This is a genomic window from Gimesia alba (assembly GCF_007744675.1).
GTDB lineage: Bacteria > Planctomycetota > Planctomycetia > Planctomycetales > Planctomycetaceae > Gimesia > Gimesia alba.
This window is the reverse complement of the sequence record NZ_CP036269.1, coordinates 4761152-4876494: the sequence shown is the minus strand read 5'-3', so window position 1 is coordinate 4876494 and position 115343 is coordinate 4761152. Positions and strand designations below refer to the sequence as shown.

Annotated in this window: 91 protein-coding genes (2 of these 91 running past the window's edge); 33 read left to right on the top strand and 58 right to left on the bottom strand. The window is 50.6% G+C overall.

What is annotated here, in order from left to right; translation table 11 throughout:
- From Pan241w_RS18175 to Pan241w_RS18155, 5 genes are all read right to left on the bottom strand, one after another.
- Window positions 1–350 carry the beginning of a hypothetical protein gene (locus Pan241w_RS18175; protein WP_145218591.1) on the bottom strand. It extends 670 nt beyond the left edge of the window, so only the first 350 of its 1020 coding nucleotides appear in the window; it begins with the start codon at window positions 348–350; its stop codon lies beyond the left edge, outside the window.
- A 226-nt stretch (window positions 351–576) separates the two neighbouring features.
- Entirely contained in the window at window positions 577–2037 is a 1461-nt protein-coding gene (locus Pan241w_RS18170; RefSeq protein WP_145218589.1) for a thioredoxin family protein, read from the bottom strand.
- A 185-nt stretch (window positions 2038–2222) separates the two neighbouring features.
- A complete protein-coding gene (locus Pan241w_RS18165; protein ID WP_198000004.1) occupies window positions 2223–5504 on the bottom strand; it encodes a DUF6797 domain-containing protein in 3282 nt (1093 codons plus the stop codon).
- A gap of 147 nt (window positions 5505–5651) precedes the next feature.
- Window positions 5652–6083, bottom strand: coding sequence for a hypothetical protein (locus Pan241w_RS18160; RefSeq protein WP_145218587.1), 432 nt, complete (start codon window positions 6081–6083; stop codon window positions 5652–5654).
- Between the two features lie 506 nt (window positions 6084–6589).
- Entirely contained in the window at window positions 6590–7255 is a 666-nt protein-coding gene (locus Pan241w_RS18155) for an EF-hand domain-containing protein (protein ID WP_145218586.1), read from the bottom strand.
- 363 nt (window positions 7256–7618) lie between these two features.
- Here Pan241w_RS18155 and Pan241w_RS18150 point away from each other — a divergent pair, with 363 nt between their 5' ends.
- Window positions 7619–8221: a hypothetical protein gene (locus Pan241w_RS18150; RefSeq protein WP_145218584.1), complete on the top strand. Its 603-nt coding sequence runs from the start codon at window positions 7619–7621 to the stop codon at window positions 8219–8221.
- A gap of 34 nt (window positions 8222–8255) precedes the next feature.
- On the opposite strand, the gene Pan241w_RS18145 is transcribed toward Pan241w_RS18150, so the two are convergent.
- The 4 genes from Pan241w_RS18145 to Pan241w_RS18130 all read right to left on the bottom strand — a co-directional run bounded on the left by Pan241w_RS18145 (window position 8256) and on the right by Pan241w_RS18130 (window position 12965).
- The gene (locus tag Pan241w_RS18145) at window positions 8256–8861 is read right to left on the bottom strand and encodes a hypothetical protein (RefSeq protein ID WP_145218582.1); all 606 of its coding nucleotides are present in this window, start codon (window positions 8859–8861) and stop codon (window positions 8256–8258) included.
- Window positions 8862–8875: 14 nt separating this feature from the next.
- Window positions 8876–10201: an FG-GAP repeat domain-containing protein gene (locus Pan241w_RS18140; protein WP_145218580.1), complete on the bottom strand. Its 1326-nt coding sequence runs from the start codon at window positions 10199–10201 to the stop codon at window positions 8876–8878.
- A 160-nt stretch (window positions 10202–10361) separates the two neighbouring features.
- Window positions 10362–11480 carry a hypothetical protein gene (locus tag Pan241w_RS18135; RefSeq protein ID WP_145218578.1) on the bottom strand — a complete coding sequence of 373 codons (1119 nt, stop codon included), beginning with the start codon at window positions 11478–11480 and terminating at the stop codon, window positions 10362–10364.
- Between the two features lie 366 nt (window positions 11481–11846).
- Window positions 11847–12965, bottom strand: a complete 1119-nt coding sequence (locus Pan241w_RS18130; protein WP_145218576.1) for a hypothetical protein — start codon at window positions 12963–12965, stop codon at window positions 11847–11849.
- A 281-nt stretch (window positions 12966–13246) separates the two neighbouring features.
- Between Pan241w_RS18130 and Pan241w_RS18125 the strand changes: the two genes are divergently transcribed.
- Window positions 13247–14197, top strand: coding sequence for an NHL repeat-containing protein (locus Pan241w_RS18125; RefSeq protein ID WP_145218574.1), 951 nt, complete (start codon window positions 13247–13249; stop codon window positions 14195–14197).
- A gap of 52 nt (window positions 14198–14249) precedes the next feature.
- Here the strand turns inward: Pan241w_RS18125 and Pan241w_RS18120 are convergent, their stop codons facing one another.
- Together Pan241w_RS18120 and Pan241w_RS18115 are read right to left on the bottom strand one after the other, a co-directional pair.
- The gene (locus tag Pan241w_RS18120; protein WP_145218572.1) at window positions 14250–17243 is read right to left on the bottom strand and encodes a M56 family metallopeptidase; all 2994 of its coding nucleotides are present in this window, start codon (window positions 17241–17243) and stop codon (window positions 14250–14252) included.
- A gap of 17 nt (window positions 17244–17260) precedes the next feature.
- Window positions 17261–17653 (bottom strand): BlaI/MecI/CopY family transcriptional regulator, encoded by a 393-nt coding sequence (locus tag Pan241w_RS18115; protein ID WP_145218570.1) that lies wholly within the window; start codon window positions 17651–17653, stop codon window positions 17261–17263.
- Between the two features lie 254 nt (window positions 17654–17907).
- Between Pan241w_RS18115 and Pan241w_RS18110 the strand changes: the two genes are divergently transcribed.
- The 5 genes from Pan241w_RS18110 (at window position 17908) to Pan241w_RS18090 (ending at window position 23857) form a co-directional block, all read left to right on the top strand.
- The gene (locus Pan241w_RS18110; RefSeq protein ID WP_145218568.1) at window positions 17908–18306 is read left to right on the top strand and encodes a BlaI/MecI/CopY family transcriptional regulator; all 399 of its coding nucleotides are present in this window, start codon (window positions 17908–17910) and stop codon (window positions 18304–18306) included.
- Window positions 18307–18317: 11 nt separating this feature from the next.
- Complete coding sequence (locus Pan241w_RS18105) at window positions 18318–19802, top strand: M56 family metallopeptidase (RefSeq protein ID WP_145218566.1); 1485 nt, start codon at window positions 18318–18320, stop codon at window positions 19800–19802.
- Between the two features lie 45 nt (window positions 19803–19847).
- Complete coding sequence (locus Pan241w_RS18100; protein ID WP_145218564.1) at window positions 19848–20342, top strand: hypothetical protein; 495 nt, start codon at window positions 19848–19850, stop codon at window positions 20340–20342.
- A 447-nt stretch (window positions 20343–20789) separates the two neighbouring features.
- A complete protein-coding gene (locus Pan241w_RS18095) occupies window positions 20790–21173 on the top strand; it encodes a BlaI/MecI/CopY family transcriptional regulator (RefSeq protein WP_145218562.1) in 384 nt (127 codons plus the stop codon).
- A 5-nt stretch (window positions 21174–21178) separates the two neighbouring features.
- On the top strand, window positions 21179–23857 hold the full coding sequence (locus tag Pan241w_RS18090; protein ID WP_145218560.1) for a M56 family metallopeptidase: 2679 nt from the start codon (window positions 21179–21181) through the stop codon (window positions 23855–23857).
- A gap of 87 nt (window positions 23858–23944) precedes the next feature.
- Here the strand turns inward: Pan241w_RS18090 and Pan241w_RS18085 are convergent, their stop codons facing one another.
- From Pan241w_RS18085 to Pan241w_RS18065, 5 genes are all read right to left on the bottom strand, one after another.
- Window positions 23945–24763 carry a class II glutamine amidotransferase gene (locus Pan241w_RS18085; protein ID WP_145218558.1) on the bottom strand — a complete coding sequence of 273 codons (819 nt, stop codon included), beginning with the start codon at window positions 24761–24763 and terminating at the stop codon, window positions 23945–23947.
- A 158-nt stretch (window positions 24764–24921) separates the two neighbouring features.
- A complete protein-coding gene (locus tag Pan241w_RS18080; protein ID WP_145218556.1) occupies window positions 24922–26130 on the bottom strand; it encodes a DUF1501 domain-containing protein in 1209 nt (402 codons plus the stop codon).
- Window positions 26131–26141: 11 nt separating this feature from the next.
- Window positions 26142–27542, bottom strand: a complete 1401-nt coding sequence (locus Pan241w_RS18075; RefSeq protein ID WP_145218554.1) for a DUF1800 domain-containing protein — start codon at window positions 27540–27542, stop codon at window positions 26142–26144.
- Entirely contained in the window at window positions 27542–30958 is a 3417-nt protein-coding gene (locus Pan241w_RS18070; RefSeq protein WP_145218553.1) for a M56 family metallopeptidase, read from the bottom strand. Before Pan241w_RS18070 ends, Pan241w_RS18075 begins: the two co-directional genes overlap by 1 nt.
- A 32-nt stretch (window positions 30959–30990) precedes the next feature.
- On the bottom strand, window positions 30991–31359 hold the full coding sequence (locus Pan241w_RS18065) for a BlaI/MecI/CopY family transcriptional regulator (protein WP_145218551.1): 369 nt from the start codon (window positions 31357–31359) through the stop codon (window positions 30991–30993).
- A gap of 308 nt (window positions 31360–31667) precedes the next feature.
- On the opposite strand from Pan241w_RS18065, the gene Pan241w_RS18060 reads away from it, so the two are divergent.
- Window positions 31668–33233, top strand: coding sequence for a sulfatase (locus Pan241w_RS18060; RefSeq protein ID WP_145218549.1), 1566 nt, complete (start codon window positions 31668–31670; stop codon window positions 33231–33233).
- A gap of 51 nt (window positions 33234–33284) precedes the next feature.
- On the top strand, window positions 33285–33557 hold the full coding sequence (locus Pan241w_RS18055) for a hypothetical protein (RefSeq protein ID WP_145218547.1): 273 nt from the start codon (window positions 33285–33287) through the stop codon (window positions 33555–33557).
- A 152-nt stretch (window positions 33558–33709) separates the two neighbouring features.
- Here Pan241w_RS18055 and Pan241w_RS18050 read toward each other — a convergent pair whose 3' ends face one another.
- The 6 genes from Pan241w_RS18050 to Pan241w_RS18025 form a co-directional block, all read right to left on the bottom strand.
- The gene (locus Pan241w_RS18050) at window positions 33710–34519 is read right to left on the bottom strand and encodes a hypothetical protein (protein ID WP_145218545.1); all 810 of its coding nucleotides are present in this window, start codon (window positions 34517–34519) and stop codon (window positions 33710–33712) included.
- A gap of 147 nt (window positions 34520–34666) precedes the next feature.
- Window positions 34667–35071: a YybH family protein gene (locus tag Pan241w_RS18045; protein ID WP_145218543.1), complete on the bottom strand. Its 405-nt coding sequence runs from the start codon at window positions 35069–35071 to the stop codon at window positions 34667–34669.
- Between the two features lie 357 nt (window positions 35072–35428).
- Window positions 35429–40564, bottom strand: coding sequence for an SUMF1/EgtB/PvdO family nonheme iron enzyme (locus Pan241w_RS18040; protein WP_198000003.1), 5136 nt, complete (start codon window positions 40562–40564; stop codon window positions 35429–35431).
- Window positions 40565–40844: 280 nt separating this feature from the next.
- Window positions 40845–41426 (bottom strand): hypothetical protein, encoded by a 582-nt coding sequence (locus Pan241w_RS18035; protein ID WP_145218539.1) that lies wholly within the window; start codon window positions 41424–41426, stop codon window positions 40845–40847.
- A 167-nt stretch (window positions 41427–41593) separates the two neighbouring features.
- Window positions 41594–43594 (bottom strand): hypothetical protein, encoded by a 2001-nt coding sequence (locus Pan241w_RS18030; RefSeq protein WP_145218538.1) that lies wholly within the window; start codon window positions 43592–43594, stop codon window positions 41594–41596.
- A complete protein-coding gene (locus tag Pan241w_RS18025) occupies window positions 43585–44121 on the bottom strand; it encodes an RNA polymerase sigma factor (RefSeq protein ID WP_145218535.1) in 537 nt (178 codons plus the stop codon). The genes Pan241w_RS18030 and Pan241w_RS18025 overlap by 10 nt, the downstream gene beginning before the upstream one ends.
- A 246-nt stretch (window positions 44122–44367) precedes the next feature.
- On the opposite strand from Pan241w_RS18025, the gene Pan241w_RS18020 reads away from it, so the two are divergent.
- Window positions 44368–45429 carry an alpha/beta hydrolase gene (locus Pan241w_RS18020; protein WP_198000002.1) on the top strand — a complete coding sequence of 354 codons (1062 nt, stop codon included), beginning with the start codon at window positions 44368–44370 and terminating at the stop codon, window positions 45427–45429.
- Window positions 45430–45472: 43 nt separating this feature from the next.
- Here Pan241w_RS18020 and Pan241w_RS18015 read toward each other — a convergent pair whose 3' ends face one another.
- From Pan241w_RS18015 to Pan241w_RS18000, 4 genes are all read right to left on the bottom strand, one after another.
- Entirely contained in the window at window positions 45473–45748 is a 276-nt protein-coding gene (locus Pan241w_RS18015; protein WP_145218531.1) for a hypothetical protein, read from the bottom strand.
- A gap of 16 nt (window positions 45749–45764) precedes the next feature.
- A complete protein-coding gene (locus tag Pan241w_RS18010; protein WP_145218529.1) occupies window positions 45765–46310 on the bottom strand; it encodes a hypothetical protein in 546 nt (181 codons plus the stop codon).
- A 48-nt stretch (window positions 46311–46358) separates the two neighbouring features.
- Complete coding sequence (locus Pan241w_RS18005; protein WP_145218527.1) at window positions 46359–46595, bottom strand: hypothetical protein; 237 nt, start codon at window positions 46593–46595, stop codon at window positions 46359–46361.
- Between the two features lie 116 nt (window positions 46596–46711).
- The gene (locus Pan241w_RS18000; RefSeq protein WP_145218525.1) at window positions 46712–48109 is read right to left on the bottom strand and encodes a DUF1501 domain-containing protein; all 1398 of its coding nucleotides are present in this window, start codon (window positions 48107–48109) and stop codon (window positions 46712–46714) included.
- Between the two features lie 306 nt (window positions 48110–48415).
- Here Pan241w_RS18000 and Pan241w_RS17995 point away from each other — a divergent pair, with 306 nt between their 5' ends.
- A complete protein-coding gene (locus tag Pan241w_RS17995; RefSeq protein ID WP_198000001.1) occupies window positions 48416–48820 on the top strand; it encodes a BlaI/MecI/CopY family transcriptional regulator in 405 nt (134 codons plus the stop codon).
- A gap of 30 nt (window positions 48821–48850) precedes the next feature.
- Entirely contained in the window at window positions 48851–53242 is a 4392-nt protein-coding gene (locus tag Pan241w_RS17990; protein WP_145218521.1) for a carboxypeptidase regulatory-like domain-containing protein, read from the top strand.
- Window positions 53243–53261: 19 nt separating this feature from the next.
- On the opposite strand, the gene Pan241w_RS17985 is transcribed toward Pan241w_RS17990, so the two are convergent.
- The 5 genes from Pan241w_RS17985 to Pan241w_RS17965 all read right to left on the bottom strand — a co-directional run bounded on the left by Pan241w_RS17985 (window position 53262) and on the right by Pan241w_RS17965 (window position 58125).
- Window positions 53262–54830, bottom strand: a complete 1569-nt coding sequence (locus Pan241w_RS17985; protein WP_145218519.1) for a sulfatase family protein — start codon at window positions 54828–54830, stop codon at window positions 53262–53264.
- 160 nt (window positions 54831–54990) lie between these two features.
- Window positions 54991–55290: a hypothetical protein gene (locus Pan241w_RS17980; RefSeq protein WP_145218517.1), complete on the bottom strand. Its 300-nt coding sequence runs from the start codon at window positions 55288–55290 to the stop codon at window positions 54991–54993.
- A gap of 366 nt (window positions 55291–55656) precedes the next feature.
- On the bottom strand, window positions 55657–55995 hold the full coding sequence (locus Pan241w_RS17975; protein ID WP_145218515.1) for an EthD family reductase: 339 nt from the start codon (window positions 55993–55995) through the stop codon (window positions 55657–55659).
- Window positions 55996–56041: 46 nt separating this feature from the next.
- Window positions 56042–56878, bottom strand: a complete 837-nt coding sequence (locus tag Pan241w_RS17970; RefSeq protein ID WP_145218513.1) for a phosphoenolpyruvate hydrolase family protein — start codon at window positions 56876–56878, stop codon at window positions 56042–56044.
- 26 nt (window positions 56879–56904) lie between these two features.
- On the bottom strand, window positions 56905–58125 hold the full coding sequence (locus Pan241w_RS17965) for a Tm-1-like ATP-binding domain-containing protein (RefSeq protein ID WP_198000000.1): 1221 nt from the start codon (window positions 58123–58125) through the stop codon (window positions 56905–56907).
- Window positions 58126–58427: 302 nt separating this feature from the next.
- Between Pan241w_RS17965 and Pan241w_RS17960 the strand changes: the two genes are divergently transcribed.
- The 3 genes from Pan241w_RS17960 to Pan241w_RS17945 all read left to right on the top strand — a co-directional run bounded on the left by Pan241w_RS17960 (window position 58428) and on the right by Pan241w_RS17945 (window position 61155).
- Entirely contained in the window at window positions 58428–59279 is an 852-nt protein-coding gene (locus Pan241w_RS17960) for a carbonic anhydrase family protein (protein WP_232107184.1), read from the top strand.
- 191 nt (window positions 59280–59470) lie between these two features.
- Window positions 59471–59989 (top strand): hypothetical protein, encoded by a 519-nt coding sequence (locus Pan241w_RS17950; RefSeq protein ID WP_145218509.1) that lies wholly within the window; start codon window positions 59471–59473, stop codon window positions 59987–59989.
- Between the two features lie 245 nt (window positions 59990–60234).
- Window positions 60235–61155 (top strand): sugar phosphate isomerase/epimerase family protein, encoded by a 921-nt coding sequence (locus Pan241w_RS17945; protein WP_232107183.1) that lies wholly within the window; start codon window positions 60235–60237, stop codon window positions 61153–61155.
- Between the two features lie 118 nt (window positions 61156–61273).
- Here the strand turns inward: Pan241w_RS17945 and Pan241w_RS17940 are convergent, their stop codons facing one another.
- The 6 genes from Pan241w_RS17940 to Pan241w_RS17915 all read right to left on the bottom strand — a co-directional run bounded on the left by Pan241w_RS17940 (window position 61274) and on the right by Pan241w_RS17915 (window position 67250).
- Window positions 61274–61972 (bottom strand): hypothetical protein, encoded by a 699-nt coding sequence (locus Pan241w_RS17940; RefSeq protein ID WP_145218507.1) that lies wholly within the window; start codon window positions 61970–61972, stop codon window positions 61274–61276.
- 42 nt (window positions 61973–62014) lie between these two features.
- Window positions 62015–62632, bottom strand: coding sequence for a prolyl hydroxylase family protein (locus tag Pan241w_RS17935; RefSeq protein WP_145218505.1), 618 nt, complete (start codon window positions 62630–62632; stop codon window positions 62015–62017).
- A gap of 102 nt (window positions 62633–62734) precedes the next feature.
- The gene (locus tag Pan241w_RS17930; protein WP_145218503.1) at window positions 62735–63412 is read right to left on the bottom strand and encodes a hypothetical protein; all 678 of its coding nucleotides are present in this window, start codon (window positions 63410–63412) and stop codon (window positions 62735–62737) included.
- Between the two features lie 268 nt (window positions 63413–63680).
- Window positions 63681–64661 (bottom strand): outer membrane protein assembly factor BamE, encoded by a 981-nt coding sequence (locus tag Pan241w_RS17925; protein WP_145218501.1) that lies wholly within the window; start codon window positions 64659–64661, stop codon window positions 63681–63683.
- Window positions 64662–64987: 326 nt separating this feature from the next.
- The gene (locus Pan241w_RS17920) at window positions 64988–65572 is read right to left on the bottom strand and encodes a hypothetical protein (protein WP_145218500.1); all 585 of its coding nucleotides are present in this window, start codon (window positions 65570–65572) and stop codon (window positions 64988–64990) included.
- Window positions 65573–65822: 250 nt separating this feature from the next.
- Window positions 65823–67250, bottom strand: coding sequence for a hypothetical protein (locus Pan241w_RS17915; protein ID WP_145218497.1), 1428 nt, complete (start codon window positions 67248–67250; stop codon window positions 65823–65825).
- A 313-nt stretch (window positions 67251–67563) separates the two neighbouring features.
- Between Pan241w_RS17915 and Pan241w_RS17910 the strand changes: the two genes are divergently transcribed.
- The 3 genes from Pan241w_RS17910 (at window position 67564) to Pan241w_RS17905 (ending at window position 71321) form a co-directional block, all read left to right on the top strand.
- Window positions 67564–67947 carry a BlaI/MecI/CopY family transcriptional regulator gene (locus Pan241w_RS17910; RefSeq protein WP_145218495.1) on the top strand — a complete coding sequence of 128 codons (384 nt, stop codon included), beginning with the start codon at window positions 67564–67566 and terminating at the stop codon, window positions 67945–67947.
- Window positions 67948–68026: 79 nt separating this feature from the next.
- A complete protein-coding gene (locus Pan241w_RS29450) occupies window positions 68027–68281 on the top strand; it encodes a hypothetical protein (protein ID WP_197999999.1) in 255 nt (84 codons plus the stop codon).
- Window positions 68259–71321 carry a M56 family metallopeptidase gene (locus tag Pan241w_RS17905; RefSeq protein ID WP_197999998.1) on the top strand — a complete coding sequence of 1021 codons (3063 nt, stop codon included), beginning with the start codon at window positions 68259–68261 and terminating at the stop codon, window positions 71319–71321. Before Pan241w_RS29450 ends, Pan241w_RS17905 begins: the two co-directional genes overlap by 23 nt.
- A gap of 151 nt (window positions 71322–71472) precedes the next feature.
- On the opposite strand, the gene Pan241w_RS17900 is transcribed toward Pan241w_RS17905, so the two are convergent.
- The gene (locus Pan241w_RS17900; RefSeq protein WP_145218491.1) at window positions 71473–72447 is read right to left on the bottom strand and encodes a hemolysin family protein; all 975 of its coding nucleotides are present in this window, start codon (window positions 72445–72447) and stop codon (window positions 71473–71475) included.
- A 332-nt stretch (window positions 72448–72779) separates the two neighbouring features.
- Between Pan241w_RS17900 and Pan241w_RS17895 the strand changes: the two genes are divergently transcribed.
- Both Pan241w_RS17895 and Pan241w_RS17890 read left to right on the top strand, forming a co-directional pair.
- A complete protein-coding gene (locus tag Pan241w_RS17895; protein ID WP_145218489.1) occupies window positions 72780–74195 on the top strand; it encodes a dehydroquinate synthase/iron-containing alcohol dehydrogenase family protein in 1416 nt (471 codons plus the stop codon).
- Between the two features lie 37 nt (window positions 74196–74232).
- Window positions 74233–75363, top strand: a complete 1131-nt coding sequence (locus Pan241w_RS17890) for a hypothetical protein (RefSeq protein WP_145218487.1) — start codon at window positions 74233–74235, stop codon at window positions 75361–75363.
- 91 nt (window positions 75364–75454) lie between these two features.
- Here Pan241w_RS17890 and lepA read toward each other — a convergent pair whose 3' ends face one another.
- Together lepA and Pan241w_RS17880 are read right to left on the bottom strand one after the other, a co-directional pair.
- On the bottom strand, window positions 75455–77251 hold the full coding sequence (gene lepA, locus Pan241w_RS17885; protein ID WP_145218485.1) for a translation elongation factor 4: 1797 nt from the start codon (window positions 77249–77251) through the stop codon (window positions 75455–75457).
- Between the two features lie 209 nt (window positions 77252–77460).
- On the bottom strand, window positions 77461–78201 hold the full coding sequence (locus Pan241w_RS17880) for a leucine-rich repeat domain-containing protein (protein WP_145218483.1): 741 nt from the start codon (window positions 78199–78201) through the stop codon (window positions 77461–77463).
- 237 nt (window positions 78202–78438) lie between these two features.
- On the opposite strand from Pan241w_RS17880, the gene Pan241w_RS17875 reads away from it, so the two are divergent.
- The gene (locus Pan241w_RS17875; protein WP_145218481.1) at window positions 78439–79374 is read left to right on the top strand and encodes a type II and III secretion system protein family protein; all 936 of its coding nucleotides are present in this window, start codon (window positions 78439–78441) and stop codon (window positions 79372–79374) included.
- 62 nt (window positions 79375–79436) lie between these two features.
- Here the strand turns inward: Pan241w_RS17875 and Pan241w_RS17870 are convergent, their stop codons facing one another.
- Window positions 79437–81152, bottom strand: coding sequence for a WD40 repeat domain-containing protein (locus Pan241w_RS17870; RefSeq protein ID WP_145218479.1), 1716 nt, complete (start codon window positions 81150–81152; stop codon window positions 79437–79439).
- A gap of 581 nt (window positions 81153–81733) precedes the next feature.
- Here Pan241w_RS17870 and Pan241w_RS17865 point away from each other — a divergent pair.
- Complete coding sequence (locus Pan241w_RS17865) at window positions 81734–82135, top strand: BlaI/MecI/CopY family transcriptional regulator (protein ID WP_145218477.1); 402 nt, start codon at window positions 81734–81736, stop codon at window positions 82133–82135.
- 3 nt (window positions 82136–82138) lie between these two features.
- Complete coding sequence (locus Pan241w_RS17860; protein ID WP_145218475.1) at window positions 82139–83959, top strand: M56 family metallopeptidase; 1821 nt, start codon at window positions 82139–82141, stop codon at window positions 83957–83959.
- 756 nt (window positions 83960–84715) lie between these two features.
- On the opposite strand, the gene Pan241w_RS17855 is transcribed toward Pan241w_RS17860, so the two are convergent.
- The 8 genes from Pan241w_RS17855 to Pan241w_RS17820 form a co-directional block, all read right to left on the bottom strand.
- The gene (locus tag Pan241w_RS17855) at window positions 84716–85333 is read right to left on the bottom strand and encodes a hypothetical protein (RefSeq protein ID WP_145218473.1); all 618 of its coding nucleotides are present in this window, start codon (window positions 85331–85333) and stop codon (window positions 84716–84718) included.
- A 192-nt stretch (window positions 85334–85525) separates the two neighbouring features.
- A complete protein-coding gene (locus tag Pan241w_RS17850) occupies window positions 85526–87097 on the bottom strand; it encodes an ABC transporter permease (RefSeq protein ID WP_145218471.1) in 1572 nt (523 codons plus the stop codon).
- Entirely contained in the window at window positions 87094–87807 is a 714-nt protein-coding gene (locus tag Pan241w_RS17845) for an ABC transporter ATP-binding protein (RefSeq protein ID WP_145218469.1), read from the bottom strand. Before Pan241w_RS17845 ends, Pan241w_RS17850 begins: the two co-directional genes overlap by 4 nt.
- Window positions 87808–88136: 329 nt before the next feature.
- Complete coding sequence (locus Pan241w_RS17840) at window positions 88137–88538, bottom strand: hypothetical protein (protein WP_145218466.1); 402 nt, start codon at window positions 88536–88538, stop codon at window positions 88137–88139.
- Between the two features lie 106 nt (window positions 88539–88644).
- Window positions 88645–89214: a hypothetical protein gene (locus Pan241w_RS17835; protein ID WP_145218464.1), complete on the bottom strand. Its 570-nt coding sequence runs from the start codon at window positions 89212–89214 to the stop codon at window positions 88645–88647.
- Window positions 89215–89444: 230 nt separating this feature from the next.
- Window positions 89445–90668: a leucine-rich repeat domain-containing protein gene (locus tag Pan241w_RS17830; protein ID WP_145218463.1), complete on the bottom strand. Its 1224-nt coding sequence runs from the start codon at window positions 90666–90668 to the stop codon at window positions 89445–89447.
- Between the two features lie 171 nt (window positions 90669–90839).
- A complete protein-coding gene (locus tag Pan241w_RS17825) occupies window positions 90840–91814 on the bottom strand; it encodes a Gfo/Idh/MocA family protein (RefSeq protein WP_145218461.1) in 975 nt (324 codons plus the stop codon).
- A gap of 219 nt (window positions 91815–92033) precedes the next feature.
- Window positions 92034–93179 carry a serine hydrolase domain-containing protein gene (locus Pan241w_RS17820; protein WP_145218459.1) on the bottom strand — a complete coding sequence of 382 codons (1146 nt, stop codon included), beginning with the start codon at window positions 93177–93179 and terminating at the stop codon, window positions 92034–92036.
- A gap of 525 nt (window positions 93180–93704) precedes the next feature.
- Between Pan241w_RS17820 and Pan241w_RS17815 the strand changes: the two genes are divergently transcribed.
- The 3 genes from Pan241w_RS17815 (at window position 93705) to Pan241w_RS17805 (ending at window position 96380) form a co-directional block, all read left to right on the top strand.
- On the top strand, window positions 93705–94412 hold the full coding sequence (locus Pan241w_RS17815; protein WP_197999997.1) for a metallophosphoesterase: 708 nt from the start codon (window positions 93705–93707) through the stop codon (window positions 94410–94412).
- A gap of 176 nt (window positions 94413–94588) precedes the next feature.
- Complete coding sequence (locus Pan241w_RS17810; protein WP_145218455.1) at window positions 94589–95308, top strand: hypothetical protein; 720 nt, start codon at window positions 94589–94591, stop codon at window positions 95306–95308.
- Window positions 95309–95465: 157 nt separating this feature from the next.
- Entirely contained in the window at window positions 95466–96380 is a 915-nt protein-coding gene (locus Pan241w_RS17805; protein ID WP_145218453.1) for a peptidyl-alpha-hydroxyglycine alpha-amidating lyase family protein, read from the top strand.
- 43 nt (window positions 96381–96423) lie between these two features.
- Here the strand turns inward: Pan241w_RS17805 and Pan241w_RS17800 are convergent, their stop codons facing one another.
- From Pan241w_RS17800 to Pan241w_RS17785, 4 genes are all read right to left on the bottom strand, one after another.
- On the bottom strand, window positions 96424–98793 hold the full coding sequence (locus tag Pan241w_RS17800; RefSeq protein WP_145218451.1) for a dienelactone hydrolase family protein: 2370 nt from the start codon (window positions 98791–98793) through the stop codon (window positions 96424–96426).
- 86 nt (window positions 98794–98879) lie between these two features.
- A complete protein-coding gene (locus tag Pan241w_RS17795) occupies window positions 98880–101492 on the bottom strand; it encodes a PVC-type heme-binding CxxCH protein (protein ID WP_145218448.1) in 2613 nt (870 codons plus the stop codon).
- Window positions 101493–101663: 171 nt separating this feature from the next.
- The gene (locus Pan241w_RS17790) at window positions 101664–103118 is read right to left on the bottom strand and encodes a DUF1501 domain-containing protein (protein WP_145218446.1); all 1455 of its coding nucleotides are present in this window, start codon (window positions 103116–103118) and stop codon (window positions 101664–101666) included.
- Window positions 103119–103273: 155 nt separating this feature from the next.
- The gene (locus Pan241w_RS17785; protein WP_145218444.1) at window positions 103274–104137 is read right to left on the bottom strand and encodes an alpha/beta fold hydrolase; all 864 of its coding nucleotides are present in this window, start codon (window positions 104135–104137) and stop codon (window positions 103274–103276) included.
- Window positions 104138–104552: 415 nt separating this feature from the next.
- Here Pan241w_RS17785 and Pan241w_RS17780 point away from each other — a divergent pair, with 415 nt between their 5' ends.
- The 5 genes from Pan241w_RS17780 to Pan241w_RS17760 all read left to right on the top strand — a co-directional run bounded on the left by Pan241w_RS17780 (window position 104553) and on the right by Pan241w_RS17760 (window position 108450).
- On the top strand, window positions 104553–106397 hold the full coding sequence (locus tag Pan241w_RS17780; RefSeq protein ID WP_145218442.1) for a P-loop NTPase fold protein: 1845 nt from the start codon (window positions 104553–104555) through the stop codon (window positions 106395–106397).
- Window positions 106398–106532: 135 nt separating this feature from the next.
- Complete coding sequence (locus Pan241w_RS17775; protein WP_145218440.1) at window positions 106533–107021, top strand: NUDIX hydrolase; 489 nt, start codon at window positions 106533–106535, stop codon at window positions 107019–107021.
- A 92-nt stretch (window positions 107022–107113) separates the two neighbouring features.
- Window positions 107114–107470 carry an ArsR/SmtB family transcription factor gene (locus Pan241w_RS17770; protein ID WP_197999996.1) on the top strand — a complete coding sequence of 119 codons (357 nt, stop codon included), beginning with the start codon at window positions 107114–107116 and terminating at the stop codon, window positions 107468–107470.
- Window positions 107471–107489: 19 nt separating this feature from the next.
- Window positions 107490–108017, top strand: coding sequence for an SRPBCC family protein (locus Pan241w_RS17765; RefSeq protein ID WP_145218436.1), 528 nt, complete (start codon window positions 107490–107492; stop codon window positions 108015–108017).
- 16 nt (window positions 108018–108033) lie between these two features.
- On the top strand, window positions 108034–108450 hold the full coding sequence (locus Pan241w_RS17760; RefSeq protein ID WP_145218434.1) for a hypothetical protein: 417 nt from the start codon (window positions 108034–108036) through the stop codon (window positions 108448–108450).
- Window positions 108451–108830: 380 nt separating this feature from the next.
- Here the strand turns inward: Pan241w_RS17760 and Pan241w_RS17755 are convergent, their stop codons facing one another.
- On the bottom strand, window positions 108831–111197 hold the full coding sequence (locus tag Pan241w_RS17755; protein ID WP_145218432.1) for a M56 family metallopeptidase: 2367 nt from the start codon (window positions 111195–111197) through the stop codon (window positions 108831–108833).
- Window positions 111194–111583, bottom strand: a complete 390-nt coding sequence (locus tag Pan241w_RS17750) for a BlaI/MecI/CopY family transcriptional regulator (RefSeq protein WP_145218430.1) — start codon at window positions 111581–111583, stop codon at window positions 111194–111196. The genes Pan241w_RS17755 and Pan241w_RS17750 overlap by 4 nt, the downstream gene beginning before the upstream one ends.
- Before the next feature lie 477 nt (window positions 111584–112060).
- Here Pan241w_RS17750 and Pan241w_RS17745 point away from each other — a divergent pair, with 477 nt between their 5' ends.
- Together Pan241w_RS17745 and Pan241w_RS17740 are read left to right on the top strand one after the other, a co-directional pair.
- Window positions 112061–112984 (top strand): DUF1559 domain-containing protein, encoded by a 924-nt coding sequence (locus Pan241w_RS17745; RefSeq protein ID WP_145218428.1) that lies wholly within the window; start codon window positions 112061–112063, stop codon window positions 112982–112984.
- Window positions 112985–113065: 81 nt separating this feature from the next.
- Window positions 113066–113569 carry a transthyretin-like family protein gene (locus Pan241w_RS17740; protein WP_145218426.1) on the top strand — a complete coding sequence of 168 codons (504 nt, stop codon included), beginning with the start codon at window positions 113066–113068 and terminating at the stop codon, window positions 113567–113569.
- 141 nt (window positions 113570–113710) lie between these two features.
- Here the strand turns inward: Pan241w_RS17740 and Pan241w_RS17735 are convergent, their stop codons facing one another.
- From Pan241w_RS17735 to Pan241w_RS17725, 3 genes are all read right to left on the bottom strand, one after another.
- Window positions 113711–114049 (bottom strand): HPF/RaiA family ribosome-associated protein, encoded by a 339-nt coding sequence (locus tag Pan241w_RS17735; protein ID WP_145218424.1) that lies wholly within the window; start codon window positions 114047–114049, stop codon window positions 113711–113713.
- 158 nt (window positions 114050–114207) lie between these two features.
- Entirely contained in the window at window positions 114208–114531 is a 324-nt protein-coding gene (locus Pan241w_RS17730) for a hypothetical protein (RefSeq protein WP_145218422.1), read from the bottom strand.
- A gap of 57 nt (window positions 114532–114588) precedes the next feature.
- Window positions 114589–115343: the final stretch of a YbcC family protein gene (locus Pan241w_RS17725; protein WP_145218420.1), read on the bottom strand. The gene runs 1837 nt beyond the window's last position; the window shows 755 of its 2592 coding nt (coding positions 1838–2592); the start codon falls outside the window, past its right edge; the stop codon is at window positions 114589–114591.

The window sequence follows — 115343 nt, the reverse complement described above, 5'->3', positions numbered from 1 at the left end:
TTCCAGCGTACCTGTTTGATACGAGACAGGTCCAGCTCTTTGCTGAACAATACGCCTTGTTGAATGACCGTTTCCTCACGGATGGTGAGAGATTCATATTTGTATGCCAGCAGCATCCAGAGCGAGCCTCCCGCCCAAAAGGACCAGAACAGACCGACAAAAACCATTAAGTACATGCGCCGATCAGGTGGTGTATCAACCCACATTGCATATACCGAAGCGATTCCCACTGTGACAAAAAAAAGCAGGAATCCAATTCCCTGGTTGCGATAGTGTTTCCTCGGACGAAATGTTCGAGACACATCTTCGGTTTGACCTAGTTCTGACGTTTTTCGATTGTTGTCGTTCACCGTCCCTTATTCCCTCTAGCGAGAGCAAATTTAATCCAAACAGAGCAGCGGGCATGAAGCTTGTTCTGCTTTTCTATGATCATCAACGCGAATAATAGAGTATAAGATCAATGAAAGATCAAATATCGCATAAATGATTGCATTCAAACATCAGAGAAAACTAGAAGCTGGTTTTAATGCACAGGCTGTAGATGTTTAGTAGTTGGGGCAAAAAAGAATTTACCTGCTATTGAGGCACGCTGCGATTGGACATGCTGCGCGTCAGCTTGTCAATAGTTTTTGAGAGACGCTGATACTCATCCACTTCCGATTTTCGGGGTGATGTTTTGAGGGGTTGAATCAGGGATCGTGCTTCTTCAAGTACATCAGCTGCTTCCTGATCGCGTTTCAATGCGATCAAACTTTCAGCAGCATCGAGCAATTGATAGGACGTTCTGTCTTCTGCTAAAAATTCCTTGATCACTTTTAACGCTTGAAGATGGCGTTCTGCTCGACGTAATTCCAGTGCGAGGAAATAGGTAGCTTGGAGCCAGTCATCGGTACCGCGTTTTGTCTCGTTGCGATACCTCTGACAGGCTTCGATGGATTTCTCCACCGGGGCGCGGTTGTGCATTAATTGTATTTGCCAGTTGAATAGTTTCAAGCGTTTTGCTTTATCACTGCCTGCATCACGCAGGCGTTGATTAATGTGGGCGATTCCTTCGTCAATTCGGTTGAGGCGAAATAGATTGAACGCTTCCCGGTTCAGAAATGCTTCGCGCGAGTCCTCTGGAATCTCGTCCAGTGCGAGTAGCCGCTGGCAGTTCGCCAACGCCTGTTCAAATTGATCACCCCACTCCAGATACGCTTGGCGTGTCATTTCTAACTGCCAGCGTACCTTTTCATTTTTGATCGTTTTAAGCGATTCGTCAACAAATTTAATGGCACCAGCATAGTCTTTTTGGGAATCAAAATATTTCAGTTTGTCAAACACAGCGTTGTCCGCAATCCATGCGGTACGGCTATTGCGCAGAGAGATGTATTTGTTTGCAATACTGCCTGTATTGTCAGTTAAATCGAGTATTTCCTCTACAGTATCCTTGTAGAAATGCAGCAGCGGTTCGTCACCACGCTCATCGATGTCCCCCAGTTGCGGCCTGATCGAATCCAGCGCATGACTAAGCAGGTTGGCACGTGATGTTCCCGATTCTGCAGCCGCAGCAGTGAACAGTGCATCGCGCTTCGTTTTTGCTTTTTGAGCAGTCGTGACCAGATTCAAGTAGTCCTGCAGGCTTGTTTTATTATCGTAGCCAGTGAGAAATGCATACGGTTTTCCATCACTGTCGGTAAGTACGACAGTCGGCGCGCCTGGTGCCAGGTAGTGGCTTTGCAGTTGTCTGAATCTGGTTTCCCGTTTCTTTTCCTCGGGAGTATTACCGAAATTGAAGTCCAGTTCCACAAACACGTATTGCTTCGACATCGTGTCCACGAATTCCTGCTTTTGAAAGATCGCCTGATCAAGCAACTCGCAGTGGTAGCACCAGCCATGTCCTGTGAAGAGAAGGAACAGGTCTTTTTTCTCGGATTTTGCGATTTGCTTTCCTTTTTCAAAATCTCGAATCCAGTCAGGCCCTGTGGCAGCATTGACTGTAACGGCAACTAGATGGAACAGACAGGCTAGCGTAAGCGGGATCCATTTTGACATCATTTAATCTTTCGAAAGCAGAACGAACGCGGGTCTTACCGCGGTATCAGGTTCTGGTGATAAGCTCCTTAGATCGACAAATTGAGGATGATCAATGGCGTATCTTTTTATCTAACTATATTCTTCTAGAAATAGTATTTTCAGAAAAATAATGTTGGGAGCCTACGTATTCTTTCTAAGAGGCGAAATTACTCACGTTTCGGTACCCCGTTGATGGTCCAGTAGATTTCTTCTTGAAACGGTAGTCCCTGTCGGTCTTTCAGATTCAGTTTCAGGTGTACCTGATTGACTGGTTTGAGGTCAGGTACGCTCAGCTTCACGCTCTTGCCGTCTGCGGAAAGCGTTGCTTGGGTGACGTTCATCTTCTCTTTCCCCGGTTGATCGGTGGTGGGAGAATACATGTCCGAGCCGTAGGCGGGGCGCCAATGGTAGTTCCACTGTTCGGCGAGATACGAATGCAAGTCGACAGCGGCTTTCGGATCGAGGGGAAAATTGAAATCGATGCGTAAACCATCCGGTTCGACCTGACAATCGGTCACCAGTGAAATCGGTTTGCCGGTATAGCGTAGTCGTTGAATACCTTGGTCGACAAGTCCCGGTCGGCCGCCACCATTCCAGCCGTCCAACCCGACCGCATAGACCTGACCATCGGCCGGATTGACCCGCGCGCGGTGAATGCCGGTGCTGAAATCAAAGGGGAGCTTGATAATGGCGGCCTGGCTGACATCATCCCATTCCTGCAGCATCAGATAATACAGCCAGCCTTTACCGAAGCTGGTGTGCAGCAGCCGCCCCGAAAGGGGACCCCAGCGTGGATCATCGATCCACAATTGTCCGCCCGAAGAATTGTCGAAGTCTTGCGGCATCCAGATCAGCGGCTGATCAAACGATTTCGGTGGGACGACTTTGCGAGGATCGATCTGTCCCCCATCGGGGGCCCAGTTGTTTCCGCCAGAATGTGTCTGCACATAACCATAAAATCCGCCCGGCTTCACCAGGCTGATTTTGGAAGCCGGAATCCAGTTGCCCTGATTGTCGCTAACGGTCATCCGGTTGTCGGGCAGCATGCCCATGCCGTTCGGTGTACGGAATCCGGTGCAGTAGACATCGCGTTGTTTTCCATCAGGAGAAACTTTGATCACCGCGCCCGGTAACGCATAGCTCGTATACTGGCCACACTTCGCATAATAAAAATTGCCTTCCGAATCGGTGTGCAGATCAAAGTTAAACGAATGGAAGAAGCGGGAGACATCGGTGTCTGCCGAAAAGCTTTCGTAGAAGTCGGCTTCGCCGTCCTGATTCAGATCATGTAGCCGCGTCAATCGATCTTTGCAGGTGACATAGATTGTGTTGTCCACCACCTTCACCCCAAACGGCTCATACAGGCCGCCGGCGAAGCGTTTCCATTTCAGATTCATTAGATCGTTGTCGATTCCAGAGACAATCCAGATATCGCCGCCATGCGTTGAGACCACCATGCGACCATCGGGAAAGAAATCGAGTGCGGACGTGCGAAACCAGGTATTCCAGGGGGTCGATTCCGGGATGCTGATCGTGTCCAGGACATAGGCGCCCTGTTCCAGGCCCGGATAACCGACGGTTTTTAAAACAGCGGGCCAGTTAGCGGGGCCACCATCAGTCAAGCTATGGGGATCGACGGGTGCTACGGAATGGTCTTCTTTTAACAGCCCTCGCAGAGCTTGCAAATCGCTTGTCCCGCTTCCCGCAAAACAAATAATCTCAACGAGTCGAGGCTTGGCATCTTCTGGGATGCTCAAGACCAGCCGTTGTTGCGAGTCCACGTTCCAACTCATCCCGTTGACATCACCTGTGACAGCGGATGTAGTAAAGGGGCCGAGTTGAGATCCCTGTGATCGTCCGCTGATGGCAATTGCGTTCCTGGCTGCACCATGTTTCTGTTTGGGCTGCGTCTCGTTTCCTGTTAATACGCCGGAGATGTTTGCTCCACTCTTCTCGGGAGTTGCCGTTGCCAGAACCAGTGCGTTTCCGGGGGCGATACGTAGTGTGTGGCGAATGGCCGTTTTTCCCGGTATCGCCTGTGGTAATTCCAGAATGTCTCGACCATCGATCTGATACGAGAGTACCAACTGCTTGCCGTGTAGATAGTGCCCGTGATAATCGAGCCATTTTTTCGGCAGCGGCCCCCGCGGATGCAGGTTTTCTCGCGGATAATCGAGTGTGCCTGCGTGGCCCCACTGCCAGCCCGCCAGATTCTTCAACGGTGTTCCCTGTGGAAGAGGCACTCCTTCACCGCGACCTCGAATATGTTGTGTCTGGCTTAAGTCGAGAAAACCGCCTTGCCAGAGTCCCGCTTGATTCAGAGTATGCAGGTCATAGGAAATTGTGGTGGCATCATCCAGCTTGACTGTCAGGGCACTGGTGGTGATCCGTCCCAGTTGCGACGCCAGTGCCGGGCCAAAGTCGCGTTCGACGTTGAGATCAAATTCGCCAGACTCTGTTCCCTTGGGAAGACTGTTCCGGTATTCCTCGGTCACTGCGGTGTAGGCCGGGTTGGTCGGTTTCATAAAAGCTTCTCGAATGTAATGTACGACCTGGTAGCGTTCTTTCGGGCTCAGGTGCTGCATCGGCCCCATCAAACCGTTGCCTTTGGAAAGCGTCAGAAACATCCGGTACGGATCGGCGCCGAATTTCAAAGGCTGTGAACCGAAGGCCCGAGCCGTGGGCAGCGACGGTTTATTGCCATCCACGCCGTGACAATTCTTGCATAGACCGTGAAAGATCCGTTTGCCTTCCTCGAAATCACGCTGGTTCATTCGCCGCAGGATGCCTGCATGATCCAGGTTTTGTGTGTCGTCTTTAACGAGGAGTTCTTCCTTCGAGGGTTTTAATTCTGCCGCACGCTGTTGACCGCCGCGAGCCACGTTGAAGACATAGCTGACTAAATCATAGAACTCGGCCTGGTTTTTCAGCGTCGTGACCAGACCTGCGGGCATCATGGATTGCTTGCCGATGGTTTTTTCATCGATTTCTGATTTAGGGACGATGATTTCCTGCTCGAGATTCGCTGCATCACGCAACACGAGAGAATCCTTCCGATCTTTTGCGACCAGACCGGAAACGAGTTTTCCATCGCTGTTCAGGATCGTGACGGTTTCAAATCCCTGTTTGATTTTCTTCGATGGAAAGAGAATCGATTCGATCAGATATTCATCCGAGATCGAATTCTGGGTTTTCGTCAGATCGGGACCCAGCGGGGTCGCCTCTTTCCCACTGTCATGACACTTGATACACGCCGCCACCGATTTGTAAAAAATCAGAGCACCTCGTTTTGGATTCCCCCGACGGTGGGCTTCTTTTGCCAATTGTTCCAGCGGGGCCTGTTTGAGTTGTTGTTCCAGGGGACTTGTCGGCGGTTGTGCATTGACGGATGGAACCAGCAAACCAATCAGACAGCAGACCACCAGATACGAGCGCAGCATCAATTTCATGGAAGTGACCTTCATCAGTGATATTTCTCGGGTTCTCAATATTAGAGAACAACTGTAGTATCACTATCTTAGAAGAGATGTGGACAACATTCCAGAATAGATCGTGGATGTGATGCAGAGAAAATCAGGAACCAGAAAACTTGGAAGCTAGGGAGTTATCTTTCGCAGGAACTTCACTCCATACTCCCAAAAATCGACATCAGGAATTTTGCGTTTGCGGACAATTTCTGACTGAAACCAGGTCATTTCATCTTCCAGAACCGACAAGCCGACAATGATCTCTGTTTGAGTCAGGTTTCTCGTGAAGAGAAAGGACGCGCCGGACTGACTGATTGACCAGCATCTTGCAGGCAAAGTCGCTTCTTCGCGAATTTCGCAAACATGGTTTACCGATGATTGTAACGAGAGAATCAACGTACCTCGCACTGTCTGTCGTTCATAGTCGCGCTGTTTCGAAAACTGGATCGAATTACGTTTTTCTGTTTTTTCCAGAAGCGTAAGAATTCGCTCCGCCGCAAGTTCTTCTGATCTTGTCGTCGGTCTTTTCAGTTCATTGATATTTGTAGAGAGCGATTGCATGAAAAGGAACTGCCTGCTGATAGGGATTGCGGGATCGAAGTCGATGTTTTCGCTATCCTAAACTTAATATATGCCTTGGTAGTTCCAACTGACACTCGCGAAGTCAGAGGACAATGAGGGGAATTCCGCATCGCAGATAGATATTGCTGCTATAGTTCTTTTTTCACTGTTGATTGATGCAATCCGTAATCGTTGTAGAACAGAACCATGTCTGGACAAAGTGAGAGGCGACCGTCTTCTGTTATTAATGCACACTAGACATCTGAAACCAATTCTTCCGTTTTATCTGTTCTGGGGACCATCGGATTCCCCTCCTTTTCAAAAACGGAATTGATTATTCAGCAGATGAGAACCGGCACGTAAAAAGTGCCAGGAATCTTTTGTTGACCGGTAAAGCGACTGTATAACACGAACTCGGAACTCGAAACTACAATCGCCCCAAGGAGTACACCACCAAAGTCGTTAATCGATTCCTGGCACCGAAAGCCTCTCAAGCCAGAATATTCTTAAAGCGCGGGTTTCTGAATACGTGGTTTCTCCGGGTTTAATTTGGTTTTGATGCGTTCAAGAATCGCCGCCTGTTCTTCGGCGTCGATTGTGCCATCCGTGTTGGAGTCGAGAGTTCGAAACAGTCGTTGCAGTTGTCTCGGAACTTCGTTTCGGCTGATGGTATTGTCCTGGTTTCGATCCAATCGCTTAAAGATATCTGCATTCAAACCAATCCCGTTTGCTCTGGGATTTCCGGTCAAAATCATAGCACGATCAATCACCACCATCTGCTCCAGGCGATTTAACATGCCGTCACCATTTGCATCGGCTTCGACCATTCGTCTTTGTAATTGTGCAGGCACCTCGTTCTGTGCAATGATACCATCCCGGTTGCGATCCATTTGTGCTAACATCTGGGTGACCATTTCAGTGGCATCTGTGGTTGTGGCCTGGGTTCCCATTCCTCCACGCATTTGATTGCCGCCACCTCCCTGCTGACACTGCCCGCCGCCTTGTCCCATCTGTTGACCGCCACCACCACGTGGGCCTCCTCCCTGTTGACCGCCGCCACCGCCACGTGGTCCTCCGCCACCGCGACCACCGCCTCCACCACGCTGGGCATAGGCATCGCCGGCAAAAATCATCAGTGCAAACAAAGTGAGTAGAAAACCAAATTTTCGCATACGTAGGATCCCCCTATCGGACTACAATTGTGAAATCTCAAAAATCCCGTCGGCCCGATCGGGTAATAGACTGTCTGCGAATCAAATTCACAGTCAGAGACACTTTGTTTCGATGATGATGAAAATAAATGAGATGGGAATCAAAACTGATTCGGGAAAAGTAGTTATCCCCGGCAGAATAAAGGTTTATGAAATACAATGGTGCCGGAACAGTGCTACCTCTATTCTATTAAACGAAACACAATTCACGATTGCTACTACAATTTTTGAGAAAAACTGGGATTGAAAGTTTTTCGTAAGCGCGAGATAACTGAATGAGACAAGAGTTCATAAAAATGGCTGGTCATATAAAGGATCGATAATGTGAAGTTGATCAGCAAAAGAAACTGGCAACGCAATTACCGGCAGACCGTGATCGACCTGATTCACGAATGCTTCCCGCCGAATCAATATCTGGCCGAAATTGACGGACCGCAGTTGGTACGGTCTGAAGGTCCAGTCTTCGACGAAATCCTGTGCGACTTTGCTGGTAAAACCTGGGATCAGCTGGATCACACGTTGATCACACATCATCAGGACGCACCATTGTTCATGTCATATGAGGGGTTCCTGAAATTCCTGCCTGCATTTTTAATCGACTTGTTCCGTGAGGACACACAGGTATTGCATATTGTCTGGAACAGTCTGCTGGAATTTCGGTTCGAAGTACGTCCATCGCATTCGCAGATTGAATTAAACAACGATCAGATTCTGTGCTGTATCCTCTCCTTCGTCCGATCCAGCAATTTTCCGCTGGATACGATGATCCCCCGTCGCACTGCTGAGGAATATTTTCACAACCCCAGCCCGGAAGCGGCTTTTAATATGCTGACACTGGGCCTGTCCCACGAACGCATCGCCACAATCCAGTCCCAGATTGAACAGATTAATGATTGTTTCGTGATCGAACGCTGGGACCAGGGTTAAGTTCGAACTGATCAAATTCAAAAATGCGGTTCCATTATTTGTTTGCTTCTACTACCAGTGAAACCTGTAGCTTGACTGCAGCTGGTTTCAGGCAGCGCTGCTCATCACAGGCCTGATAGCTGACGCTACAGCTAATTCGTTTTTCTCCCGGTTGGGCAGATTGTTCTACTAAAATCTTTTGACGAACTTCAATCTTTCCCATATAAGCGGGGTGCCGGTCGAGTGACATCGATCGCTCTGGCTCGGGAGTTAGCCATTTTCCTGTAGACTGAAGTCCCGCAGGCAGGTCCAGCTCCAACCGAGTTGCCAAGTCGGCAGGTTGCGCATCCATCGTGCGAATTTCCCACAGTGGCGCGATCTCAAACAGGACCGAGAGTTCGATTGTCTCACCTGGTTTAACGTGACTCTTGGGAACGCGGAGCGTCACAGAGACCGGCTTTCCCTCGACGCGATGCGTCAACTCAGTTGGTCTGCGTTCGACTTCAGTGATTTTCGTTTGAGCGAGATCTACGGAAGGACTACTACCCACATCGTGTTGCTGTTCAACGGGCTTTTCACAACCAAGCAGGGAAAGGCCGAGATAGAGGATCAACAGAAGCGACAACGTTGTCCGATGTTTCTTAGAAGTGGAAGCATGCATGTTCAAGACGCAGATTACTTTCTTAGAAACAGCCAGACGTAGCCGTGGGAATGTGCCAGATCATAGCTGTGATTTCCTTTGTGAGCCGTACTGGCAAGCAGGGGCCGCATCTGATTGACATATTCTGCTTCGAATGCTTCCATTTTTTTTGCTTCCGGGCTGTCCTTCAATGCTTTGTAGGCTGTTGACCATTCTTCGTTTGCTTGATCTGTATAGATTCCATCGCCGGGATACCGTTTTCTGATATTATCCTGGAGAGTTTTCAGTTTAAGTCTGTATGGCTCAACAGCTTGTTTCAGTTCTGTCTGCAACGTTTTGACCTGTTGTTTCTCTTTGGCAGTCAGGTCCTTGCGAAAATCAAACGCCGTACAGTAGTCCCCCAGAATCAGATCCAGCTTACCATCTTTGTTATAGTCGACGACTTCAATTTGAGAACGGACTCCCGGAGCAATGTCCTGTTCACTCCAACGTATCAGACCATAACCAAAACCGGCATGCTTGGGGACGAGTATTTGGCCTTCTGCGAACTGGGGGGCAGTTTTTGATCCCACGTTACGAAACCAGACCACGCTGCCATCATCACTGCCTGAGAGAATGTCCCACAGGCCGTCCTGGTTCCAGTCGGCGACGACGGGACAGCAGTGCGCTTCAACTTTGAGTGGCTTATTGCCCGCGTGAACCGTTTGGTTTTCGTCCGCAAAGACGTACTTTTTAGCATTCCCTTCGTTCAGTCGCAGTTTTAGATGTCCGTCAAAACAGCCGATCAACAGGTCTAAATCACCGTCGGCATCCCAGTCGACCGGAGTGTAAAAACTGCCAAATGACTGACTCTTTCTTTTTTGGTCGACTGCAAAACGAACCGGAATTCCAGCTTTGTCAACCAGCTCGATCGGGGCGGCAAATTTGTGATCTGGCAAACCTCGGAAATAGTAACAGTAGCCGGGATCGTAAGAACTGCTGATAAAATCTCTGATACCGTCTCCGTCCAGATCAACAAACCGGGGCTGCCCCCCAACGCAACAATAAATATTGACTTTTGCGTCTTTGCCAGCGGCTTGAATTTTTCCGACGCTGGTATAGATGGGGGCGTCGTTGCGCCCCACGTTTTTATAGAAATGAAATTTCCCACTGAAATCTCCCAGAATGAGATCATCGAGTCGATCCCCGTCCAGATCCTCAATGCAGGGACTGCTGTGCCCTACGGCGGCTCCGGTATCGATGAATTTACCGTCAGCCTGCAAGCGGACCGGTTTTTCAAACACGTCATCTGCATGAACCGGAGCAGACAAATTGAGGAAACAAGCCAACGCAGACAGTATTTTCAGCCAAGGTGAAGTCATGATATTCTCATTTATGGTTTGGAAATGCTCCGGTTATTTTGAAACGATGATTTCCGACAGAGGTTGAGATTCAGTCATCTTTCAGATTTGTCTTTTCATTTCTCCATTAGTTCTGTTTTCCATTAATTCATCTGCAGAGGAAAAGCATGTAATTTTACATCTAAGGTTGTTCCAGTTGATTAACCAGATCAATGGCAACCCAGCCTGTATGTTGCCGGTTCAGCAACCAAAAGCCTGTTGCGCCTGACTTATCCCCATCGATCACGTTGGACGGATGAAACGTTCGCTCATTACCATGATATTCTTTGGCGAAGGCTGAGCTGTTCTGGACTAAATTGATGGTACCATCGAAGACTTCGATCTCTCCCAGTCCGCCTCCTTTCTTGAGATACTTTGTAATATCAACTTTGATCTGGTCAAACCGGACATTGGGAGGTCGGATCACACGATAGGCTGGTGCATCCGGTTTCCAGGGGACTCGTACCACCTGTCGCCAGACTGATTTGCCTTGATATAGAAGTGTCACAATACATTCGTCCGTACCATGATTGGCATACTCTCCGTTATGTTGATTCCAAATCACAATTTTATCAGACGACAGTGGTATCTGCAGTAACTTTTTGTTGCGATCTACACACTCAATCGCGGGTAATCGGGGGCGGGCCAGCAGGTACCAGTAACGGCCGCGCAGTAAGTAGGCTTTGCGAGTAACTCCTTTTTCTTTTTCCGCAACTTTCCACCAGGCATCCGCCAGTTTGGCCTGTTCTTCCGGAGTCACTGGTCGTTTCAGGTCGGCAGCAGCAGTTGCCTGTAAATCAGGCGAATCAGATTTGGTAAGTAATTTCAAGCCCGCCTGCCAGTCTCCCTTGTCCAGGCAATAAAAATTACCAATAGTCCTGCAGGCTTCCGGATCTTTTGACTTCTGCATTAACTCGTAAACGGAACCTAATTTATGGAATTCCCGCTTCAGCCGATTGACTTCTTTGATAGTGGCAATGACTTCTGACTGGAGTTCCCGATTACGTGTCTTGATTGCATCTCTGCGTAAATCTGACGAAAGCTTCAACGCCAGATCATAATCGTTCTGACTGACCGCTTTTACGACCGCAGAAAACTCAGGGCCCGATACCTGATTGAAAGGGTCTGGTTGCGATGATGTCTGAGCGATGCCAACAGAGAGACCAATCGTTGAAAGCAAAAACGAGACTACAATCCGTATCCCAGCACGTTGAAAGATTCCGGGACGAAACAAAACAGGAAGACAGAGAGATAATTTCATCAGTAGTGGTTTCCAGAGATCAGTTGGCAGATCATCGAGTCATCGAGAGAGAATGAGCGCCTCGGCAAATTAGGATTACGAATATCATTGTAAATGATCTACGTACACTGTACGGGGTGGTGTGTACAAAAGTCAAATCGTCAACCTGATCTCGGTGATTCCAGCTGTGTGTGGATCCGAAAAATGGTCCATTTGAATGTTCCAGTGAGCAGAGTAGTGTTTCTAAATTCGAATGCCTCTTTGCAAATGGAAGGAACCGGGGCTAACGCCCTTCGGCTAATAAGTCATTCCGGCTGGGGAATCTCCGCAGGTCATAATCTCCCTTAGCCAGCAAGCGGTTCGGTTTTAAAATACAGCCCGGTTTTTTCATTGCTGCTGCAGGTAATTGATCATGTCGATCAGTACCCAGCCTTGTTGACCATTATTTAACAGCCAGTACCCCGTTGCACCCGATTTGTCTCCATCTGTCACGTGGCGGGGATGGAATTGCCGATTCTCTTCAAAATATTCCTTCGCGACAGCCGAGCAGTTCTGTGAAAGATTGATCGTTCCGTCAAAGACTTCCACTTCTCCCAGACCGCCACCTCTACCTCGAAAATTTGTGACATCAACGCGTACCTGATCGAAGCGGACATGGGGAGGCTTCACTGTCGCGCTTGCGGGGGCATCAAGCAGCCAGGGTAGACGTACTGACTGACGCCAAACGGGCTTACCTTGATACAACAATGTTACCACGCACGCGAGAGTTCCCCGATCACCATTGACTCCATTGTGTTGATTCCAGATCACAATTTTGTCGGCTTCTAATGGAATGAAGGAGAGTTGTTTATCTCGATCCAGGCGATCTACAGCTGATAATCGGGGACGGGCCAGCATATACCAGTAACGTCCTCTTAAGAAATATGCTTTTCGTGATTTTCCTTTTTCTTCTGATGCAACTTTCCACCAGGCATCTGCCAGTTTTGCCTGTTCTTCTGGAGTCACCGGTCGCTTCAGGTCAGCAGCTGCGGTTTTTCTCAGGTCGGCGGAATTGGATCTGGTGAGCAGATGCAATCCTGCTCTCCAGTCTCCTTTTTCAATGCAGTAGAAATTACCAATGATCCGGCAGGCTTCTGGATCATTCGATTTTTTCATGGCTTCATAATCGGATTGAAGTTTATCAAATTCGCGTTTGAGCCGATTCACTTCTTTGATCTTTGCAAAGATCTCTGTCTGGAGTGTCTTGTTTCGTGTCTTCAAGGCATCTTTACGTAAAGCAGAGAGCAGTTTGAGTGCCTGATCATAATTGTTCTGGCTTAATGCCTTCGTCACTTCAGAGAACTCCAGCGGGATTTCCTGGTCAAACGGGTCCGACACAGGCGGTGTTTGAGCGAAAATGTCTGGAAGAGTCGGACCCGAAAGCAGTAAAAGAACGAGTGAGAACATCACAACACGCTGACAGCAGTCGGGGCGATGTAAGGAGGGAAGAGTGGGAGACAATATCATCAGTAGTGAATTCCATGAATTGTAGTTGAATCACAGGAGAGAGCGGAAAAGTATCTGAAACCGCATCTCGAGAAAAAACCTCATATGACTTTCATATGAGGTTATGCTCTCTGAGCACCATAAAATACAGTATGCACAAAAGTCAATATCATGCTTCTCCTTCTGACCGATTATTGTTAGTTTCAGAGTATGTCGTTCACTGTTATGATGGAAGTACACTGATTTGAAGCTGACTTAAACATAAAATGACTCTCCACTTACCTTAAATGGAATCTCGAATTATGAAACGTGTCTCGCAATTTCTGATTGTTCTTATCTGTCTGTTGATCAACGCCTCCGCTTTTGCTGAGCGGCTGGTGCTGGTGGGGGCGTCTTACCAGAAAAATATTCTCGCCATCTGTGATGCGGACGGGAAAGTACTCTGGTCGTATCAGACGGAAGGGCCTGAGAAGGGACACGCCGGCCATCATGATGTGCAACTGCTGCCGAACGGCAATATTCTGTTTCATGACAGCTGGACCGGGCTGAAAGAGATCACGCTGGGTAAAAAAGTGGACTGGACCTACGACTCCGCGACCATGAACGGCAATGCGGGCAAACGGGTCGACGTGCATGCGTTCAAGCGGCTGCCCAACGGCAACACTGTGATCGTCGAAAGTGGCGTCGGGCGGATTATTGAAGTCGACCAGCAGGGCAAGCTCGTGCATCAGTTCCCGCTGAAAAAGGGGGGCACACAATCCACGCGGCTCGTACGGATTACGCCTGCCGGTACATTTCTGGTCTGTTCCGAAAATCCCGGTGTGGTGACCGAATACAATCGGAAGGGCGAAATCATCTGGGATTATTTGACGAATACTCGCGTGTATGGTGCGATTCGCCTCAACAACGGCAACACGCTTATCGCCTCAGGCAGTGGCAACAGTGTGCTCGAAGTCACCCCGGACAAAAAAGTCGTCTGGGAAATCAAAGGCAAAGTTCCTGACACCGACGTCGAACTCAAATGGACCACCTGCCTGCAGCAGTTGGAGAATGGCAATCTGGTGATCGGCAACTGTCACGCGGGGCCGAACAATCCACAGATACTGGAACTGGACGGCGACAGAAACGTCGTCTGGGAATTCGACGAATTCGATCTCGTCGGCAACGGTCTGGCCTGCTGGGAGATTCTGGATGATGAACAATCAAAGTTGGTGCGGAAGTGGCTGAAAGCACTCACGACAAGAAAGCTCTAAGGCGAAACTGCTGCCTTTGCACCCTGCTGGTTTCTGAGTACGGATCGTTACTTTACTTTTCGGGAATCAGGAGAGATGGTTTCTTTCCCTCCAGTGCGTTGTCGATTTGCTCACGCACAATAAACTCAAGAATGCGCATGGATTGGTGCATGGCTTCTTCTTCAGAGAGGTTTTCCTGGAACTCTAAAGGAATCTTCAGTTTTGTGGCGGCGTAATAATAGTAATTCTCAAAGTGATGATCGACTGCAGAATCGGTACTCATGACGATGCGGCCATCACGACCGATCAGGAAGGCATTCATCTCACCAGGATCGGAGTATTTTTTAAGGGTCGTTCCTACTTTGAGATTCGTCCCCGAGTCGATGGCTGCTAATGATTTCGATTGTCGGAAATTCTGATACGCGTTGATTTGATCCGGAGTTGTCCCTACAGGGTGAATGTCGATGAAGACCACACCTTGTGCGGCATATTTCTGCTGGATCTGTTTTAACCAATCCATCATCATACGCAGCTGAGGCCGCATTTCGTCCTGGATATTTGAGAAAGCAGAGATGTCCATAAACAACAGTACGACGACTTTTCCTCGAAAGTCGTCCAGATTTCTAGTTTTGCCATCCAGCCAGCGTGCCACTTCGAGAGTTGGTGCGATTTCACCCACCTGCAATTTCGGCGCGTATTCGGGTGAAGGCGGAATTGGTTGCGGCTCGCCGGCATGATATTTATTGCCATCAATCTCATTCTCGTAAATCGTGCCTTTCGGGAATTCCAGCGTCAGCGTAGCCGGTTCGATGGCTTTACGTGGCGTGAATTCGGTGGCTTCCCAGATTTTCACGTGTCCCGGTACCAGAGGCAGTTCGGGAAGTGGACGATCCTCTAAATTTTCAACGCCGATTTCCTTGATCTGCTTTTCAATCCCAAGGCTGTCAAACGTGTATTCCTGATATTTGATCCGCACTGGATAATATCCGTCAGCCACTTTTTTCACTTCCAGAACTTCAGTTTCATGATGCAAGCCTCTCACGACTTTGTTCACATCATCGACCAGCGCCGATTCCAGGCGTAAAGGAAGATAACCTTGTGCAGGATCGATCCAGGCCCGTATCCGATTACGCAGACCGGTTTCTTTATTCACGGGAGCAAAGAATCCATCTATCAGGATCACCGGCCGGCCTTGGTACTCAACACGACCGATCATCTGATAGTGATCGGTAGATCTCGACATCGCATAGTCCAGACCGCTAAGATAATTTTCGTTCCACTTAAATTCTTTGAGACCCAGGGGCGCGATCGTTTTGAACGAATAAATATCACTGAGCTTGTTTCCGATTTTAGCGCGTGTGAAACGATTGTCAGGACCATTACCATACCAGTGTCGCATCGGTGGTTGATTTTTATTTGACCAGGAGATCATTTTGATCGAATGGTAGTGCGTATTCAAGTTCTCAGCGGGCCAGACGGGGCCTCGATTCAGCTCAGCCTCCGGATTTTTCGCATCAGTAGACCAGCGGTAGTGAAAAGACTTGCCATCCGTCCAAAGATAACGATGCTCAGCCACGCTTTCGCTGAGACGTGTTTTAATCGCTTCCGGCGTCAGATTTTCTTTGAGCCGTCTTGATTTCTCGACGAAGTCTAGTGTGATCATTCGAAAATAATCGTCGTTCTCCAGAATCTGTTCTCTAATCTGTTTGATTGCATTACTTAATTCGACTCGATCCAATTTCAGGATCATTTCGAGGCCCTTTAATTGCCTTCGGTCCTCATTGATACAATTCATATTATCTTGTGTCAGCACGCGGTAGGTCATCTCGACTGGCATCAGCTTTTTGAAATTCGCACGATAACCGGCCAGGATTTCTTCCACTGTCGGCAGCGTCTGCTTGTCTACAACGGTCGGTGTCCGGGGCGCGGATTGACCCAGCATTGGTGCGAACGGTAGCAGAACGATCGCTATGACAACGGTGACGAATTTCATCCAGTGCGAGACGTTTCGATTCAATGAATCACACATGATACGTTTGAGCCGCTGTTCCAACACGTCTTGTGAACCGATGCCGGTCGCTCCCATGACGCGCTGCGGATGTGAGACAAAACCAATTGCTTTGACCAGGACTTCGGCGTAAGACCGCCGCTTCTCAGGCAGTGTTTCCACAACCCAGGCATCACAGCACGCTTCTTCCGCGATTCGAATTTCACGTCGCACCCACCACAGCATCGGGTTCCACCAGTAAACGCCGGTTGTCAGTAATTCAAGCAGCCGCACCAAATGATCTCTGCGGCGGTAATGTGCCAGTTCGTGTAGTAACAGCGTTTCTATCTCCGCATCGTTCAACTGCTCCAGTAATCTGCTCGGTAAAATAATCCGAGCCCGACTGAAACAAGCCCATAGCAGTGGCGAAACGTTTCCCGAAACCATTTCAATTTGCGGCACCGACTTCAAACCGATCCGTTGTGCCAGTGTTTTAGCGGTCTCATTCAGCTCTAATGACGCCGGTAATGCCTGACGCAGATACTTCTGAAAACGGATAATTCGCCAGATCGCCAGCAGAAACCAGGCCGTTGTTCCCGTGAGCCAGATGAGCGTGCATACTCGAGTCGTTAATTCTGCTCCAGTAAGAGGTTCCGCAAAGATTTCGACTTGCCAAGCTGACTTCGAGGCTGTCTCTTCATATGGGGGAATCGAGGAGAGAAATTGAGAAAGTGTTTCCTGAGCAGGAACCTGCTTGCCGGGCAGCCTGTCGTTCATTTTATCTGAAGCCGGAACTGTCTTTGGATGAACCGGTGGGATCGTCTGCTCTGCCTCTGCAGACTCAGTGGCTTCTTCCGGGCGGATCTGTCTTTCAGCAACAGTTGCTTTTTGAAATTCAGATGTAAACAACGTAAATTCCGGCTGCCAGTAGGCGGGAGTAATGAGTTTCACGAGAATTAACAGCAGGCAGAGGTGCAGCATCGCCGGGTTTTTGATCCAACGTCGCAGCAACATCAGTATTGCGAACAAAATTGCTGCGACGAGCGCGTTGCTCAGCATGAGATTCAGCAAGGTATTCATATCCAACTCCGTTTGGTTTAGTGTTTCGCTTGCTTTGCCAGATCTTCAATCAGATCCATTAAGACTTTCTGCTGTTTTTTGCTTAGATCGTGATGCTGTGCCAGTTGTGTCAGGAGCGGTGTCAACGAACCTTCGCAGAGGGTTTCCGCAACGTCCTGCAGACGGCGGCCGACCAGATCGTCGCGTGCGATTGTCGCTTCATAAATGAAAGCAATGCCAGAGGATTCACGCTGTACGAAGCCTTTCGTCTCCAGGCGTTCCAACAGTTTTTTGACGGTCGAGTAATAAGCGTCGACCCACTGCGGCTCCAGAAATTCGGTAATCCCGCGAATTGTGAGCGGCCCTTTACGCCACAACACCTGCAGGACATTCAATTCTGCTTCCGTTACATCACGGGGTTGTTTCACCATTCCAGTCTCTCCTTTGTCTGGGACATAATGTCGCAGGTAGGGTAGGACAATTTGTCCTAGGTGTCAAGAGAGAATCATTCTTTGAGAGGAAAAAGAAAATAACATGATTTATCTCAACTCCAGTTCATGGCTTACGTGACTGAAGATGAATTGAATCAATGATTTATTTGACGTATAGGGTTGACTCTCATGCAAAATGCATTAAGGTCTCATGCAGAATGTATGAGAGTGGTTGGTCAATCAGGAATTGAATCATGGCAAAGAAAGCAAAAGCTCCAGAGGTCAGCGATGTGACAGACGCGGAATTGTCTGTGCTGGAAATCCTGTGGGAGGAACCGGACGGGGTGGCGGTGCGTGAGATTGTGTTGAAGATGTATGGTCGGCACGAACATTCTCTGCACGGCGGTGTAAAAAGTTTCCTGGATCGACTGATGGAGAAAGGGTTGGTCCAGGTCGATAAGACGGGCTTTGCGCATCGTTTTTCGGCGACCATCAGCCGTGAGGCTTTTGTCGGTCGGCAATTAAAAAAGATGGCGGACAGTCATTTTGGCGGTTCACTGGCACCGATGCTGCTTTCATTAGTGAATCAGGTCGAATTCAGTGACAAGAATCGTGCGGCGATTGAGAAAATGATCAAAAATATCAAAGACTAGGAACCTTCCTGATGCAAACCCTGCTTCATTTTCTGATTTGGAACATGCTGCTGGTCATGGTAGCAGCTGCAGTTCTCTGGCTGCTGGGAGCGACGCGAATTTTGCGAGAACGCCCCGCACTCCGGCACTGTCTCTGGTTTATTGTGCTGCTGAAATTCGTGACGCCTCCACTGGTCTCTGTGCCGATTTTACCTGTGTTACAAAACGAGCAGACATCTCATGAGACGTTGCCCGCGATAAGTCAAAACGAAAAACAAATCACTGATATCGAAGAGACATTCAACGCGACCGCTTCTGAAGGTGTCTTCGAACCACTGTCAAACCAGCGTGCAATCGACTGGTCTCGCATTACGTCTTTTGCGTTCATCGCTGCCGTCTGTTTGAGTTTGTTGGGGACACTCGTTATCTGGTTACAGGCGGTACGGCAACTGTTCCGATTACGCAGAATGCTGGTCGATGTCTCGGGGGGCTCAACGGGAACAGCGGAATTGGTGAACGATGTTTGTGCAACGTTCAAAATCAGAAATGTTCCCAGTCTGGTTGTGGTTGATGCCGTCTGTTCGCCGATGCTCTGGGTTTCCATTCGTCGTACCATGCTTATTTTGCCGCGGCGTTTTATTGAGAAATCAAGTGAAGAGCAACTTCGTCAGATTCTTTCGCATGAACTCGCCCATCTGGTTCGCTATGACCATCTTTCCAGCTGGCTTGCCTTTATTGTGACGAGTCTGTTCTGGTGGAACCCCATTGCCTGGTTCGCCCGTCGGGAAATGCTGATGGCGATGGAAGCCTGTTGTGATGCACTGGCGATGGAACGATCGTCGGGTTCACGGCAGTCGTATGCAGAAACCTTACTGGCGGCTGTTGACTATGCTACTCACAGTTCCTCTGTGCCAACCGGGTTGGTAGCACAGTTTGGTGAAACACAGTCCCTTAAAAGGAGAATCGAAATGATTGCCAGTTCCCGTGTCAAATCCAGATTATCCGGTACGAGTCGTCTCGTCGTTTTGAGTTGTGGACTTGTTGTGCTCACGTTGATTCCAGTCCAGGCACAACAAGATACACCCTCACAATTAAAGACCCCGGTAACTATCACGGTCGAGGAGAATGCACAGAATACACCGGTAGCAGAAGAAGGTGAAAAACAGGAGGACGCGTTTCCTAACACCGCTGAAAAAAAACTGCCTACTATTGAGAACGCGAGACTGATCTCCTGGTCGGGCAACGAGTCATCCTGCAGAGCCTATTTCTTTAAGACAGAAAAGGTGGCCGAGTCGTTTGCCAAATTAATCGCTGCGTTCAAGATTGCCACTCGAATTCAGGTTGTGATTTCAGAGGATGAGCCAAGTCTGACCGATTACGGCAAGAAAAGAATGGTAATGCCCCCTAATCATGCGAGGCAGCATGAACTCGATTCGGACAATTATGTGCTGTTGTATGGCACACGAAAAGAGCACGCCCGTATCGAACAATTGATGCGTGCTTTAGGTGCTGAGTAGCGGCACTATGAAGTCAATCTCTGTATTTAGAAGAGGAGAAGAAAAATGGTTGGTCATCCCCGAGTCAAATCCACTGAGTCTGGTTCCCGTTTTACTGTCATACTCTGTTACGGATTGATTGCCCTGATTCTGTTACCTGTTGCGGGGAGCCCGCTTAGCACTCCGGCTGCAGCACAGAAAGAGAAAAAGCGACATCCTCGTGTTAACACACCGGAGGCTAACCTGCCCAAAATCAAGAATGCAAAACTCATTTCCCTTTCGGGAGTCGATTCTTCACTGAGAGCATACTTCTTTAAAAGTAAACAGGCTGCAGAATCGTTTGCACAAGCCATGGAAACGTTCAAGATAGCCACGCGGTTTCAGCTCGTTGTTTCCACAACAGAGGTTTCCGTGCTTGATATGGACCGGAAGAGAACCGTCATGCCCCCCAGTTGGGCCGACCAGTTCGAGATTCAATCCAGTAAAGTCATTTTACTGGAAGGGACTCGCAAGCAACACGCCCATGTTGAAAACGTCATGAAGATTATAGGTGCTGAATGATCAATCTTCAAAACAACCGGCTGGGTTTTATTGATTTGCAAGAATGAATCCAGTCGGTGAAGATTTTGTTGCATGCGACCTGCTTCTTGCTTCCCAGTTCTCTGGTACAATGCCAGTGACACTCGCAGTGCCTTGTTCAATGGTGTGAGCAGGGTCGATTCTTCCTGGACTTCCTGCGAGCTTTCAGTTGAGTTATCCAGCGGTTCAGACACATCTATCGTCGCATTCGCAGGCAGGATCTCATAGATTCCTTTTGACGACTCTCAGGCAAGATGTTGCATTCAAAAGGGGGCAAACTGTCTCAGATGTTAAGAGGGCTGGCGCTCTTAACAGGACATATAAAGAGGGTTTGATAATCGAATTAATTAGATTATGTCTTGACGCGCGGTGTGGGGTCTGATCTAATCGGAGCATAAATCGAAAGAATTCGATTCTAAGGACTTGGAAATGGCAAGACAGACAACCCGGTATCCCACGGAACTGGAACTGGAAATTTTAAAACGACTCTGGCAGCAAGGCCCGCTTTCAGGGCATGCGATAAGGGATGCCCTCAATCCAGAGCGGGACGTGACGTATCAATCCGTGATGACGATTCTGGGAATCATGGAAGAGAAAGGCTATGTGAAACGCCGAAAAGTGGGGGGCAGCTATCTGTATCGTGCCAGCGTGACGGAAAAAGCGACCTCCAAACGCATGATGCACGATTTGGTAACCCGTGTGTTTAACGGGTCGGCTGCAGCGGCCATGCTGAATTTGCTGGAGACATCGGATCTATCTAACGAGGAGATTTCGCAGTTACGAGAGTTTGTCAACCGCCGTAATCAGGAGTGATCGAAATGCTGGACTGGAATCAGGAATTCTGTGTGAAACTCGTGCTCTGTTTCGTTCATTTATTATGGCAAGGACTCATTATTGGAGCCGCATTTGCCATCTTGATGGGAGTCCTTCGAAATCGCTCACCTCAGTCGAGGCATGCCTGCGGGTTGATTTGTCTCCTGATCTTTGCTCTGTGTGTGCCGGTTACTTATCTGACTATCAGCGACACGGTCTTCCCTGCGCCGGAAGTTCTCACGGCATCCGGTCAAACGGTACCCATTGTGCAGCCGCCTGCACAGGAAACGCTGCCGCTGGCTATAGAAACGCGTCCGGTGATCAATACGGGCACGTCGGAAGAACTTGCTCCGTCGGAAAAGCCGGGGCTCACTGTAGCCAAACGTCCCTGGGATTTTCGTCGCGCAGCACCGCTGTTGATTGCGGCGTACTTTGTGGGGGTGTTGTTTTTCGCCTCGCGATTGGCATGCGGTGTTTATCTCAGCCGTGTCTACCGACGGCTTGCGACTCCCGTGACCCAACCGGAACTCATCGCTTCGATTGAAAAGGTTACTCGTCAAATTGGACTCACACTGCAGCCTCCTGTCATGTGGTGTCAGCAGGTCGGCGTTCCGTCGGTGGTTGGTATTATGAGACCGGCGGTTCTGCTGCCTTTAGCCTGCCTGACTCAATTAAAACCGGAACAACTGGAGCAGATTCTGTTTCATGAATTGACCCACATCCGACGTTACGATCATCTGTTTAATCTGGCTCAGAATACATTGGAAGCAGTCCTCTTCTTTCACCCAGTAGTCTGGTTGATTTCCAAACGGGTCCGACTGGAACGCGAGTTTTGCTGCGACGCCGCTGTCGTTGCAGCGGGTAGTCACGCTGATGAGTATGCGAATTTACTGATCGATGTCGCGGAAATTGCGAAAACGGTGCCGACCAGAGTGAATCCAATTGCCGTTTCTGCAACCGGTCGTGAATCCATACTGGGCATTCGGATTGAACGGATAATGGGCTTTAACCGCAGGCCGAAAGACCGCTTGTTTGAAACCGGCAGTCTGATTACGACTGCGATCGTTCTAGGGTTGTTCTGTCTTCTGGCTTTTCAGGTTCCTTCGATCGCGGAACCGGCCGCCGATCGTCCGGCGTCTCAGGAAAAAAATACTGTGGAAAAAATTGCTGTCACCAATGCTCCAAAGACAGAAACTGAAGTCGAACAACCGAAGCCGGCTGCTCCCGATGAAATTGTGGGTATTGTCATCGATGAAGCGGGAAAACCGATAGAAGGCGTGCTGGTTGATGCCTGGACGTGGTGGAAAGGGACGGAAACCAAAACGAACAAGCAGGGCGTGTTCAGGCTGAAACCGAAATCAGATGGCGGTCGCGCGGAAGTCCGCATCAGTAAGCCTGGCTATTCACCACACTATATATTTCAACAGGCCTGTGGAGGGGACATCTTGACCGTTATGTTAAATAATAAAACCTATATCGAAGGTCAATTGTTTGACCCTAGCGGGAAACCGGTGCCTGATGCCACGGTCCAAGGTCTGCAGGGACCTAAACAAGGTAACGGAGTATTGATCAAAGAGGTGAAGACCGCGACAATGACAGATGCAGCTGGCCGTTATCGAATGTACGTTTTTCCTGATACCTATGAGATGCGTGTTTCTGTCCCCGGGGTCGGCGTGGCGCGTGTGCCGAATATCGTTGTCGACAAAAACCAGGCGAAGTCGCTGGATCTTCAACTGAAGCAGGGCGTCCGTTTTGAGGCCCGGGTAATCGACGCTGATACGGGTAAACCTGTGGAGCAGGTCGTGCTCTGGTCCTGGCAGAATCGTTCTGTTTTCGGCAAGTCTGATGCGGACGGTAGAATTGTGATCGAAGGAATGTTGCCTGGTGAATATAGTTTTCAGGTTGGCTATGGAAAGTCTCAAAAAATAAATGGGGTTACTGGTTATTTTCATGGAATTTTAGGTCGCTGGTGGTCTTCCGATGCCGTGAAAGAATGGCAACACAAGACGATTCAACAAAACGGCTGGCAGCGAAACTTTGATGACTTAACCTTTGACCTTTCGATCGGAATGGCCCCCGTTACGATTGTGGTTGAGAAAGGTGTTGAGTTTTCAGGAAAAGTTCTGGACCCCGATGGGAATCCCGTTGCTGGAGCGACGGTCGCTCCGGCCAAAAGTGGCAGTGGGAACTCCTTGACCGGCGATACTCGTTACAGTGTCACAACAAAGGATGATGGCAGTTATCGCGTCGTCATGCCGGCCGGAAACCGTTTCGAATACAATTTGATTGCGCATGATGGCAAGTACCAGCAATGGCGCAACTGGGCCAATGGAGTGAGCCAACCCGTTCATTCCAGTCCGAACGAGAAGTTCGATCACTTCAACCTGACGTTAACCCGCCCCTGTACTGTTAAAGGACGTGTCGTTTCTGCCAGTGGTCGAAGCGTGAAAGGGCTGCGCGTGGGTGCTCAGGCAGCAGACTTACTGGTAAATCGCTATTACGACCCCACAACAAAGACCAATGCGGATGGGATATTTGAATTGAAATTCATTCGGCCCGGAGAGAATTATATCCGAGTGGAACCATTTCATTTTATCGCGACTTCCGGCTTGCCTGGAACATGGGAGAAGGTCAACTTGAAATCAGGCGAAACCTATGAAGACATTGAACTGGTGATCGAATAAAGCAGCTTGTCTCTACTGAAAAAATGCACTTCACGCCAACAGGGGATTTATGTATTAAGGGCTCTGGAGCGTGATGACTTTGGCTTTCTAGGTCTCTGGTACAAAGACGCTAACACTCACCGCGCCTTGTGCAACGGTGAGCAGAGACGATTCGGGAACTTCTTCCCAGTTTTCGGTTAAGTCATCTAATGGTTCGGAGACGACAATCGTTGCATCAGCGGGTAGACTCCCATAGGTTCCATCCAGATCGTGCAGGGCATGCAGGTGACTGCTGTGATACAGCGTTCGGGACTGGTTGTTGCTGGAATAGCGAACGGCCCAGAGGCTCTGCCCGTCGGTTGTACAGGCGCTGAAAAAGAGGGGCGCTTCGATGCCGGCGGACTGGCGGGCGCGTTCCACATGACCGATCATCCGGGCCAGGGCTTGGGGTGCATCGTCGCGTAAACCAAAAGTGAGTGCCAGGAAAAATAGAATTTCCGAATCGGTTGAACCCTGAATAAAGGGGAACAATTCGGGATCGACGTCGAACAATAGTGCTCTTCTGAGGGAACGAAATCCAGGAACCGAACCGTTGTGTTGAAACAGCCAGTTTTCAAACGTAAAGGGATGACAGTTGGTATTCTGAACCGCGGTTCCCGTAGAAGCACGCACATGTGCCAGGAACAGTCCCGATTGAATGTGTTCCGACAGATGTCGAAAATTTTCATCATTCCAGGCGGGATGCGTATCGCGATAAACGCCCGGCGTCGGATCTTCGCCGTACCAGCCCACACCAAATCCGTCTCCATTCAGACTCTCAATGTTGTGCGTGGCATGACGGCTCTGGTCAATCAGCGAATGACTGGGACGCGTTAATAGAGTACTCAATTTGAGAGACGGGCCGGAATAGGCAAGCCAGCGGCACATGGGAAACGCTTTCCGTTAAACTGAATGAGGAGTGTTTCTGCGATTGAAAACATCAACAGGCCGCCATTCTAGCAATCCCAGATTCCGAGCGGAACGGCGTTCGACGTCGTTGTAATGGTTACTGAAGAAAATGAAGAACGCGAAAGCAGTAGTTCAGATTACGAATTCATTAAATCCATGGCTGCAAAATTCCCCTGCAGACATGTTTGGGGATTGATGTCGAGCCACTTGGAGAGGACTGTGGCATAAACACGGCGGAAGTCGATTGTCATTTTAAGATCACCGTCAACCAAATCGGCCAGATCCGGAGTTGCTCCGTGCAGCCCGGCTTTGACCGACGGGCCTGCCAGAAACACGGGGCCGGCGGTGCCGTGATCGGTTCCTTGGGAATCGTTTTCTGCTACGCGGCGTCCGAATTCACTGAAGACCAGCACCAGCACGCGATCGTCCAGTTGGGAGTCACGCAGATCGTTGAGGAACGCGCTCAGAGCACCGCTGAATTCCGAAAGCCGTCGATAATGATCGAACTCCTGGTTGATGTGCGTGTCATAGCCTGCTTGAACTGTGTAATACACGCGCGGTTCCAGATCGGCGCGGATCAGCCGGGCGATGCCTTTTAGCCGATTTGCCAGACCGTTTTGCGGGTAGCGCGTTTTAGTTATACTGGCGTTTTTCAGTTTGGTAATGCGAGCGGCCGTCGCACGGGCATCAATACTCCGGCGGCGCACGTATTGGAGCAGATCGTCTGTTGTGCTTTCATCTGGTTTTGTTTCGGAGCTGGGAGTATGTGAGTCGAGTTGCAGTTCCGCGAGACTCCGAATCGTCGATTGTATTGACTGACGTCCGCGCAGCGCCTGCGGCGGGTCAACATTGCCCAGGCAGATGGCATCGGCGAACGTGTGAACCTGTTTTGAATTCTGATCGAGGGCACGTCCCAGCCAACCATAACCGCCGTGCGCTTTGGGGTTCGATTGTGCTGACTGCCAGATGCCCATACTCTCAAAGTGAGAGCGATTCGGGTTCGGATAGCCGACACCTTGAACGATCGCCAGTCGTCCGTCTTCCACAAGTTGAGCAGCGCCGGTCATCGCCGGATGCAAGCCGATTTCCGAATTCAGTTTCAGAACTTTTTCTTTCGTAATATGTAAAGTATTTCGATGTTTCTGATAGTTCTCATCATTAAAGGGGACGACCGTATTCAGTCCGTCGTTACCTCCGCTGAGTTCAATCACGACCAGAATCCGCCCGTGATTCTTGTTCTCAGCCGCTTGCAGCGACCGCGTGAGAAAGCAGGGGATTGAGGAAGCAAGTGAGAGGATTGACGTTGACTGAAACGAAGTATTTAGAAACTGGCGTCGTGTCAACATGGGAAACTCCTTCAGTTGAGTTGTGCCTCGGGTGATGCGAGAACGGCGGCAATGGTTTGTTGTAGTACAACCTCGCGAGAATGAGACTTTGTCGAAACGCCTTTGACGATGCCTTCGATCCAGCCGGGCGAGGGTTCACCTCCAAATAGCAGATCAGCGAGGAACGCCGCGAAGTCTTCGGGAATAGAGGACTGCCCCTGTTTCGCGGTGAAGCGAGACCAGTCTGGTAGTTGATGGTTTGAGGAAAACTGGCCGCGAGAAAGTCCCGTGGCAAAGTTAGCCCGACTGATGAGCGCACTGGTTCTCAACCAGTCTCTGCCACCATTCCAGCCTCCCACATTCGGGGGATAAAACAGATCCTGTCCCAATTGACGCATCCAGTCGGCCAGAATTATTGTTTGAGGAGGCGGATCGAACAGTTCCAAAGCCCGCGTGGCGCCGATGATAAACTCGGCTGGTCCCGCAACACGCTGACGAATATTCTGATCTGCAAAGAAAAGCTCACTCCGGAGAATGGTTTCCGTTCCCCAGTCGATATCCAGATCGTGTGTCTGCAGACCATCAGCCAGAGAACTGATGTCTTCCTGCTGAGCGACTCCTTCGCCGAGAAACTGCTGACATAACCGCCATGCGAGGCGCTGCGGGGTGGCGCGTTGATCTAACAGGAGTTCAACCAGTTCCTCTCCGTTCCAGGCACCTCTCTGATTGAGAATTGTCTTTTGCCCGGCATCGTGTTGGGAAGCACGAAATGAGAATCGGTCATCGATCACTGTCCAGCCCGTCAGTGCCCGGGCTGCTTCTTTGACATCGGTTTCGTTGTAATGACCGATGCCCAGCGTAAACAGTTCCATCAATTCGCGTGCCAGATTTTCGTTGGGGTGTCCTTTGTGATTGGAAGGTGCATCCAGCCAGAGCAGCATGGCCGGGTCATGCAGGACGGCGGTGAGCAGTTTACCAAACGGCGCCCGTGCCAGGCTGCGGAATAGATCGTTTTGCTGTCGCATCAGCGACAGATCTTCCAGTTTATGATTACTGGTCGCAAAGTGATTGTGCCAGAGTAGTGTCAGTTTTTCCGTTAACGGATCTGTCGTGAACAGCATGCGAAACAGCCACCACGCTTTCAGGCGGTCGGGTTGATTTGAGCGAACCGCTGCTTCCGCAATGGTAGCGGACATGCGTTCGAAATCCTCAGGAAAACTGTTTTCGCATGTCGTCCCATTCAGCACGCGGTCAATGCTTGCCTGTGGGCCCTCTTGCAGATCGCGCTGTAGTTCAGTCCACGTGGCCGCAAAGCCGGATCGCCGATGCAAGTGGACCACACGCCGCAGATTCCAGGGTGTTTTTTTTGTGGGGCGATATTCACGCCAGCGGGTTGAGCTATCAGGCTTCTTTGCCTGAAGGGTAAGTTCCATCACTCGGCTCCTTTGGGCATGAACTGGATGTCGCCGAGATTACGAACTTCACCTGGTTTGAGCGGGGTCTCTATCGTATATTCTCCCAGATAGTAGCCGATCCCATTTTTACGAGTTTCCGTGGCACTCAGGTGGTGTTTTTTTTCAGGGACCAGTCCGATGATCGTAAATTGACCGTTTTCATCAGTTGTGAAACCGACCATCTGGCCTGCAGGTTGATTGATGTGAGGAGGGAGTGATGGGATTTCAGGATGGTCTTCAATAGTCTGGAAGACATTACCAATCGTGACATTGGCTTTGGGGATGCCAGATTTGTCAACGAAGCGACCCGTAATTTCGGCCCATGGCTTTAATTTGATTTTCAAGTTAGTCGGGTTTTTTCCTTCAATTAAGAGATAGCCGACCAGTTTGCGTTCTTCTAAAAATACCTGGACGCGTCGTGGTTCTTCTGGTTGATAACCTTTGATCTCTAACTGATTTCCTTTGAATCTTCGCCAAGTGTTGAAGGCCTTCATCATTCCAACATAATAGCCTTCGTTCACCGGCTTGCCTTCAGGATCAACCACTTCAATATGCAAAGATCGTCCTGATTCAAAGGGGAAATCGAGCTTAATGGTTTTCGCGTCTTCAGCGGGGTTGACTTCAGACATGACGTGGAAGTTGAATGTCGATGCAAAATATGGATACGTGTCGAATCCATTCATACGGTCTTGTCTACCTTGGATCTTTTCGGCACCTCTCCCTCGCTGGTATTTGGAATCGACTCCATCGGCCAGGATCCCGACCAGCCCTCTTCCAGGAAGTCCGGGAATTCGATAGGTCCCATCAGGATTGAGTCGGTATCGTGTGGAAAGGAAGGCTCCGTTGAATCCTTTGACGGTTTTTATATAGGGGTTCTTCCGAAAGGCAAAATAAGACACACGTCCTTGTTGAATCGGTTCCCCCGTGTCTTTGTCATAAGCGCGGCCTTCAATCCAGATTCCCCGCGTGAGTTCGATATTCTTCTGGAGTGTTGTACTGCCCGCCTCGGTCTTAGCCACAAATTTCGAAGCCAGATAAGGCTGATCGAGAGGGGAGAGACAGATGACTTCGTTTCTTCCGATCGGTAAACCTTCCAGTCGATAACGTCCCTGCTCGTCGGAAACCGTGTGCACAATGCCTTCGGTCCAGCCTGACATGCGATGCCCGGCCAGATGATAACTTTGCAGTGTGACGCCGGGCATTGGTTTTTGAGTTTTCGAATCTCGGACGACCCCTTCGACCGGTTGCGAAGGACCGGCAACAAACGTGAATGAGTTTGGGTGATAGGTAATTTTTCTCAGAGACGGATTGCGTGCTTCCATGGGGACTTCGATCATCTCTCCCTTTCTGGTTCGTGCGTAAACGTTGCTGGTTTCGATCTCCCGTCCCGAAATCAACAGCTTGACGATGCGGTCACGACCGAGTCCTTTGAAGATGAATTCCCCGTTTTTGTCAGTCACCGTTGTGGGCAGGTAGTCCAGTGTCGGGCCGCCTACATCGTTACCTAATCTCATACCGAGATATTGCTGTAACCGATAATAGTCGGTCCCTGTTGTTTGCGCCGCCTGTTCCCAGCCATCAAGCCTCTCGTCGACACCCCCGGTTAGTTTGGCGACCTGCAGCTTCGCTCCGGCAACGGGCTGTCCGTCAATATTAACGATCCGACCCGTTAGGGGAATGTCGTCTGCGACAAGTTGAAATGTGGATGTGCCGCCGAGGATTCGTTTTCGAAGTTGCTCAAGCATTGTCGCGGGGGCGCGGGAATTGGAATTCTGCTCTAACAAGGCTTTGCGCAGTTTGCCGGATGTTTCACAATCATAGGCACCTTTCACGGTAGGACCGAAACCATCCGCCAGTGCCACAAACGAGCCTCCTTTCTGGAGCACTTTATAGAGCTGATCCGAGGAGGCGATAGTAAAGCTAAACGTTCCCTGCTCATTTGTTGTGGCGAGAATTCGTTTATTGGGCATGTCCCAGTTTGTGTAATTAATCGTTGCCTGCTTGATGGGATGGCCATCAGGATCAACTACGCGCCCCTGGAACCGGAGTTCTGATTTCGTTGACGCCTCGGTTTTCTGTTTTGTGTCAGCATTGGGAACGGTCTTTGATGTTGTATTCAGAGGGCTGGTTCGCGGAACGACTTCAGCCATATCAGAAACGGTGCGGTCTTGATCGGGTTGTGTTGCTTCCTTCACGGTTTCGTTTTTCACCACTGATGTCGAGCGGGTATTCACAATCAGAGCGGCACTGGTGGTCGCGGAGATTCCCAGTATTACGATCAAGGCAACCCACTTCGCAGGCAATCGGAGCGTCAAAGAGCGGGAAGAATCCATAATCCGCAAGATGCGACGGCTGAGCGAGGAACGCAGCGAGACCATCGCCAAACCTGCTTCCCTGGCGAGTGGGAGCGAGGGGAGTTTTTCTGCAAAGTCCACGAGCGTGTTCGCATAATTCTTGCGTCCAGACCCGTATTGGATCACATAATCATCGCAGACATCGTCGGCGATCTGTTCCAGACGTCTTAATAGCAACCAGACCAGCGGTTGAAAGAACAGGATTGCCGTCGCGATGCGGGCCAGAAGATGGAATAGACAATCACGGCGTGCCAGATGCGCGAGTTCGTGTAGGAAAATATCGCGTAAAACGGACTGTGTTAGCGTTTTTTGTTCGGGCAGTAAGATGACCGGTTTCCAGGGGCCCACTAGACAAGGGGAGTGGACGCACGGTGAAATTATGACTTCCGGCGGACGTAACCCAAGCATTTTTGATGTCTTCTGACAAAGATGCTGTACATCAGCGTTTGCCGACTGACTATGATGACGCAGTTGAATCACTGTTCGATTGAGCAAAAAGAGTTTTGTCAACAGAATCCCGGCACCCGTTATCCAGATCAATGAGACGATCCAGCCTGCAATTGGTAATGAACGGTCTGAACTAACTCGATTGGGAAGAGGTTGACTGGCTGCTATCGACGGTGCAGTCAGGTCGGACTCTGTATGGTTGGTGAGGGGGATACTTGTCGAAGAGAGCCCTGTTTCAGGAACTCGATTTGGATCAGTCATTCCTTTCGTTGTATTAATTCGACTCACTGTCGTTTCATTAGTATCAGGCGGGAATACACTTGTGGCTTGGGAAATCGTTGTAGTACCTGATGGAACAATCTGTTTTGTTTCCCAGGCAGGTAGCAGGGCATAATCAGTCACCCCGAGTTTGCTCAACGTCAGTGAGGCAAGTGGACAGAACAGGACGGCAATCAGCGTAACACGCAAGATGGCTGACTGGATTGCTGCTTTATGTCGTCCAGAGAGACGCGCGGCCAAGAGGCCGACCGCAATCAGGACTGTGGATTGAAGTAGAACATGAACCGCAAAATCGGCAATTTTTGCATCAAACATGAGTAGCTCTCCTGCCTGTGTGAAGTACCTCGTTATGACTCGTCGTTGATCAGTTTGCGCAGCCTCTGTAATTCTGACTTGGGAATTTTCTCGTTTTCAATCAGATAGGCGACCAGACCGGCAGCGGAGCCGTCGAAGATTTTATTGATCAGTTCGCGAGTCGCCTGCCGCGTCACTTTGTCTTCCTTGATCAGGGGATAAAACACAAATGTGCGTTCCTCGATGTCATGGGCGATCGCCTGCTTGGTCTCGAGCTGGCGCAGTAGTGTCTGAACTGTGCTATGTGCGATCTCACTACTTTCATTCAGTGCATCGGTAATCTCACGCGCATTGGCGCGGCCCCGATCCCAGAGTACCTGCATGATTTGTAGTTGAACGCGTCCCAGTTGTTTGGCATTCATCCGTGTCTCCTTGTTCGTGTCTATCGTTTACTGTGGTCAATTTACTCAAGTAAAATATGTTTGTCAAATGCAAAAATCTGCTTTTTATCAAATTCAAAGTGGAACTGAGTACGAAAGCCGAACTGTTGTCTTTCTTAAAGGGAGACAGCGTCTGGGCTTTGGTACTCGTTTTTTTTGGATGGAATATCTTTGAGGGCTGCATTAGACATGACCGGGTACGGCTTGTTATATTCAATTGAGAGCAAACCGGTTTTGGTTTTCATCCTGTTTTAACTTGGCGATCTCAGTTAAAGAAAGTGCATCACACAATGAGTCCTCATTTCTCACGCGTTTTACAACGGGTTGCTGTTTTCTGTCTGATTCCGTTTCTGTTGGTTGCCTCTGTGCAGGCGGCTCATTTTCAAAACGAAACGCAGACGCATCCAAACATCGTGGTGTTTCTGGTTGATGATATGGGAGTGATGGACACGTCGGTTCCTTTTTTGACCGATGCGGCAGGAAAACCAAAACGCTATCCACTGAATGATTATTATATCACCCCCAGTATGGAACAGCTGGCGAAGCAGGGGATTCGGTTCAATAATTTCTATGCGATGAGTGTCTGCTCGCCGACGCGGATTTCGATTATGACCGGTCAGAATGCCGCCCGGCACCATGCGACGAACTGGATTAATCCCAGAAAGAATAATGCCGGACCACAGGGGCCGCCCGACTGGAACTGGGAAGGGTTAAAGAAAGATGATGTCACTTTAGCACGTCTGCTGGAGAAGGCCGGATATCGCACGATTCATGTCGGCAAAGGGCACTTCGGTGCAGACGGGTTTCCGGGAGCGGAGCCGCTTAATCTTGGATTTGATGTGAATATCGCTGGTGCCTCATTCGGTGCGCCGGGCAGTTATTATGGAAAGAAGAACTACGGCCGCGGCACGAAGCGTGCCCACCATGCGGTCCCGCATCTGGAAAAATATCATGGCACCGACACTTTTCTGACCGAAGCACTCACGATTGAAGCCAATGCCGCCCTGGCGTCTGCCGTCAAAGCGGACAAGCCGTTTTACCTTTATATGGCGCAATACGCGGTGCATGCTCCCTTTGATTCCGACCCCCGTTTCGAAGAACATTACAAAAAATCAGGCAAACCATCTCCCGCGCAGGCGTTTGCGACGTTGATTGAAGGTATGGATAAATCGCTGGGCGACATCATGAAACAGCTCGATGCACTGGGCGTTGCCGAAAATACGCTGATCTTCTTCCTGGGAGATAACGGCTCCGACGCACCACTGGGACATCAGCATGCGGTTGCTTGTGCTGCGCCGCTGCGAGGCAAGAAAGGGGCTCATTACGAAGGGGGCATGCGGGTGCCGTTCATCGCGGCCTGGGCCAAGCCGAACCCGAATAATCCACTACAGAAACAGCTGCCAATCCCCGCTGATATGATTCAACCCCAGGTCGCTGCGGTGCAGGATCTGTTTCCGACTATTTTGGATATCACAAAGGTCAAAGTACCAGAGAAGTACACCGTAGACGGAAAGCTTCTCAACAAACTGTTGCTTGGCAAACCAGACAAATCTCGACCGGAAGAGTTCCTGATGCACTATCCCCATTCGCCACACCGCAGTAATTACTTCACCACGTATCGTAACGGCGACTGGAAAGTGATCTACCATTATGTGCCTTCCAAAGATTCGGAAGATTCACATTACCAGCTCTACAATCTGGCTGAAGATCCCTTTGAGCAGCATAATCTCGCGCAAACAGAACCGAAGAAGCTCAAACGTATGATGCGGGCCTTGATCGCCAGCATGGAACAACATGACGCGCTTTACCCTGTGGAAAAAGGGAGTCGCAAACCTTTAAAACCGAAAATGCCCTGATCACTGACGATCGAGATTTGTGTGTTTTCGCAGCCCTCTGGAGGAAACGTTATGAAACAGCAAATCGTCTGTATTTCGATTCTTCAATCCAGCAAAATTCTGGTAGCGATTTATGTTCTGTTCGGGTTCATTTACACACTGATCGGAATCCCAATGGTTTTGTTTGGCGAAGGGGGAATGAAAATCGTGGGGATCTTCTATCTGTTTGGTCCGGTGTTTATGGGGCTTTTCGGATTTCTGTTTTTTGCCTTCTTCGCCTGGATTTATAACCTGCTGGCCAGCGCACTCGGAGGATTTGAATTTGAAGTGAAAACGATTGAGTAATCTCCAAAAACCGTGTGAAGTGGATGTAAAACCGATTTTAGCCAGCGTTGTTTTAAAAGAGTTGAGAAGATCCTCCTTAGAGAGATTCAACCGGATTATTGTCATCTCTTCTTTTCTTTTCAGTCAATAGATTCACCATCGATTTCAGGACATCAAGGGATTTCAAAATAGCTGCTTTCGCTTTGTTGTTGCCACCAGATTACAGGTGAAGTAGGACTGGATTCTGACTCGTCTACGATAAAGATGGCCCGGCGGAGATCTATCGATTCGTCTATATCTAGATTATATTCATCTTCCACTGCGAGTGCTTCTGGAACCCAGCGAATGTCCTCCAGCCAGGAAATCAGGTAAGGCTTCAGCTTTTTTCGATCGCGGAACTGCGCTGCCCAGGCAATGGCCCCCAGTAACCAGAAAAAGAATGACAGCATGGCGATAATGACTGTGAAAAAGAAGGCAAAGACCAGAAATGCGATCAGCAGAGCAAACAGTCCCGCCAATTCCCAGGCCCGTTTATGGCTGGCCCGTGATTGATCTGCCTCGAATTCTTTGTGACATTCTGCACACAACAGCAAGGGGAAATGAATCTCTTTCCAGAACTCCTCCGCCGCCGCAGCTACCAGCTTGACACCACCATGAAGTGTTGGACGAAACCCTCCATCATGTTTCATAAAGCGTTCGACCAGAATGTGCAGTCGTACGGGAATTAGAAAGTTTGCGTCTCTGGTTTCACAGTGATGACAGAGCCCGTCAAAAGGAGGCTCTCCTTTGCGCAAGGTGACCATGACTTTTTCCAGTGGACGCAGCAACGGGTATTTGTCTCCCGAAGATTCCTGCAGCGTAATCGTGTCCGGCACTCTCACACTACGATGACACGAGTGGCAGGCCTTATCTGTGCCCGCTTCATGCAACGCAACCCGAACCCGTTTTCCACAGTCGCATTCGACAAAATATTTTTCCGCCATGCTCAGTTAGCCTTTTTGAGAATCCTTCTGAGAGACGCTTGATATCAATATTGATTGGTTGCAGTTTGAATGAGGTAGGGTTTGAACATCAACTATCTAGATCAAAAATTCTACTTCACCCACTCCAAAGATTCAAAGGAGACAGCCTCAGCACCCCTCCACCGCCACTGGTATCAGCATGTTGGCCTCTCGGGCAATGCGCCACTTCCCGTTTTCTTTGTGCAGGATGGACAGCGTGTGCCCCACCCGTTTCACCGGTGAGCCAGCCGTCGGTGTGATGGTCACTACCATTTCTGACCACATGAAAGCCCAGTCGCCCAGTATCTTAATTTCCTGGATTTCACTGACACCATCAATCGCGGGGACGATCTGATCCATGTAAGGCTGTGCCGCTTCGATATAGGGTGTTTTTCCAACCATGGGAGGCTCACCAGGTACCAGGAAAACGACATCATCTGCAATCAGGTCGAGAACGGTCTCCGTATCGCCTGCTTTAGTTGCTTCCAGCCACGTACTGACTAATTCGCGAATTTCCTGTTCGTCACTTTGCATTTCTGTCACCCACCTTTCGTTCATTCTGGTATGAGAGACAGTTTTACTCAGAAACCTCTTTGTCACATTATCTATACCGTAACCCTGCTCTTGTACCAAGAGTTTTGATTAGAACTGATTGTTAGGAACAGGAGGCTGAATTTATTTCTCCCGAGCATTGGGAGAAATCGCCTTTCTTATATTATACGCAAAACTCGATCTGTGAGTTAGAATTTATTTTACATTCCCCAATTGAATCATGAATTCTGCTTGACTCATTCCAAAGGTTTTAACAAACGATTGTCGCAAAGCCGAATCGCATCATGGGAATAGTGAGAAAAGCCGTTTTCGCAGCCCTTTAAGCATAACTCCTTCTGATTAATCGCGGCTGGTTTTTCGATTTGTTACCTCCAGCAAAAACGCGCGCAGTTGAGTCACCGGAACCGCAAATCCGGTGGCTTCGATGTCGGCTTTGAGTACGACGAGGCCGATGACATGGCCGAATACATCAAACACGGGGCCGCCGCTGTTTCCTGGATTCACGGCTGCCGAGATCTGAATCAGAGATTGCCCGCGCAGCAGTCGTTTCGGATTGCTGACGACTCCGGTGGTCAGAGTCTGGGAAAGAATCGTTTCACCAACGCTCGGATTCCCGATCACAGTAACCTGTTCGCCCGAGTCGACTGCGGTACGTTCACCGAGTGCGACCGGCTTGAGACTCAAGTTGCCTTTCATTTTCAACAGAGCCAGGTCCAGGTCTTCGTCAATGTGAACGAGTTCTGCCTCGGCTTCCCGTTTGGTTTTTGATCTCGTCTTTTCAGAGAGGTAGGAAATATTAATTTTTCCTTCGGAGGGAATCGCATGGGCACACGTTAAAATATATCCCTTCTGGCCAACGACAAAACCGGATGCCGAGCCCTCCTCTGTTTGAATCAGCAGCACCGATTGATTGAACTGACTGGCGATTTCCTGGGCTGACAGTTTTTTACCCTTCCGTGCCGCATTGAGTGACTGGATCTCCGATTTCTTAACAGTCTCTCGAGAACGGGCAATTAAGGGTTGAGGAACAACACGCTTGACTCCCTGAGAGATTTTCGATTTTTCCAGTGAATTCAGCTTCAGCGGGACACTTCGCAGGTAGCGTCCTTTTAATTTTTCATTACAGAGAAAGACGAGCGACGTACCATCGGGGGAAAAGAACAGATCATCAACCTTGGCTTCGCCTAGACCGTCCTTAGTAAAGAGAAGCTTATCATTGATTTCCCGCCCCGTTTCCCGATCAAACAGGACCGCCGAATTTCCTCCTGGCACTGCGACCAGATTGAGTGTCGGATGGTAGGCCAGTAGATTGGTCACGGCACGATCTTTTATTTCATAGATCACGGGCTCCTTCTTGAGGTTCGCCGGGTTCCAGGCGGGCAGGTTTTTGGAAAGTGGCGGAAAGCCCCCGAACGAAAGATAGGTGATTCGTTTCCCGTCTGGGGAGAGTCGAATGCCCGACCCGTTGGCGCCCGCTTTGGGAATATATTGTCGGACTCGGGGAAACCCATTCCGCAGGTTACAGGTAATCAGGAAGTCGATATTGCCGTATTGGGGAACTTCCAGCAGGCGCCACCCAGGATTGATATGAAAACGGGTGCCGCGTCGGTACATATCCCCATAGCCGGTGTAGAGCATTTTTCCAGCCGGGTCGACACAGACCCACGTTCCCAGCAATTCATCGGGTGCAGAGACTTTTCGACTTTTCTCGTTCACAACCAGCACTTGATAGCGTGGCAATTCCAACCCTGTTTTGACGGCGACGTAACTGATCGGCAGCTGTGGGTGAACTGCCAGGTCGGTAATCTCCATCACCATGATACCAGACGATCTTAAGGGGATACTTCTGGTGACTTTGAGGGTCTTCTGGTCGATCAGGTCCAGTTGCTTTTCTGACTGATTCAGCGCGAGAAATGTTTTGGCGCGTTCTGCGACGAAATGATAGCGATGCGGTAGACGATATTCCTGTGCCACTTGGATCCCGTTTCCGCTTAGCCGTTTGGCGGAATCTCCCTGCAGGAGCAGCACGCTTTGATAATCGCTCGTAGGAATCAACTTGAATAAATCAATCTCAAGGGGGAGTCGCGTAAAGCGATCGATGTTTTCTAAGGAACCTGCGCGTTCGACCAGTTCGCGGGAAACGACTTCGAGATCAAGCCGCACAAAGGAAACCTGATTGTCCTGCGTCACTTTGAATTTCAATTCGTGAGTGCCTACGGAATTCACGCCAGGCTTCCAGGTCACCAGATTCTTCTCCAGCCTGAATCCTTTCGGGCCACTCATCAAGACATAACTTGTGCCTGCGTTGTCAGGCAACTGATGGCGGAACGCTTCTCCTTCTGCTATCCGTGCGGGGAGCAGATCGGGTTGGGAGGCTGGTGCTAATGGGGAATCAGGTTGACCCACCAGTTTGCGTTCCGGTAAAGGGAACGCCGGCGTCGTGGCAGACAGTAACAGATTCTTTTTCAGATCAAGCACAAAAAAGTGAGTTGTTTTATCGGCGGTGAACGCAATCGGATGGTCGAGCAGATAGTCGCGCGTGCGATAGATGTCGTTATAATTAAGGCCGAATTCATTCTTGGGATAAACAACTTTCCGATCACCGATTTCCTCAACCAGCGCATTGAGGATGTGTGCGCGAACCTTGTTTTCCGTTACAGAATAAACCAGTTTCTGGCTGCAGTCAGCAATCAGAATTTTGCCCAGATTTTGCTTGATACTGGTGAGCGGAACCCCACCCAGAATATTGTTGTTCGCGAGCCAGATCGATCCGGGATGGACTTGATAAGCGTAAGGTGTCTGTGAGATTCCCCCTTTATAGATGGGGTAGGGGGATTCGCTGGAAATGAAATCATCCCAGGCAAACGCAGAAATACCACCCGCAGAACTCAGATTAAAGGAACCTTGAGTAATCACGATCCGGCCATCATAGCTGCACGTTGCCAGAGCCGACTTCGAAATGTGTTTGTCTCGGTCTTCTTTGACATTCAGATGATAAATGTGGCAATCCTCGTACGATGCTTTATTTCCTTTTCCATGACACGTGACCAGGATTTCCCCTTTGAAAAATTTGTGCTGTGGCGCACTCAGATAGACGATATGCGGTTTTTCCACGTCCAGTTGATTGGTGAGTGCCCATTTATTATCGCGTGAGTAAACACTGATCGTGCCTTCTCCGTCATTGGCCACAAACAACTGGTCTCCGCGACTCATCACAGAGCGGGGGGATGTGGTTGTCAGGACTGCTACTTTCGCTTTGGTGAGGGCATCCCAGACCGAAACCTGATTGGCACCCTGATGAGAGCAGATCAGAAAACGGTTATCCTCTGTGACCGTAAACGACGTGACTGGCTCATCAGTAGGGAGCGGTTGGAACGAAATTACGTCACGTTCCATTATGACTGGTGGAGTTTTGGGAGTCGGAGTTGCCGGAACGGGCCGCGGTTTCGCTTCCGCCAGTGATTGTGCAGCCGACCTGGGAGCCACTTCGCGAACGATACGAAAACCGCGATCACAGCGGCGTTCGGCTGCCGGTGCATTCACGCGCCGGGCGGCGCGGCAATCAAGGTGCAAGTACAGATACGAACCGCCTCGCAATACGCGTTTGGCGCCTGTTTTTGGAACGGGCCTGTCCGGATTCTGATAACGATCTTCCAGATACACGTCGTTACACCATTCGCTTACATTGCCGTGAAGGTCATAGATACCGAATGCATTCGGTTTGAATGAGCCCACCGGGGCAGTAAAAGGAAAGCCGTCGTTCCCTGGTCCACAGCGTTTGTAATGGAACGAGTTCGGATTCAGCTTTTTGGCCAGGGATTGATCAGAGACATTTTCATTTCCAATCAGTGAGTTTTGGTCCTGGCCCCACCCATAAGCGGTCTTTGTTCCCGCTCGGCCGACATATTCCCATTCTGCTTCGGTAGGCAGCCGATAAAGATATTTCCCGTCCTTTTCCGTCAACCATTTGCAGTATGCGACAGCATCGTTCCAGGTGACATTGACCACCGGCTCATTGCTACGTTGTGGGAAACCGGGAAATCTCCAGGAAAATCTTTGATGATGATTGACGACGTCCTTACGCTCAGCATCGTATCCGCCTCCGCCTCGAGGATTTTTTTGTGCTTCTGTTTTATATCCCGTCTCAGCAGAAAACACGCGGAACTGTTCGTGTGTGACTTCGTATTTCCCGATGTAAAACCCTGTTTTGATTTCGACTTTATGTTGCGGTTTCTCGAAAGGCCATGCGCCTTTTTCATTGGCAGGCGCGCCCATCAGAAATGTCCCGGCAGGGATAAAGACCAGTTCGCCCGCGCGGGGATCTTTGATGACCTTGATCTGTTTGTCATTCGGTTTGAGAGATTGTGCGATGCCTGCTGGCCGAGCCTGCTGCGTTGCTTCTTGGACCACGCGAAAGCCGATGTTTTGTCCTTTCCAGGAAGGCAGATTGCCGCGCCGGAGTGCGGAACGCGCGTGGATCTCTTTGCCTTTGTTCCAGGCACCTCCGCGTAAGACACGTGTTTTGAAAACCGGTGCTTTGGTAGACACCAGTGGGTCAACTGTCAGCTTGCCGGTTCGCTGACGATAAACGGGGGGAACATACCAGTCGGCACACCATTCAAATACATTTCCGTGCATGTCAAATAAGCCGAACGCATTGGGAGCATACGATCCGACTTGGGTCGTTCGACCCAGCGCGGGACCTTGCTTGTTGGTACCGTAGGGATCATTGCCCGCCGTGTTACTGAGTCGGCCATTATCAACGTTTCCGAAATGAAAAGGCCCCGTCGTTCCCGCACGGCACGCATATTCCCATTCTGCCTCTGTCGGTAGTCGATAGGTTTTTCCTTCCCGTTCTGATAACTTACGACAGAAAATCTGTGCGTCGAACCAGCTGGCAGAATCGACAGGAAAACGATCTGTTTTTTGACCGGTGACCTTGGTACTTCCCCGACCTTGGGGAGAAAACCAGCTCGGATTTTCTCCCATGATCTTTTTATATTCTGCCTGGGTGACTTCAAATGTACCCAGATAAAATGGCTTCGTAATTTTGACTCGATGTTGAACTTCAAAATCTTGACGTTCCACCTCGTTTGCAGGCGATCCCATCATAAATTCACCGGGAGGGATTAAAGCGAACTGCATGCCGATGCCGTTGGTTGTGACCGGTTCCAGATGCATCGAATCGGCCCAGGCCTGCTGCGCTGCTTTGGCTGCACGTTGATCGAACGGCGCCAGGAGCGGCTTGGCTGGCGGCGTCTCAAGACTGATCAGCATCAGCTCAGCTTCCGGTAGGGTTTCAGGAGACGGGGCATTCGGAGACATCTGTGTGGGCACAGGCTCAGAAAATTCTGTGACAGGAGTCGCAGCCGGTTCAGCGCATCCTGAAAACACAACCAGCAGCAGTGCGATCCAGCAGATATGAGAAGAAAAGATTTGACCACTCGTCAGAAAAGAATAATGAGACAGGAACATCTTCTGCTGGACCTCCAGATTCATTGAGCCGATGAGGGGAGTTGCACAGGAAACGCGACAGAGACCGGAATCAGGCCTGCCTCTCAGTCGCGGATCTTGAGTTCATCCTAGCCAACAGAAGAACAGGGTTCCAGTACAAATGTATCAACTGGGAGGGAAAGTCAGTCTTTTCGGTATTCCGAAAACATGCACTCAACATTGGGCTCTGGTCAAACAGAACACGATTGGCTCAATTGATGAACATCCCACGTCGACGTTATCGAATTCACCAACGCAGGAGTCAATCAAAGGCGTTGCCTTCCCAGTTGCTGTCATTTACTTCAATCATATCCAGATCGTTGACCAGGAATTGAGAAACTGAGACGTCGCCGTGAGCCCAGGGGTCGATGTCGTGTCGACAGACGCCGGTCACTTCGATCCATTTATCTTTAAAGTAGTCACTGCTCAGGCCCAGACGTGCGATTTTGATTCGCGCTTTTCCCACGATCGCCACTTCGAACCGTCGATTCGATTTTGTTTCACGTTCCTGTTGGGGAGAAAGCACAATCGCGTCCCACTTGGAAGGTGCGATTTGCATGAGTTGTTCATCAACACTGGTGGCGGTCTCTTTGATTTGAAAGCGGACCCGGACCACTTTTGCTGTCCTCGTTGCTTGAATTTCCCGCCATGTTAATGTGGGAGGAGTGGATTTCTTTGTCTCACTTTCAAAGAGACCACCCGCTTCGCCTCCCAGTTTGGTTTCAGCCGCTAGATGCTGCAGGGAAGTCTGTTGTGAGTTCAACGTGCACAACAGGGGGGCTGCGACGAGTGCACTGAGAAGGATGAGTGTTTTTCGTTGTTTGAATCGGGAAGTGAAAGACATGTGACTGCTCCTGAAGAGATGGGAGTACGTTTTTAGACTACCCCTGGTGATTCGACTCTGCTAGAAAGCCTGGCGCTCAGCATGATGGTATCTGGTGGGGCAGTTGCCGAAACATGAACTTATATTCATTGTAGTTTTTCTGTTTCGCTTTGCAACAAAATTCCGATTTAATCCGATTCAGGTTCATTTACTGTCTTTGTTTCTAGTTCTGGCAGCGGTGAAGAGAGCGTGGCATACAGACACAACACGACCAGCAGTACCGCTGCGACCAGGCTGCGTTCGTAATACAGCCATTCGAACCATGTCGGTTGCGTCACGCCGGGTAAACTATTGAGTCGATCGAGTGTGACGGCGGCGATCCATTTGTCGCCAGCAGGTCGGAAATACAACGGACGCAGATACGATCGGACCCAGTTCAAATCGAGCTCTTCGGGAACTCCATAGATCTGCATCAATTCGACCGCATCTGAGGTCGCCAGCATTGATGCTGACACGCCTTGATACTGTTCGAAGCCACCGGCGATCTGGAAAGAGTGCGTCTGCTTGCTATGAAACTCGCGCAGCCATTCATGGACTTGCTTACGGTATTGGTCACGGTTAATCGGACGATCGATGACTTCCAGTAATTGGGTCACGCGGAGGGCGGTATCCAAAACATTGGCGGTATCGCCGACCGCTGCATTGAGCGTAGCGAGCAACCGCTGTTCCAGAAAGTCCCGATCCTCAGATGACAGTTGTTCGCTTTCAGCCAGAGCATAGAAAACCCAGGCGTACTGATTCAAGCTGGTGATTTGCTGTGGTTTCCGAGAGCTGGTTTCAGGCAGCAGCGATCGCTGTTTTTGCTCAAGATCGGGAAGTGTTTTTATTTGATCGGGGCGCACGAGCCCCACTCGGAACGCACTGCCCAGAGTAAAGGTTAACAGATCTTGATCGGTGGCAATTTCGTTGTCCAGCACTCCGCGAGCACGGGACAGATCCGGATGGAGTCCTTGTTCGATCGTCCAGCGTGCGGGGATCTCCCAGTTACGAAAAGTAATCGAGGGGTAAGGCCCTTGTTCGAATGCTTCCACGTAGTTCAGAATTCGTGTTGGAGTGGCGGGCCGCCAGATCTGATTTGTGAGCGACAGCAAGAACGGAAGCGTGATGCAGACATAGAGGGCTCCTGGTATCCATTCAGGACGTGCCACATGTTGGGTAGCGTCCGTCTTTCTGGAGTGGCGACGATAAGCCCAGATTACAACAGATATTTGAACGGCGATCATGGCAGCCAAAAATATCCAGACATACCCGCCGAAAATCGATGGCTGGTTATCAGCCGGCTTACCAAACAGCGAAAGCGCGATCAGGAATAGAGCGCCGGGGACGAGAAACGTACTGAGGATGATGAGCCAATGGGTGGATTTCTGTTTCGACTCGAATGCCTCTCTCCCTCCCAGGCGTGCCACGCTGATGATCACAATCGGTAGCAGGATCAAGGTGCCGAAAAGAAGTACAACGGAGATCAGTTTTTGATCGACGAAATGAATCTCACTCAGTCCTGCATAAGGATTCTGCATTGCCATACTGAGCAGGATTAAGCCTGATAGACAGGACTGTGCGATCAGCAGACGATTTCCGATCCCGCGTCGGGCAAAGCTGGAGAGGAAATACAGCAATAAACCGAAGGAGGTCAGTAGCAGCAGAAAAAGCAGCCATGTCGCTCCGATCATCGGCAGGATGAGGACGGCTGCAAATACCGTGCATGCGGCCAACCTGTGGGATCGCCACCATTGCTGAGCGGCTGCCTGCATTTCCTGTGCGTCGTTGATGTCGGATTGATTCTCTTTCTGCAAATTGTGAATTTTCCGGACACTGAAAAACGTCGCACCGACTAATAGAAATAAGCTGATCGCCGGTAAGGCGGCATAACCCAGCAGCTTTTGCGCCAGCGTCAGAGAAGAGAGTTTGGCTCCGCTGCCGGCAATCTTGCCTCCCGTGATCAGAGGGTAGGGAATGAACGTGGCGGCGACCGTTAGTAGCGGGTCGTCCATATCCAGAGTGTTGTCCTGGAGAGGTACCACACCTGCTTCGATTCGCGTCCGGATGCCGGCTTCAAATTCGTTGGCGTCAACGCGATAGGGACGCAGTGCCGCTCTCAAGTCGGATTCGGATACAAGTTCTACAGACATAACAACATCCTTCCAATTTGAGTCGAGGAAACTTTTCCATCCAACATGCGTCGTAAAGTCCGACGTGCCTGATACAGACGCCCTTCCACAGTCTTGGCGCTGATTTCCAGCAATATCGCGACCTCCTTGACGCTGGTCTCTTCCAGATAGTGCATCAAAATTACCTGGCGCTGTTTCGTGGGGAGTCGCTCGATCGCGGTGCGTAGTTGTTCCAGTTCCGGTGAGGGCTCAGTTTTTGGGGGGGCCGCCACTGATTCCAGAACGGTGGGTTCGACCGACGTAACATGATTTCGCCGTCGTTTGCGGCTGCGTACCCAGTTGCGATGCCGATTGCGGGCGACACCACGCAGCCACACACCAAAGACTTCAGGCTGCTCCCAGTCACCACGACAGGAGTCGCGCTTCAGATACGCTTCCGCAAAGCTATCCTGCGCAATTTCCTTCGCATCACCCCAGGGAGCCCCCCAGGAAGCAATCAGGCCTACAAGCGGCCCACGATAGAGTTCAATCAATTGTGTCAGGTTCATTTTTGATCCTTTCGCTAACAGGGTAGTGTCCGGACCCGAATGAATTCACACAAATTATTGAATAAAATTCTCAATTTTCCAAATATCAGCGAAAAAGATGGTATCGATGGTTCTGGACTTGGGGCATACGGTTGCAGTAAACGACGTCTCTGATAGACTTGAAACATTATGTTGAGCGCTCAATTATCAGGGGACTGTCGAGACGATTCCCTGAAGGTCATAATCAACTCGACAGGAGCGATGACAATGCCACAACCGCACTATATGTTCCCCCAGCCTTTAGCCTCACGTATGCTAATCCTGCTTCTCATCTGGTGTGGGACGGCCTTCAATCTGACTCCGGTATTCACTCAGGATTATGACGCTCCCTCTACCATCTCACCTGAAGCCCGGAAAGCGCTTTCGAAGTTTAGCCGGGCTGCGGCAACCGCTCCACTACCTGCTGCCGATGATCTGGCTGGCTGGAAAGCAATGCAGGCCAAGATTGAACAGAAACGGGCCGCCGCGAACGCGGAAGTCGTCAAAACCTATCAGCCGCAGATCACAGAACGCAAACTGGGGGGAGTTCCAGTACTCGATATCAAACCCAAAGGCTGGAAAGAAAGTAATCAGGTTCTGGTCTATACACACGGCGGTGCTTACACGATGTACAGCGCGCGTTCGCGGTTGATGAGTGCGGTTCCGATGGCCAACGACACAGGCTTTCGGGTGATTTCAGTCGATTACACGCTGGCACCTGTAGGGAAATGGCAGGAAGTCACCGATCAGGTGGTGACAGTGATTCAGACATTGATTAAAGCAGGGCATTCTCTGAACGAGATCGCAGTCTATGGCGAATCCGCGGGCGGCGGACTCGCGGCGGGGATCGTGCTCAAGATGCGCGACAAAGGACTGGGTATGCCCGCCGCAGTGGTCCTCTGGTCTCCCTGGGCTGACATCACAGAAACCGGAGACACTTATGCCACTCTGCAACAGGCCGATCCGCTATTGTACTATCCCCAAAATCTCAAGCATTGTGCCGACGCGTATGCCGCTCCCCAGGATCAGAAGCATCCCTACGTCTCGCCCGTCTACGGTGACTACACAAAGGGATTTCCACCGACCTTGATCCAGGCAGGCAGTAAAGAGATCTTCCTGAGTAACACCATCCGCCAGTATCAGGCCCTCGATACCGCCGGCATCCCGGTGAAGCTCGACCTCTACGAAGGCATGTGGCACATCTTCCAGGTCTTCAACTACGATCTACCGGAATCAAAGCTCGCACGGAAAAAAGTAAAAGCGTTTTTAACTCAGCATGTAGGGAAGTAGACTTTTGAAAATAATTGCTGTCATGATTTCATTTATTCAGCAGCTAAATCACGCGATAGTGGGATAGTCCGAGCAGGATCAGCAAAATAATTCCAACGACCCAGATCGGGGCAAACCAGATATGGCCGCCCGATTCAGGATTGATACTGCGGTTTTCTGTTTCATCGTTGAAGAAGCGTAACGCGACATCAAACAGCATCGCACAAATGATGGCGACCAGCATCGCCAAGCCCCGGCTGTCACTGAATTTGACCGCAATTAAAAAACCGGCAAACCCGGCAAAGCCACAGATCAGGGCGTTCGTGTTGAAAATCCACATTCGCTTAGTTTTCCCTTTAAAGGTCCGGATAAATTCGATTATTGGCAAATGAATTTATCAATGTAGAAACATCGTGGCAGTCTTTGTCCTGTAATTCATGCCGATGCAACTTAAATAAGAGCGTGATGATTGGGTTCAAAACCTTGATTCCACGAATGGAAATTGTATGTTTGCGTTTGGGCCAGGTGATGCGTGTGTCACGACGATAAATCACCGAATCAACGGTGTCATCATAGATCATTATTTGAATCGACCACTGCTTTTCGTCTTTTGTCGTAATCCAGATGTCATGCACACATTCTGGAATGGGCTCACCATCCCAGGTGATAAGTTCTCCTGGCGGGTCGCACAGATAGACACGTTGGGGATCGAATGAGTTGAGGCAAGTTATGATATCCGAGCGAAAGATACCTATGTCTGTATCATTATGGTCTCGGGTTGTTCTTCTGAGGATCCAGTCAATTGACCGGCCGCCGCATAGAACCCAGTTTGTGAAACCATCCAGTGACGATTGAATCTCTGGGATGGGAAGAGATTGCCAATGGTGAATGGGAGGAGGCATGGCTTATTTCGTAGTAAAACAAAAACGGTTCCTGAAATAATAACTCTCTCAGGGTGTTAGCCAGATTATCAGTATGAAGAGTGCGAACCAGAGATAAGCACCTGCTTTTGTATATTTTCTAAATGAGCCATCTTCTTTACAAATCATATTTCTAAAGAAATCATTTTTACCGCCACGCCAGATCCAGTCTGGACCAGCATTGTTTGCTTTGGAATCGATAAAATAGAAAGTAATACCGACCAGAATAGCAGCTACGGTGAAAATGCATTTGATTCCAAAGGGCATGATAATCTAATACCTCAAGGCTGTGGTGGACCGTCGATTGTTAGAAACTATGGATCGTCAGTCTCTTCGCATTTGCTATCTGATGGCAATCAGATCTCTCTGTCACATTCTGCCTATCAAAACAATGCCGTCAGCGGCTTTGAGTCATCGAGTAGATGATAAGGGCGATCGAGCTTGTCGTAGGCCATCAGGTCGTGGATGCCCATCGCGTGGTAGACGGTGTGCGTGATATCCGCCGGGGTGACCGGGCTGTTGAGAGGAAATTCGCCGTAACGGTCGCTGGCACCGAAGGTCTGGCCTCCTTTGATTCCGCCGCCGGCGAGGACGTCGGTCAGGCAGTGAGTCCAGTGATCACGGCCGGCCCCGGTCTTGCCGCCGGAACGAGGATCGCCGATCTTCGGTTTGCGGCCCATTTCACTGGTGACCATCACCAGAGTTTCATCCAGCATGCCGCGGTTAGACAGATCTTCGATCAATGCGGAATAGGCCCGATCGAATTCCGGCAACAAGTCTTCTTTCAGGCACTCGAAATTGCTGCCGTGCGTGTCCCAGCTGCCCGCACTCTTGCACTTTTTGCCCAGCCGATTGAGGTCCCCTTTCCAGAAGACCGTTACAAATGGGACCCCTGCTTCGACCAGTCGACGGGCAGCGAGCAGGCTCATACCGTTGATCGTTTTTCCGTAACGTTCGATGGTTGCCGGCGATTCTTCATGCAGATCGAAGGCGGACGTCGACTCTGCCGAAAGCAGCAGCGACAGCGCCCGTTCCTGCTGTTTATTCATCGTGGCGATCTCAGCAAAATCATTAAAGTCGCGGCGGGCGGAATCGAGTTGATTTAATAGAGATCGTCGCTCGGTCAGTCGGTCAGGGGTAATGTTGCCTTCGAGCGAAAGTGCCGGCCCGCGCAGTTTGAGCGGCTCTTCCCGCGATCCTTGAATATACATCGGATCGTGTTCCACACCCAGCCGTGCCGCAAACTGCCCCGGCCGCGTATAAGGGGCGCGGCTCGGCATGTGTGGCAGTGTGATCGCGTTTGGCAGATTTGGGTGAGCCGGTCGACGCGCCGCGACCACCGAACCCATGAAGGGCCAGTCATCCGGTTGCGGAGTGCGATTGTTTCCTTTGGTGACAAAAGACTGGTCCGGAATATGCCCGGTCAGATTGTGATAATAGCCAGCGTGATGGTCGTTCGTATTCACTGTCGCACCGACCGAATTGATGAGTGCCAGATGATGCGCCTGTTTCGCCAGCATCGGCAAGTGCTCGGAAAGACGGACTCCCGGGGCCGACGTTTCAATAGGCTGAAACGGACCGCGATATTCTGCAGGGGCATTTGGTTTCAGATCCCACATGTCGAGATGCGAGGCACCGCCACACAGAAAAAAGAGGATCGTTGATTTCGCCGACTTCTTCGCCGGGGGAGCAGTATTCTGAGGAGCCGCTACGGTCGGCGTTCCAAATCGCATGCCGGCAAAGCCGAGCCCCGATGCCACCAGAAATTGCCGACGTTGCATAACCCGTACTCCCGTTGTGAACTGGAGCCTTTGGAACAGGCCCGCTTGTATCATCTGCAGCGTAAAGTGAGTCGCTTTCTACCTGACCGGACTATCTGAGGCCGTATCAAACATATAAACGCATGCTAACATGACATTCCCATCATGTCCAGCGCGCATTCCTCCGCGATATCTGTTCTTCCGTGCCGGGGATGAGTGTCTCTCCTGCCGAGTGATGCTTCTTTCTGTTTAAAATGAAAAACATTTCCTTGACAGTTCGACATATGTAGTGTAATGTCGGCAACTGTCGTATTCAGGGAGATCCTTATGGGTAAGAAAAAGAAATCTGAGAAACCATCCACCGCGATGACCGACGTCGAATGGGTCATTATGAATGTGGTCTGGGAGCACGAACCGTGTGCGGCTGGAACCGTGCAGGAAGTGTTAGCGGAAACACACGCCTGGGCCTACAGCACTGTCAAAACCACAATGGATCGGATGGTTGTAAAAGGGCAGTTGACGAGAAAGTCAATTCGTAACCTGAACCTGTTCAGCTCTGCAATAAGTCCTGAGAATGCGAAACGGGGTGAGTTGAAGCGATTGTTGAGCCGCGCGTTTGATGGCGCTTTAACCCCCATGCTTCAATTCATAGTCGACGAAGAAGAACTCTCGGCCGAAGAGATTCAACAGCTCCGCAAGCTGATCAGCCGCGCCGATCGGAAGTCTGAGTAAGCAATACATTAAACATTGGGAGTCAGAGAGATGTCTGAACCATGGAATGAGATGATCACGCTGCTCAATTATTACGGCGAGCAATTCTGGAGTTTCAGCTCTGTGATGTTTGCGCAGGTTTGTGTGCTGGTGATCATTCTCCTGCTGGCCGATTTGTTTCTACGTCACAAAATTCGAGCCGTCACCCGGTATTGGCTCTGGTCATTGGTACTGCTCAAACTTGTTTTGCCGGTGACACTTTCCTCGCCTGCCAGCGCCGCGTACTGGTTGGCAGATTTTATTCCAGCAGTGACTACCATCGATACTTCTACCGCTGTTGTGAAGAACAGGGTGACTGAGACCTTCAAGCCAGAGACGCTTCCAGCAAAACCGGTTTTGACAGACCGACCGCTTGTTTCGGATACGGGCCCTCATTTTCAACCAGCACCTGCGATGCTGCCCGCGGCCGCTTCTGACGCCACTCCTGTTCCCCCACTTCCCAATGTTGAGGCTCAGAAAGCAGTGCCGGCTCCCGTTCTGTCTCTGGAACCGGCGGCGATACTGCTACTGATCTGGATGTCGGTTGTTGCTGTCCTGTGTGTTTTCGTCTTCCTGCGCACGCTCCGGGTCCGGCAACTCACACGGCACGCAGAGTCGGCTCCTGTTGAACTAGTTGATCTGATGCATGATTGCTGTCACCTGATTGGTCTGAAACAGGATATCGTGAAACTGAAGCTCTCAGATCGCGTGGGTAGTCCTGCTATTTGCGGTCTCTGGAAACCGACGATCGTGCTGCCAGAGCACCTGCTGGATCAACTCAACCAGGATCAGTTTCGCCAGGTCTTTGTTCATGAACTAGCACACTGGAAACGCTATGATTTACAGTTGAACTGTTTGCAGACCCTGTTGCTGATTCTTTATTTTTATAATCCAATGGTCTGGGTTGCGCATTTTATACTCAGGCGATTACGAGAACAGGCCGTTGATGAAACAGTGCTGGTGACACTGGATGTGCAGTCGGAGCAGTATTCATCAACGCTGTTGGATATTGCAGCGTTGACACCATTTACTGACAAAGTCAGCTTGCAATTAATTGGTATTCTCGAACCGCGCAAACCGCTGGCACAACGGATTCGTCGGATTATCTCGCGGCCGATTCCCCGGTCTGCCAAGCTGGGCTTTGCCGGTTTCACGATGGTCCTGCTCACCGGAATCCTGTTTCTGCCGATGTCCAGATTAGATCAATCTCTCGCTGCCGTCGAGCCAAAAGAGAAACAGACCAGTACAACAAAAGAGAGAACCGAGCCAGAATCAAAATCGAAAACTGGGTTTTCAGAACAAACGAAAAACGAGGAAGTTCCGCCACCGATCCATGCCGATCCATCACAACCCAAAAGTGACAAAAAAGAAACGCCTGCTCCGCCACACGCTGTTCTGATTGGACGCATTGTTGATAAAACCGGTGCGCCGGTAACCGATGCGGAAGTGATCCTCTCCCCGGAACATGGGGGACGTGTGATAACGACAAAAAGTGATGCAGAAGGGCGTTATCTGTTTCCTGAAGTGAAGCAACTGGGGAAGTATTATCTCAGGGTCAAGTCAAAACGCTGGGTGGGAATCCAACGTCGGTCAGACTGTCCTCTGGTCAATCTGACTGATGAGTTTAATACCATTCAAGATGTGACACTTGAACGGGCCTGCCGACTGCAAATTGAAGCTGTTGATGAGCAAGGAAATCCGGTTCCCAGGGTGCGTGTATATGCGAAATCAATGGCGGATACAAACCAATATAGTTCTGAAACGGTAACTACCGATCAGCAGGGCCAGGCGATACTTGGTTTGAAGCCTTCCGAGTTCAAATATAAAATCGCGACCTCATCACCGAATTATGGTTTTGCGAAACTGATTGTCAAACTGGACGACCCCGAAAAAATCGTCAAGTATCAGCTGGTCCAGCGCAGGGGCATTGATGTGAGGGGCCAGGTGCTCTGTTCGGATGGCAAACCACCCGCCGGTTGGAAGATCAACGCGCTCCCCGACTGGTGGAACTTTGGCAGGTATCCGTCCGGTTATGAAATCGGTAAAGATGGCTCGTTTACATTGCCGCATATTGTTCCAGAGAAATACAACGTGAGTGTTTCCGTTCCCATGGGTGGCCGAAGTTATTCTCCAAGAACAGTCCTTGGTCCCACCAATCTATTGAGTCAGGAACAGCCACTCTCCTTAAAGCTCAATTACCCTTCACCAGCCTCACTGGTCTCACTTTCTGGTAAGATTCAATATTCAGGTGGTGGGCGGCCACAACGTGGATTCTGGATCTTCGCGAATTCTGATGAGCCACTCCGCCGTGGCAGCGTCTATATCAGGCCGGGGCAGACAGAATTTCGTTTCGATCCCATTCAGCGTGGTCAATACAAGCTCAAGATTGAATCGCCGGGGCTCGAACTGAAAGGCGGCGATTTCACAGTGCGGGCTCCCGCGAAAGAGATCAAGCTGAATGTGGTAGTGAAAGGAAAACCGAAGTTACAGGGTACGGTGGTGGATGGCGATACTTCCAAGCCTGTCACAGAATATCAAGTGAGTGTGATCAAGACCAGGACGTTACGCGGGCCGAATTATGCACAGAATCCCCGTTGGATGAATGTTGATAACGCCGCTGGAAAATTCGAAGTCGAAGTCAATGGGCCTGGTGTTTATGTGGTTCAGGTTGCCGCAGCCGGTTTTGCGCCCGCTCTCAGTGAATCGATCAATACCGATTCTTCTCAGGGTAAGCCGATCCAGATTAGATTGAAAGTTGGATCATCACTTTCCGGAACCGTTGTAGATGAAAAAGGTCAGCCCATTGATGGTGCTACCGTGATTCCCCTCTCAAAGTCCAGAGGCGTTTCGCCAACATCATTAGGAGCGTTCACCACAGAGGACGGGGCAACAAAAACCGTTGATGGAAAATTTACTCTCAAACACCTTGGTTTCGAAAAAGAGTCCTTGAAAGTCACTCACCCGGACTATGCTTTTACGATTGTCGAAGAGATTGATCTCAAAGCCAGTCCGGTACCTGACATCAAGATTACGCTGAAACGGGGAGGTACCGTTAAGGGACTCGTTACGGATGCGGCAGGCCAGCCGGAACCGAATACGACGTTATTCTTCCGGGATTCAGCTGCTTATAACGGTGACTCTTCCAGTCAGGACGGGCTATTGGCGACGGTCATTACCGATGAGAAAGGTGAGTATACGGTCTCTCATCTGCCCGAAGTGATTTCTAATGTGATTCGCGCTGAAGAATGGACTTCGAATGGCGTTGTTCGGCAGACCATTTTACCTGAGAATGGTCAGACCAGTAAACTCAATTTAGGCGGTCGTCCGAAAGTATCAGGTCTGTTGAAAGTCAATGGCAAGCCACTGGCGAATAGACGACTGCTGTTTGCCGGCGAGAGCCCGAATTCTGGTATATTTCGTGCATATTCGGTAACCGGCAGCAACGGCAGTTTTGAATTCTATGGGGCGGGACCCGCTGAACGGACCCTGTATTATGCGGTCCCAGAGCGGCTCAATGACTGGGTTCGCGTCGACTCGTACCGGTTGCTTTCTGAAGATCAGGATCTGGGCACGATCGATCAAAAAATCGGTCAGCTCGTTGTAAACTGCCAGCCTGAACCAACAAAAAATATGAGATTGACACTGCGGGCCTATAATCCTGTCTGGACGTTCGGCAGGGAGACAGGGATCCTGGCACCACGTCAAAGTAATCAGGAACCGTTCGTCTTCACACAGGTTCCACCGGGAGAGTACGAACTTGTCGCATCCCGGCCCGGTTATCCGACTGTCTATCGCAAAATGATACTCTCGCCAGACAATGTGAATGCCAGCGTAACATTACCGTTGTCAGAGGGGACGGCAACACTGCGCGGCAGCCTGAGTAAAGAATTGTTCGGACCGACGAAAGCCATCTGGCTCAAATTATGGAGTGAGGATAAACGGCTGATGAGTCGGATCTTGCCGGACGAGCAGGGAAAATTTACAGTCAAGCATCTCCCCGCTGGAGACTATTTCCTGACAGAGCAAGACGTTCGCGATTCAAAAAAGTTGCTTCAGTTCTCTCTCAAAAAGAATGAAGAGAAAACGTTAAACCTGACACCTGAACTGATCGGGAAACCTTCTCCCAAACCTGGTTTTCGAGTGATTAAGGTCTTTACCGAAAATGGGATTCCCTTACCGGGATGTGAAGTTCAATTAAAAAGTGCGACCGGTACAATCTCACGTCACAGTCAACAGGAAGAACGGCAGCATTTCGTCGGAACCCCGGGAACCTACGAGATGACTGCCAAATATCCGGGTTTTGAAACATTGAAACAGAAAGTCGAATTGATCATACCAGACGCGGATGGGAGTTACCCCAAAGATGTGACAATTATTGTGCGACTCAAACCCGTTGATCAGTAAAACACAAAAAATGCCTTGCTTACTTGTCCTCTCCTTGAACGTTCTTCAGGATCACCGAGAGCCGTTCGACGACTTCGGGATGCTTGTTCCAGACGTTTTTGGTTTCTGAGGGATCGTCTTTGAGGTTGTAAAGTTGGCCTGTAGGTTCGCCTGGTTCTGGTTTGACCTCGCGGGCGCGGGTGAAGCCGCCGGAACCTCGTTTGAGAGCCATTTTCCAGGGGCCTTGGCGGACTGCGAAGTGTCCCCAGAGGGAATGATGGATGGCATAGTCGCGTAGTGGTTTCTCGTTTTTCTTACCCAATAGAGCCGGTAGAATATTGACGCTGTCTTCGCCCGCGCCTTCAGGTATCTTCTGGTCTGTGATCGCGGCACAGGTTGCCAGTAGATCGGTGAGCTCGACCAGTTCGTCATTGGTTGAGTCAGCAGGAGTCTTGCCGGGCCAGCGAACGATGAACGGGACCCGGTGACCTCCTTCCCAGATGTCGGCTTTGGTGCCGCGGAGATGGGCATTGCCCTGATGGCCGCGGTCTTTGACGTATTGCCCCCGGTGGTTCGGCTTGTAATATTTGAGGTCATCCGTTTCTTTGGGAGTCCACCAGTGATAGAGTCCTCCATTGTCAGACGTGAAAATAAACAGTGTATTCTCCGCCTCGCCGTTTCGCTGAAGTACTTCCATGATCGCCCCGACGGTCGCATCGACTTCGAGTACAAAATCGCCGTATTCGCCGGCGGCGCTTTTGCCGCGGAATTCGTCGTTGGGTACCAGCGGCAGATGTGGTGCGGTGAGTGGAAAGTAAAGAAAGAAGGGCCGCTCGGGCGATGCTTGCGAATGCCGTTCTATAAATTTCACTGCCTCTCCGGTCAGCGTCGGCATCACACTGCGGATCGTAAAATCGGGCGAGCGCATGCCTTGGTCGACCGAGAGAAATTCAGTCGAAATCCGCTCCGATGGAATTGTGGGAAGGATCACGGGCCGATCATTTTTGATAAAACAGAAAGGGGACATATTCAGCGAAGCCGAGATGCCGAAGTAATAATCAAAGCCGTTCGCCAGCGGGCCGCCAGTGATCGGTTTCGTGTAATCGACGTCATCTCCGACACGAGGACGTTGACGCCGATCGATGGGAACCGCGGGCACAGGCTGTCCATTTTTATCGGTCCACTGCATACCCAAGTGCCATTTGCCGACGCAAGCCGTATCGTAACCTGCTTGTTTGAGCAGAGACGGGACCGTGACCTGGTCCTGTTCGATGAGGGGCGGATCAAAGCCATCCAGCACGCGATACTTCAAACGCGTCCTCCAGCAATAGCGGCCCGTCAGAATTCCGTAACGGGTGGGCGTGCAGACGGCAGACGGCGTATGCGCGTCGGTAAACTTCATCCCCTCTGCCGCCAGCCGATCAATGTGCGGCGTTTTAATTTTTGATTCCGCATTGTAACAGCTCACATCCCCATAGCCGAGATCGTCTGCCAGAATGTAAACGATATTGGGTTTTTCGGCGGCGACTGCTGTGATTTGGGGAAACAGAACGAGGAGAACGACGCAGAGCATGAACTCCGGGCGGATGAATTTATACAATGCCACCATTGAATGAGACCTTCCAGTAAAATGATTTCGTATGAGATCTCTTCACTATAAGGGGGAAGGGAGAGCGAAATCAACGGAGACCGATTGAGGAATAGTCATTGATTATGATCTGTCTAATTCGGAAATTCATCAGAACTGATGAGTTTTCAGGAGAGTAGTACTATTTCTTGAGGTTGATGGGGACAACGTGTGCCCCTTGCAAATCATTGTTTTCTGGCTGAGGTTTTACAATCGTGATTTTCAAGGTGTTGGTTGTGACGAATGCGTTGTGGATCATTCGCTTTGTTGTGATTTCATACTTTCCGGGAAGTGTCATGTCGTACACATGGTTGATCGGGATATCGCCGAAGTCCCAGGTGAGCACGGAAGAGGAGCCAATATTGAATCCTCTCACGCTACTGAAAAGCGTTCCATGAAAGATACCTTTTCCATATCGGGTCAGGTCAATGGCCTCTTTCATGGACTTTCCTTTATTTGGAGTAAGACGGTTTTGCGGAAGATAAAAAATTTCCATTTTGAAACATCGGGAATGGTATCCCTCATAGTAGAACATAACATCATGGGGAGAACGGTTTTCTAACTGATAACACAGCAGGATAGGCTCACCAATGACATAATTTGTTTTTGGGCTTGTAAGAGCAGATCGCACACCGTTTACACTCTGCCCCCATTCAATGCTCTGCTTCGACTTCACTGATTCATCTGCAGACAGATCGGAGTATGAAATGAACAGAAAAATGAAAGCAGACAGAAACAATTGAGCGTTGATTGAGTGGCAAGTATTAACAGGCATGCAGTATTCCATATTTTAAGTGTGTGACGCGACTTACTTGTCCGTTGTATCAAACTCAACAGGAATCAAAACTTCTTCCTCATCGTACATGAACATCACACCGCCGGTGGCGAAGTTGGGCACATCGGCGATGGTGGCCTGACCTTCGGGGCTTTCGAGAATCGTCTGCATTGCAGCCGCAGATTCGGCGTAGAGACTGACGATCAGGTAATACGGCGCGGGATTGCCCGCTTCTGCGGAAATGCATTTACCGATGGTCCAGCCGGTGAGTCCTTTCATGGTTTTGGCCAGTGGAATGTGCACTTCGTGATAATAGCGGTCAAACTCAGCGGGGTCTTCGGGGTGTCCGTACATCACGGTTAAGCGATACATGTTTGATTCCTATGATATATTGATGAGAGAAAAGAAAGGAATTTGTTTAAGCCTGTGATAAACGCAGATCCCCGAACTGGCGGACCTGTGCGGTGAGTGCGATTTCCGTCGGCAGGCGTTCCATCGAACTGGCACCGTAGAAGCCGTCGATCCCTTTGACGCGATCGAAGATAAACTGGGCGTCTTCGGGCATCGCAATCGGGCCGCCATGACAGAGGAGAAAAACGTCCTCCCGCTCGCTTTTAGCAGCGTCGACCATTGTTCGGATCGCTGCGACGGAATCGTCCAGCGTTTTGCCGGTTGCGGCGCCGATGGTACCGCCAGTGGTCAGGCCCATGTGAGCGACGACAATATCTGCGCCAGCAGCGGTCAGTTTTCGTGCCTGATTGGCGTCGAAGGCGTAAGGTGTGGTGAGCAGATCGAGGTCGTGAGCGGCCCGGATGCAGTCAATTTCCAGGTCAAAGCCCATGCCGGTCTCTTCCAGGTTGGCGCGGAACTGGCCATCGATGAGTCCGACGGTTGGAAAATTCTGGATGCCGGCAAAACCCATCGCCTGCAGTTCTTTGAGGAACAGATCACGCAGCAGAAACGGATCGGTGCCGCAGACGCCCGCTAAGACAGGTGTCTTTTCAACGACGGGAATCACTTCGCGTCCCAGGTCTTTGACAATCTCATTCGCATTGCCGTAAGGCATCAATCCCGACAGCGAACCACGGCCCGCCATGCGGTAGCGGCCTGAATTGTAGATCACAATCAAATCAATGCCGCCCGCTTCTTCGCATTTAGCGCTCAATCCTGTGCCGGCACCGCCGCCGATGATCGGTTTGCCGTCAGCGACTTTCTCGCGCAGCCGCTTCAGGATCGCTGCTCTTGTTTCAGACATGTGTGGGTTCCTTGTGTTGTATCTCGTTATTGGAATCGGTCGCCGCAGACACGTTCAAAGGCTTCGACCAGCGCTTCGGCGAAGGCGGCGTCGTTGATGTGGTATGGCAAACGGGTGATGCGACGTTCGTCTGTCTGCTGGACTTCCTGCTCTAACGTGTCGAACAGACACTGGTCTGCTATGGGATCATAAAAGGCTTCGCCCTCGGCGTCGAGCATTGAGACACCTCGTTCCGGGATCAGGATTTCGATCGGGGCTGTCGAGCGATTGACCTTGGCCGCGATCCATTGCGCCATCTGCCGGTTTTCATCGACCGTCGTTCGCATCAGTGTCACTTGTGGATTGTGCACGAGAAACCGGCGGTCGGCGAATTTATTGGGAACCGTCTCGCGGGCACCGAAGTTGACCATGTCGAGGGCACCCAGACTCATAATATACGGGATGCCCCGTTCCAGGATGACGTCGAACCGACGCGGCCCGCCGGGCATGATGCCGCCCACCACTTCGTCGGCGGCTTCGGTTGTCGTGATGTCGAGCACGCCCCGAATCAGGCCATCGGCTACGAGTTTCTCCATCGCCTGACCTCCGGTGCCGGTCGCGTGAAAGACCAGGGGATCAAAGCCCTTTGCTTCCAGCGCTTCGCGCACCATATCGACACAAGGCGTCGTCACGCCGAACATCGTCATACCGAGGGCGGGGCGATCTTCCGGGAAGTCATGTGAGTTCGCGACCATTCCGGCGATGGCATGGGCGGCGTTGCTCAGCACCCGCCGCGAGACAGAATTGAGTCCTGCCACGTCGACGACCGAATACATAAGCGTAATATCACTCGATCCGACATACGGCTGTGTATTGCCACTGGCAACGGTCGAGACGATGAGTTTCGGAAAGCCGACTGGAAGTGTCTGAAACGCGGGTGCCACGATGGCGGTTCCGCCACTTCCCCCAATCGCGATCACACCGGCCACATTTTTCGAGCTGACTTCAGAGGGCAACCATTCTCGCAATGCTTCGGCCATCGCTGTCACTGCCTGACCCCGGTCGGTTTGTTCCAGCACGCTTTCTGGTCCTTCTGGATGCGATGCAGCAACCGTTTGCGCAGAGATATCGGCGCGGTCGGAACTGCCACGCGTACTCAAATCGATCAGCACGACGTCCAGCCCCGTTTGGCGAATACAGTCGGCTACAAAACAGAGTTCGTCACCTTTTGTATCCATCGTCGCCAGTGCATAGATGGTTTTTCTCATGCGGTTTCCTCCCTGAGGCATTTCTCTCTCTCAATCGGTTTTTCGCTCAACTGATTGTTCATAGTGGGGATAAGGGGCTGAATTTGTCAAGCCAGGTACAAGCCAGGGAAAAGAGAAATGAATTGAGTAGTGCAGGTCCGTCTGTAGTGTCTGTGCTCTTCGTTCTGGATTTGAATCCGTATTTTTCTGATATTCCATATAACTCTGCTTTTCATCTTACCGCAGTGTGCTAGGGTTCAAAACGGTTACACGATGCGAACGCCATACTCACAACCGGCAAATCTAATAAAGGTAAAACGAAAATGATCAGAATGAGTCTGAACCCAATGCTGGCCTGCTGCTTTGTCTTTTTAATCGTGACGGGATGTGCGCAAGATAATAACCAGCCTGCTGCCACCAAGACTTCCGGTAACACCGATGGGGAAATCGAGGTGGATGTCAAACCGCTGGTCAATCGTGTTTTAACACAAGAGGAGCAGAACGCGCTGACGCCAGACCAGGTGCTGACGCTGCTTAAAGAAGGGAATCAACGTTTTGTTGACGGAACACTGACGGCACGTGACCATTCCAAGCAGGTACGTGAAGCGGCGCTCGGGCAGTATCCCAAAGCAGTCATTCTTTCCTGTCTCGATTCGCGGGTTCCCGTGGAAGATGTCTTCGATCGTGGCATTGGCGATATCTTCGTCGCCCGCGTCGCCGGCAACTTCGAGAACACCGACATTCTGGGCAGCATGGAATTTGCCTGCAAAGTCGCCGGTTCCAAGCTGGTCTTCGTGTTGGGGCACGAGAGCTGCGGTGCCGTGAATGGAGCCATCGATGGCGTTGAACTGGGCAACATCACCGCGATGCTGGCCAATATCCAACCGGCCGTCGATCACTTTAAAGACTACAAAGGGGACAGAACAAGTAAGAATCCCGAATTTGTCAAGATGGTCACCGCGCAGAACGTTCTCGGGACCATCGATCGGCCAGGCACCCATGCCTCCTTTGGCTTCGAGTTGTGCGAAGAACACAATCAGGGTGGTGATGCCCCAGATGACCCAGGAAAACAGATGGGGCTTGGTTGTACCTCTGAAGATGGATCGGATATAGGGGAAGAACGCAGCAAACGTGAGCAGAATTGCCACAATGCTGAAAAAAAACTTGATACTTGAATTCATCGTCAAAACTTGATACGAAAAAAGTGGTGCTCTCAGAATAAAGTGAGAGTCGGAAACAGCGTTTGATTTCGCAGTCGGCGGATGGTGTTTTCAAATTGCCCCCTCACAGAATAGGGGATGACAATCCAGATTAAAATGGATCGGGTTGTTCGAGTTTCTAAGAACCGGTAAGGTGGGAGATCAACATGACGCGACGTCCGTTAAAACAGTTCCTGCTTTCGTCGAATGCCATTCAGGCACATCTGCTCTGCCTGACGCTGATCGTCTTGTTGTCGCTCAGTATCTGGGAGGGCAATACGCAGCCAGACTACAAATGGGGGCTGTTGTTTACCATCATCGTCTATCCCGTGCTGCTGGGGTTGTTGTGGTGGAGTGATCGTCTCGAAGAGCAGGAAGCGGTCGAACATCTGATTGAATCCATCACCGAGCCAGAGAGGCTGCGTCGTAAACGCCGGGTATGGCGGCGGGGTTCGCTGATCTTCTTCTTTGGAATTTCCGTTGCATTTGTGTATGCGGGGCATCAGGGAGTGGTCATCGAACTGCTCCCGGCACACTATCTGGGTTATTTCTTTTTCGTTGTCACAGCATTGGGAGTCGCGGGTGTCAATATCTGGCGCGGCGGGCCTCTCGACCCGCGCATGGATCCCCCGCCGGGCGATTCTGAGACTGTTGACGAGTTGCCAGTCGATACCGATCCAGAGTGAAAGGAAGAGGGGGGCGGGATTTTTAATGGGGAAGCCTGTTTTCTGGAAGCGTAGCAGGTTCACTGAGTTTTTGGCCTGCAGATACTCGGGAAACTTGAAATCCAGAACAAAAAGCAGCAGGCATTCTCAGCATCATGCTTGCGTTCCGTCCGTTACAATGCAATCATAAATGAAATCTGGCTTTTTTAAACTTAACTATCAAACTCAAAACAAATAAAACACGACCAAACATCAAGGGGTACATCATGCTCTCATCAAATTTACTTTCTCGTCGCCAGTTTGTGTTGTTAACGGCAGCCGCCGCTGTTTCCCGTCCTTTATTTGCTCAAGGGGCAGAGAGTCAAGATGGCTATCTGAAGGGGCGCTTGTATAAGACGCTTAAGATTGGCATGGTTGGCACCGGCAAAACGCTCGAAGAAAAATTTGCGACAGCAAAGGAAGCCGGCTTCGACGGGATTGAATTGAATACTCCGGGAATCGATGTCAAAGAAGTCCGCGCGGCCATCAAAGCCACCGGGCTTCCCGTAGACGGGTCGGTTAACGCCGGGCACTGGAACGTTCGCCATACCGACGCTGATCCCACAGTGCGGAAGAAGGCGCTGGAGAGTCTCAAGGAAGCGTTGCGCCAAACGCATGCCGTTGGTGGCAACTCGGTTCTGCTGGTCGTGGGCAAGGGAGTTGATGGCCCTGAAGCAGAAATCTGGAAACGATCGGTCGAGAATATCTCCAAGGCAATTCCCGTAGCGGCAGAGCTCGGCATTCACATACTGGTCGAAAATGTCTGGAACCAGTTCTGCTACGATCATGAAGGCGACCACACTCAGACCGCAGACAAGTTTGTGAAGTACATCGACGAATTCGATTCTCCCTGGGTCGGCATGCAGTTCGATATCGGCAATCACTGGAAGTACGGCAGCATGGGCGACTGGATTCGCCAGCTCAACAAACGGGTGGTCAAGCTGGACCTGAAGGGCTTCTCGCGCGAGATGGGCAAGTTCACCAAGATCGGCGAAGGCGACTTGGACTGGGCCGACGTCCGCAAGGCCCTGGCCGAAATCAAATACGCCGGCTGGGCCGCAGCCGAAGTTCGCGGCGGCGATCTGAACCGCCTGAAAGAAATCTCAGCCAACATGGACCGCGTGTTTGGTTTGACGAGCCAGGCTTAAAGCAGAAGATACAGACACATTGCGGTGCAGGACAGTTTGTTCTGTGCCGTAATGCGTGCTTTCTTATTCGGTTTTATCAGGCACTATGTTGATTGTCATGATGCTTCGATTCCGCAAACTATGGTTTGAGCCGACGCAGGCACTCTGGCAGTTCGGATTCTGTTAGAAATTGATTGTGTTGGGCTACAGTAAGTGTGAAGTATTCCGGGCGTTTGCGGACAATGCAGAACAGGTCTGTCATTTCAAACACGCGCAGGCCATCGTAGTCGACCGCGACGGGGAATGCGTCATCCAACTTAGCGATCACTGATTCATCGATGTCTCTGGTACGCACAAATCCCGGACCCAGGTAATGTGAGGCATGTTCCAGGACAAAGCTCGTCAGGGACGGGGACGTATTTCCTCCTTCCGTCCACTCATTTGTATCAAAGTCACGATGCAGATAGTCGACTGGCGGGTCAGGTCGTTCGGCGTTCCTGTCGTGAACAGTCCAGTAGACGTCATCCTCACCTTGAATCATCAGAGTCGTCGAGGAGAATCGATTCATGCGGGTTACTTCAAAAAAATCACGCATTACCTTGTGAAAAGCGTCGATAGCGATCAGGTCCTGGGAAAATGCAATCCATTCACGAATCGATTCTGGTAGCACTCTGTTGAGCGTCTGTTCGATGTCGTGCGCTGCATATTCCGGGTCACGAAGCAACGGAAGATTAATATTATGCCACTGCGAGATGAATTCGCGCAATTGCGTCCACCGATCCGTCACTGATTCGGGAACTGAAGCAAAACAAGGCTCGTAGTGGTGTTCGATTCCCATGAATACCCTTTCATCGGTGCCTTCACTAGTTTTTGCGGTCTATTACCATTCGTCATCTATTTCATCTTCGTAGTCATACTCGGCATCTTCAGCGGCGTACATGACATCGGTGCGTAGGACGTATTTGCGGCCCTGTGTGACGGGTTCGCCTTTGTGGTGAATGGCGTGTTCAAAGAAGAGCGCCATTCCCTGTTTCGGCACTACCATGAATTCCTCGAAGATTTCATCGGAATACGAATCTTCGAAGGATGTTTCACCCCCCTCGAAGTCATCGATCAGATAGATCAGCAGAGTCAAATAGCTCTGCTCGCCGTTATCGCGTTCGTAGGGAAAGTCCTGATGCCAGTTGAATTGCTGACCGGGATCGTAGCGATAGAACCGTAACATTTCATTCACGCCGACGGCGGCACGGTCCTCAAATTCCTGCGGAACGAATTCGCATGCCCGTTCCCACAGCCATGCAGCGATTTCGTCGTTCTGAAACATGACCCGTTCGTTATTGCGAACATCTTTCCGCAAGACCTGACCGCGCGGGCTGGAGACCAGCGCATCTTCGTATCCAAAATCCTCGCTGATGCGAATGTATTTCTCGCACTCTTCGGGTGTTAAAAAATTCTCGACGGTGAAGACATAGTCATTGAGCCAGTTTTCTTCGCGCATGTAGCAGGTTGCTCCCTCTGGTTTTGGGTAATGGAGACGTAAATAATTCACTGTGGAGAAGATCGAGGTCTCTCCGGTAAAGTTATTTGATGATTGTAAATCTCACTGTTCTTTCTGGTCAGTCGGTTCGTCGCGTTTCGAAGTACGTAAAACGAGAGTGACGATTCCGCAGATCATTAACAGGAGAATGCCGATGGCTCCCAGTTTCTGTGAGATGAAATCGACCATATCGGTTTCGGGATTCGTCGAGACACCCCGTGAATCTGGTGCTGCCTGAGGTGGAGTGTCACGCCTTGTGACATGAATCTTGAACGAGGACAGGAATTTCTCTGCATCGGGGTCCGAGCGGACGTCCTTACCGAAACCCATTGCCATGAGCTTGTATACTTTGTCGTTGATGTCAACGATTTTTTGAGTCATGATCAGTTCGGGGGTGAAATCCTGACTCTGGTTGATGATGGTGAAGAGTTCGTATCCCTGGCGCATTTCACTGGTTGAGTGGAGAATTTGACCTCCCAGTTCCTCGGTGATTCCCTTCTCTATCGAGGATTGCCGTAGTGGCATATTGGGTGGGATTTTCACTTCAGCAATCATGAGGGTGAGTGTTTCATCTGTTGAGGTCCAGATGATGGAAGCAGGGGGCTGGGACTCGGTTTCGACAAATCGGGACTCATCCGGTACCGTCACCGAGATCACGCCATCAGCGGACTTCCATTCTTCTGCGGAGACACTCGAAAGGAGAAGGCAGACAAAGGCAAAGCTTTTGAGTGGCGAAGGCATGGCGATTAGCTTTATGGTGAAACATCTCCCAACAGGGGAAGCGATCTGTGCGCGTCTGTCGAAAACAGACGATCACTCTGAGGACATTTTAGGGGGCGTCTGTGCAAAAGTCCAGATTGCATCCTCTTTTCGAATCGACTTTCTTACACTCACTCAAACACCAGTCCCAGTGCATCAATAATTGCGCCGCGATGGCCTTAGATGCCAATCGTTTTTTGCCAGATCACTTGATGGTGGGGACTTCTATCCCTGAGAGCTTGCAGGCTCATCAATACGCTAAAGCCTCATCTCGAGACAATCCTGATTTCCAAAGCGGGGCTTCTTTCTTCGTTGCCGTTACTTTGCGTTCATCAAACGTCAGGGTCAGGCTGAATGGCTCGTCTGCATCCATGTCATAACTCCAGGTATCGTAGTTAATAAAATCGGGAGCGCCGATTGTATTCAGGACATGTTTGGCTGACATGCCCACTTTCACCCGTTCTACGTTTTCGTGGCGAGGTCGTTTGAGATCGGTGGGAACAAAGGGAATTTCATCGTCCCCTTGTTCTAATTGAAATGAATGGCAAGGCAGATGTTTTGGGGTGATCCCTAGTCGTCGGAGTGAGAGCTGTGCTGCCTGGCGAAGGTCATACGTGCAATAACGGCGTGGGTTAACTTCATTGTTATAGTCTTCCCCGAAAGAAAGGCCCCCGAACGTACAACTCCCGATGTCTGTGGATTTCTCAACAGATTTCAGCAATGGGATCGCCTGTTTCAATTTCAAAATCCCTGCTAAATATGCTGCTCCATATTTTGAGAATTCGTGGTCAGCTGGTTCTTCTTTTGAACTTAAAGCAGACATCACCAGTTTCTCCTCTGTTTTCAATGTAGCTACCTCAAACGCCTGACTACTTCGGGCGAGTTTTCCTCTACTGACGTCTACAAAGATATGACGGCCCCACCAGGGACGGACAACAAATATCTCGCCTTGGGGTAAATCGAGGTAGTACCAGGCGGATAAGCCGGACCAATAGGGACCTGCCGTCGTGTCATGAACGTACTGCCTGTTCTCTGTTTCCGTAAACGCATCCTTGAGCAGGTCAATTTTTCCGACATCTTTGCCCTCTGGAGAAACAACGATGAGATTATCTGCAGAATTGCGGATGAGTGTCGTGCCACGATCAGAGACGTAAATCGATACGGGAGATCCTTCTCGAGGTAATACAATTTCGATGTCTGAGTCTTCGCTGAGTCGTTGTGGCTCTCCCATGGGCTGTTTGCGAGTCCAAATCGTTTTACCAATTTTCGTGTCGACACACTTGTAGGTGAACGAAGCCTGGAATACGGCATATGCCCGCTCTTGATTATCAGGCGAAGTCGCGTCGACACGATAGTGGCCAGAGGGGGATTGGACGTGAATGTCGAATTAGTAGCGATCCGTCGCTTCTGCTGCCAGGGGGAGAGCGAAGAAAACGCAGCAGGCTGTAATGAATTTCATGGCGACATCCTTGATTTTAAGATTGTCCGTTGAATCCGTTTTCTAAACTTAGAAAGTTTAGATCGCTTTTGTGGTGAAGGCTCTCTTTGTATGACCTTTCACTCGGTTTTTTTGGGCTTTGCGAGCGTGCGATCTCCCTTGGGATGCGCCCTGTGAAAGTGATCATAGATTGTCACAAACCACCATCTACCGGTGGCATCGCGAAAGCATGCTTCACTATTCCAGATGAGCAGCCGACCTGTGCTAATCGGCTTTCGTTTGTCGATCAGTTCCTTCCGGTATTCGTCCGTAAAATCAACCAGACAATCGATCTCCGGTACACCGACTCCTTGCGACCAAATCTGAAAGCTGTAAACGTCTGATGACTTGTTGGCAAGCAAGCCGCGAACGTACTCGCGGGCTTCTTCTTCAGTCTTCCACGTCTCTTTGTTGAAATAGCGGATTCGAACCGTCTTGATCGTACTCACAGCGTTGTGAAACTTAATCGGCCATCGATCTGTTGTTTCCTGAGCGGTCAAGGTGGCATAGAGCGCTTTCAACTCTTCGCGAGTCAGTGAGCCCGTCCGATCTTGATCCCGGGCTTCCCTTGGTACACCGCTCTGGGGGCGGTTGTCAAACACGATCTTTGGCTCGTCAGTGCCCATGCCGCAGAAGAAGAACAGAGGGAGCAGCATCACGTTCATGTTAGTCTCCCTACATACCGGTCATATCAGAGCGCATGAGCTTGGTGTCACTCAATTGTGGTTACGATAGTGTGTTTATGGTTAGTTGTAGAGCTTTTGTCAAGAATAGATTGAGGGAGCATTTAAAGTAGACGGATTGGTTAAGTGACACGAATCGGGAAAAGCGGAACTCTGAACGAGAACCCAATCACGTGGAACTGATTCGACTGTACATAATTAGTATCGTATAGGTCTGGAACTATCTGGTTTCTCACTCAAACACCAGCCCCAGCGCATCGATAATTGCACCGCGGCGGCCTTGGATGCCGATGGCTTTTTTTCCGTTTCCGGTTACTGTCGGCACTTCTTTTTGGGAAGGCTTGCCGATCCATTCGCTGTTGTAGCTGTCGTCCGGGTCGAGCTGGTCGTCGGGCTTGATGCGCTGGAAGATGATTTGTACGGCGCTGACGTATTTGGGGGCGTCCACTTTTAATCCGCCGACGGCATAACCTTCTTTAGCGACAATGACTGAGTCTGAGCCCGGGACGCGATCATAGATCGGAGTCAGGCTGCGAACCGCTGGTTCACCGGCCCAGCTGCCCATTGCATATTGAAAACCGAGCAGTGTTTTTCCCTCACCGTTGACTGTGCGGAACGGGAAGCCTCCCTGGGGGTTGCCGATGAGTTTGGAGTCATTCCCTTTATTGGATGCGGGCTGCGGGGGCGCAGCGGGAGTGTTCGGTCTGGCAGCGGGAGTGCCGGGCGGGGGCGTCCGAGTTCCTGGTCGGTTAGGAAACTGATTGGGAAAGCCGCGCGGCGCGAGTCCGGTGGGATTCGGCATGATGTTGGGGGGGGTGGAATTCGGTTTTCCAGCGGGGGGAACCGGCGTTTTCTTTTTTTTGGTTGGTTCATTGTCTTGTGCGATCGGATTTGGCGCGACGGGATTCGGAACGAACTGCACTTCCCCCGGTGGCTGCGGAAAGTTGGGTTGCAGGTTCGGGGCATTCTCTCGGACGGCGATTCGATTTCCGGGTTGTGGAACACGTTCGAAGTGAAATCCCAATCCGACCGACAGCAGGAGAACGCCAACCAGGGCCATCGCGGCGGTCGCTTTGAGATCGAATCCCTGGGAGTAGCGATCGGGCAGGGAATCCCGTTTTTCTACGGGAATGCCGGATTCAGTGAAGTGGCGGGCGAGTTCCTTGAGCTTGATCTTACTCGGAATGCCGACAATCTCAGCACGAGAATCCACGCTTAGCAGCATGACGGAAAACGAACGTCCCAGCGCCCGGTTAGGAATGATCAAACAGCGCGAGATACATTCGTTGGGCCATTCCTGCATTTCGGACCAAGAGCGGAAAAAACCGAGCGAGACATACGACCGCTGGCGGAGAATATGATCATCGTAAACCCAGAGAGTGCCGGAGACATGATCACGGCGAAAAAACATCGCCAGGAAGGCGGGACCTAAACCGAGGATGGCGCCCATAAGGAAGGAGAGCTCGATTCCGGGCGGATTGCCATTTAAGGCGAACAGCAGACAAAACATCCCGCTGGCAGCCGCCCAGACAGACAGTGCAAAGACACAGCGGACCAATAGGTCTCCCCGCAATTTTAAGCGGTATAGCATCGGTTCATGCCAGTAGAAGACGGCAGAGGTGAGTTTGATTGGTTTGGTTAATAAATCCCAAATACCCATGTGGAGCCCTCACAGAGTGAAATGGATGTGTCAGAGTGCGAATTCAATCTCGGTACTGAGAATCAGGATCTCGAATTGGGAACGCCGTATTCTAAACGACTTCATCTTGAGATTCCAGAAAAACTCCTGCAGGATGAAAAATATGGGCTGGCCATAAAATGACTTAAGTCTCGCAAAGGAAACACAATCTGCGAAAGCGGCTACAGGCAGACGGTAACCGATTAGAGTCTTATCTGACGTTGTGGGATTGACATGGCTACAGGTTGTAGTCATGATGGCGACATGGTGTAGTTAAACCGTGAAAGGAGCTGTGATGGGAATCACGGAATTATCGGCGGCAGAGCAGGAAGTGATGGAGGTTGTATGGAATCTCGGCGAGGTGACCGCGCGGGAGGCGCGCGATGCTCTGTCTCGTGACGTGGCCCGAAATACCGTCCGCACATTATTAGAGAGAATGGAAGAGAAGGGCTGGGTGACGCACCGCGAGGTTGGTCGCGCGTTCGTGTACCGTGCTGCGCGACCACGCGAGGAGTCTATTGGTCGCAAAGTGCGCGAGTTGGTAGATACCGTCTGTGGCGGGTCGTCAGAAACGCTCGTTGCCGCCCTATTGGATTACCGAGGACTGCGTCCAGGAGAATTGGACAGAATCCGCAAGATGTTGGATGAGGCAAAAGGTGGTCGTTTGAAAAATGGCTGAGTGTGTTCTGTTGAAACAAGCTGCAAGGACTGGTGAGTGTTCGTGATGAGATGGTATTGGGACTGCATGTGAAGGGGAGGTGACCCATGGTGGTGTTGATCGGGGCGACTTTCATTTCGACCGCTGGTTGGATAATCAGCCTGGCATGCCCGTGCTCAGCGGCACGGCGGCATCTCATTTTAACAACCGCGCTCGTGGCGTGCCTGCTTCTGCCAGTCGCTATGAAAATTCGGTCGGGAACGAGCTGGACGATACTGGAAATATCAAGTTCAAGCGACACAAGCACAATAAATTCAAGCAAGACCGTTCCGTTGTTGAGGCAGCAGTCGGCTGAAGCGAGTGTATTACAGCGCGATCAAACCGAAGAAGGTAATGCGCATTTATCCGATACGGTTGTGGCTCAAGAGAACGTTCGTGGAATCATAAACCAGGAAGCATTGAGGCATTCTAGCCACCGGCAGACAACTGCTGAGAGTGAAGCGACGTCGTCAAGCGAGCCGCACGCGGATAGGCAGTTAGCACTTGAAGAATCGACTGCAGCCGGCGTGTGGAAGTGGGCAATGTCTTGGGCAGCGGTGGTCTATGCCTTTATTGCCTGTTTAATGTTGTTCCGAATCATCGCCAGTCTGATCGGCATTCTGCGCGTAAGACGGCAGGGAATTGAGATAGGTGTGGCACACAATGGGATTCGAATACTGGAAGCAGAAGTGGCAGTCCCGCTGGCGATTGGTTTCGGGAGACCGGCGATTGTACTGCCTCGCGGCTTTCGCGAAGCGGTTCAGCCGGACGAGCTTCAGGATGTGCTTGATCACGAATCCGAGCACATCCTGCGAGGTGACCACTGGATTTTATTATTACAAAGTATTACCGCGGCCACCTATTGGCCGCTCATAACCGTGCATTTACTAAATCGTGCGTTGTGCCGTGCGCGTGAGGAACTGTGTGATAATGCGGTGCTGGCAAAGCGTGATCCTGCTGCCTACGGTCTGACGTTACTAACGGTGGCAGAGCAGGTGAGAAGCCAGCGTGCAAATGCGACTCAGCTTGCCCCTTCGATCATCCGATGTGGTGAACTGGAACGCCGTGTGGCGGGAGTTCTGGATGCGCGACGCGATCGAAGAACTCGAATGCGTCAGTCCGTGCGCTGGACGGTGGCGATGAGTCTCACGGCCATCGTGATACTTGCGGGAACGACGCGTCTGGTCGCCGTTGCGGATCAGCTCATAGTCGACGAAACGAAAGTGGCTGAATCTAAGGTGGCCGAGAGGCCATTGCCAAATGAAAACATTCACTGGACTGGCAGACCCAAGGTCGATTCTGAGCATGCGACGTTGCACCGGGGGATTGTGCTGGGGCCGGATGGAAAACCGCTGGCGGGTGCAGCGATCTACGCCGCCAGCACGATTGAACTGCTGGAACGCGCTGACAAAAACCAAGTGGGTGTGGCAGAACTCGGTCCGGTGCGGGCGGTGACGGATGCGCAAGGGCGATTCGAATTTCATGCGGACGACCTGACCTGGGTCACATCAGGCGGAGACCGAAAGCGGTGGGAAACACTGCTGGTAGCGACAAAAGCAGGCGTTGCACCGGGCTGGCTGAAGACGTGGGGCGAGGACCGCAGTTTACGCTCGCACTGGCATCCACATCCGAATCGCGAAGTGGTTTTGCAGACACGATCGCCGGCAACGTTGACGGGGCAATTCTTTCTGGAGGGGGGAACGCCTTTGGCGGGTGCCCGCGTGCGTCTTACAGGTTTGATGGCACCGATTAAGTATGACCTCGATGTGCATATTCCCAAAGAGGAAGAAACCGAGTTGGGAATGTTTGCCAGCATCGATTATGCCGAGACGCTCTATCGTCCCGCAGTACTTCCGGGGTTAAACACAGAAACGACGACAGATAAGGAGGGCCGCTTCGCACTGCCGGGATTACCGGAGGGCTTCATTGCGCAGCTCGAAGTCATGCATCCGCAGGCGGTGACCACAAGTATGCGCGTCGCGGTGCGGTCGATTCCGCCGGTGTACCGCAAGCCATTTTTAGGAAGGGGGAACCCGACGCTGTCTCTGTATGGATCGGGGTTCACAGCAGAACTCGCGAAAGGCGTGGTCTTGCGGGGACAAGTCACCTCCAGGAAGGGATACACGGGGCGGCCTGAGGCTGCAGCGGGTGTGACCGTGGCGCTGGCCAATTATCATACCAAAAGTGGGATGACCGGCCAGCGGTTTGAGACAGACGCTGAAGGTCGTTTTGTAGTAACGGGGTTGGCGCACAATCCACGCGGTTATAATCTGGCATTTTCAGGATCATTTGCCGCACCCTATACTGATTCTCGTCGACGAGTTGTTCCTGGAGAAGAGGCCCGGGTGGAACTGGGGTCGGCGGTTCCTTACCGGCTGAGGCTGGTCGATCCGAAAGGCAATCCCGTGGATCGGGAGGTCTACTCGATCCGCGTTCAATCCAGCCCCGGTGAAAGTCGTCGTGGTATTAAATCGCGGTTTAATGATGCCCGTCGCGTGGCTCCGGGAATCTATGAAGGAATCGTGCCATGGGGGCCCGCGGCTGTGCTCGTCAAACGCGGCGCGAAGACCGACCGGCCGGCTGCGGTTGATCCCAAAGCATTCTTTGCGCCGGGGCGCACGGACTGGACGCGGGAAGAGGAGCGATATGCTTACGGAGATGCCTGGCGAATTGCGCAACCTGCTATTGTCGAAACGGAAAGGTTCAGGGTCTGGAAAAATCGCCCCGTCGATCAACTCAATCTGGCAGCAGTGGTGTTTACGAACGCCAAAGAGTTCGCTGGCGTGCAGGAGCTGACAGCGACGGTCTACTCCGACCCGCCGGTGGAAGTGATTCTCGTCGACACCAACAATCAGCCGGTCGAAGGGGCGCGTCTCAAACGGCAGCTAAAACAGTACAACGACAAAGATCTGCCAGCGACGTTTTCCGTGTACGGTCTGCATCCGGATCGGGCTGAATTTCTCGTTTTCACTCACCCAGAGCGCGGTCTGATCGGGACGCGCTCCACCAAATGGACCAGTGACCCTGTGCGTGTGGTGATGCAGCCGGCAGCGACGTTGATCGGACGATTCAAAGACAAGACAGGCCAGCCCAACTACGATTTTGGAATTCGGATGATGGGGAAGGGCCTGCCGCCTGATACCTTTGTCGCAGGCCGGGTATTTAAGACCACGGAGGAACCGGGTAAGCGGAAGGGAGAATTTTCCCTGGTGGTTTCCCCAGGAGTTGAGGTGCGCGGCGAATTCGTCAGGAAGACAGACCAGCATGCTACGCGGCCCACAGTCGGTGCCGCTTTCGCTCCGTTGATTCCTCAGCCGGGTGAGACGGTGGATCTGGGAGACCTCATTGTGCCCTGAATGTCATCGCTATCTTTCAGGACTTCATTATTGAATTTGTAGAGGTGTGTGCAGCTTAAACAGGATGGATCAGCTAAATAGAAACAGCCTACATACAGGGCGAACGGAGTTGAAAATACGAGTCGCTTTGTTTTTTGAGCTTAAAGAATCCCTATCTCAACCCAAAATCCTTCTCATCCTCAATTTCGCCGACGATCTCCTCCAGAACGTCTTCCAATGTCACGATGCCGACTGTCTGGTTCGATTGCTGAACGACGGCCAGATGCTGGTGGCGTGTGCGGAACTCCAGTAACAGTTTGTCGGCGCGCATCTCGGTGCTGACGAAAAACGGTGTGTGTATGATCGAAGTGATCGATGTCTTTGCCTTATCATCAGAGAGCATGCTCAATACATCGCGGGCGATCAGCATGCCCTGAACATCGTCAGGTGATTCTCCGAAGATCGGGTAGCGTGAAAACTCCTTCGTGCGAATGATATCTGCCGCTTCGCTGACCGTGGTCGCTGCAGGAATCGAGACCACCTTTTCCAGCGGTGTCATGATGTCTTGAACCATACGATCGTTGAGGCGAAACGTTCGGAAGATCATATGGCCCTCAGTCGGTTCAATGTGGCCCCCTTTTTGTCCCAGTTTGACGAGTGCGCGTATCTGCGTTTCCGTTCCGATTCTCCTTTGTCCCCGCTTCAACGTGTCGGAAAGCCAGGCGAGGCCAACGCTGAGCGGATAGATGGCAAACCCCAGGACGCGAATCACCGGGGCCGACCAGCGGGCCAGTAGCGGCGCGTAATGTGATCCCAGTGCCTTGGGAATCACTTCCGAGAAGACGATCGTTCCGAGCATGAGCACAATCGTGATGGGCACCAAAGCCTTGGGACCGTAAATTTTAAATGCCTGCTGGCTGACAAGAATCGGCCCGAGTACATTGATCAGGTTAGTGAGAATCACAATCACGGCCAGTGAATGAGTCAGTTTCTGTTTCACTTCCCGCAACCGTCCCGCACCGTGTTTGCCGCTTTGAATCATTTCATCGATCTCGGGGTGAGAAACGCTAAGGACTGCTGCATCGACAGCGGCCATCAACCCGGACAAGGCGATAAATACGATGATTGAACCAAGAAGCCAAACCATGAACTCACATCCCGTGCAAGAAGAATCTGGTAAGAAAAGATTGTTTCGTCGACTATGTCACAAATGCGAAAGCATTGCAACTTCTTTAACTGAAAAGGGTTCAGCTCCTAATGGCGCCTCAATCGATGATCTCCGGGGCACGGTGAGTCCCCTGTCATTTTTGATGCGAGATCAATGCTCGGGGCGTAGTCACATTTGCCAGTTTGTTCTTTTTTGCTTTCATACTTTTGTTCTCCCTCATATGCCGTCTCGAATAGAGGTTTGATAATCGACTTGTTTTTGTCTAAGCTGGATACATATCTGATTGTGATCAACTATCAAGGGGCCGATAGATGCCGAATGTTGTATTTCCACGCGTCTCGCAAATCACCAAAGGACGGCGCAATTTAATCGAGGTGATCAGTCAACAATTTCCGACTGATGACGCTGGTCAGAACGAGACTTGGTTTGTAAGCGGAAATACTTCGACTCGACCTTTTGCGGAGGTCTATCGACGAATGTGGGATGAGTCTGTAAATAAGACTCGTCTGTTTATTCTCACCAAAGCCCCGTTCGTGAGCGAAGCGGAACGACTACGCGATGCCTTGTTGTCGGAGGCGGTCTGCCCGCGCATGATCATCTACGTCGGCGGCCAAACGGTGGGAGATGTCACCAAGTATTCTGTCCGCATGGTCAATGATCTGCTACCGCCCGGGCAGCAACCAGTTGAATTTGGTGGTATTATCACGTCGCTGACCAGCGATGGTATCTATAGTCCCGGCGCCAGCCTTCGCGATGACAATACGGGGCTGCCTGTCAGCAAAACGTGTGAAGCGCCGGCTTTCATCGTGGGGCACGAACGCACGCTTCTCAGGCAGCCGTATATGATGAAGTGCGCCTGTGTTGGTGATATGTTAGCAAAGGTCTCATCACTTTGGGATTATCGACATTCTTGCCATGTACAAGGGATTCAGCCGAATGATTTTGCATCGGACCTGACGGAATCTTCTTATCAACCGTTTCTTGACCGGGGTGATGATCTTAAAGCCGACTATCTCCACAAAGAAAGCTCCATCAAGGAAATGTTTCGCGCGGTGCAACTGAGCGGGCTTGCCATGCAGATTCAGGGAAGCACCCAGGCGTGTTCGGGCTCTGAGCACATCGGTCAGAAATGGCTCGATGATTTTGTGATCGAGTACGACTCTCTGGCAGAGAAGCGAATTAAACGGTCTCCGCTGCACGGGATTGGCGTGCTCCCGATGACGATCATCACAGCCTACATGCAGGGACAGGTCATTAATGCAGAAAAGATCAAGCGGATCGCGAATACATTAGGAATCCCGTACATGAACCTTGGTCTGCAAGAATTTTCCCCTCAATTCATTCAGGAGCTGATCACGACCTGCCTGGTGATTGGTATCGGCTATCGCTGTCCAAAGTATCTTGCGTATCAGTGTAAGCGTTCCGTAAAAGCGCTCAGCGATAAAAAGAAAATACGTAAACCCGATGACGAGCGGATCACCATTCTCGATGAACCTGAATATGAACTATTGTCGCAGAGAGTGAAACACGCTGCCATTGACGCAGGTTTGTTTAACCCAGACTTGAAGTCCTCGGAAGACCAGACCACGCAGGTGGCGAAACAAGCTTTGAAGAAGATAAGAATCCGTGCATGGACCAGACTGAAACGGTCTGTAGATGAAGCGGTAGATTCAGAGACAGGCGAGTTAGTCGCTAACGAGTTACGGCCTGTTTTTGGCCTGTCCTGAATGCATCCCTCAAATACCTGTTCTAAGGGAAAGAAAAATGACATCCAACGACAATATTAGTAATTTGAAGGGTGCGCTAGGTCTTCTGAATAAAAATATGAAGACGTTTGAGTTTGCACTGGACATGCCCAAGGCATTGATCAAGTTGTATGATGCGGGCAATCTGAATCTCTTGAAGCAAGAAGATCTGTTTCATGAAATCGAACTTCGGGCAAAAGACGATGAGGACTCGAAGAAAAGTCTTGGTGAGTATTTGGGAGCAGAAATTGCCACAGCAGTTAAAAATCAACATACCGTTTTTATTGAGAGCGGTACAACGTTCGGGCCTACATCAGCCTATCTGTCTCATGTTCCTGACATTCCAGACAAGAGCATCCTGACCAATAACTTTCTGACGCTAACATCCCTCGATATTGGGAAAGTCAGAGTCACCGAAGGATCGCTCGAAGTGAAGTATTTGGCGCTGCTTGATTTTATCAATTCTCGCAGGATCGACCCCGAAGTGTCGCCTGAAGAAAGAGAACGTGATATTCGAACTTTTTTGCGACTTGACGAAAAAGTATCAGAGGTCGACACGATTTATATGACGAGTTCTAATTTTGGATTTCTCATCGGGCCAATGGTGGGAGGGCGAGCGAATGCACTTTTCAAGTATTGTCTGGTGAATAACAAATCCAAGCGTAAGATTCGTTTATGTATCTCTTTTGAAAAGCTTCTGATTGGTAAAGACAAAGTAACAGAGTGTGCCGAACATGTAGAGAATTGCTACACCGTCATGGATGTGGAAGAATTATCTGATGGGCAAGACGCCACTCTTGTTCCCGATTACGAGGTGCTTGCCAACCCGAATATGCGGAATCAAGCCAGGAGCGCTGCAGACGAGTTACTACTCAGTCAACCGGATATTTGGCGTGAAGGGCATGGTCTGCGAGGACTTTATACATCCTGGTTAGATGTCATTCGTTATACCCCACCGAATACACTCGAGATCGTTGTTGGTATCGGCAGAGAACAGGAAAAAGAAAGGAAGTCGATATTAAAAAATGCCATCTCCCAGTGTAATAAAGTTCTGAAGGCAGCGGGGATCCACCGCGCGTATGTCAAGAAGTCAGTGAATACTCACAAAGGAATTGTATTGTATGTCGTTGATCGTCCCAAAGTGGATTAAAATCTCAACGAAGTCCAACTGTCACCCCGCAGAGGTCGTTTGCGGCGGTCTTTTGATGGAGTCTCTATAGTGACAGAGGCAGCTTTCCGCCCTATTCCTTATCGGTGCGAAGCACGGAGACAAAGGCTTTCTGGGGGATATTGACGCTGCCGAACTGCTTCATTTTTGCCTTGCCCTTCTTCTGCTTTTCGAGCAGTTTTTTCTTGCGCGTCACATCGCCGCCGTACAGTTTCTCGGTGACGTCTTTGCGGAACGGCGCGATTGTGGTGCGGGCAATCACTTCGCCTCCAATAGCTCCCTGAACGGGTATCTTGAATTGATGTCGGGGAATCTCTTTGGCCAGTTGTTCGCAATAATGCAGCGCCCGCGGTCGTGCTTTGTCTCGATGCACGAGGTAGGACAGCGTGTCGACCGGTTCTTTGTTGACAAGAATATCAACCTTCACGATATCAGTGGTTCGATACTCAATCGGCTCATAGTCAAACGATCCATAGCCGCGTGTAATCATCTTCAGCTTGCCATAGAAGTCGAAGAGGACCTCGCCCAGCGGCATCACGCTGGTGACTTCGATCCGACTGGCAGACAGATAATTCATCGTCTGGCTTTCCGAGCGATGTTCCCTGCAGAGTTCCATGACAGGGCCGACGTACGTTTCGGGGGTCAGAATCGAGGCTTTGATGTAGGGTTCGCTGACTGAATCAATCGCCGTGGGATCGGGCCAGTAAGAGGGATTGTCGACTTCGATTGTGGAGCCGTCTTTCAACGTTAAGTGGTACTTCACCGACGGGGCGGAGATCACCAGACCAATGTCAAACTCGCGCTGGATGCGCTCTTGAATCACATCCAGGTGCAGCAGTCCGAGAAACCCGCAGCGAAAGCCAAAGCCGAGTGCCGCGGAACTGTCTTTATCAAACGTGAGTGCCGCGTCGTTGATTGCGAGCTTCTCCAGAGCCTTTGTGAGTTCCACGTAATCGCCCGTGTCCATGGGATAGATGGAAGAAAAGACGACCTGTCTGGCGGGCTGGTAGCCGGGAATCGGCTCTGCTGCCTGTCGATTCAGCAGAGTAATTGTATCGCCGATTTCAATGTCCTGCACACTTTTGACGCCCGCGACAACATAGCCCACTTCACCGGCACTGAGCTGTGATTTGGGATTGAGTTTCATCTGGTTAAAGCCGACTTCATCCACTGTGAAATCACGACCGGCGTGCATGAAGTGGATCGTATCGCGCGGTTTGAGTGTGCCTTCCATGATGCGGCACTGCAGAATCACGCCGCGAAACTTATCAAAGTTCGCGTCAAACACGAGTGCCTTCAGCGGCGCATCCGGATCGCCCTGGGGAGCGGGCAATTTCTCGACGATGCCCTGCAGCACGTCCTCGATGCCAATCCCATTTTTAGCAGAAATCGGGATCGCCTCAAACGGATCAAGCCCCAGTTCTTCATCAATGGCTTCCTGTGCCCGTTCGATGTCTGCGGCCGGAAGATCAATCTTGTTGATCACAGGCAACAGGGTAAGATCATGTTCCAACGCCAGATAGAGGTTCGCCACCGTCTGGGCTTCGACTCCCTGAGAGGCGTCGACAATAATCAAGGCGCCTTCACAGGCCATCAAGGAACGCCGGACTTCATGCGAGAAATCGACGTGGCCCGGCGTATCGATCAGGTTCAATAAATAGTCTGTGCCATCCGGAGCCCGGTAATCGAGGGTAATCGAATTACTCTTGATGGTAATGCCCCGTTCGCGTTCGATATCCATCGAATCGAGCATTTGTTCATGGAGTTCACGTTGTGTCACGCCTCCACAGGTTTGAATGAGCCGGTCGGCGAGCGTGGACTTGCCATGATCAATATGAGCGATGATGCAGAAATTTCGTATATGTTTCATCGCGATGTTTTAACAGAAAGCAGTGGAAAAATACAACCGATAAGGTAGCGACGTGAATGGGGGGCGAGTTGCTAACCTTCCGCTTCGCCTTTGACACTGACACGAACGGAAGACACTGCTTTACCGCCAAAGTTTATCCAACTTCTGCGCGCTGTAGTTGAGACAAGCTCCGCTGAAATGTCTAGTTAGCTGGTGATTCGCGCTGATGACTACCGACTTGAGAGTCCTGTGCAAAGCTCAATTGTCCCTTTCGCTTTTAATCTGTTGATTCCAGCCGAGGTGATTTGCGTACCCGTGACGTCCAGAATCCGTAAGTGAGGCATCGCCAGCAAATGCTCTACCGATTCGTCTGTGACAGAAGTATTTGACAGAGATAATGAATCCAACTGACCCATCTTAGCGAGATGAATCACTGCTGTATCTGTGATCGGCGTGTTGTCGAGGAACAGGTGTGTGATGCTGCGATTCGTGCTCAGCTGTTTGACACCGTTGTCTGAAATCTTTGTTGATTCCAACTGCAGGAGGAACAGCGATTGCAGACGGCAAATCGGTTTTAGTATTTCGTCACTGATTAACGTGTTGGAAAGCTGGATTTGACGTAAGTTGGGCAGATGCGACAGAGGCAGTAGAAGGTCTGCGTCCGTTGGGCGGGGACCGAAGAATCCGACTCCCGTGACTACACCATGGGGGCCTGTTGGTAGATATCTCCGAGCACTACGTGGAGTGAAATTACGTACTCGCTTTAGCGTATCTTCGTAGCCGATGATAGCGCCAAGATTTTCCAATTGAGTGATATAGATCTGGTCATTTCTCGTGCGGGAGCAGTACACAACAAGGACAGCAAGAGCAGAGAACCCCGCAACCGCAGCTACAATACGTTTCCGATGTGCTGTGTGCGATGGGGGGGCAGTAATGGCTTCGGATGGTGTGACTGACTGATTGAAAGTCATTCTTCCTCGCTTACACCTGAGTTAGTTATATTTCTCGCATATGCGATCTACCCAGTTCATAAATTGACGATTCCCATTTCCTTCTAATTTTTCTAACTTACTTTGTTTGCCGACATTCTAACTGTTTAAGCTGCAGGATTAAACTAAAGGTCTCGATATTGCCTTGGCATGAATTCAAGTCATATTGACACAAATTGACTGGTTTTCCTAGGATTCCCGTGTCATAAGGAGGTATCAATGATGTTCGCACACTATTCCAGGTTTTTCGCATTGTCGTTGTGTTTTGCGACGATAAGTTTCGGTGCCGAACCCAAAGAGTGCCGTCCGCCGCAGAGACTGCCCCAATCGGCCCCCGAAAAGAGCGGCAATCTGTCGGCTCTGGATCACCTCCGCATCGTGTGGGAGCAATTGGAAGCGGCGGGGCTGGCTGAAGAAGCTAAAAAGCTGCGAGAACTATCAGACCAGCTCAATCAGCGCATTCTCCGAAAGCGAGCCGAGTTATCGCGACAGATGACAGCGCTTCAGCAACAATCGGAGCAACTACGACAGCTAATGGGAACGCCAGACAAAATCCTCTGCCGTTGTTGCATTCTTGAACTGTCAAGCGAAGCAGCAGCAGAATTTGCCGCGGCTGCGGAGCCGGTACGTTCCCCAACCGACTTGCAGAAGCGTACTGATTCCACGGTCTCGGTTTTTAAGAATGCAGAGGAAGTCATCCAGCAACTGAAAAACTCGGGTAAGGTTTCTGTAGTGCATGCAAGTCCGCACATTGTCACAGCTCTCGGCCAACCCGCGACGTTTAAGAGTGGCGGCGAATTTCCGATCTTGATTCCTGCAGGAGCTGATCAAACCTCCGTCGAATGGAGGCCGTTCGGCGTTTTTTGCAAAGTCGAACCACGTTTGCTCGACACGGGAAAAATCCAGCTCCTGTTTTCTCCTGAGATCTCGCACCAGGACTTCACGAACGCGGTCAAAGTGAATGGTCTTACCGTCCCCGGCCTGACGGTGCGTCGCGTCAACACACAGGCTGAAATGAACCTCGGGGAAACACTCGTGGTCAGGACGGTTTCGAGTACAGGACGCCAAAGTAAGGTGGTGAACGCGAAATCTGAAAGCCCGCCTGAGAAAAAGACCGTAACGCTGTTTATGGTGACGCCGGTTGCCTTCGATTAACTGGTTGCTGATTCCGTTCCTAAGTTTCATTGTGGTTTCTTCAAATAATTTGCTCAATCGAGCTATTCGATTGTTCGCTCGATCGTGTCACGTTTGACTTTTATCCATCGGCCACCTTTCCAGATCAGCGATACCTCGTGCGATACGGGTCTCTTTGTGTCGGGCCTGGATTCAATGGCTGTCAGAATTGCGGTCGGGTGCGTTACTAACTTGTAGGATCGAGTCAACTTAAGAAAGGGAGTTGAATCATCAGCCGTGTTCAGAATGATCGTTTTCGATCTTTGTGGCTGATTCGAGGGAAGTATAAGTTGCACGAATAAAACAGCCCGATCTTCATCGAATATTTCGGACGGAAAATGGTTGTCCACACGTTGAAACAGCTTCCATTCCATCTCCGAATTCAGTTCCAGTTTCTCGCGGAGTTCCTGTGTGATCGCTTCGCCTAAACCGTCCAAAAAGTCGTTACCCAATAGTATCTCGCTAAGCCCATCCGCAAGCACGCCCTCGATGACATTTTGATCATCGGGTCGGATCTCCCATAGCTTAAGGAGTCCGTCGGCAGTTCCGGCTGCGATGAACTGACCGTTTGGTGAGTAGGCCACCGAGGTGATCGGCTGCGGGTGATTTTTTAACAATGTCGCCGTAGTCTCGCCGCTTTCAATATCGACAATTCGCACCTCTCCCCATTTTTGCCCACGATTGTAACTACCAAGTGCCACTGCGATCGAACGACCATCTGGATCGATGGCCAGATCCAGGGGGCGTACCACTCCTTGGTGATAGAGTTTTACGGTGCGGATCGGCTTTCCGTCTTTGGCATTCCTGATTTTGATCTCAGAATACAATCGGCCTAACAAACCGAAACCTAACGCGGGATTGCTGTAGCTTCCGGTAACCACATACCGCCCGTCATCCGAACAAGCGAGCGATTCAACATTATTGGCGTGATCGTTGCGTTCCCAAGCGGTCGCACCCAATTCCGTATTCCACGCAAAAGCTCCACCAGGCCCCACGCCAAAAATGAGACTTCCATCTGATGACCAATCCACAACTGAGAGATGAACCGAATCCCAGTGGTGTCCCCACTGTTTGCGACCGTTGATGTTCCACGAAATGACATGCCCATTGATCCAGCGATAGGGATTGGTTGCGTCCGCTCTGGAACAGGAAACGACTGATTGTCCATCAGGGGAACAGGCGAGCCCGCTGACATATCCCGCATCGACATCGAACTTACGAGTCATTGTTCCCTTCTTCAGGTCGTAAGTTGCGAACTTGCCAATACGTCCATACGGTGGTCCTCCCTGGGAATCCTCTGTCGGCAAAGCAATTATGGTTTTGCTATCGCCCACGGTGGTGAACGGCGCTGCCAAATCTTTTATTGTTGCCCGCTTTTTCCAGTTCGACACATCCCAGTGTTCGATCCAATATGTTGTCGGCTTGCGACCCAGAAGTCCCAGGTTCCCGACTCGATGAGCGGCAACGAATAGCGACTTGCCGTCAGACGAGAACTCGATTTGGTCAATGCCATCGAATTTGTGCGGCTTTTCACGCGGAAATTCAATCGGCGTCAATTTTTCAATTTTCGCCTCTCGGTTCTGAAGGGCAGCGCCATTTTGCGAACGCGGCTCGGAAACATCGTTCGCTTTTTCAGACGGTTGGTCTCCTTTCGCATTGCTCGTGCCTGGTATCACTGACAACGGCAAAACCACTGTTCCCATCAAGATGGTGACGGTACAACTCCAGATCATGTGTCGCTGAGCACTTTTTCGATTCATGATTCAATCGACCCTATTCTTAAAGAAAGTCTCACCGAACGCAGTTATCGCTACTGGTGACGGCGTGCGGCTTTTATTTACAAACACAATCGTTCGTCGTCTGAGTTGTTGTAGGTCCCCTTGATATTGAACCCCTTGGGGGGACCATGAGCAGCAAAGTAACAACGTTTTTCGGTGAATATTTCGTTGTCAACGTTGGCTGGGCGAGCGAATAAGACGATCGCTCAACGAGCCGGTTTCAGTTTGAGCGTTTTATCAGGTTGCGATGGTGTGCAGCTGATGCCAGTCCGATGACACAACCTGCAAACGTTCCCAGTATCTCAGTGGGCTGACTAGAGTAGAACTAGTGGAATTTTGTACCAGCAGGGGCAAATTGTCAAGAGAGAAATGAGCAAGGTGCAATGAAAAAGAGGTTCGGTTGAATGCCTCGATCAATTCAACGGGGGCAGGATTTTTGCTCCTACGAGGAATTGTAAACGATACTCTTCTGCTGACCAATAAAATCTCTCGCTTGCTCTTGCGTATTATTACACCGGTAATATAATCTTGAATATTACACATGTAATAAATTGGAGTTCCAGATGAATAAAAGCAAAAATGCCGTCCGTTTATCCCCGGGAGAAATGGAATTGATGAAAATGCTCTGGGAAAAAGGGCCGCTGACTCTCGCAGAAGCACACGAGACTTTTAGTGACTACGGAAATCCGATCGCCTATCCCACGATGCAAACCCGTCTGAATCGGTTAGCCGCTAAGGGGCTGGCAACAAAGAGCGACCAGAGACCGGCTCTATACCAGGCGGTCGCTACGCAGGACCAGGCCACGGAAGGATACCTCGGACAGATTCTCGAAAAGCTCACGTCCGGAAAAGTGGTCCCGCTCATGAAGCACTTGATCACGGAACGATCTCTGACCAGGGATGAAGTCAAAGAACTCAAAAAACTTTTAGACGTCGCAGAACAGAAGAGCAGAAAAGGTCAATGACGAATGAATTCAGCGTACCATTATTTATTCGATGCGATATTGAGATCGACTTTAGCCCTTGGCATCGCCGCCTTGATCGTCAGAGGGCTGCTGCTCTGGATCAAACCGTCCTCGCCTCGCTGGCACCAGGCTGCATGGGCGCTGGTCATGCTTCAGGGAGTCATCTTTCTGCACTATTCGGTGGCAATTCCCTGGTTTCCCACGGACAACACAAAAAACATTTCGTTCGACTCAGTACATCAAGAAAACCTGAACGCAACCCCCGTCAATCCCACTACAAATCCATCGCCAGTGATTCTCACCAATTCAGATCTTGAGCTTGTCACCAGATTCAACTGGTTTTCTCTTGCCGCCTCGATCTGGATCACAGGTTGCGGACTGATTGTGCTCTGGTGGATTTCCGCCTACATCATCTCGGCAAAACGACTTCGCCACAGTGAGCCCGCCACCGAAACATGGGCCAGGGAGTGGCAGGCCGTCTTGAAACAGTACGACATCCGAAAACCAATTCCCCTGCACATCACACACGATGCTGGTCCCATGCTCTGTTTATTGCTGCGGGGATTTCGCGTTTTCGTTCCCCGACAACTCTGGTCTGACCTGACCGAAACAGAGCGCCTGGCAATCTTACATCATGAACTGGCCCATCTCTGGCATGGGGATATCTGGAAAGGATTCCTCGCGCGGCTCGTGGTTTGCCTGCACTGGTTCAATCCTCTGGCATGGTGGACCCTCAACAAGCTCGATGAGTGTGCCGAGTTGCTCTGCGATGATGAAGTCCTCAACAACAATCCGGATGCCATCGCCGATTATGCGCGTGCGTTGTTTCGGATCGGCAGTGATTCCCACCAGATTCACTCTCCCGCATCCGCCGCCCGGGGAGGAAAATTATATCACCGCATTCGACGAATCCTTTCTCCTGCACCACCCGAAAGGTCCATGATGAAACGAACTTTGCTGCTTCTCGTCCCCCTGTTGTTGCTCGCCATCAATCTTTTTGATTTCCAGCTTGTGGCTGAGGAGAAAACAATTCAGCCTGAATCCGCCCCCCGACAGGTCGCATTCGCTCCTCCCGTGACAAATGAACCACGGGAAAAAATGCTCACACTCTCAAAAGAGGAACGCTTCAAGTATCTCTCCGGAACCGGTTTGAATATTTATGAATGGGACGCAGGGAACTTGAAGTTGAAATCGCGAGGGTTTGGCGATCAACCTTCTTCACTCTTTTCTGTGGTCCCCGTTCTCACAGGCCTCCAGCCTGTCGACCTGGATGGGAATTCCCGGCTTTGGGTGAACACGAAACTGGGAGGAGATTTTATCATCCGCAAGGGGACATCGACAGAAGCCATCATTGAGGACCTCGGCTCAATGCTGAATCATGATCTGAAGCTGCAGGTCTCCCTCGAATTTAAAAAAGTCGACCGAGAAGTCTACGTGGCACGAGGAACATTCCAGCCCGCCCCCATAGGCCCCGCATGGAGGCGGCCTGAGGATAAATCCTATTTAATCTACGGCAAGGAAGGTCCCGAGCCTGATAAACTACATTTCGCAGAGAGTGCCGGGAAGTTTCCTGACTTCCTCAAAGCAATTGGCTACCGTGTCGGCCGCCCTGTCCTTAGTGAAATTAAAAACCCGCCCCAGGGATCCATTGGCTGGCGCATCTATTTCGATCAATCCGAACACACCACATGGGAAAATTTTCCCAGAAATTTTGCCAAGAACACACAGCTGGTCCTCCAGCACGTATCTGAACAAACCGGCTTGACGTTCCACGAGGAAAATCGCGAAGTCCGTTTGCTGTTCCTGCAGGACTTGGGAAATTGACTTTGTTTTTTGATATCGAAGCAAGCGGAAGACGGTGTTGTCTCGACCGGGCAAGCATAACGACTGTCGTAACCGGGCTCGAGCGGAAGACTTTGATTCCAGTTGACGCGTGAATGAATGCTCCGGTTCACGGTATTGTTATGCCGCCACGGAATTGGTGGTCGGACACGCCACTACCTATTACGCTGTTACCTGACGATCATGTGTTTACGGTGCTCGGTAAGAGCTAGAGTACCGTCTGCGAGCGAACTGACGTCGGATGTGAGCGAGAATGTGTCCGGCTTAGTTGTACTGCGGAGAATCCACGAGTCCGTCTCGGTGGCACGAACAAGTGGAAGCGTTAGACCAATATTGAAAGGGACAATCTGATAGTGATGTGAAATGCGAAGGTGATCATCGCAAAGCTCCCATTGACTGTTGGCCCCTTTTGTCGTGAGACCATTGTAATTGTAAACGCATGACCGGTCAGCCAGAAAGGTGATAGAGTATGCAACAGTATCGTTATTAATGGTGGTCAGTGTGTACGTACCCACGAAGGCCTGCTCTCGCGGAGACAAGGACTTTGGCGATAAAAGTTTACTGAGGATGGGTAACAGTACGCAAAGCAGGGCAAGAGCTCCGATGACTGTACTGCGTCGGGATTTGTTGGTCATCTCGTTCCCCCTGCCATTTGCGGCATAACGTCTAAAATCACCGAGTTCCCACCAGCAACGTTGATTTCATTATGCGACCGGACGACGTCAGTGTATTCTTTGGTTAGTTGCTGCCTGATTGCGAATCGATCGATCCAAGTAATTGGTTTGCATACGCGTTAAGTCGGCCTTGCATCGATTTAACGAGCAGTCCGCGAAAGTCACCGGTTTCGTCACCGGGACTATCAAGAGGCAATCCGCTACGATACGAATCACGTATCCAGTGTAATGCGTCTTTGGTCCCTTGTGAATCGATGTTTGATTTCACGTAGTCTAGTGTGGCGACTCGTAGCGGGTATTCGATACGATGACACATAATATCTGCATAACAGGCGATCTCCATGAGTGAGATGATTCGCTGTGCGTCGACGGTAACAGCAGGGGATTGAGCTATGCGTTCGGTAATTTGTTTTCCCAAATCCGGAGATAGTTTATTGTCTTCCTGTAGCTGGCGAATCACATAGGGAAGAATTGGATGTCCGTTCTCGACAAACTCATTTACTAACATTGACCATTCGGCATCGTCCGGTGAGTACAGCTGAGCCATCTTATCGAGCAACGGTTCCGGAGGAACGGTGAGAACAATGTAATTGTCTGCGACGGGAGATGGCTGCGGTACACGAGCGGTATGCGAAGTTGGCTCGTCTGGTTGGCATCCAGCGAGCAGGAACAAGCCAGTCATTGGAATGATCCATCTCATCTTGCAAATCACCTGAATGAGACCGCATGATTTCGGTTTAACCACTCACGATAGAGTTAGCCGGATTTTGTTTGAATGGGATAGAGATGTCAAGAGCATACAGAGCTAAGGGGCAATGAAAGAGAAATTGGACTGAATGACGCGGTCATTTCAACGGTGTTAGAATTTTGCCCCTTAGTCATGTCGCAAGGCGGTTATCGGATCGATGCGTGCCGCTCTGCGTGCGGGCAGGATCGTTGCCAGGGTGGTGACGGCCGTGCTGAAGGCCAGTACCGCGACCAGCAGCCAGAGCGGGAACTCGATCACCTGCTGCTGCTCGAAGGTTTTGTTCAATTCGCTTTCGAGGATTGAAATGGTCATCGATTCGATCGGGATCTTGATTACCAGGCCAATGGCCAGCGCGCAGAGTCCGCCGATCAATCCGATCAGTGCACCTTCAATCAGAAACAGCATTTGAATCTGCCCTTCGCGGGCGCCTAATGACTTCATGATGCCGATTTCCCGCGTGCGTTCGACGACGCTCATGACCATCGTGTTGGCAATCCCTACAGCAGAGATAACTAACGCGAAAAGAGCAACCAAGGATACGATCAGCGTGACCTGGCGAACCTGTTTCTGGATGAATTCGACCATTGAGATCAACGAGTATTCGCGGAAGCCCATCTCGCGAATTTGTTTTGACACATCTTTGAGGTGTGATTCATGGTCAACCAGCACCGTCGCATTATAGAAGCCTGACTTTTTGACGAACGGGATACGCATCGCAAATTGGGTCTCCGTTTTGATCGGCAGCAGGAACTCGGCAAAATCGTCATTATGACCTAGTTGCACATGGTCGTTCGTTTCCTCCTCGGTCGGGCCGCGATAGATACCGGCGACCGTAAACTCCTCTGCAATAATTCGCTCGAAAGATTCAGACTCCTGGTTCGGAGTTGCCGGTGTTGGCTGAAACGCTTTCTTCAAAACCGCACGCTCCTGCTCTGAGAACGTCAAATCATCGATCATGGTTGGGATGCGATCCAGCGCACGGTTTAAGGCAGTTAACTCTTCCTTACTGAACTCGATATCACCTCCACTGCGACGTGAGAGTGAGTAGGCGACGCCTTCCTCACCAAAGCGGTATTCTATTCTGACTTTGGTACCGATCAGCTCGCGCATTTGAGAGCGCGTGGTGTATCCCCATTTCCAGGCGACAAACTCATTGAGCAGAATCACCGGTTCATTTTCCGAGTCAAACGCTTTACCGACCAGAATACGTTCGCGCATGACTTCATCGTTGGTGGTGACCGACGCACCTATTCCCTGCAGTTCATTCTGGCCTTGTATCAGTGTGACGCTGGTTGACATTCGAGGGTGGATGTTTTGCACATGTTCGAATGATTCAATTTTCTGTATTCGCTCGCGCGTCAGTCCGATGCTCTCGCTTCGATGTTCGAATTGCCAATGACGTATGAGCATTTGACGAATCCGCCAGCGCAGGGCCTCGTCTAATTCGTCATCAACTTCCAATTCTTCTTCAGGTATCTCATCTTCAGCGTACGCCCAATTCTGCTGGACCTCAATCTGTCGCAATTGCTTGTTCATGCTGAAGACCCGCATGATTGCCTCCTGAACGCCGCTGCGTGAGGCCAGGGCGAAGAGCAGCATCAACGAACCAATTACAACTCCAATCAGCGAGAGGGCCGTGCGGGTTTTCTGCCGGCGAATGCCCAGCAGGGCCATGGAGACGATGTCAAGGAATTTCATACGCTGGCAGCTCCCGAATCGCGTTCCAGGCGGCCATCCAGCATATGCAACACACGAGTGGAAAATCGGTACGCCAGTTCTTCGTCGTGCGTGACAAGAATCGTCGCCGTTTGAGAACTCTCAGTGAATCGGCGGAGTGATTCCAGGATCTCGTCAGCGGTCGAGGAATCGAGATTCCCCGTCGGTTCATCCGCCAACAGCAGCTCCGGCTTGTTCATTAACGCTCGCGCAATGGCGACCCGCTGTTGCTCGCCACCGGAAAGTTCGCTGGGCCGATGCCCAATACGTTCAGCTAACCCGACAGCCGCTAATGCCTCCCGCGCCGCCGCAACGCGCTCGGCTTTTCCCCTACGGTCGAAGACCATCGGCAATTCCACGTTTTGTAATGCCGTGCGCCAGGGGACGAGGTTGTAGGCCTGAAAGATCATCCCCACGCACTCCCGCCGATAGTCGGCACTCTCTGCCGCCGAGAGCTCGGAAAGGATTCGTCCCGCTACGCAAATTGTCCCGTTCGTCGGCCGATCCAGCCCGGCTATCATATTCAGCAGCGTTGATTTTCCCGATCCGGATTTACCCAACAGGGCCACCCGTTCGCCACGGCTCACGACAAACGAGACTTCATTGACCGCGTTCACAGCCGGATGTAAATTTCCGTACGACTTCGACACGCCGGTGAGTTCTACGAGTACGTTGTTTGCTTGGTGCGGCATTCATTAACTCGGGTGTAGTTATTAAGGACCTGGACTTTGTGGATTTGCTCAACCTCATCCCAGACTTGTGATTTGAAGCAAGTGGTGTTCATTTTAGCATTGATTTGCCAGAATGTAATGAAAATTATCCAGAAGCGGTTCATTCGATTAAGAAAACTACTAAGTGAAGAGGTGAGCTTTCAGGAAAGGTACAACATTCGTTTTAGATTCATTAGATCTGACACTCCAGGAACCGTTCTGGCAAGAGTGTCTTGTTTAGCGATGAGTTCACGAATACGAGTCGGCTGAGATTTTACCTTATGGGGTCAACATATTAGTATATTGAAATATTACGGTTGAAATTTAATTTGACAATGTGTGTATGGGAGTGTTTGACGCAGTTCTTTAATCCCCGCGGGAGTCACTTTGGTTCCAGTTAAGTCGATTTCGCTCAACGGAAGTCCGTGAAGTTCTTGAAGTCCGTTATCTGTGATTTTCGTATTCCTCAAAGAAACGCCGATGCGAGGCCAAAGATATCGAACATATTTCATGTCGGTGTCTGTTGCATCCGTATCGTCAAGATAAACCCATTCGCAGACGGTCGCCCCCCATCCAGTATCGTATCTTACGCCTCCGCCGAGATTTTCAATGCGTGATATTGAACGAGTTGTTTGAAAATCAATCACACCGAATGTGCCAAGAACCGCACTTATGCATGTGACAGAAATGATTGCGATTGCGTTTTGTGACATTCTTTCGTCATCGCTCCATTAACATAACGCCTACGTTCACCGGGCCGTGGGAAACGCTTTTGATTTCATTTGCCGCGCGGCCCGCGGCTCTGTGTGTAATATTTTGTTATCCGGCGTTTGGCCGCATTCGTTGACGCGTGACCAAGCGACTGGCGCAATCATCTTGAAGTTCAGGGAATAGTTTCCGCAGCCCATTTTTATCGAGATCAGACAGTGATCCAAATTCCTTTCGGATTGTTAACCCCGCGTTTTGATCGAATCCTAATAGCGTTTCAAAGTCGGCAAAGGCAGTTCTATACGTTTCTGGAAGATGATTCCAGAAGTATTTCCTTTCGCTTTCACTAAATTGAGAACTGATGATCTGAAGTTCAAAATAAATCGCTGCACCCTCTTCCAACATGGTGGCATTGCCGGTGACTGGATTCAATGTATGTAGGGTTTCATGTGCGACATTTGCGATCAGGGCAGGGAAGTACTTCGTCGCATTTGGACCTACGACTAAGGTGACTGAATGGCCATTGAGACTCAAAGTTGGTCCATGTATTTCTTGAACAATGTCGGTAACCGTATAGGAATCATCCCTTGGTCCGAAGCTACGTTCGGCCTCGACAAGGAACGCTCGATGGGCGTCCCAGGCTTTCGATTCAAGATCCTCGGTGAAATGCTGAGTCGACATTTTTGAATCGCATAAAAATTGAGAGACAAAATATGATTTTATCTAAATCTATCAGGATTTCTGCCTATGATCAATTGAGCTATTATGAGTTGGCGTTTTTATCTAAGTTGACTGTCCGCTTGAGACAGGAACTTGAGTTGGATTAATCGAAGGATGAAGGGGAGTGATTCATCTGTTGTCGGGCAACGGGTCGGCATGAGTCACTGCCTAATCACGCAATCTCTGTGATGTCAATCAAATGTAACGATAGAGCAATTCGCAGGAGACCGAATTTTCTTCTCATCAAAGCCATAGGCGGTTACATTTTTTAGTTTGGGAAACATCCGGAGATCGACAATCGGTTCATCTTGCAGAGGGGTGCTCGTGATATCGAGGTTTTCGAGTTGAAGCAGGTGACTGAGGTTGGCAAGGCCAGCACTGGTGACTCGTGTCCCACTCAGATCCAAGCGTCTCAGCTTTGTCAATCCAGCCAACTGTCGTAGACCAGAGTCGGTAATCTGAATCCCGGCCAATCTCAAATCTCTCAGCTCTGATAATCCGGCCAAGTGAATTAAGCCTGCATCACTGAGTGTTTTTGCTTTGTTTTTTCCCGCCTGAGACAGGCAGAGGTATTGCATCTTCGTCAGTTTTGACAATCCAGCCAGTCCCGAGTCGGTAATCGCGTGCCCATACAAATCCAGATCTTCCAGGGAACTCATCTCCTGCAGATGCTCAACATGCCGGTTTGAAACATAACAGGATCTGAGATCTAATCGCCAGAGATGAGGCAATTGCTTGAGGTAGGGTAGCATCGCCAGTCGAGGTCGATCCTCGTCGTACCAGATAACCTCTTCCAACTTTGTCTCTCGAAAGGCAAGAATTCCTTCTGGTGTGATGGGAATATTTACAAGCCACAGTTTCTTGAGCTTCGGCAAGCGTGTTAACTTCGCTAGTCCGACATTGGTGATAGGCGTGTACCGCAGCTTTAAATACTCGAGATTCTCTAAACCGAGAAGTGATTCGATTCCCACATCCGTGACATCACTGACATCAAGTGTCAATTTTTGGAGTGTCTTGATCCCAGCCAAATAATGGATTGTCTTATCGGAAACATCGGCACTATCGATCGTCAGCGATTTTAGTCGAGGAAGTTTGGCAATGGACATCATCCATGTCGCCTCTTTATGGTTCTTGTCATTTGTGACGAACAGATCTTCCAGATACTTGAGTTCTCGTAGAAACGGAAGCGTATGATCGGGAGAGTTAGTGGGATTGAAGATCATCAGTTTTATGATTTGATTGTTCGCTCCATACTTTTCCTGGCCCTCCACCTGTCTGATCTTGGCCAGAAGTTCGCTGGATACGGGTGGGCTAAGAGCAGATTGTGTATCAGTGCGATTCTCTGCCATTGATGAACAGCACAGGGAGCCAACAATGGCGAATGCCCCTAACGCATGTGTAAAATGAGTCATCATGATAGCCTCACTGAAAAAACTCAGGCGATTCCAATAGCATGACTGTCCAAATCAAAAATGAAATCTCTACTTGATTCATGAATCCATAGGACCGTTTTTTCTTCTTCGTATCGTAAACGATGGCTTTCTGAGATTCCAGAATAAACTGAGGCCGAATCACCACTCTGCTGGTTAGACAAACGCAGTCAGCTTTTCCATCCAGCGTTGTACCTGCATGGCATCTGAGTAGGTCGCTCCGGTGGGCACTGCTTCCATTTGACGTACAACCCGACAGAAGCAACGCAACTCTTCAGCCATCATTCCGCTGGGTGGGTTGGCACGCACTTCCAACGCCAGAGGCCAGGAGGCTTCGTTGTCCCAGACAGAAATCGGTCGCGGGTTCGGTTCAATACGGGCAGACCAACCCACACCAAACACTTCCGTTCTGTCAAACCCGCGCGGCGGCATACCTGCAGGTGTTAAATACGAGGCAGCAAACGATGCCACCGGACCTCCGTTCCACTGGAGTTGTGCTACCGCCAGATCAATGTCGCCTGCGTCAGTCCGATGATATTGGGCACTGAAATGATCCGGTTCCGCACAATCGAGTAGTACCTGTGTTGAATACAGGTCATGCACCATCGCGGCATGTAAGGGGTTCTCACCCGGAAAGTTCTCAACAATGCTCGCCGGTCGATGTCGTACGCAATCAATATAAGAAATCGGGCCACGTTCGCGGGCCACCTCCCGCAATTCTTGAAACTCGCTGTTAAACAGCAGGATGTGTCCCAGCATCAGGTTACTCGAATCGGGCCGCACCAGGGGAGCAAGGCTTTCCGCTTCTTCCAGACGATCCGCAATCGGCTTTTCCAACAGCACCGCTTTGCCATGTTCAAGGAGTTCTCGGGCGACAGCAACATGTGAATGCGTCGTACAGGCGACAACCCACGCCTCTGCATCCGACTCCTCAATCGCCTGAGTCAGATTCGTCCAGCCCGGCACATCAGGAAGTTCTTTGCTGAGGGCAGCGAGGCTCTCCTGCCGACGAGCCACCACTCCCACCAGTTCTGCTTCTGCCAGCCGAGATAACGTCAACGAATGCAATCGCCCAAACCGACCCAGGCCAATAACACCTATTTTTACAGGTTGAAAACTCTTCGCAGTCATCGGTACTCCTCAGATTCAATTGATTCTTTGTCGGCAGAGAGACGCAGATTGTGCAGAGGACTTTACCATATAGAACTTTTGATTTCACCATCAAGGCTCAATGATACTAAAATGTTTCATGGTAGAAACCAGGCGAGAATCAAACGACAGTAAAACCATTGATCAACTTGGCGTTTGCGAAATGATGATCTCCCAGAGACTTCGTGCCAATCAATCGACTTACTTCTCTGTCGTCAGAATCGTGGTGACCTGTTTGAAGAGTGCGGAAACCGGATTTCTGTCTGATTTGAAATCGATCGACTTCGTGCACCAGATGGTGACGGTGAGGTCTTTGTCCGGGTGATAGCCGGCGGTGCCGTACAGGCCGGCGAAACTGGGGGCCTGGGTGAGCCAGCCCTGATTGACAAGAATGCCCTGGGCGTAGTAGCGGTCTTTGGTCCAGATCTTCATTCCAGCTGTGTGCGGTGCGAGCATGGCCTGGAAGGATTCCGGTTTGAGACGTTGACCCTGACCAACGGCGCGGAAGCCGGCGAGCGTGTCGCGGAGTGTCGTATACTGGACGGCACCGCGGGCCAGTGTCCAGGACGGATTCCAGAAGGTGGCGTCTTCGTACTGTCCCCGCTCGTCAGAATAGGTATGCAGGACGGGTGAAGCGATCCGAGGTGTGCCTGGCGCGGCAGTCTGCTGCATACCGAACGGAGTCAGGACGCGTTCCTGCATCAATGTGCCGAACGGTTTTCCTGCGGCGCGTTCCAGTGCGAGACCCAGGATCACGAAGTTGGTGTGCGCATAATTCCAATCGCTGCCTGGTTTGAATTTCGGTTTTTCCGTGAAAGCCAACTTGATTAGTTCCTCCGGCGTCCATTGATAGAACGGGTTGGCGTAGAATTGTTTCTGAAACGTCTCCATCGGCATGAAGTCTGGGTAACCGGCGGTGCCGTTAATGAGCATTTCGAGTGTGACGGCCTGCGCTGCGGGCAGTTGAGGCAGCCACTTACCGACCGGGTCGTCGGCGCGGACGATGCCCGCATCGACAAGCTGATAGAACAGATTCGCCATGTAGGCCACCGCGATGTTGCCGTTGCGAAAGTGTATGTCGGCTGTAGCGGGCACACCCGTCATCGATTCTCCTTCCGCCAGGATCAACAGTTCCTTACCTTCTACTGTGATCCCCAGCAGAACCGCCTGCAATTTTTCCCGGGCCATCGTATCTGAGACGAGTTTGCGAATTTCGGGGAGTTTTGACTGGTAGTCTCTCGATTCGGCTGAGATTCTTCCCGGGACGGCAAAAACCAGAGCCAGGCTTAGGGTAAGCATCCAGCAGTGTGAAGTAGCAGCACGGGGAGAATTCACTGAAATCGTCATAATGTTTTCCTGTCAGATGGATTGTGGAACGGTTTCTTCAGCAAATGAAACGTAATACATCATTTTACGGATCTGGTCGATTCGCCCGCTTTCAGTCCGTTGGTGGTGAAACTCATAGTAAATTCATCCGAACAAACTGATTTTACAGAAAATTCAATGTTGCCATATATCAACGTCTAGCATCGTGCAGGCTGTCAGTGCTATTCAGGTTTTGCCAGTTTTGATATGCAAGGAAGACGTTGGCAACACATGAGGAACCACATCACCGGCCCCAATTCGAATCTTGACTTTTACAATTATGTCAGTTACTTTGAGATTCAAAGCCTTTCACTTCTCAGTTCGCTTCTGAAAAAGGTAAGTATTTCTTTAAGGACCAGCTGAATGAGAAGATTACCTCAGTCACAATTGAACTAATAAAATGAAATCACGTGTCTGACAATTTGAGACCGTTTGCGATGTGAGCTTCATTTGAGCCTGAGCGTTTTTACTTAATCAATGTTCCACTTTCAATCAGGAGCAGATGCATTGTTAGCTGGTCCGCTGGAAATTGGTTTTCACGCGCCGTTACATATTCGTGAGGAACGGATTTCATCGAGTTCCCATGCATGTCGTTTGGTGTATGTAAGCGATCTCCACTTGCGTGCCAGTAGATCCGGCCATATTGCGAAACAAGTAATTGATGCTGTGCGCAGCTGCGATGCGAATGCGGTACTCCTCGGTGGCGATTTGGTGGATAACGCTTCAGAACTGGATCGCTTGAGTGTGCTGGTCGAGGAGCTTACCCGTTTTGGGCCGGTGCTGGCGGTCGGAGGAAATCACGATAGCCGTGTCGGCACCAGTCAGGTATGCGATGCTGTACTGAAGGGCGGTGGTGCTTGGATTCACAATGACAGCATGAATCTTCAGCACCGCTCTCGTTTGATTTCGATATGTGGTCCCGACTTCGCTGCCCAGCTAACTGGCGACGTACGAGTGCTCTGCGCTCATAACCCGCGGATTTGGAAAACCACACGCCGCGCCGGTTATGATCTTGTTCTCGCCGGACACCTGCATGGGTGTCAGTTCGTTGCGTTCGAATTCCGCGACCGCTTATTTCCGGGAGCAGTATTCTACCCGTATAATTACCTGAGTCATCAATCTGGCGCAACGCGCCTGGTTGTGAGCCGCGGTATCAGCGATTTGGTGCCGATTCGTTGGCGGTGTCCTCGCGAAGTGGTTCTGTGTTATGTCTGACCTGGATATAGGGAGAAAAAAAAACCATGGTTTCTCCGATCAACAGAGCTACCGAAAAGATCAAGACGCAGTCCGGCTGTATTGGTGCGAGCTTGGCCACCGTTGTCAGTATTTTGCGTGGGTTGAGATTGTTCGTTTCCCACCGGCCGAGAACTCCACTACGTGTTCTTTGTCTGATGGCATTTGATACCGTCTGCGTGCTGCGGTATTCAAGGCGTCTCTCCTCAGAGAAGTTACAGAATCTGGCAGCTCTGATTGATTTCGGTGCTTGTGCGAATGACTTGTTTGACGAGAAGGGATTTTCCCGTGAGGAATATCAGACAACCCGCCGGCTACTTGAGAGTGCTGAAATCAGTGGGATGGTTGATGAGTACCTGGGCAAGTTGCGTCGTCTTGAGGATCGACGTCCAACACTCAATGGTGACGATCAGGTATATCATCTGGCTCAAACATATCGAGAATCCGTGATTCGACTCTCATTAGGTACGATCGCCGCGACCGCTTTAGGAAACTTGACAATCGAGGACGGCATCCAGGCGACATACTATCAGGAAGATCTCAAAACGCTTTTCCGGATCGTGATGCTCTGCCAGATCATCGACGATATTTTCGACTTCGCGAAAGACAAAGAGGACGGACTGCCTGGTTTTCTAACAGCCCATGCGTCGCCGTATCAGGCTTTAAGGCTGACATCCGATGCAGCGCGGTACTATGCAGACCGGCGTGGTTTGCCATCCTCTCCACACATGTTTCCGTTTCGCATAGCAATGTTAGGTATTTCAGTAATTGCAAATGTGGCAATCATGTACGGTTACTGCCGATTGAAGTGGTATGCATTTAGAAACTGGTCGACATGGATCAAGGAATGGCACGCGTCTACCGATACCCACTCCTGATTGGAGAACAGTTTGTTTCTTCATCTGTCATACAGATTTGTATCCCGGGAACAGTCTCGACAGTTCGAATCACGCTGAGTAGACTGAATGAATCGAAACAGGCATGCTTGATTGCCCGGCACGATGGTTTATATCCAGACCAGTAGGAGAGTCCCGTATGAATCTGCATCGTATCTGTCGCGTCTTTGTGTTCATGATCGCTATTATGATGCTTGTGACAGAGCATTCCACAGCCGGTGACAAAATCGAATTTGAACCCGTAGCCAGTGCGATCCAACTACCGAAAGGTCTCACTCTGGGGCCTTGTTCGGCTGTGGATTTTGACAGCCAGGGGCGGATGTATCTCTTTCATCGGGGCAAGCAGCCGATTCTCTGTTTTGATCGGGATGGCAAGTTCATTCGCTCCTGGGGGGATAAACTGATCGGTCAGGCACATGGGCTTCGCGTTGATCGGCATGATAATATCTGGGTCACCGACATCGGCAACCACATGGTGTTTCAGTTCAGCCCGCAGGGAAAGCTGTTGCTGGCGCTGGGAAAAGCAGGCAAACCGGGAAATACGATCGACCAGTTCAACAAGCCGACCGATGTCGCGTTTGGGTCTGAGGGAGAATTTTATGTGTCAGACGGGTACGGCAACAGTCGTGTGATGAAGTTCGCTGCGAACGGAAAATATCTCGGCCAATGGGGAGAACCGGGTAAAGGACCGGGGCAGTTCAATCTGCCGCACTCGATTATCATCGATGACAAAGGCCGCGTGCTGGTTGGCGATCGCGAGAATGACCGGGTGCAGATCTTCGACAGGGAAGGCAAACTGCTGGAAGTCTGGCCTGGTTTTGCGCCGTATGGGATGGAATATGATGCTCAAGGCAGACTGTTCGTAGCGGACGGTCGAGCGAACAAAGTACTGCAGGTTAATCCGGCGGGTAAGGTGGTTCATTCATGGGGCAAGAAAGGGGATGGCTTGGGGGAATATAACCTGCCCCATATGCTGGCCTTCGATGCGGACGGGAATCTTTACATTGCAGAAATCGGCGGCCGTCGGCTGCAAACGTTGCAGCGGAAACCATGATCTTCGTTTCCATTCGATTCAGGATCATACTAAAGGTCGGAGATCAGTCTGCTTCTTTCGGAGCGGGCCAGTTGAGGTGCTTTTGCAGGAAGTCGTAAGAACCCTGTTCGTGAATTGCATGCGGGCCTTTGATGAATTCAATTTCTGCCCGGTCGCCGATGCCCAGTTGTGCCTGGTACAGAAACCGGACCTTGGCATATTCCTGGGCAACCCGGTCATCGGGTTCGACGCCATCAAAGTGTCCGCGTTCCACCATGAAAGGACGTGGGCAGATGAGGGCCGCCATCTCGGCATAGTTGAAGGTACTGCCCAGATTCCATTCGAAGATTTCATACTCTCCCTTATTCGCGTAGCTGTAACGCAGCGAGCGTTTGTCGGTGGCCGCGTTCTTCCAGACCCATTCTCCGAAATCGGCCGAGCAGATGGACAAAGCATAGTTCTTCACCAGCGGGGGAATCCGCATGGCTGACTTGCCGCCGTAGGAAATTCCGTAAAAACCAATTCGCTTTTTATCGACAAACGGCTGTTTCGAGAGCCAGTCAGTGATCTGCTGATGTTGCGGGACCGCGATGGAAAATAGAGTGCGTCCAATCGACTGCGATTTGAACTGCAGTGTGCGAAAGCGATCGAACAGAATGTACGGATTCTGGGGAGCAAAGGTGATGAAGCCCCGTTCCGCCAGATGGGTCGAGAACGATTTGTAGGCGCGGTATTTCTCTTCGCCGACAGTGTGCTGCGGACGTCCTTCCAGTCCGTGCTGGCAGACGACGACGGGCCGTTGTTCAGAGCCGTCCAGTTTCATGTCTTTGGGTAGCGTCAGAATGCCATACGCGGTGACATCTGGGAACACATCCAGTTCGACTTCGTAGCTGACCGTTTTGGGGCCGACCTGATACTTCCGTGTCCGGGCATTGTCGGGCAGAAGTTTCAGATCAAATGCGCCGATGACTTCATCGCGAAAGATTTTGCGATACGGCTCAACCGATTTCTCAAAATTCGCCAGCGAATCCGTTTTGAGGTCTTTCATGAAGTCGATGCGACTTTCATAGGCCAATTGCAGGAGACGTTGATTATGTCTGAGAATCTCCGCCAACTGATCCGCGTGCCGCTGGTCGGCTTGCTCGCGCGATTTGAGATCCAGAGACTTTGATGCCGATGCCAGAGACGCGTCCGCGTCCAGGCTCTGAATCAACGCGGCGAGTGTTGCCTGTGAGACAGGCTGTTGGGATTCCACCAGTTCGAGTGTGGGGGCCTGGGGTTTGAGAGCGGCGACAAACTCACGGGCCTGGGCGAATTCTGTTTTGACTTCTTTTTTATCGGGCGTCAGTAATCGCCCCGGCTTGCCTTTCAGCGCGGTATAGCCATCCTGTTTGACTTCCAGTTCGCCACTGGCGGTGGTGCGAAAACCATATTTCGGATAGGTTCCTGCCTCAATAATTAAAGTCCGTGGTGCGACAAGGCTGGCGATTTCCGCATCGCCGAATGACTTGAGCAGGCCAAACACATTTCGATCGGCGGGCTCTTCCCAGAGCAACTCTCGCGGACCGAAATAGCCGCAGACGGCGGCACTGTCGATGCGAGGATCAAGGGCGGCCGCGTAGAGTGCCAGTCGGCCGCCTTCACCCCAGCCAATTACACCGACCGGACGATTTTCATCGCCGCTGGTCTGTTTTAATATACTGACGCCTGCCATGATTTTCTGCGTTTCGTAACCGGCGAGGGTGCGGCCCAGCTCAAACGCAGGGCGATGGGCCCACTCACGATTGCTCATTTTCCATTGATTGTTCTCGCGATTGATCAGCGTCGGGATCAGTACGCGAAAACCGGAACGTACCAACTGTTGCGCATAAGCATCGGTAGGATTCTTTGCAGAGACCAGATCTTCCGGCACCTGGTCGGCTTCCGGGACGGCGATGATGTCTCCTCGGATTTTCCCCTCAGGCACCAGTAACAGACCGGCGCCGTTGAGATCGTCCAGCACAGGCCAGCTGACTTCGTAAATCATGAAGTCTTTCGAGGGCTGAGCAGCTGCATCACCGATGTAGGAGATGCGTCCAGTGACAAGCGGATCGGTGAGACCCAGCATCGCGGAAAGTTCCTGTTGTTGTTTGGCGATCGATTTGGCATAAGCTTCGGGGGAGGAGAGATCCCGGTTCCAGTTTTGAGGACGTTCAATGGCTGCCTGTGCAATCTGTTTCAGCAGAAACCGATCTATGCCGGCAATCATTTTCGCACTGAGATCGCTGGTGTCAGTTAAACGCTGTGACTGCGGCAGAGGGCTTTGATCGAGAGCCGGTTTCAGAACGGCCCAGGGAGGGGCTGCCGGTTTTTCAGCTGCGTTTGCTTGAGCCAGTATCAGGCTGACTGTGAACGTGACGAAAGCAGTCATGCGGAGTGTGGTCGATATTTTCATGATGGATTCCAGGATGAAGTTGATTTCCGATCAAGCGTGCCAGCAGATGATTCGACGATGGTTTCAGGTTTGCGAGAAACTTCCCATCATTTCTGACGTGAATTACTTTCCAGGAAGGCGATTAAATCTTTTAATTCACGGTCGGTTAAAGTATGGACCAGGCCGTTTGGCATGAAGGAAACCGGCGATTCGATCATCTCCTCCACGTCGCTACGGTCAAAAGTGCGGTTTTGCCCATTGGCATCACGGATGGTCTCTTTCACGTAGGACCGCAGTCGAATTCCGGTGAAGGTGCGACCATCGTTGAGAATGATCGTACGAGGCTGGTACTCCGGTGCCATCTCCCAACTTGGCTCGAGGATGGATTTCAACAGCCAGGTTCGGTCCTGTTTGTTGCCCAGGCTACTTAAGTCGGGACCGACGACATTTCCGCGACCGCCGTGACGATGGCAGTGAGAACAGTTCGCCAGGCGGCCATGATGAAAGATTCGACGACCACTCTCCGGGTCCGCAGGAACCGATACTGCTTCCAGCGCCTGTAACCAGGCCTCTGTATCGGTCAGGGCAGGGCGTCCCGTGCTGAGTGATTTGGGGTTCAATGCAGCTGCAATCAGATCCTTCGATTCGGGGTACTGACGGGCCAGACCTTTCAGAGTCTGCACCTGTTGTGGCGTATGTTGAAGGGAGCGAAGGCAACGTAAGGCTTCTTCGCGCACGGCACGTTCTTTGTCGCCCGCTAACTTTAATAAGAGCTCGGTATTTTGTTCGGCCAAGGTCGCCAGTCCGGCGACGGCTTCAGCACGCAGCTTCGCGCTTTGCCTGGGATCGGCGGCGATTTTGGCAAGAATCTTTTGAGAAACGATGGGATTGCCAGCCAGCGTGCGGACCACTTCCAGTGAAAGTGTCTCATCGTTGACGGCCAGAAGTTGCTGGAGTATTTCCAGCGTGAGCCCTTTGGGAAAGTTTTTGACCGGCTGCGCACCTGGTTTGGGTGCAGAACGGGACTGCGTGGGCAGCAGTCGGAGTGCATAAGCCCTGATGCGGGGTGCACTTTTCGCATCCAGAACTTTCGCTAACAGCATGTCCGGGTTGCGAATGCCTGCCTCGGGTTTTCCCTGCAACGTATTCAAGGTGGCGATGGCGGCTTCGAACCGGCGGTAGTCGAGATCACTTTGCGATAATTTCGCTTCCACTTCCGGCAGAAATGCTTTCAATCCATAGTCGGAAATCCAGCGCAGCGTCTCGAACTGCACGTCCGGGTTTTGGTCCGCCAGAAACAGCGGGACCCATTTTTCTGGGTCCGCCTTCGCAAGTTTCAGCGCCATCACGGCCTGAATCCGCTTCGCTGCCGACCAGCCGGCGACTTCTTTCGGCGTCCATGTGGAGGCTTCGCGTGCCAGCGCCTGCAAGGCAGACTGCGCAAGAAACGGATCTTGATCTTGGGTGAACTCGAATAACTCTTGCAGCGGATATGTCGTATCGCCGCTACGCAGGTGAGCTGCCAGCTGAGCTTTCTTCGTGGGTGGTTCCAGATCCAGCTTGCCGACCCAGTCTGCTTTTTCCAGGTCGATTTCCAGCTTCCACACGCGGCCATAGCCGTGTGCCTGATATCGACCATCGACCCAGTCGCAGAGATAATAGATGCGTTTTTGTTTTTCGGCGGTCGGATCTTCGGCAATGCAACTGGGGCGGAAGTAGCGCCCGCCTTTGACCAACGTAATGGGCTTGGATGTAAAGCTGGCTCCCTTGGGAGTGAGCGGGAAAAAGTCAATGCGATGATCGCTCCAAGACGGGACGAGTAATCCGCGTCCCAGCGGCAGGATTCCACAGGGGGCTTCTCCGGATGGATGAATCATGGGGAGGCTGCCGCGCAATTCGCCATTCCAAGCGACGAAGGGATGATGTGCCTCCGAACCATAGCTGCGCTCGTAACCGTAGTCGCCACCTTCCACGATATGCAGGACGCGACAGGGGGGACGTTCGCCGGGATCGTTTTCGGCAGCGAAGATTTCCCCATCGGCGCGAACGCAAATTCCGAACGGGTTCCAGAAACCTTCGGCAATGCGTCTTAATTGTTTGCCGTCGGCGGTGCAACGGAAGATGCCCCCTTCGCCGGCTCCCTTGACGGTTTTTCCATCTGTTCCCGTCAGTGTCCACGGCTTGGCAAAGTTCTCGCCGAGTGCGAAGACCAGGTTCCCCTTTGTGTCCCACGCCAGACCTTCCAGACCGTTATGCGGGTAATCGGCTTCACTCTTCAGGACGGCGATGTTCTCTTCGACGTCGGCCTTGCCGTCGCCATTCGTATCTTTGATTCGCAAAATACGGTCGCGCTCGGCCAGATAGACCCAGCCATCCGGTCCTAGTTCCAGGTCCATTGTGGCGTCGGTGGCATTATAAAAGACCTGTCGTTTCTGGGCGCGCCCCTCTTTGTTCAGATCAGAAAAGATCAAAATTTCATCATGCTCCGGGCCAACATAATCATCGGGACGAAAATGCGTGTGCGTGGCGACGGCCCAGATGCGGCCTTGTTCGTCCACATCGATTCCCGTCGGAGTTGCCAGTTCAGGATGTTCGGCGACGAGTGTCAGTTTCACCCCGGGTTGCAACGCTTTGACCTGCGGTTCCCGTTCTGCTGCGGGTAGCGAACTGATGGCGAAAATCCAGCCGAGGGCCAGAGAGCAGATTGTAAAATGATTCATAGGTGTTTCTCTTGTTGGTTTGTCTGATTTGAGAGCGGTAGTTAACTATCTGTGGTTGCTGTTTTGAACTCTGATTCGATCATACCGCGCGGTTGAGGGAGGGGAAAGTCGAGGTCGAGAAGATCTCCCTGATTTCCAAGTCTGGGGTTTCTTTGATACTGTGCTGACCCATCAAAACACTTCGGCTATCGGGTGACCGCCGTCCGTGAATTCGATCGGTAGGCCGTCCGGTCTGCGGATGCGTGCTGCCGTGTCGATGCCGAGCTTGCGATAGATCGTTTCTGCGTAATCGTAGGGCGTGTAGAGCCGGTCGGTGACATCACCACCCTCTTTGTTGGTAGCACCAATCAGTTGACCGCCCGGAACACCGGCACCCGCCAGCGCGACCGACATCGCGCGTCCCCAGTGATCACGGCCGCCCCATTTATTGACGCGCGGGGTGCGCCCCATTTCGGTGATGAAGCAAACGAGTGTGTCTTCGAGTAAGCCGCGGGCATGCATGTCTTCAATCAGCGCGCTGAAGGAACGGTCGAGACTGGGCATCATCACCGGATGAGGTAAGCCGAAGCGTTCCTGGTTGCCATTCCCTTGCGGGCCGCCACAAGGGCCGTTCTGATAGATGCCCTCGTGGTGATCCCAATTCAGGAACACCCCCTTGGGTTGACCGTAGCCGGGCCGGTTGACGTGCTCCGGCGGTTGAATGACGGTCACACTCACAAATCGCACGCCCGCTTCTATTAGCTTGCGTCCCAATAGATAACAACAGCCGCGATGGTCGCGTCCATAACGGTCGCGTGTTATTTCACTTTCTGTTGAGAGATTGAGCGAAGCCTGTACGCGGGGACTGGTTAACAGATCGACGGCGTTCTCATAGTAGGCTTGCAACGTTTCGGCAGATTCGGTTTTCGCAACAGCCGACCGATCTAACTGTGCGAGCAGCTCACGCCGTTGGTTGAACCGCTCCGTGCTTAATTTCGGGTTTAACTGTAATGATTTCACTTCCCAGGTCGGGTCCGCCAGATTCTCTCCCAGGTTTTTGGTTCCCAGTTTCCACGGTGCCCGGCTGGCGGGCAGAAAACCGGTGCTGGTCACATGATTGGGCATGTTGATGCCGGGACAGAAAATGTAACCCGGAAGTTGCCGGCAGTCTGTTCCAATTTGATCGGTGACGACCGAGCCGATGTCGGGAAAGTCAAACGAGGAATCAAAGCGGTAGCCTTTGAAAAACTCCTGACATCCTTCTTTGTGGCCGGCCACGCGGGCCGAGGTCATCGAACGGATCACGGATAACTTGTCCGCCTGCTGTGCGGTCATCGGCATCAGAGACGAAAAATTGATGCCGGGCACGTTCGTGGCGATTGACTTAAACGGCGTGCGATGATCATAGGGGGCCTCCGGTTTGGGGTCCCAGGTATCCATCTGGCTGATGCCACCTTCTTCATAGACGACCAGTACCCGTTTGGCCTGCCCTGGTGTTCTGGATTCGCTTTTGGCGACCGCTTCCAGAGACAGCATCTCGGCCAGACCCACGCTCATCATGCCGGCCGAAACGGACTGCAGCAATCGGCGACGGAGGGGGTCTGTCTTCCCGTGGTTTGTCGCGTGCGAAAGATTGCGTTTCTTCAACAAATCTGCCCCTCACAATCTGCGTTCGGTAAGAATACTGTCTCAACGAGACGGAAACTGGCCCGGACCTGCTAATTACTTAAGGTTGTTTATAACACAGATGGTTAAAAGATCAATACATAAGTGGCTGTTAATGTGTTGTGATAGGGAGATTTCTATGAATTGCAGTAGGTCAGAAATCCGCGGACCGCGGTGAGATAGGCTTCCGGTTCATCGTCGGCAATGGAATGAGAACTGTTGGCGAAGATTTTCAAGTGGGCGCGGGGAATCTTCTCTGCGATGAGTTCGGAATGTTGCGGGGGACAGATCCAGTCGTGAGCGCCTCCCAGCACCAGGGTCGGGCAGGTGATGGAAGAGAGCTGTTCGATGAAGTCGAACGTGCGCAGAAAATTGCTGAATCCGATATTAAGCTGCTCGAAGTTGCGGATGCCGCGGGGCCAGCTCTTTTCCAGCTTCTCCAGGTCGAATTTGGTGGAGTACATCGGCCCCATTGCTTTGTAATATTCGTAAACCTGCTGTTGCGACTCAAAAGTCCCGTTCCAAAGCCACTGACAGACACGTTGCTGTTCGGGAGTGCCACGTTCTGTGACGATCCGCTTTGCGTCTTCCAGAAAACGATAACTGGGTGTCGTTGCAACGAGAATCAGATTCGCGATGCGCTCGGGATAACGAATGGCATAACCCTGGGCTACCATGCCTCCGTAGGAAGAACCGAGGACCGAAATGCGTTCCAACCCGAGGTGCTCGCGCAACGCGTCAACGTCATCGATGTTCTGGTCGAGCGTGTACGTCTCTGGATCAGCGGGGGCACTGCGGCCTGATCCGCGGTGATCCACATAAACCAGTTGTGCGGTATCGCGGAGCGGCGCGGAATTCGATTTAAAGCTGGAGTGATCGCTGCCCGGGCCCCCGTGTAACAGAAACAAAACGGGCCGTTCAACCATTTGGTCCACTTCGGGAACCAGCCCCATGCCATCGACATCGAAATAGATCTCGGCTCCGTTAATTTTGGCCCGCATGATGTTTTGCCCTGTGCTTAATTTGGATCTGATTGAATTCGGTTCGTTGTTTTTCGCAGTTTGTCTGACAGGACTACCTTACCGAATCCTGCGGGAACGGATCAAGGATCAGATTCAATGTCGTAAAATGGTGAATTTTATTGAAGTCTTCCCTCTTTTTTTGTTTAAATTCGAGATCTAAAAAACAGTCTGTTAAAAATGAATCTCATGTTGATAAGGATTGGCGTTGTTTGCAGTTTTTCTTTGAAGATCGATTGAAGTGGTCATATATGGAAAAAACGTTTTATTAGAATTTAGGAGCTCTTGCTTGTATTGAATAAGCGAATGCGGTAGTAAAGTGTACATAGCAGGTAATTATTGCACTATGGTTATATGATCACAGTGTGTCTTATACTACATGCAATGAAGGGCTATAATGCGAGAAGCTGCTCACCCCCATCTTTCAAAGTTAGTAAATCAATTCTCAAGAGAATTAGTTTTCTCTGATGCAATTCGGAGTTGTTTGGAAACAGACATACTACCATCAAGAACTAAGTTTCCACGACGATTTACTGAAAGTGATATCGAATCTAACCGTTATCACACCAAACGTTTAGCTATAGACGACCATCTAAATTCCTTTCCTGAGTCTGAAGAAAAGTATGAGCAACTGCTGCAGCATCTGTTCTGGCGCGGGATGGATGCTGATGAAGAAAAACATGTTCCCGAGCTTTATATTACTGGGCCTGTTGGATGTGGAAAGTCGACTTTTATTGATTATTACATCCGACATTATTGCCCGGAAAAAGGGGATCATGCCGAAGAATTTGATAAGAAACTGGTTGTTTACTTTGACGCCCGCAGTTTTCAATACCATGCGCATGCAAATCAGAGATTCTTTGATGCGATGAAGAAGGCGGTTGATGAGCACTGCAAATCACATGATATTGAAATTGCTATCAAACGGCCCACACGAGATAGTATTGATCGCCTACAGGAGTCGCTGCAGCGACTCTCAGAACTTTGCGAAACATCTGAGAACTTTAAATACTTAGTACTCGTGTTAGATAATCTCGATAACTGTCCGGTTGCTGTTCAAAGATTGGTGATTCAGTATATTAACGATATCAAAAAATACACGACAATTAAATTATTTCGTGTAATCATTCCTCTGTGGCCAACTACGTACGATACATTTTCTCAAACAACTGAAGTGCTGACTACCGGCAAACCTCGAATACACCTCGGGCCACCTCTGGAAAAGGAGTTTATTGGAAAGCGTCTTGCCGTAATCAAGGATCGTATCGTTGAAGAAACCAGTACATACGTCGAAGCACATGGGGCTCCAAAGCTAACTGATTGTGATGATTTTTTATCATTTGTAGACTTTGTGTTCGATAGTTTGCAATCAGAGAAAATTGGTCAACTAATTAGAGACCTGGCCAATGGTGATCTGCGACGTGAGCTCTGGATTTGGGAGGGAGTCCTACGGTCGGCAGCCGCTGAAGATATATTCTCCAGTAGAAAAAAAACGTCAAAACGATTATACGATTACGAGTGGATGGAAGCGCTGATTGCGGGTGATCTTCGTACCAGAAATGAACATGATGAAAGGATTGCAAACCTCTTTACACTACATCATGATAACGCATCGCCGCGGGATTTTCTTGCAGGGATTCATAATCTGCATCTACTCTCACGTTTGCCAAAAAGAAGATCGTGGTATGTGGACATGATCCGTCTTGGGTATCGTGAAGAATATTTGAGTGATCTTGAAACATCACTACGAAAATATAATCTGATTCACCCCGTTCCAGAACTATTTTGTGGGGAGGATTTTGATGTGCATAAAAGGACAGTTGACGCCTATTTGCGAATATTATCGCATCCCGCTTATATTGATAATATGGCGATGATAACACCCGTAGATCTGGAAACAAAAAAACAGATCAAACAGACTGCAGGGCACATTTCTAGAGACTTTCAAATGCGCGTTCATTCATCGACGTCATTTATTGAGTTCACTCGTGACCAAGAGCAGAGTTTTATGAATGGGTTTAAGGCACGTTTCGGTGATGATAAGCACAGCTTGGTAAGGGAATTGCAATGGCTTGATTCGGTGAAGTTGCCTTCCGTTTCTTACGCGATGGCAGACTCATACATTAATCGGCTCAATGGGCTTGTTGAGAGCGGTTTTATTGATGAGGAAAGGTGGCTTTTGCATTGTATAGAGCGTTTAACCGCCGTGAAAAACTCATTTCCTCGCGAGTATCTATTGTAATTAGGAAAAAAACGAGTCAAACTCTGATTCTAAAAGTCACGCCATGCTTTTAATCATCCGAGAGAAGTAAGCTGAGTGATTGCTTAGAGCGATGTGTGAAATCCCAAACTATTTAGGCGGCTTTATAAGGCTCCTATGCAACACCGCCATTCAGCCCGGGCGATTCTGCTGAATTATCAGGATCAGGTGCTGTTGATCCAGCATCAAGATACAACGCCCGTTGATCCTGCGCGGCCTGACGTGCTCTCTTACTGGGCAACACCCGGCGGCGGAATTGAAGCAGGGGAGCAAGCAGTAAATGCGCTCCGGCGTGAGTTGCGAGAAGAACTTGGTCTGACACATGTCACAATCGGCAGGCAGGTTGGCATTCGAGAAGTTCGGTTGAATCTACCGGAAGCGGGCGTGGTGCTCAGCCACGAAACCTACTATGTTTGCCGCGTCTCGGAAGTACCCCTAATCAATCAGGCAGGGTTATCGGACAGCGAGCGGCAAACACTGAAGGCGATCCGCTGGTGGTCCTGTGAGGAACTTGTTAACACGACTGAGATTCTGCGTCCCGGTGCGCTTCCCCAACTCGTCGAAACCGCATTTCTCGACGGTTCTGAGCCGATGGATGTTTCTTAGCGCCGGTCTTGAACATCAAGCTTGCTCACCCGGTTGATTCAGTCTCATGTCTTGTGAACGAGCCGCTTGACATATAACCAAAAGGTTATACAATGTGGTTTATGAACAGTTCAGATACAGACACTGATGTCTTTTCCGCGATTGCCGACCCGACCCGCCGCGAACTTTTACTGCGACTGGCACGGGAGGGCGAACGGAATGTTACGCAGTTAAGGGAACCGTTTTCCATCAGCCAGCCGGCTGTTTCAAAGCACTTGCGAATCCTTCGTGAAGCGGGACTGGTACACTGTCGCAGATCGGGCCGCGAGCAACTTTATGGTATTGAAGCCAATCGGTTGCGTGATGTGCATCAATGGGTCTTGCTGTTCGAGAAATACTGGGATGACAAGCTCGACGCGCTCGGCGAATACCTTGACGAAAAGAAGAAAGCCAGACAAAAGAAAACGTAACTAAACTAAAGGAGACAGCATGGTCGCACGCAAACCAATTACCATTCGCAAGGAGCGGTATTATCCACACCCGCCTGAGGATGTCTGGGCGGCGATCACTGATCCTCATGCATTAGCGGAATGGCTGGAACCGAATAATCATCAGCCCGTTGTCGGGCATAAATTTGAGTTCCGTTGTGATCCTGGCCTGTGTGGATCGGGCATCACTGAATGTGAAGTTCTGGAAGCGGACGCTCCCAAACGGCTCGTGTGGAGTTGGGCTCATGTGCCCAAAGAGGAGTCGCATCCGCGTCCGGCTCCGATGATCATCACCTGGACGTTGACGCCTCAGGATGAGGGAACGCTTTTGATACTGGAACACACCGGAGCCGAGAATGTCGATTGGCTGACTCGCAATATGATGCGGATTGGCTGGGGATACATGTTGAAGAAGATGGTCCCTCGTGTCTTGGGGCACGTCGAGTCCGGCGTATTCCGCTGTGGTGCCATTCCCATCGAAAAACGCTATTACACGTGCAAGACGATCCCGGACAAATATGTGCGTTGAGGAAGCAGGGAGAAAAATGAAACTTCTCGATTATGCCAAAGCGGCTGGTGTTGCTTTCATCTTACTGGCGATCAATGTGCTGATTGTCATTCTGGTCGTGATGGTTTATGCCTTGTTCATCGAGCCGGGACACCCAAGCGAATTTTACGACGAAGCCGCTAAATGGTTGGCGCCATGGTGTTTGCATACAGCGGGAACCGCATTGTTTTTCGTGGCAGGCTGGTTCCTTACGACACGCCAACCTGAGCGAAACGCGTATCAGATGGTGATGATCGTGACTCTGTTTTACTTATTCATCGACGCTGCGTCGGTCGGCTTCGCAGGAATCTGGTCTGTCGGATTTGCCTTATCCATGCTGGCGAAACTCCTCGCATCCCTGGCGGGAGCATTTGCTGGTTCCCGATTCCGGTCCAAACCAGCGCACCCCAGGTAGTGTTGATTTATTGGTTTTAAAGTGATTCTCATGAATGTAACCTCACCGTGATCGGTATTAACCGCGGCTAACGCCGTGCGGCTGATCTGGTTTATGGTGATTTCCCAACCAGAATGACTTATTAGCCGAAGGGCGTTAGCCCCGGTTTCTTCCATTTGCTAAGAAGCATTCGAATTAAAAAACGCTGCCCAGGGACCCCTGAAATGATGCCAGTAAAAAATGCATCACGCCACTCAAGTGTCGCGGCAGCGGTTGCTGTACCCTATTGAGAACGCATTTCTTGCCACTTTTGAACGGTTTTCTTTCAGGACTGATTGCACGGAAGGGGTAGGGGAAAGGCACCCGTTTCTGACTGTCTGGTCCTGTCAACAATTCTGTTGTTACAGACGTGGGCGGCAATTGAGATAAATACCGTCCATGATGGGGATCTTTTTGATGTGAACGACTGAGAGGTGTCCTTCCTGGTTCAGTACCCCGATGTAAGGGCCAATGTATTCAGTGTAATGTCGCGTTGGAAACTGGTCGAAATAGGTTTGAATCTCGTTTTTGACATTGATGTCATGTTTGTCCTGCTTTTTAATTTCAGCACGCAAAGCATCCTTACTGATTGCATCGGCTTCGAACCAGTTTTTCACATTCAGCAGTGCCAGCTTTGTTCCACGTACTGCAAACAGTTCGCCATTTTTGTAACCGAAATCGCCTTTGCCAGTTTGATTGAGCCAGTGAGAGATCTTGTCCGGTTCGCGGGCAGTCGCTGGCACAGTGATTTGCGGAATTGCATTGGCTTGAATGGCAGAGTCCATATCAATTAGGGTGTATGAATTATTGAAATCTTCTAAATCGAGTACCTTACCGCGGAATATTTCGTTTGATGTGAACCCCAAGGTCACATATCCATTACTGGAGTTGGCATGTTTGACTTCATCATCAAAAGGCAGAGTGTTAGTGATGCCGATGGTATAAGGACGATATGCCTGCTGAACATACCAAGACAAATGACTGACCACGAACTCAATTTCATGCTTACTATTATTAGAACTTCGCTGCAGTATATTTTTGAATTGATTGAATTGTTCCTCTGTCAGTGGACGGTCGAACTGGGTACACAGAGGATCCGTAAAACGAGTCTTAAGATCCTCGAGTGCAGTCTGATAATTCACATGGCTAGTTTCGGGTAAACTCTTGATATGATTTGACATGAACGTCCACAGTTCTTCCCGACGTTGTGCCTGTTTTTTGCTCAAGGGGTCGCGCTGCAACGCCTGGCTAAGCTTCCATTGGAGTGTTTTGAGTCGGTCAGGCATAAACAGGTAGGTTTCATTCAACGAATCCATTCTGTTCGGGTCAAAGCTGGTTAGAAACAGATGCTGTTTACTGTGTTCTTCAATCGCCGTGAGAATGGAACGTTTACGCTCATCGCTCATGTTTTCCGGAGCATACTTTTCGACGATCAGACGAAAATCTTTACGAATTTGATCCAGATCCGTTTCATTGAAAAACGGCAGATCGTATGCCTGAATCACTTTGATGAGGCGATTCGGAATTTCGACACTCAATTCACCCTCAGGCAACTTGCTGTTCTGCTCACTGGGGAAAAGAACAATCGTTTTTTTCTGAGGGATGCTGTTCATTGTGAATGCAGTCGCTACCAGACCAATCAATACCAGTCCGGTAAGACAGGCTGTGAGGTTGACATAGCCCACTTCATTTTTCGATTGCTCCAATATTCGGCGAACGCGGGAGATGAGCAAGCCGCCTGTTGCGGTCAGTACGATGGTTAGAGTCTCATGACGCTGCTGTTCAAGCCGCGCAAGCGCCTGGACGTATACGGCACGGTTTTTACCCAGAGCAACGGCGATATCATCACAGCAATGCTCGCGTTCCTGGCGGATCTGATTCGAGATCCACCACATTCCGGGATGGTAAAAGAGCAGAGATTCAATCACCGTTTGCGCGAGGTTGATCAAATAGTCATGCCTACGGACGTGGGCCAGTTCATGCGCTAAGATCATCTCGAGTTCTTGAACTGTGAGGCCTGTGATAGCGGAAGCCGGTAATAAAATGATGGGAGAGAAACAGCCAACGATCGTCGGCACTTCTACCAAGGATGACTGCAGAAATTGTACGCCTTGTTTGATGCCAAGCCGGACAGCCAGATTGGCTCCCAAGTCTCGTAACTGGGGCGAGAGTGGAGATAATCCGTGCCGTTTCAACCGGCGTACGTGGAGCCACCCCCAGAGTGGTCTTAGTGCAAAGAGGAGAGTACCGATTAACCAGACAGTGGTTGCCAGCGGCAGCCAGGGGCGCAATAGAGAGAACAGATTGTCTGAGAAAGAATTTGCAGGCAGGCTTGCTGGTAAAACTGTCTTTGTGTCGCTTTCTGTAGCAGAGGACTGCGTCACTGAAGACTGTGGGGAAGTAATCAGCTTCTCAGATTCTGTTATGACCTTCGAGGACGCTGGTAAATCGTCTGATACACTAACTATTGTGGTTGTGTTGTTAATGTCTGTCGAAATCCGCATGGCATTTTGTGAAAGCAGATAAAACGTGCTCAGCGGAAAGCCGAGCATAGAGAACAGCGTCACACAACAGATCAAATATCGAACGGTTGCCGGACGATTTCTGAGCAAGATCGAAACGAGACGATACGCAATTGCGAGTAGTGCAATCTGCCATAAGGAATGCAGCAATGTCCAACCCACGCGCTCAGCCCAAGCCGACTGGAAGATCGTTGCTAACGTGTTCATTTCTCATTCTCTTCCAACTCATCCAGTAACTGACGAATTTCTGACAGTTCTTGTGGAGAAGTTTTTTGTGAGGAAAGTGCTTGTAAAACAAGGCTTCCTGTGGAACCATTGTAAACTTTACTGATCAGATCCTTAAGCATTTTCTGCTGCGTACGTTGTTGTGTGGCGGCAGGACGGTATATCTGAGGATGAACTGTTTCGTCACGTTTGACAAGTTTCTTGCCGAGCATGACCGACAGCATCTTGACTGTCGTGGAGTAATTTGTGTTGCGATCTTCAGAGAGAGAGTTATGAATCTGACGCGCTGTCGCAGCCTGCTTCTCCCAAAGAATGCAAAGGATTTGTAGCTCGACTTCCGTCAGTTGTGAAGACGGGGGACGCGGCATCTCAGGGCTCCATTGAAAGAAAATACAAGTAGCGAATAATTTCGCTAGTCGAGTCGATGGTAGCGAATAGTTTCGCCATTGCAACCCCTGAAGCGAAAATATTCGCCACCAGGGCTGAGTGGCGTTTAATCTATCAGCATAAGAATATAATTCTTGCCACTTCCGAACTGGTATTATGACAGGACTGCCTGCAGAAAATATTGAAGTGAGGCGAATTCCTTTTCTGTGCGCTCCACGTACTCTTCTGTTGATCAAACAAGTCGAATGAGTCTTGATATGTTGTGTGAAACAAATGCAACGACGATCGATGGTTGTTTATTAATAATGCTAATATTCAGTCGAGTTAGAAAAGCAAATTGGCATGTATGAGATTTTTGTATACTTTTGGTTAAAAAAGGATATAGTGAAAGACGCGTGTTCATTGAGACGCGACCACTTCGATTTATTTCCATTTCTTTATTCATAAGGGGCCCGATTATGAATTCACCAAAACGCGGATTTACATTGATCGAATTATTGGTGGTGATTGCGATCATTGCGATTTTGATTTCTCTGCTGTTGCCGGCGGTCCAGCAGGCACGCGAAGCAGCACGACGCAGTTCTTGTAAGAACAACCTGAAACAGATTGGGTTAGCGTTGCATAATTATCATGAGGCATACAGTACGTTTCCTCCTGGCGGAATCACGATTGGCAGCTGTTGCAGTACGAAAAGCGGGATTAACTGGGCGATTGCGATTCTGCCTTACCTCGATCAGGCGCCGTTGTTTCAAAAGTATGACTCCAGCGCTTTCAATGAAGATGCTCCGAACGCGGCTGTGCGGGAGCAAAACATGGTTGTCTATAACTGTCCGTCGGATACCAACGCTGGTTTATTGAGGCAGCCGGAGAGCGGACCGGGCAGTGGTGTGAACTATCGGCTGTCGTCTTATCGCGCGGTTTCCGGGAAAACCGATACGAGTGGCTGGATGGATAACGCAGATGGGTCGAACCTGGCGCACAGTTGGAGAGGAGTATTGCATAGTATTGGGACGAATGGTTTCACGGTTGAGAAATTCAGTTCGATCTCCGATGGGACATCGAATACAATCGTGGTGGGAGAGTATCATACGAGAACCCGTCCTCGCCGCGGGACATTCTGGGCCTACACCTACACCTCTTACAGCCAGTCCTCTTTTACAGCGCAACGTCGGACTTTGATTCCCGATTACGATCGTTGTGTGGCGATCGGAGGCACTGGAGGCAGCAACGCCTGCAAACGAGGCTGGGGCAGCATGCATGTCGGTGGAATGCAGGTATTGCTGGCGGACGGATCAAGTCGCTTCATGAGTGAAAACATTGATTTAGGAATTTTTCAGAGTCTGGGAACACCTGAAGGAGGAGAAATCATCGGTGAGTGGTGATCGATCTGTTTCTCGCAAGCGAACAAGACAGATGATTCGAAAACGGATGGTTTGAATTCTATTTTAGGAGAGTTTTCACAGATGAGCAACTTTTTGATTCCACGATGGTTTCTGATGATCGTTACGTTGGTAGGCCTCACGGGATGTGGATCGAATAATGTGAAGCTAGCGTCTGTTTCGGGAACGGTGACGATGAACGGCGAACCGCTGCCGGGCACCACAGTGCTGTTTCGCCCTCGAACGACAGAGGGGGACAGTGAGCTTAAAGGAGCAGCGGAATCGTACGGCAAAACGGATGAACAAGGTCGCTATGAACTCGCCGTAGTGATGACCGGAGACAATGGGGCAGTCGTCGGCCCGAATGATGTGATCATTACGCTCGATGTGTTCGAAGAAATTCTGCCGTCCTATGACTCATCCGGAAAGGATCGTCGCGGCCCCAATCCGATTCCTGCGGAATACAATTCGAAAACCACACTGAAATTCGACGTTCCCCCCGAAGGAGCGGAGAACGCCGACTTCAAACTCGTGAATCCCGATTTCAAGGTTCCCGACAAGAAAGCACACCCGGAAAAAGATGTCTGATTGCGCCTATCAGGCTTTCATGAGTCTTGATTTCTGTTTGTCATGATCATATCTCACACTGATTCCGATTCTCTGTTTTAAAGAAACGAAAAAAACTAAAAAGAGACAGGACTTATGAAAAAGAAAGTCCTGTCTTGTTTCTTAAGTTTCGATCAGATCGGTATGACGCGTGCGATTGAATTTCTGCGAACGTGACCTTTTACGGGAAAGGGCACGAGAGGCTTTTTCAGCAATTTTAGAGATGCACACGGCAAGATCTTCATGCTTATGGTTTACGATAACATGACCGGTCCTGTGTCTGATCCGAACGCGGCACGCTTTGTCGATGCCTCCTCTCGGTCCGTTCAAGTCGCTGACGCTGAATTCGATGGATTTGATCATCGATTGAAATCGAGACAAAGCATATTCAAGGCGTCTCTCACAAAGCTGCTTCAATTGATGAGTTAATAACTGATTTCGATCTGTAAAGGTGATTGTCATCGGACTTCTCCTCTCGGGGGGATATTCAGAAACTCACGAATTACACACTCAGAGTTTTTCAATTGTCAGATCTGTCACTCAGCCTCGTCAGCCTGACTGTGGTATCACGTCTCAATTACATGAACTTGAAGATCTTGATGCTTAGGATCGTTCTTGAATCAGTACAAACACTTCGCTCGTGCTATCGAACGTGCTCTCACACGAGAGATTTCTCGTTGGGCTCTCTCAGCAATCTTGGACAGACACGTGTCGATGTTTTCACCTTTCTGGTGAAAGACAATTTGACCATCGCCATGATCGATCTGAACTCGATATACTTTTTTCAACTCTCCCTGAGGGTTTTTCAGGGCTTTGATATTCAACTCCAGGGAGAGCATCATGGGCTGGAAATGGGGCGCGAGAACATCATGCAAATATCGCTTGCAGAGTTGAACCAGCTGTTGGCCTAATAATTGACTTTGATCGATAATGGTAATTTTCATCGCATTTCTCCTTGTTAAGAAATTCAGTAAAAAATAAGTTCGGTGTAGGGAAGAGTCTCAGGATTGCGTCAATTCAATCTTGTTCCAGTTACCATCAGTGGAGTACTGAAACTGTTGTTGTTCCTCCAGCGAAATCAGGTGCATCCATCCGCCGGTGAGTAGATTCGAGATGTCTTGATGTTTCGCAATGATCTTTTCGATGACGTTTCTCGGTGCGGCAATCAGGACTTGTAAACGCAGTGGTTGATGTTGAAACTTCGCACCGGTATTCAGCGACTGCCAGGGTAAACCCGTCATCAAGTCTCCCCCATTACCTGAGAGAATTCCAAAACCTCCCACAACATTATGCAGCGTTTTGTTTCCGCTGCCGAAATGGTGGTTGTCGACGGTGGAAGCGTAGTATTGCATGTTGATCCAGTGGGCGACGATCATCGGAGCTGTCATGATATTTTCCAGGACGATTCCCTCCTGATCGTTCTCGTGATCATAGCTGTGCAGGAACGTCCGGGCATCCAGGTTAATCTCTCGTGTAAATTCCCGCGGCGCGATGACAAAGGCGGCGTTGCCTGCCAGTCCCCACTCGGGGCGTACTTCGGACCAGTCTGCGGCGCGTCGCATCAGATCGGTCATTGTGGGAGCATTTATCTCTGGCATACGCTCGACTCGGGAATTCTCAGAAGCAAACTGAGAGATTTCGATGAGCGTTTCCAAGTCCTTGTGGTGTGTCTCTGGAACTTGATCGCATTCGAAATAATCGAGGCTGTCTGTCGTAGTATTGTGTAAGCCTGCGACAAACCAGGTGTCAGAGGGAA

Bases quoted from the DNA above. Each gene is read 5' to 3' on its own strand.
- Pan241w_RS18170 (WP_145218589.1), bottom strand. From the start codon at position 2,037: ATGATGTCAAAATGGATCCCGCTTACGCTAGCCTGTCTGTTCCATCTA.
- Pan241w_RS18165 (WP_198000004.1), bottom strand. From the start codon at position 5,504: ATGAAATTGATGCTGCGCTCGTATCTGGTGGTCTGCTGTCTGATTGGT.
- Pan241w_RS18160 (WP_145218587.1), bottom strand. From the start codon at position 6,083: ATGCAATCGCTCTCTACAAATATCAATGAACTGAAAAGACCGACGACA.
- Pan241w_RS18155 (WP_145218586.1), bottom strand. From the start codon at position 7,255: ATGCGAAAATTTGGTTTTCTACTCACTTTGTTTGCACTGATGATTTTT.
- Pan241w_RS18145 (WP_145218582.1), bottom strand. From the start codon at position 8,861: ATGCATGCTTCCACTTCTAAGAAACATCGGACAACGTTGTCGCTTCTG.
- Pan241w_RS18140 (WP_145218580.1), bottom strand. From the start codon at position 10,201: ATGACTTCACCTTGGCTGAAAATACTGTCTGCGTTGGCTTGTTTCCTC.
- Pan241w_RS18135 (WP_145218578.1), bottom strand. From the start codon at position 11,480: ATGAAATTATCTCTCTGTCTTCCTGTTTTGTTTCGTCCCGGAATCTTT.
- Pan241w_RS18130 (WP_145218576.1), bottom strand. From the start codon at position 12,965: ATGATATTGTCTCCCACTCTTCCCTCCTTACATCGCCCCGACTGCTGT.
- Pan241w_RS18125 (WP_145218574.1), top strand. From the start codon at position 13,247: ATGAAACGTGTCTCGCAATTTCTGATTGTTCTTATCTGTCTGTTGATC.
- Pan241w_RS18120 (WP_145218572.1), bottom strand. From the start codon at position 17,243: ATGAATACCTTGCTGAATCTCATGCTGAGCAACGCGCTCGTCGCAGCA.
- Pan241w_RS18115 (WP_145218570.1), bottom strand. From the start codon at position 17,653: ATGGTGAAACAACCCCGTGATGTAACGGAAGCAGAATTGAATGTCCTG.
- Pan241w_RS18110 (WP_145218568.1), top strand. From the start codon at position 17,908: ATGGCAAAGAAAGCAAAAGCTCCAGAGGTCAGCGATGTGACAGACGCG.
- Pan241w_RS18105 (WP_145218566.1), top strand. From the start codon at position 18,318: ATGCAAACCCTGCTTCATTTTCTGATTTGGAACATGCTGCTGGTCATG.
- Pan241w_RS18100 (WP_145218564.1), top strand. From the start codon at position 19,848: ATGGTTGGTCATCCCCGAGTCAAATCCACTGAGTCTGGTTCCCGTTTT.
- Pan241w_RS18095 (WP_145218562.1), top strand. From the start codon at position 20,790: ATGGCAAGACAGACAACCCGGTATCCCACGGAACTGGAACTGGAAATT.
- Pan241w_RS18090 (WP_145218560.1), top strand. From the start codon at position 21,179: ATGCTGGACTGGAATCAGGAATTCTGTGTGAAACTCGTGCTCTGTTTC.
- Pan241w_RS18085 (WP_145218558.1), bottom strand. From the start codon at position 24,763: ATGTGCCGCTGGCTTGCCTATTCCGGCCCGTCTCTCAAATTGAGTACT.
- Pan241w_RS18080 (WP_145218556.1), bottom strand. From the start codon at position 26,130: ATGTTGACACGACGCCAGTTTCTAAATACTTCGTTTCAGTCAACGTCA.
- Pan241w_RS18075 (WP_145218554.1), bottom strand. From the start codon at position 27,542: ATGGAACTTACCCTTCAGGCAAAGAAGCCTGATAGCTCAACCCGCTGG.
- Pan241w_RS18070 (WP_145218553.1), bottom strand. From the start codon at position 30,958: ATGTTTGATGCAAAAATTGCCGATTTTGCGGTTCATGTTCTACTTCAA.
- Pan241w_RS18065 (WP_145218551.1), bottom strand. From the start codon at position 31,359: ATGAATGCCAAACAACTGGGACGCGTTCAACTACAAATCATGCAGGTA.
- Pan241w_RS18060 (WP_145218549.1), top strand. From the start codon at position 31,668: ATGAGTCCTCATTTCTCACGCGTTTTACAACGGGTTGCTGTTTTCTGT.
- Pan241w_RS18055 (WP_145218547.1), top strand. From the start codon at position 33,285: ATGAAACAGCAAATCGTCTGTATTTCGATTCTTCAATCCAGCAAAATT.
- Pan241w_RS18050 (WP_145218545.1), bottom strand. From the start codon at position 34,519: ATGGCGGAAAAATATTTTGTCGAATGCGACTGTGGAAAACGGGTTCGG.
- Pan241w_RS18045 (WP_145218543.1), bottom strand. From the start codon at position 35,071: ATGCAAAGTGACGAACAGGAAATTCGCGAATTAGTCAGTACGTGGCTG.
- Pan241w_RS18040 (WP_198000003.1), bottom strand. From the start codon at position 40,564: ATGTTCCTGTCTCATTATTCTTTTCTGACGAGTGGTCAAATCTTTTCT.
- Pan241w_RS18035 (WP_145218539.1), bottom strand. From the start codon at position 41,426: ATGTCTTTCACTTCCCGATTCAAACAACGAAAAACACTCATCCTTCTC.
- Pan241w_RS18030 (WP_145218538.1), bottom strand. From the start codon at position 43,594: ATGTCTGTAGAACTTGTATCCGAATCCGACTTGAGAGCGGCACTGCGT.
- Pan241w_RS18025 (WP_145218535.1), bottom strand. From the start codon at position 44,121: ATGAACCTGACACAATTGATTGAACTCTATCGTGGGCCGCTTGTAGGC.
- Pan241w_RS18020 (WP_198000002.1), top strand. From the start codon at position 44,368: ATGCCACAACCGCACTATATGTTCCCCCAGCCTTTAGCCTCACGTATG.
- Pan241w_RS18015 (WP_145218531.1), bottom strand. From the start codon at position 45,748: ATGTGGATTTTCAACACGAACGCCCTGATCTGTGGCTTTGCCGGGTTT.
- Pan241w_RS18010 (WP_145218529.1), bottom strand. From the start codon at position 46,310: ATGCCTCCTCCCATTCACCATTGGCAATCTCTTCCCATCCCAGAGATT.
- Pan241w_RS18005 (WP_145218527.1), bottom strand. From the start codon at position 46,595: ATGCCCTTTGGAATCAAATGCATTTTCACCGTAGCTGCTATTCTGGTC.
- Pan241w_RS18000 (WP_145218525.1), bottom strand. From the start codon at position 48,109: ATGCAACGTCGGCAATTTCTGGTGGCATCGGGGCTCGGCTTTGCCGGC.
- Pan241w_RS17995 (WP_198000001.1), top strand. From the start codon at position 48,416: ATGGGTAAGAAAAAGAAATCTGAGAAACCATCCACCGCGATGACCGAC.
- Pan241w_RS17990 (WP_145218521.1), top strand. From the start codon at position 48,851: ATGTCTGAACCATGGAATGAGATGATCACGCTGCTCAATTATTACGGC.
- Pan241w_RS17985 (WP_145218519.1), bottom strand. From the start codon at position 54,830: ATGGTGGCATTGTATAAATTCATCCGCCCGGAGTTCATGCTCTGCGTC.
- Pan241w_RS17980 (WP_145218517.1), bottom strand. From the start codon at position 55,290: ATGAAAGAGGCCATTGACCTGACCCGATATGGAAAAGGTATCTTTCAT.
- Pan241w_RS17975 (WP_145218515.1), bottom strand. From the start codon at position 55,995: ATGTATCGCTTAACCGTGATGTACGGACACCCCGAAGACCCCGCTGAG.
- Pan241w_RS17970 (WP_145218513.1), bottom strand. From the start codon at position 56,878: ATGTCTGAAACAAGAGCAGCGATCCTGAAGCGGCTGCGCGAGAAAGTC.
- Pan241w_RS17965 (WP_198000000.1), bottom strand. From the start codon at position 58,125: ATGAGAAAAACCATCTATGCACTGGCGACGATGGATACAAAAGGTGAC.
- Pan241w_RS17960 (WP_232107184.1), top strand. From the start codon at position 58,428: ATGATCAGAATGAGTCTGAACCCAATGCTGGCCTGCTGCTTTGTCTTT.
- Pan241w_RS17950 (WP_145218509.1), top strand. From the start codon at position 59,471: ATGACGCGACGTCCGTTAAAACAGTTCCTGCTTTCGTCGAATGCCATT.
- Pan241w_RS17945 (WP_232107183.1), top strand. From the start codon at position 60,235: ATGCTCTCATCAAATTTACTTTCTCGTCGCCAGTTTGTGTTGTTAACG.
- Pan241w_RS17940 (WP_145218507.1), bottom strand. From the start codon at position 61,972: ATGGGAATCGAACACCACTACGAGCCTTGTTTTGCTTCAGTTCCCGAA.
- Pan241w_RS17935 (WP_145218505.1), bottom strand. From the start codon at position 62,632: ATGCGCGAAGAAAACTGGCTCAATGACTATGTCTTCACCGTCGAGAAT.
- Pan241w_RS17930 (WP_145218503.1), bottom strand. From the start codon at position 63,412: ATGCCTTCGCCACTCAAAAGCTTTGCCTTTGTCTGCCTTCTCCTTTCG.
- Pan241w_RS17925 (WP_145218501.1), bottom strand. From the start codon at position 64,661: ATGGGAGAGCCACAACGACTCAGCGAAGACTCAGACATCGAAATTGTA.
- Pan241w_RS17920 (WP_145218500.1), bottom strand. From the start codon at position 65,572: ATGAACGTGATGCTGCTCCCTCTGTTCTTCTTCTGCGGCATGGGCACT.
- Pan241w_RS17915 (WP_145218497.1), bottom strand. From the start codon at position 67,250: ATGGGTATTTGGGATTTATTAACCAAACCAATCAAACTCACCTCTGCC.
- Pan241w_RS17910 (WP_145218495.1), top strand. From the start codon at position 67,564: ATGGGAATCACGGAATTATCGGCGGCAGAGCAGGAAGTGATGGAGGTT.
- Pan241w_RS17900 (WP_145218491.1), bottom strand. From the start codon at position 72,447: ATGGTTTGGCTTCTTGGTTCAATCATCGTATTTATCGCCTTGTCCGGG.
- Pan241w_RS17895 (WP_145218489.1), top strand. From the start codon at position 72,780: ATGCCGAATGTTGTATTTCCACGCGTCTCGCAAATCACCAAAGGACGG.
- Pan241w_RS17890 (WP_145218487.1), top strand. From the start codon at position 74,233: ATGACATCCAACGACAATATTAGTAATTTGAAGGGTGCGCTAGGTCTT.
- lepA (WP_145218485.1), bottom strand. From the start codon at position 77,251: ATGAAACATATACGAAATTTCTGCATCATCGCTCATATTGATCATGGC.
- Pan241w_RS17880 (WP_145218483.1), bottom strand. From the start codon at position 78,201: ATGACTTTCAATCAGTCAGTCACACCATCCGAAGCCATTACTGCCCCC.
- Pan241w_RS17875 (WP_145218481.1), top strand. From the start codon at position 78,439: ATGATGTTCGCACACTATTCCAGGTTTTTCGCATTGTCGTTGTGTTTT.
- Pan241w_RS17870 (WP_145218479.1), bottom strand. From the start codon at position 81,152: ATGAATCGAAAAAGTGCTCAGCGACACATGATCTGGAGTTGTACCGTC.
- Pan241w_RS17865 (WP_145218477.1), top strand. From the start codon at position 81,734: ATGAATAAAAGCAAAAATGCCGTCCGTTTATCCCCGGGAGAAATGGAA.
- Pan241w_RS17860 (WP_145218475.1), top strand. From the start codon at position 82,139: ATGAATTCAGCGTACCATTATTTATTCGATGCGATATTGAGATCGACT.
- Pan241w_RS17855 (WP_145218473.1), bottom strand. From the start codon at position 85,333: ATGACTGGCTTGTTCCTGCTCGCTGGATGCCAACCAGACGAGCCAACT.
- Pan241w_RS17850 (WP_145218471.1), bottom strand. From the start codon at position 87,097: ATGAAATTCCTTGACATCGTCTCCATGGCCCTGCTGGGCATTCGCCGG.
- Pan241w_RS17845 (WP_145218469.1), bottom strand. From the start codon at position 87,807: ATGCCGCACCAAGCAAACAACGTACTCGTAGAACTCACCGGCGTGTCG.
- Pan241w_RS17840 (WP_145218466.1), bottom strand. From the start codon at position 88,538: ATGTCACAAAACGCAATCGCAATCATTTCTGTCACATGCATAAGTGCG.
- Pan241w_RS17835 (WP_145218464.1), bottom strand. From the start codon at position 89,214: ATGTCGACTCAGCATTTCACCGAGGATCTTGAATCGAAAGCCTGGGAC.
- Pan241w_RS17830 (WP_145218463.1), bottom strand. From the start codon at position 90,668: ATGATGACTCATTTTACACATGCGTTAGGGGCATTCGCCATTGTTGGC.
- Pan241w_RS17825 (WP_145218461.1), bottom strand. From the start codon at position 91,814: ATGACTGCGAAGAGTTTTCAACCTGTAAAAATAGGTGTTATTGGCCTG.
- Pan241w_RS17820 (WP_145218459.1), bottom strand. From the start codon at position 93,179: ATGACGATTTCAGTGAATTCTCCCCGTGCTGCTACTTCACACTGCTGG.
- Pan241w_RS17810 (WP_145218455.1), top strand. From the start codon at position 94,589: ATGGCATTTGATACCGTCTGCGTGCTGCGGTATTCAAGGCGTCTCTCC.
- Pan241w_RS17805 (WP_145218453.1), top strand. From the start codon at position 95,466: ATGAATCTGCATCGTATCTGTCGCGTCTTTGTGTTCATGATCGCTATT.
- Pan241w_RS17800 (WP_145218451.1), bottom strand. From the start codon at position 98,793: ATGAAAATATCGACCACACTCCGCATGACTGCTTTCGTCACGTTCACA.
- Pan241w_RS17795 (WP_145218448.1), bottom strand. From the start codon at position 101,492: ATGAATCATTTTACAATCTGCTCTCTGGCCCTCGGCTGGATTTTCGCC.
- Pan241w_RS17785 (WP_145218444.1), bottom strand. From the start codon at position 104,137: ATGCGGGCCAAAATTAACGGAGCCGAGATCTATTTCGATGTCGATGGC.
- Pan241w_RS17780 (WP_145218442.1), top strand. From the start codon at position 104,553: ATGCGAGAAGCTGCTCACCCCCATCTTTCAAAGTTAGTAAATCAATTC.
- Pan241w_RS17775 (WP_145218440.1), top strand. From the start codon at position 106,533: ATGCAACACCGCCATTCAGCCCGGGCGATTCTGCTGAATTATCAGGAT.
- Pan241w_RS17770 (WP_197999996.1), top strand. From the start codon at position 107,114: ATGTGGTTTATGAACAGTTCAGATACAGACACTGATGTCTTTTCCGCG.
- Pan241w_RS17765 (WP_145218436.1), top strand. From the start codon at position 107,490: ATGGTCGCACGCAAACCAATTACCATTCGCAAGGAGCGGTATTATCCA.
- Pan241w_RS17760 (WP_145218434.1), top strand. From the start codon at position 108,034: ATGAAACTTCTCGATTATGCCAAAGCGGCTGGTGTTGCTTTCATCTTA.
- Pan241w_RS17755 (WP_145218432.1), bottom strand. From the start codon at position 111,197: ATGAACACGTTAGCAACGATCTTCCAGTCGGCTTGGGCTGAGCGCGTG.
- Pan241w_RS17750 (WP_145218430.1), bottom strand. From the start codon at position 111,583: ATGCCGCGTCCCCCGTCTTCACAACTGACGGAAGTCGAGCTACAAATC.
- Pan241w_RS17745 (WP_145218428.1), top strand. From the start codon at position 112,061: ATGAATTCACCAAAACGCGGATTTACATTGATCGAATTATTGGTGGTG.
- Pan241w_RS17740 (WP_145218426.1), top strand. From the start codon at position 113,066: ATGAGCAACTTTTTGATTCCACGATGGTTTCTGATGATCGTTACGTTG.
- Pan241w_RS17735 (WP_145218424.1), bottom strand. From the start codon at position 114,049: ATGACAATCACCTTTACAGATCGAAATCAGTTATTAACTCATCAATTG.
- Pan241w_RS17730 (WP_145218422.1), bottom strand. From the start codon at position 114,531: ATGAAAATTACCATTATCGATCAAAGTCAATTATTAGGCCAACAGCTG.